The sequence below is a fragment of the Streptomyces sp. NPDC030838 genome (assembly GCF_055572035.1).
Map to the genome: position 1 here is coordinate 114,614 of NZ_JBVIED010000002.1, position 113,412 is coordinate 228,025.

Consider the following 113,412-nt stretch of genomic DNA (forward strand, 5'->3'; position numbering starts at 1 on the left):
CGTCCGCCCGGTCTTCGCCGACGCGCCGGCCGCCCGCGCCGCGCTGCCCGAACTCCTGGGCGAGGAGGGCGAGTCGCTCATCCCGAGCGGCCAGCGGGCCATCCTCGCGCCGCTGCGCGGCCGCCGCCGGGTGATCGGCGCGGCGGTCTTCCTGCGCCGCCCGGAGCGCATCGCCTTCGAGGCCGACGACCTGCTCGTCGCCGCCCAGCTCGCCACCCACAGCGCGCTCGGCATCGACAAGGCGGTGCTGTACGGGCGGGAGGCGTACATCGCCGACGAGTTGCAGCGCACCATGCTGCCGGAAACGCTTCCGCAGCCGACGGGTGTGCGGCTGGCCTCGCGCTACCTCCCCGCCGCCGAGACCGCGCGGGTCGGCGGTGACTGGTACGACGCGATCCCGCTGCCCGGCAGCCGCGTGGCGCTGGTGGTGGGTGACGTCATGGGGCACTCCATGACCTCCGCCGCGATCATGGGCCAGCTGCGGACCACGGCGCAGACCCTCGCCGGACTCGACCTCCCGCCGCAGGAGGTGCTGCACCACCTCGACGAGCAGGCCCAGCGGCTGGGGACCGACCGCATGGCGACCTGCCTGTACGCCGTCTACGACCCGGTCTCGCACCGCATCACCATCGCCAACGCCGGCCACCCGCCGCCCGTCCTGCTGCATCTGGGCGGGCGCGCCGAGGTGCTGCGGGTGCCCGCGGGCGCGCCGATCGGCGTCGGCGGCGTCGACTTCGAGGCCGTGGAGCTGGACGCGCCCGCCGGGGCGACGCTGCTGCTCTACACCGACGGGCTCGTCGAGTCCCGGCTGCGGGACGTGTGGACCGGCATAGAGCAGCTGCGCGAGAAGCTCGCCGCCACCGCGCAGCTCACGGGACCCGATCACCCGCCGCCGCTGGAGGCGCTGTGCGACGAGGTGCTGGACATGCTCGGTCCGGGGGACCGGGACGACGACATCGCGCTGCTCGCGGCCCGGTTCGACGGGATCGCGCCGAGTGATGTCGCGTACTGGTATCTGGACCCGGAGGACGCCGCGCCCGGCCGGGCGCGGCGGCTTGCCCGGCGGGCGCTGGCCCGGTGGGGGCTCGAGGAGCTGACCGACTCGGTGGAGTTGCTGGTCAGTGAGGTCGTCACCAATGCGGTGCGGTATGCCTCGCGGCCGGTTACTCTGCGGCTTTTGCGGACTGATGTGCTGCGGTGTGAGGTCGGCGATGATGTGCCGCAGTTGCCGCGGTTGCGGCAGGCTCGGGCCACTGATGAGGGTGGGCGGGGGCTGTATCTCGTCAATCGGATGGCTCGGCGGTGGGGGGCTACTCGGTTGAGCACCGGGAAAGTTGTCTGGTTTGAGCTGAATCGCACATAGCGCGCACCCGCCGTAGGAGGTTCTCATCCACGGCGGGTGCGGGTTCGTTGTGGTTTCTCGCGCAGTTCCCCGCGCCCCTTCCGGGGCGCTCTACTGATCGCCCTCTTCTGGCTCGAAGGGGTTGTCCGGGACGCCACCGCCGTCCGCCGGTGGAGTCGTCGTGGGTGGTGTCGTCGTCGGAGTCTGCGTCGGGGTCTGCGTGGGCGTCTGGGTCGGGGTCTGCGACGGAGTCCGCGTCGGGCTCGACGACGTGGGCGGGGCCGACGAGGACGGCGCCTCCGTCGTCGGTTCCTGGGTCGGGGTCTGGGTGGCCGTCGGCGTCCAGGTGGGCTGGACCGCGGCGCCCTGGGTGGTGTCCAGGTCGAACTTGGTGACCTCGCCCATCGCGCCGAAGGTGTACTGGGCCCAGATCTGCGCCGGGAAGCCACCGCCGTTGACGCGCGGCTCGCCGCCCGCCTTGTACATCGGGACCTGCCGGTGCGGGGGCTTGTCGTCCTCGCCGAACAGGCCGACCGAGGTGACCAGGTTGGGGGTGTAGCCGGTGAACCAGGCCGACTTGTTGTCGTCGGACGTACCGGTCTTGCCGGCGACCTGCTGGCCGTCGCGCTGCGGGTTCTCGCGGACCGAGCGGCGGGCCGTACCGTCGTCGACCACGCCGGTGAGCACCGAGGTGACGGTGTCGGCGGCCTCGCGGCTGATGACTCGCTCGCCGACCGGGTCGGGCAGCTCGACGGTGGTGGTCCTGTGCTCGGCGGACTTGAGCAGGGTCGGGGTGACCTGCTTGCCGTGGTTGGCGAGGGTGGCGTAGGCGCCGGCCATCTCCAGCGGGCTCGCGCCCATCGAGCCGAGGGTCTGGGCGGGTACGGCCTCCAGGCCCTCGGTGTCCATGCCGAGCTTGCCCGCGACGTCGAGCACCTTCTGCATGCCGACGTCCACGCCCATCTGCGCGAAGACGGAGTTGACGGACTTGTTCATCGCCGTCTGGACGGTGATGTCGTCGTAGTCGACGTCGTCCTCGTTCTCCGGGGCGAAGCCGACCGGGGTGCCGTTGTCCACGACCGGGCGCTTGCTGTCGCCGTTGTAGATGGTGTTGGCGGCGATGGGGGTGCCGTCCTGGGTGGTGGCGCCCTCCTCCAGGGCGGCGGCCAGGATCAGGGGCTTGAAGGTGGAGGCGGGCTGGTAGTCGTCGCGGGTGGCGTTGTTGGTGTAGTGCTCGACGTAGTCCACGCCGCCGTACATCGCGAGGACCTTGCCGGTCTTCGGGTCGACGGAGACGGCGCCGGCCTGGACGTCCGCGTCGACGTCCCGCTCCTTCGGGTCGAGCCTGCTGGTGAGCTGGTCCTTGACGGCCTTCTCCAGCAGCTTCTGCTTCTTGCTGTCGATGTTGACCGTGATGGTCCAGCCGCCGCGCTTGATCTTGGTCAGCGCCTCTTCCATGTCGGGGGCGGCGCCCTGGGCGACCAGCCGGCGGGCGAGCTCGCGGTTGGCCTCCTCGACGATGTACCCGTTCTGGCCTTCCATGCCGGGCGCGGCCTTGGGGTCCTCGGGCACCGGGAACTTCATGCCGGCGCGCTTGCCGGCGTCGAGCCAGCCCTCCTCGACCATGTTGTCCAGGACGTAGTCCCAGCGCTCCCGGACCAGCTTCTTGCCGGTCTCCGAGGCGATCGACCAGTCGTAGGAGTTGGGCGCCTGGAGCAGCGCGGCCAGGTAGGCGCCCTGTGCGAGGTTGAGGTCCTCGGCGTCGACGCGGTAGTAGGACTGGGCCGCGGCCTGGATGCCGTAGGCGTCGCGGCCGTAGAAGCTGGTGTTCATGTAGCCCGCGAGGATCTCGTCCTTCGACATCCGGCGGTCCACCTTCAGGGAGATGACCAGCTCCTGGAGCTTGCGGCTGACCGTCTGTTCCTGGGTGAGGTAGTAGTTCTTGACGTACTGCTGGGTGATCGTCGAGCCGCCCTGCTTGCCCTTGCCGGACAGGGTGTTGACGACACCGCGCGCGGTGCCCTTCAGGTCGACGCCGGAGTCGTTGTAGAAGGACTTGTTCTCGGCGGCGACGAAGGCCTTCTGGACGGGCCTGGGCACCTCGGACAGGTCGACGACCTCACGGTTGAGGCCCTTGCGGGCGAGGATGGCGCCGTCGCTGTACCTGTAGACGTTGCCCTGCTCCTTGGCGAGGGCGTTCCCCTTGGGAATGTCGATCACCAGGTACAGCACGATGAACGCGCCGATACCGAGCAGGCACACCCCGAGGAACGTGCCGAGGATCTTCTTCCAGGTGAACAGCCGGCGTATGCCGCTCTTGCCGGCCCCGCCCGACGAACGGCGGCGCCGGGGCGCCGCGCGGCGGCCACCGCGCTGTCGCGCTCGTCTCTCTTCCGCTCGTCCCATGAGTCCGTCTGCTCCGCTTCGTTCTCGGTTGTCACACAAGTCGCGTGGGTCAGGTCAGCTACGAAAGCTAACACCGCTCTATGTGACCAAGTCGGTTCGATCCGGTCTTTTATGGACGTGACAATCAGCACCCGTCCCAACGGAACCGACGCCTGAGAGGGGGTTGTGGTTGCCGTGGCGGGGTAAAGTGATATCACTTAGCTAGACCGAAGCTATGCCGTACGCAGTCATGCAGTACGCAGCCATGCAGTACGAGAACGGGGGACCACCCATGTCCACACGCGACACCGCAGCGACCGCCGACGTACCCGAGATGCCCGAACCCCGCGTCCGGGAGTTCACCGCGCACAGCATCGGCGGCGGACTCGCCCTGTTCCTGGGCCTGCTCGGGGTGTTGACCGGCATCGGTCTGGTGCTCTCCGCCACGGCCGTCTCGGCGACCGGCGCCAAGGCCGCGCTGGTCATCGGGGGCATCCTGCTCGGCCTCGCCTCCTTCATCGCCATGGCCGGGCTGAACATGGTGGCGCCGGGCGAGGCCCGGGTGGTGCAGCTCTTCGGGCGGTACCGGGGCACGATCCGGCAGGACGGACTGCGCTGGGTGAACCCGCTCACCTCCCGGACGAAGATCTCGACGCGCGTCCGCAACCACGAGACGGCCGTGCTGAAGGTCAACGACGCCTACGGCAACCCGATCGAGCTGGCCGCGGTCGTGGTGTGGAAGGTGGAGGACACCGCGCAGGCCACCTTCGAGGTGGACGACTACCTGGAGTTCGTCGCCACCCAGACCGAGGCGGCGGTCCGGCACATCGCCATCGAGTACCCGTACGACGCCCACGACGAGGACGGTCTCTCGCTGCGCGGCAACGCCGAGGAGATCACCGAGAAGCTGGCCGCCGAGCTGTACGCCCGCGTGGAGGCGGCCGGGGTGAAGATCATCGAGTCCCGCTTCACGCACCTCGCCTACGCCCCCGAGATCGCCTCGGCGATGCTCCAGCGGCAGCAGGCGGGCGCGGTGGTCGCGGCCCGGCGGCAGATCGTGGACGGCGCGGTCGGCATGGTCGAGGCGGCCCTGGCCAAGCTCACCGAGCAGGACATCGTGGAACTGGACTCGGAACGGAAGGCGGCGATGGTGTCCAACCTGATGGTGGTGCTGTGCGGGGACCGCTCCGCGCAGCCGGTCCTCAACGCCGGGACGCTGTACCAGTGACGGACTCTCCGGAGGGGCCCACTCCCCGGCGGCGGCCGCAGCAGCGCAAGCAGGTGCTGCTGCGGCTCGACCCGCTGGTGTACGAGGCACTGGCCCGCTGGGCGGGCGACGAGCTGCGCTCGGCCAACGCGCAGATCGAGTTCCTGCTGCGCCGGGCGCTGGCGGAGGCCGGGCGGCTGCCCGGGGAGACGGGACCGATCCCGCGCCGCGGCCGGCCACCGAAGGCACCCGAGGACGGGTAGGTACCCGAGGCGTCCGAGGCGCCCGAAGACCGGTAGACACCCGGCGTATACACGCGACGTATACATGGTGTGTAGAGTGGCCGCCATGTCCATCGGTCACACCCTTCTCGGCCTCCTGGAGGCCGGCCCCCGCCACGGCTACGACCTCAAGCGGGCCTTCGACGCGAAGTTCGGTCAGGACCGGCCGCTGCACTACGGCCAGGTCTACTCGACGATGTCCCGCCTGCTGAAGAACGGGCTCGTCGAAGTCGAGGGCATCGAGCCCGGCGGCGGACCCGAGCGCAAGCGGTACGCGATCACCGACGCCGGGATCACCGACGTCGAGCAGTGGCTCGCCACCCCCGAGAAGCCCGAGCCGTACCTCCAGTCGACGCTCTACACCAAGGTCGTCCTCGCGCTGCTCACCCACCGCGACGCGGCGCGGATCCTCGACACCCAGCGCTCCGAGCATCTGCGGCTGATGCGGATCCTCACCGACCGCAAGCGCCAGGGCGACCTCGCCGACCAGCTGATCTGCGACCACGCGCTGTTCCACCTGGAGGCCGATCTGCGCTGGCTGGAGCTGACCGCCGCCCGTCTCGACAAGCTGGCCCAGGCGGTGGTGGCCGAATGACCGCCCCCGCCGGTGCCCTGCTCGCGGCCGAGGGGCTGCGCAAGACGTACGGGCCGACGACGGCGCTGGACGGCGCCGAGTTCTCCATCCACCCGGGCGAGGTCGTCGCCGTGATGGGCCCCTCCGGGTCCGGCAAGTCGACGCTGCTGCACTGTCTCGCCGGGATCGTGACGCCCGACGCGGGCTCGATCACCTACGCGGGCCGGGAGATGGTGACGATGAGCGACGCCGAGCGCAGTGCGCTGCGGCGCACCGAGTTCGGGTTCGTGTTCCAGTTCGGGCAGTTGGTGCCGGAGCTGAGCTGCGTGGAGAACGTGGCCCTGCCGCTGCGGCTGAACGGCACGCCCCGCAAGGCCGCCGAACGGACGGCACGGGAGTGGATGGCCCGGCTGGAGGTCGACGACATCTCCGGTAAGCGGCCCGGCGAGGTCTCCGGCGGCCAGGGCCAGCGCGTCGCCGTGGCGCGGGCGCTGGTCACCGGCCCACGGGTGCTGTTCGCCGACGAACCGACCGGAGCGCTCGACTCGCTCAACGGCGAGCGCGTGATGGAACTGCTGACGGACGCGGCCCGGTCGACCAACGCGGCGGTCGTGCTGGTCACCCACGAGGCGCGGGTCGCCGCCTACTCCGACCGCGAGATCGTCGTACGGGACGGGAAGTCGCGGGACATGGAGTGGGTCGTATGAGCGTGCGCCAGTGGTCCAGGGATCTGGGCCTGGGGTTCCGGTTCGCGTTCGCCGGCGGGCGGGAGGGGTGGATCCGCGCCCTGCTGACGGCCGTCGGTGTCGGGCTCGGCGTGGCGCTGCTGCTGCTGACGACGGCGATCCCGAACGCGCTGAAGGTGAGGTCCGAACGCGAACAGGCCCGCACCGACCTGGTGTTCAGCCAGTCCGAGTTGCCGAAGGGCGACGGCACCCTGCTGGTCGCGAACGCCGGTACGACCTTCCGCGACAAGGACGTCCGCGGGCGGGCGCTGGAGCCCGAGGGGCCGCGCGCGCCTCTGCCGCCGGGGGTGGACAGATTTCCCGGCGTGGACGAGATGGTCGTCTCCCCCGCCCTGCGGCGGCTGCTGGAGTCGGACGAAGGGAAGCTGCTGCGGGAACGGCTGCCGCAGCGGATCGTCGGCACCATCGGGGAGAGCGGGCTGGTCGGCTCGGCCGAACTCGCCTTCTACCGGGGTGGCGAGGGGCTCGCGGCGCGGCTGGACTCGGGAGTGTCGCGCATCGACAGGTTCGGTCAGCCGCGCCCGGCCGGCGAGCCGATGGACCCGGTGCTGCTCCTGCTCGTCCTGGTCGTCTTCGTGGTGCTGCTGATGCCGGTCGCCGTCTTCGTCGCCACGGCCGTACGGTTCGGCGGCGAGCGGCGCGACCGGCGGCTGGCCGCCCTGCGGCTGGTGGGCTCCGACAGCCGGATGACCCGGCGGGTGGCCGCGGGCGAGGCGATGGCCGGTGCGCTGCTGGGGCTGGTCTTGGGCACCGGGTTCTTCCTGCTCGGCCGCCAGTGGGCGGGATCGGTGGAGGTGTTCCGGTTCAGCGCGTTCCCGAGCTATCTGAACCCCTCGCCGCTGCTGGCGCTGCTGGTCGCCGTCGCGGTACCGGCCGCGGCCGTGCTGGTCACCCAGTTCGCGCTGCGCGGTGTGGTGATCGAACCCCTCGGTGTGGTGCGCACGGCCCGGCCCGCGCGGCGCCGGCTGTGGTGGCGGCTGCTGCTGCCGCTGGCGGGCCTCGGGATGCTCTACCCGATGGTCGGCAACGGCCGCGATGAGGGCGAGTTCAACCAGTACCTGGTCACCGGCGGTGTGCTGTTCCTGCTGATTGGGGTGACCGCGCTGCTGCCGTGGATCGTCGAGGCGGTCGTCGCCCGGCTCGGCGCGGGGGCGGTGTCCTGGCAGCTCGCCGTGCGCCGGCTCCAGTTGAGCAGCGGCACGGCGGCCCGCATGGTCAACGGCATCGCCGTCGCGGTGGCCGGGGCGATCGCGCTGCAGATGCTGTTCGCGGGCGTCGACGACGACTACACGAAGAGCACCGGCAAGGACGTCAACCGCGTCCAGATGCAGGTGGGCGTGCCGGAGGGGCTCTCGCTCGACGCGGCCCGGGCGCGCTTCGAGGCCACCGAGGGCGTACGGCAGGTGTACGGCTTCTCCGAGGGCGTGCTCGGCGACTCGCCCGACGGGGCCGAGCGGTACGCCCCGGTGACGGTCGGCGACTGCGCCTCCCTGCGCGAGCTGGCGACGCTGCCGTCCTGCCGGGACGGCGACACCTTCGTCGTACGGGGCGGCGAGTACGACACGGACACGCCGGTACTGGTCAAGCAGGGCCGGACGCTGCACTTCGACCCCACGCCCGACGGCGAGCGGGGGGACACGGTCGCCTGGCCGGTGCCGAAGGACATCAAGGAGGCCCGCTCGGTCCCGGACATGAACGGCATCCGGCGCGGTGGCGTCCTGCTGACTTCGGGCGCCCTGACCCGCGAGGCCGCGGCCTCCCTGCATGGCCAGCTGTATCTGCGCCTCGACGAGTCGGTCCCGGACGTGCGCGAGTACGTCCGCAACACCGCGGCGCGCATCGACCCGTTCGTCAAGCCGATGACCTGGGTGTCGAGCGAGCAGAACAACCGCTTCGCCACCATCCGCACCGGACTCTTCGTCGGCGCGACCTGTGTGCTGGCGCTGATCGGGGCGAGCCTGCTCGTCTCCCAGCTGGAGCAGCTGCGGGAACGCCGCAAGCTGCTGTCGTCGCTGGTCGCCTTCGGCACGAGGCGCTCGACGCTGAGTCTGTCGGTGTTGTGGCAGACGGCGATCCCGATCGCGCTCGGCCTCGCACTGGCCTGCGTGGTGGGGCTCACGCTGGGCGCGGTGCTCCTGCGGATGGCGGATACGGCAGTACGTGTGGACTGGGGAAGCGTGCTGGCCATGACCGGGGTCGGTGCCGGGGTGGTCCTTACAGTCACCTTGCTGAGCCTGCCGCCGCTGCTCCGTCTGATGCGGCCGGACGGTCTGCGGACGGAGTAGCTCCGCCGGTCCGTGTGCCCGAGCGCCTAGTGAGGGGGGTGGCTCGGGTCCTGGGCGGCTGCGGGTTGGTTCTTGGCTGGTCGCGCAGTTCCCCGCGCCCCTACGTGGGTGGGGCACCCCGAGTCGCTCAGTCCCCACCCTCCAGCAGCCGCACCGGCAGTGGGCGCAAAGCCTCGCGCAGAGCAGTCGCCAGCTCGCCGTACTCCGCGCCCCGTGCCGCCCCCGTCCGCATCGCCAGGGCGATCCGGCGCGTGGGGGCGGGGTCGGCGAAGTAGCCGGTGAGGAGTTGGTTGCTGCGGCTGGTCTCGACCTTGAGGGCGGTGCGCGGGAGCAGGGTGCAGCCAAGGCCGCCGGCGACCAGCTGGACGAGGGTCGACAGGCCCGCGGCGGTCGTGGTCACCGGGGCGTCCTCGCGGCCCGCCTCCCGGCAGATGTCGAGGGCCTGGTCGCGCAGGCAGTGGCCCTCGTCCAGCAGCAGGAGGTTCAGCTCCTTCAGGGCCTCGCGGGGGATGCCCTCGCGGCCGCCGAGCCAGTGGTCGAGTGGCGTGACCAGGACGAAGTCCTCGTCGAACAACGGCAGTTCCACAACCCCGGGCACACCCAGCGGCACCGCGAGGAGCAGCAGGTCGAGGCGGCCCGTGGTGAGGCCGTCGAGGAGGTTGGCGGTCTGCTCCTCGTGGACCTGGAGGTCGAGGTCGGGGTAGCGCTCGTGGACCAGCCGCAGCACCGTCGGCAGCAGATACGGCGCGACCGTCGGGATCACGCCGAGCCGCAGCGCACCGGTGAACGGCGCCCGTACCGCCTCGGCCTCCTCCATCAGCGCGCCCACCTCCTCCAGTACGGCCTTCGCGCGGACGGCGAGCCGCTCGCCGGCCGGCGAGAGCAGCACCTTGCGGGTCGTACGCTCGAGGAGGGTGACCCCGAGCACTTCCTCCAGCGCGGAGACGGCGCCCGAGAGCGCCGGCTGGCTCATGCCGATCGCCGCGGCGGCGTCCCGGAAGTGCAGATGCTCGGCGACGGCCGCGAAGGCACGGAGCTGGGCGAGGCTGGGCTGGCGGCGCTTACCGGCATGACCCATGGCACCCACATTGCTGACAGTCACTAATAGCTACCTCCGATCAACACGACCGAGTGTAGCTATTTCACTAATCAATGCTCGCTGTGCCACGATCGGTCACGTCCAACCCATGGGAAACACCCGTCAAAAGCGGGTGTTTCTTCGCTGCGCTGCAAGGAGAGCTAGTGCTCACTGTCGGTGACAAGTTCCCCGAGTTCGAACTGACCGCCTGCGTCTCGCTGGAGAAGGGCAAGGAGTTCGAGAAGATCAACCACAAGACCTACGAGGGCAAGTGGAAGGTGATCTTCGCTTGGCCCAAGGACTTCACCTTCGTGTGCCCGACCGAGATCGCGGCCTTCGGCAAGCTGAACGACGAGTTCGCCGACCGTGACGCCCAGGTCCTCGGCTTCTCCGGCGACTCCGAGTTCGTCCACCACGCCTGGCGCAAGGACCACGACGACCTGCGCGACCTGCCGTTCCCGATGATGGCCGACTCCAAGCACGAGCTGATGCGCGACCTCGGCATCGAGGACGAGGACGGCTTCGCCAAGCGCGCCGTCTTCATCGTGGACCAGAACAACGAGATCCAGTTCTCCATGGTGACCGCCGGCTCCGTCGGCCGTAACCCCAAGGAGGTCCTGCGGGTCCTCGACGCCCTGCAGACGGACGAGCTGTGCCCCTGCAACTGGACCAAGGGCGACGAGACCCTGGACCCGGTCAAGCTGCTGGCCGGTGAGTGACGGCCATGTCGCTCGACTCCCTGAAGTCCCGCATACCGGACTACGCCAAGGACCTGAAGCTCAACCTGGGCTCGGTCATCGGCAACTCCGACCTCCCCGCCCAGCAGCTCTGGGGCACCGTGCTGGCGACCGCCATCGCCTCGCGCTCCCCGATCGTGCTGCGTGAGCTGGAGCCGGAGGCGAAGGCGAACCTCACGCCGGAGGCGTACACCGCGGCCAAGTCCGCGGCCGCCATCATGGCGATGAACAACGTCTTCTACCGCACCCGCCACCTGCTGTCCGACCACGAGTACGGCACCCTGCGCGCCGGCCTGCGGATGAACGTCATCGGCAACCCCGGCGTCGACAAGGTCGACTTCGAGCTGTGGTCCTTCGCCGTGTCCGCCATCAACGGCTGCGGCATGTGCCTGGACTCGCACGAGCAGGTGCTGCGCAAGGCGGGCCTCGACCGTGACGTGATCCAGGAGGCGTTCAAGATCGCCTCCGTGATCCAGGCGGTCGGCGTCACCCTCGACGCCGAGGCGGTCCTCTCCGAGTGAGCCGCCCGAAGGCCCCGTTCACCCTGTGGTGGACGGGGCCTTCGTGTTTCTCAGGAGCCGTATCTTCGGGAGCCGTTTCTCAGGAACCGTTTCTCAGGAACCGGGGCCCGGCTCCGGCGGCGGGGTCACGGCCGCGTCCGTCGCCGTGGCACCGTGCGGCGCCGGGGAGTGCCGTAGCGCGGCCTCCTGGGAGTACGCCCGCAGATAGCCGACGACCGTGTTCGTCACGGCCACCAGCGGTACGGCGACCACCGCGCCGCCGATCCCGGCCACCAGTCCGCCCGCCGCGACGGCCAGCACCACGGCCAGCGGATGCACGCGCACGGCCCGGCCCAGGATGAACGGCTGGAGGATGTGGCCCTCGATCTGCTGCACCGCGAGCACCACCAGCAGCGTCATCACCGCGGTGAACACGCCCTGGGTGACGAGCGCGACGACCACGGCCAGCGCCCCGGAGACGACCGCGCCGACCAGCGGGATGAAGGCGAACAGGAAGATGAAGACGGCCAGTGGGACGGCCATGGGCACGTCCAGGAAGTAGATGCCCAGGCCGATGAAGATAGCGTCGATCATGGCCACTATCACCGTGCCGCGCACATACGCGGTCAGGGTGCGCCAGGCCCGCGGCCCCGCGCCCGCGACCCCCGGCCGGGCGGCGGCCGGGACGAGCTTCAGCGTCCAGTCCCAGATGCGCGGACCGTCGTAGAGCAGGAAGAGCGTCGAGAAGACGGCGAGCAGGATCCCGGTCAGGGCCTCGACGACGACCGTCACGCCCTCCAGGCCCGCCGAGGTGATCTGCTCGGTGTTGGCGCCGATCGCCTCGCGCAGGTTCTCGGCGATGTCGTTGATCTGCTTGTCCGTGACGTGGAACGGGCTGTCCAGCAGCCAGCGGCGCAGCTCGTCGATGCCGTCCTGGACCTGGTCGGAGACATTGTCGATGTTCTCCATGACCTGCCAGGTCACGAACCAGCCGACCAGACCCATCACCACGAACCCGAGGAGCGCGGTCAGCGCGGTGGCCAGCCCGCGCGGCACCCCGTACCGCCGCAGCCGCGTCACGGTCGGCTGCAGCAGCGCCGTCATCAGCAGCGCGGCGACGAACGCCAGCACCACCAGCTGTACGGCGCTGATGACCCGCATCAGCACCCATACGGTTCCGGCCAGCACCAGCAGCCGCCAGCCGGCCTCGGCGGCGACGCGAACGCCCCATGGCACGGCCTGCGCCGGGTCGGGGCGGGGCGCGACGGCCGGGGCGTACCCGGGAGGCGGCGGCACCTGCGCGGGCGGCTTGGCCGATTCGTTCTCGGCGGCCGTGTGTTCCCGCTCCGCCTCCGCGCGGCGTTCCTCCCACTGCCTGCCCATGCGGTTCAGGCCGGCACCCAACCGGCCGAGCCACCCTGGCACTCGCGACATCTTCCGTCCCTCTCCCCCGTCGGTCCCCACCACTCCCCCCTGGAGTCGTCCCGTCAGACCGTACATGGCGAAAGCCCCTCACCGTAGGACGGCGAGGGGCTTCGCGAGGTTGAACGGCGGGCGCGGTGGGCGGCCCGTCGGAGGTGCGGCCTAGTACCAGTGGTTGGCCTGCCAGAACGACCAGGCGCCGCAGGGGCTGCCGTAGCGCTCGTTCATGTAGTTCAGGCCCCACTTGATCTGGGTGGCCGGGTTGGTCTGCCAGTCGGCACCGGCGGACGCCATCTTGGACCCGGGCAGCGCCTGGACGAGGCCGTAGGCGCCGGAGGAGGGGTTGGTCGCCCGGTAGTTCCAGCTCGACTCGTGGTCGACGATGTTGCTGAAGCACTGGAACTGGTCGCCCGGGATCATCTGGCGCGCCATCGCCTGGACCTCGGCGACGGAGTACGAGCTCTGGACGGCGAAGTCCGAGGCGTCGGCGCGGGCCGCGCTGCGGCTGGCCGCGAGCTTCTCCGCCTCCTCGCGCTCCTTGGCTTCCTGGGCGGCCTTCTCGGCCTGCTCCTTCTTCGCGATCGCGGTCTCGGCGGCCGCCTTGCGGGCCGCCTCCTCGGCGTCCTTCTTCGCGGTCGCGTCCGCGGCGATGGCCTGAACGTTGGCCTGCTGCGTCAGGGACGCGGTCTGCACCTGGGCCTGCTGGCCCGCGGGTATGTCCGCGAGGAGCGTCAGGTCGGTTGCCGCCGCCTCGGCGTCGTTGTTCTGCGCGGTGCTGCCCGAGGCAACGCCGACGACGCTTCCGACTGCGGTGACCGCGGTGGCCGAGGCCACTGCGAATCCCCGGACCGAAATCCGGCTCACACGGTTTCCTTCCAGCATCGCCCGCTTCGGTGACCCTGGCGGACGCAATCGTGCCCCTGGCACTGGCCTCCCCAACAGCGGGGTCACGGGAGGCGCGGGCCCGGTGGGCAACTCCCTCGCGGGGAGCGCCGCATGGTGCTCGGGCGGCATACGACGGTTGCTATGGAGTTGGCGGTGGTGCTGCGCGTTGTGCCGTACCGCTGGCGGTACAGGTGTGTCGTATGCGGGGCCTGACAGGAGTGAGACTCTGCCGCAAGGCGACGCCGCAAGGCAATTCCGAGTTGCGTGTGAAAGCTCACATCCCGTTTGAGCCTGGGGATTTCATCGTTTCCCCACAAGCGAAGGCGCCGCCCGGCTAGGCTCTCTGCCTTTCCGGACGGCGCCAACTACCGCGTAACGCCTATGAAGTTGTGCAGAGCGGTCAGACCGGCTAGATCTGCCCTTCCTCCAGCATTTCGGTCACAAGTGCCGCGATCTGGGACCTCTCGGACCGGGTCAGGGTGACATGCGCGAACAGCGGATGGCCCTTCAGCTTCTCCACGACGGCGACGACACCGTCGTAGCGCCCGACCCGCAGATTGTCCCGTTGCGCCACGTCATGGGTCAGAACGACCCGTGAATTGGCCCCGATCCGGGACAGAACGGTCAGCAGGACGTTCCGTTCCAGCGACTGCGCCTCGTCCACGATCACGAACGCGTCGTGCAGCGAGCGCCCGCGGATGTGGGTGAGCGGGAGGACCTCCAGCATGCCGCGCGCGGTGACCTCCTCGATGACCTCACGGCTGGTGACCGCCGAGAGGGTGTCGAAGACGGCCTGCGCCCAGGGGCTCATCTTCTCCGCCTCGGTGCCGGGCAGATAGCCGAGCTCCTGCCCGCCCACCGCGTACAGCGGACGGAAGACCATCACCTTCTCGTGCTGACGGCGCTCCAGCACCGCCTCCAGCCCCGCGCACAGCGCCAGCGCCGACTTGCCGGTGCCGGCCCGGCCGCCCATCGACACGATCCCCACGTCCGGGTCGAGCAGCAGGTCGAGCGCGATCCGCTGCTCGGCGCTGCGCCCCTTGATGCCGAACGCCTCCCGGTCGCCGCGCACCAGCCGGACGTTGCCCTCCGGGGTCACCCGGCCGAGTGCACGGCCGCGCTCGGAGTGGATGGTCAGGCCAGTGTGGACGGGCAGCTCCGCCGCCTCCGGGGCGTAGACGTGCCCTTCCTCGAAGAGGATGTCCACCTGTTCGGCGGGCAGAGTCAGTTCGGACATCCCGGTCCAGCCGGAGGAGTCCGTGATGGCGAGCTCCGCGCGGTACTCCTCGGCCAGGAGCCCGACGGAGGAGGCCTTGATCCTCAGCGGCAGGTCCTTCGACACGACGGTGACGTCGAACCCCTCGGCCTGGAGATTCCGGGCGACCGCGAGGATGCGGGAGTCGTTGTCCCCCAGGCGGTAGCCGCTGGGCAGCACGCTGGGGTCCGAGTGGTTGAGCTCGACACGGACGGTCCCGCCGAGGTCCCCGGTGGGAATGGGGGCGTCGAGACGGCCGTACCGCACCCGGAGGTCGTCGAGCAGGCGCAGGGCCTGCCGGGCGAAGTAGCCGAGTTCGGGATGGTGCCGCTTGGCCTCCAGCTCCGTGACCACCACGACCGGGAGCACGACCTCGTGCTCGTCGAAGCGGCTCAAAGCGTTCGGGTCGGCCAGCAGGACGCTGGTGTCGAGAACATAGGTGCGCCGGTCTGGCTTGTGGCGCTGTGCGCTGGTCACCACGGAAGGACGTACCCCCTCGGATGAGGTCGGGGAGCGACGGAGTGGAGGCTGGGCCGGGAGGGGTGGGAAAATCCCGACCGGTCGACGGCCGCCCTGCACGGGCCGAAAACCGGCCCTCCGCCTCTTCGTCCGTGCCGTACGCGCACGATCGGGCTGGTGCAAAGGGCCTCCCGGGCGGACGGCCCCGTGCCGCCCGCTGAGATCCGACACCCGTGGTTCGGGTGTCGACCTGTCTGGCTTATGCCCTCGAACAAGCGCCGCCATGCCACGGCATATGACGGCGCGCCGGTGAACTCCTTGTTACGCCCGCCCTCTTGCCGTCGTTTCACCGACGTCGCAAGGGGTACTCGTACGCTCCCTCGGGGGACGCGTGTGGGTCAGCCGCCGTAACGGCGGTGGCGTGCCGCGTAGTCGCGCAGGGCACGCAGGAAGTCGACCTTGCGGAAGGCCGGCCAGAAGACGTCGCAGAAGTAGTACTCCGAGTGGGCCGTCTGCCACAGCATGAATCCGGACAGCCGCTGCTCGCCGCTGGTGCGGATCACCAGGTCCGGGTCCGGCTGGTCACCCGTGTAGAGGTGCCGCCCGATCATGTCGATGTCGACGGCCTCGGCCAGCTCCTCGACGGAGGTGCCCTTGTCGGCCGCCTCGTGCAGCATCGACCGGACCGCGTCGGCGATCTCCTGCCGGCCGCCGTAGCCGATGGCGACGTTGACCAGTATCCCGTCGATGTGGGCGGTGGCCTCCTCGGCCTCCTTGAGGGTGCTCTGCATGCCGGACGGCAGCAGGTCCATGGTGCCCACGTGGTGCACCCGCCAGCGGCCGTCGGCGGCGAGCGTGCGCACGACGTCCTCGATGATGCCGAGGAGCGGGACCAGCTCCTCCTGCGGCCGGTCGAAGTTGTCCGTCGACAGCAGCCAGAGGGTGACGACCTCGACGTCCGTCTCGGTGCACCAGCCGAGGAACTCCTCGATCTTCTCGGCGCCGGCCCGGTGGCCGTGCACGGTGCTGGAGCCCGCCGCCTTCGCCCAGCGGCGGTTGCCGTCCATGATCACGCCGATGTGCTTGGGCACCTGAGCGTGGTCCAGGTGGCCTTCCACCCGGCGTGCGTAGAGCCTGACCAGCAGGCCGCGCAGCTTGTCGCGCAGGTTCACGTGATTGTCAGCCCCTCCGGTGCGGATCGGACGGGGGACGGGCGCGGCGCGCCTGCGGCGGCTGGGCCGAGGGCGGCTTCGGCTGCGTCCCTGTCCGTATGGCGGTCCCCCGGGGGCGAAGCCTACCCCTGTGGCGGCGAAACCCCGTTTCTGGGGCCGAAGGGCACTGGGGTGGCAAAAGAAACGGGCCGGTCCGTGGGGGGGAGACGGACCGGCCCGAGGGGGGGTTTCCACCATAACCCTTCGTGAGGGATGGCGCGCACATCGGCGCGCCACAACTACTCTCCGAAGTTGCCCGACAACGCGGCGCTGGTCGCGGAAAGTGCGGTTCACAGGCGGTTCATGGCCGGTTCACAGCGCCCGGCGGACCAGTCCCGGCATCCCCCTTGCGGGCGACACCGACACATCGGCGCCCGCTTGACGCGGGCCGGCCGGGAAGAAAGAGGAGGTCAGGTGGGGCGCCGCACAGCCCCCTCCACTGCGCGGTGCCACCCGCGCAGCTTTGCTGGCGCGAATTACCTTGGTCTGAACTTACGTGAGGGGTGGGGGTGAAAGGAGCCGTTTCCGATAACAATGTGAAAACATTGTGCATAAGGCGGTCAGTGAGGCGGAAGTGACTGCCGCCCGCGGCAGGCTCCGGTCCTTGAGCTAGCCGGGCTTCCGGGCATCGAACAGATGCCGGGTGCTGTGGGCGACGAACGGCCCCTCGACCTGGATCCGCTCGTGCAGAGCGCGCAGCTCCGGCTCGTACGCCTCCACGGTGAACCCGGGCACCATCCAGACCACCTTCCGCAGAAAGTGAACGACGGCGGCGATGTCGTGGAACTCCATCCGCAGCCGCTCCGCGCGCAGCTCCACGACCTCCAGCCCCGCCGCCTCGGCACCGGCCCGCTCCCGCTCCGGATCACGCCCCCGGCGGACCTCCTCCGGCTGCGCCCCCAGGAAGTACTCGACGAGCTCGAAGGCACTGCTCGGCCCGACGTGCTGGGCGAAGTACGTACCGCCGGGCCGGAGTACCCGGGCGATCTCGTCCCAGCGCGGCACCACCGGATGCCGGCTGACGACCAGGTCGAAGGCGCCGTCCGCGAAGGGCAGCGGCGCGTCCTCGGGCACGGCCACGACCGGCACCCCGCGCGGCCGGAGCAGGGCGGTGGCCTTGGCGACGTTGGGCGGCCAGCCCTCGGTGGCGACGGCGAGGACGGGGGCGGTCGTGGCCCGCCCCAGCGCGAAGTCCAGCACCTCCCCTCCCCCGGTCTGGATGTCGAGTACGGCACTCGCCGCGTCGAGCCGCCCGGCCAGCGACTCGGCGTACCGCCAGGAGGGCCGCGCCTCGGTGGCCCGGCCCTCGAACCAGGAGAAGTCCCAGCCCTCGGTGGGGACGGAGGCGCCTTCGGCGATCAGTTCCTCGAAGGTGGGAGCGGGGTGAGATTCCATGATCGTCTCGCTTACGTCCATTCAGGGCACCGGTCAGTACGTCTAGTACGTCCGCATTTCAGGTCACGAGCGGCCGCACCCGCTCCGCCGCGAACCGGACGAACCCCTCGGGGTCGGGCTCGTCGGCGGTCGGCTGGAGTACGACCGTGTCGGCACCGGCGTCGACGAGCCGCCGCACGGCCTTGGCGACGTCCGCCGCGTCGCCCGCGACCCCCAGGTCGGCAACGCCGGCGAGGCCCTCGGCGGTCAGCTCGGCACGCAGCCGGGCGGCGGCGTCGGGACCGGTCGCGGTCAGCAGATAGACGACGACGCGATGAGGCTCGTCGAGACGGCCGGCCGCCGCGCGCCCCTCGTCGACGAGCCGCCGGGCCCGGCGTACCCCGTCCGGCGGCGTGGCCGCGGTCAGGATGGTCCCGTCGGCGGCCTCCCCCGACAGCCGCAGCGAGCGCGGCCCGGTGACGCCGGCGAGCACCTCGACCGGGTTCTGCGGCGGCCAGTCGAGAGCGACGTCGTCCAGCTTCACGTACCGCCCCTCGGTGCTGACCCGCTCCCCGCCCAGCAGGGCCCGCAGCGCGAGCAGATACTCCCGCAGCAGGGTCACCGGCGACTCGACCCGCGCCCCGACCTGCCCCATCCAGTCCTGCACCCCGTGCCCCACGCCCACGATCGCGCGGCCGGGGAACATCCGGTGCAGGGATGCCGCCTCCATGGCGGTGATGGCGACGTTCCGCAACGGCACGGGCAGCAGCCCCACCCCCACCTTCAGCCGTTCGGTCCAGGCGAGCGCGGCCGAGGCCGTCGAAATCCCGCCCTCCAGGAAGCAGTCCTCCCACAGCCACAGCTCGTCGAGCCCGGTGTCGTCGGCGAGGCGCGCGAGGGCACGCAGTCGCTCGGGCGGAAGTTGCGGACGGAACACAGCGCCGAGTCCAGTCATGAGGACTTCCTAACCGCGGAGGGGGGCAACGAACAACTCCTTTACCGCGTGGCCCCGTTGACGATCGCGTATCGCATCAGCACCACCCCGTTGCCGAAGGTACGACTCTCCAGAAGCCGTAGCTCGGTCAAGGACGAGTCCTGCGAGCCCCGAGGGAACAGGGGCGTACCGCGCCCGACGAGGACAGGATGAACGTAGAGACGAATCTCGTCGACCAGCCCGTACCGGAGAAACGCCTCGGCGATCCGCGCCCCGCCGAGCACGAGATCGCCACCGGGCTGCTCCTTCAGCGCGCGGACCTCCTCCGGGACGACCTCCCGCACGACGGTGGTGTTCCACCCGACGTCCGCGTCCCGCAGGGTGCGCGAGTACACGATCTTCGGCGTGTCCCGCCAGATCCCGGCGAACTCCACGACCGGCGGACTGGCCTGGGCATCCTGGTCCGCCGTCGGCCAGTACCCGGCCATCAGCTGGTACACGACCCGGCCGGAGAGGAAGCCGCCCATCTCTCGCAGGGTGTCGTTGATGTACTGATGCAGTTCGTCGTCGACGCGGTGCCAGCTGATGTCGTGGCCGGGGCCTTCCATGTATCCGTCGAGGGAGACGGACATGTGGAGCACGATCTTGCGCATGATGACAGTCTGATCCACCGGAGCTTGCCGAACCGGGAGGTGGCCGCGGATGGGGCGGCGGTGGCGTGACGGGCGGGGAACGCTGGTGGTGCACGGGGCCGGGGGCGAGGTGCGTGTACCCCTCGAACTCGCGACGTCCTACCGGGCCCGCACGAGAGGCCTGCTGGGCCGGGACACGGTGGACGGCGCGATGCTCCTGTCCCCCGCCGGAAGCATCCATACCTTCGGCATGCGGATCCCCATCGACGTCGCCTACCTGGACCGCCGACTGAGGGTCATCGCCGTACGCACGATGCGACCGGGGCGGCTGGGACGGCCACGGCTACGGGCTCGGCATGTGGTGGAGGCAGGGGCGGGGGTCATGGCGGGGTGGGGGTTGGGGGTGGGGGTGCGGGTGTCGGTGGAGGGGGATGGAGCCAGCTGACCGGTCTGTCCTCAGTGGGACCCATCACGGTTGTACGGGCCGCCGCCCTGCGCTGTTCCGCTCGGCCCGGACTGGGTGAACTCCCAGCCACCGTAGGGAGTCTGCTGCATGGGCATACCGGGCGGCGGAGGCGGGGTGGCCTGGCGGCGGCGCCTGCGGGTGACTGCGACTGCTGCGGCGACGGCTGCGAGCAGGGCGGCCGCGCCGACGCTCAGCGCGATCCACAGGGTGCTGTTGCCGGAGTCCTCTGCTTCCGAGGCGTTCGACTTCTGGCCGTCGTCCTGCGCCGCCGCGCCCGGCTCCGTCGATGCGGGGGCGCTGGCTGCCGGGGACTTCGAGGAATCCGCTGCCTTCAGATCGGGCAGCGGGTAGACGTCCGCCGGGCCCGGGTTGCCGGGGTTCTGGAGGGCGATGCGGGGGCGGACGATGCCGTAGCCGATGGAGTCGTTGCGCTTGGCGCCGTCTGTGGGGGCGCCGAGGGTGTTCAGCATGACGCGGAGGACCTGGTTGTTGGTCCAGGTGGGGTGCTTGGACCAGATTAGGGCGGCGCTGGCGGAGGCTAGGGCGGTGGCGTCGCTGGTGCCCTTGGTCTTGCACAGGCCTGTCTTGCCTCCGCAGGCGGCAACCATGTCTTCGCCTGGGGCGGCCATGTCAACCTGAGGGCCATACCCCGAGAAGGCACTGCGCCGTAGGTTCTTGCCTACCGAGGCAACGCCTACGACTCCGGGAGTTGCAGCAGGGTAGTAGACCGGGTTGCCATCGTTGGCGTCGTTACCTACACCGGCAAAGACCAACGATCCATGACTCAGTGCGTATTTCACCGCTGCCGCCAAGTCCGCACCGGCGTACTTAGTGCCCATGGAAATGTTGATTACCTTGGCACCGTGATCCACTGCATAGCGGATGCCTTTGATGAAATCACCCTCGCCCAAGAAGGCGGTTGCAGAAGTGTGCTTCGGTACACGGATCGGCAGGATCTTCGCACCTGGCGCGAGGCCGAAGGCTCCATTTCCACCTCCGTAAGCTCCTGTTCCAGCGATGAGCCCAGCCATAGCAGTGCCGTGGCCGTCGTAATCCGTGTGCTCGTCCCCGGGCTGGGTCGACTTCGCCAAGTCAAGGCCGTCGAGCACCTGTCCCTGCAGATCAGGGTTGGTCGGGTCGACTCCCGTATCGACCACCGCCACAGTGACACCTTTGCCGGTACTGACACGCCACATCTCTTCGGCGTGCATGGCGTCCAAGTGCCACTGGAGAGACCGAGTGGAGTCAGCGTGAGCAGGAGCCGCTACACCACCCACCAACAGAAGGCCTGTGACCGCTGAGGCGACCGCCCTGAGCCGGCCGTGCCGTGTCCTGAAGGTGGGCATGTGTATCCCTTCGCGCGCTCTGTGCGTTAGTCGATGGCCGACGGGGTCTGGTTGCGTCGATCCAGGGGCTGCTGCTTCTTGCCCTGCTGTGTGCTGTTGGACTGCCCGGCGACGCGACGCACGCTGCCGTGGTTACTGTCGTCGTTCGAAGTACCGCCAGCGATACCTCCTCGCGTCGGCGCCGACGGCACCGGAGCACCAGGGCGAGTAGAGGCGCGGCCGATCTGTTGCGGCGCACCGCCTACTACGCCACTTTGCGGCGTTGACAGGGGACGCCCGGTGTTCTCGTTTCTACGGCTGGCGGCGGACTCGCCGCCGACGACCGTCCCACCAGGCAGGCGACCCGTGCCCGCAGCAGGCGTCCCAGTCTGGCGTCCCCCGGCGATTCCTTGGCTAATGGGCTGTCCGCTGGTCGTGCCGGGGCTTATCGTCCGTCCGCCCGTGGCACCGGGGCCGGTGAACTGTCCACCCGTCACGCCAGGGCCCGTCGGACGTCCACCCGTGACTCCCGGAGCGCTCGCACGCCCACCCGTCACGCCAGGACCAATAGGACGTCCCCCCGTCACGCCGGGCCCCGTCGGACGCCCACCCGTAACTCCCGCACCCGTCGTGGGGCGACCCGTGAGCCCGCTGGTACTGGGGCGCCCGGCTGTGCCGCTGGCGGAGGGAAGATTGCGCCCCTGGTTCTGGCCGGGAAGTGTCCTCCCCGTCTGCGCCCCAGAGGTTGGCGCATGCGGAAATTGGCCGCTGCCGGCAATGCCACGACCGCGCTGCGTCCCAGGGGTCCCAGGGGTCCCTTGAGAGGGCGCGAACGGCAGGCGTGCCCCTGGACTCTGCCTTCCCCCTCCACCAGACACGGTGGGCATACCTCCACTGCGACCAGACATTGGCGGGATCATTCCGGTTGCAGACGGCGGCAGGCCCGTTTCGGGGTGGTTCGGCAGGGCCGGACCTGTAGACGGCCCCGGTCCCGTGATAGGGCGATGCGTCTCGGGAAGCGTGTTGACCGAGTCAATGGCGACGTGCGTGGGGCGGTCCACGTCCAGCGGCCGGTGTGTCTCAGGCAGCACTCGGCTAACGGATCCCGAGTCGACCGAGTGGCTGGGCGCTGCATCGTGCCCGGCCACCGCGCCTACAGATCGGCCGACTTCAGATGCTGCGCCGCCACTGCGCGCGCCACCAGAACCTTCCACTCCTGGGCGGGCCAGATCCTCAGACGGTTCGACAGTGATCCCGCTAGGCGGCGGCGGGAACTTAGGCCGCTCCAGCTTGTCCATCTGCGTCGACGACAGGTCATACGCCTGCGCCAGCTTCCGCATCTCGGCCGCCGCCTCCTGGCGGACCTTCTCCTTCTGCGCCTTCAGCGCCGCGAGCTCGGCGGCGGACTTGGCGGCGACCGCGCCCGCGTCGGGGTCGTTGTGGTGGGCCTGGGCCGCCGCGAGATTGGCCGAGGCGCCCGCCTCGTCGCGCGGGATGGCCGCCTGGGCGGTGGCGATCGCGCCGGAGGCCTGGGAGAGCCACTTGCCGGATTCGCCACTGAAGTCGGCGAGACGGAGGGCGGAGTTGGCGAGGTCGCCGGCCCAGGTGCGGAAGGCGTCCGCGCCCTCGCCCTTCCACTCCACCCACTGCGGGCGGTACTTCAGCTCTTCCGCGATCTTGCGGATCTCCTCCGCAGCGGTGACCAGCTTCTGGGCGGCGGCCTGGACCGTCCCGCTGTCAGCCTGGTCCAGCCACGCGAGCATCTGCTGGTGGCTCATGCCCTCGAAGGGCGTGCCGCCACCGGATCCCTTGCCTGCCATCAGCCGTCTCCCCGTTCTCGTACCGTGCCCGTCACCGTCTGGCTCAGATCGTGCCGCCGGCGTCGCCGCTGGGCGGCTTCTGGCCGCCGGTTTCGTTGCTGCCGCCCGTGGCGCCGTGGTGCTTCGCGCGCTCCGGGTCGTACGGTCCGCCGTAGTGCTCCGTCGTCTCAGCGGTGATCGCGGCCATGCGGTTACGGACGTCCAGGTCGATGTTCTCGTAGCCCTTGTGGGAGGCCAGGACCGCGATGGACATGGCCTCCATGCAGTCCGAGAGCAGCTTGGAGAAGCTCTCCAGGTCGGTGATGACCTTCTCGTACGACGTGTGCAGGCCCGCCGCCTCGGTCCAGGATCCTTCGCCACCGCCGAACTGCCGGCGTGCGAGCTGCTCCTGACCCACCTTGGTGGGGCCGGCCTGCGACTCCTTCAGGTCGCGGATGAGTTCGTCGACTCGCTGCCGGAACTTCGTGAACGACGACAGCTCGGTGGACAGGTCCTGGATCGCGTCCCTCGCCGTGTCGAACACGCCGGACAGCCAGGACGAACCCGTCGCGCCCGTCGAACCGCCACTGTCGCTCGGCAGCATCTGGTGCCTCCCCGTTCCCCGTTCGGCCTCCGGATCAGACAAGGCCGCACTCACTACTTTAGTGATCGGCTGTGACAGCCGGTTCGGAGAATGCGTCACAGGGTGGGCATTTGGCCACCGCGCTACGGCCCCTCAGACGATCGCGGTCCTGAGGCACCGAACCTGGACCGATTGCCACTGGAGTTGGACCGGCCAGGCGAAAACTCGAATACCGGATCCATCGTGTCCCGGCGCCTCGCGATCGTCGACATGGTCCCACAGACACGTCTTAACCTGACCCCCATGCCCACCGCTGTGCACGCACCGGCCCATTGCCCCTGACCCCGGCCGCCGTGGCAAAGTTCCTGACCCTGCCGCAGCAACCGACGGCTGCCGGCGACTACGGTGCGCTCGACGCTGTTCTGCGTGCCGGGGCTGGAATTGGGAACACGAATGCCTGACGGACTCCTACCGCACGGGCTTCGGGCATCCGTTGTGCACCGAGGGCGACACCCCTTTCGGGGATCCGACAGCGCGACGTTTCCTGGTGTTCGGGGAGCTGTATCCCTTGGACCCGGACGACGAGGACCTCGACAACATGCCCTGGCTGGGCGAACTCGTGGACGACTGGGGCCAGGCCCCTGGCTGGACCGTCCGACGCCCGTCCACGGTGGAGGCGTGCATCGAGGTGCTCGACCGGGCCGCGGACGCCGTCGCTGCCCATCTCGGGGCCGCTCCGGAGCGGACGGTCACCAGCGACGCGGCCGTAGTGACGGGCCCGCCAATGCTTCACCGGATCTGGCGCACGGCCACGCAGGCCGTGATCGTGGGGCCACATGCGGACAACGGCCCGTACGGCTACCTCACCCATCTGCAACTCGCTGCTTCTCCCCTCAGCCTGACCCCCGAGTTGCCGGCCGCAGGCGACACGGCGGGACTGGACCGCTGGATCGAGGCGCACGTCGACTGGTGATACTCCGCCGGCGGTCAAGGCACGAAGTCCGGCCGGGCAGCCCTTCGCCCCGCGCAGGCGGTCTCCGCCGGTCCAACTTCGGTGACACACAGTCCAGGAGCCGGCGGGCTCGGCGGTTCCATGAGATCGTCGAGGAGCGGTATCAGGCCAGTCGCACGGGGCGACAGGACTCGTAGGCTCCTCTTGCGGGCGATGCAGTGGGCCTGAAGCGGACGTGGAGGCGGAGCGATGGGCTCACGAGCCCCGCAACTCACCGCATCAGCGATTCAGGTCCATGACACCGACCCCAAGTCCGCCATAGGCATCCGGAGCGACGGTCGCCACGAGTCCCCCTTCGGGGAGCATCGGGTTCGGCCGGGCCACGTGCACGGCAGCCGCAACGCCGTAGGCGACTCCGGTGCTCTGCAACTCGGCGACGGTCACAGCCATCCCGTAGTCGTCGTCGACGACGTGGAACGCGTCCAGCAGCATGCCCACGTGGGCCACTGTCCCCGTGCGTTCCCGCTCGGCCTCCAGGAGACTGAGGACGGGCACCCACAGACGTACGTCGTGACTGGCCGCGGCGGCGTGGATGAGACCCGACACCTGCTTGTTTCCGCCCATCGCCAGCAGGGTCGGACTGTCGAGAACGTAATGCTCGATGAAGTTCAACGGGATGACTCCGCATCCGCGAGAGCGGCACGATACGCGGCGGTCGCGTCCCTCATCTTGCGCCGCATCTCCGCAGACTCCTCATCCGTGACGTAGTGCCCGAACCTTTCGGAAAGCAGGGCACGAATGCGCTCGGCCCGCTCCTTGATCTGCTCGGGGGTGAGAGTCTGGGCCGCTATCTCCTGCATAAGGGCACGCAGACTGGTCCCGCGCGCCTCCGCGACGGCGGCCAGCTGATCGCGAACTTCGGCAGGCACTCGGATCATGACGTCACCCATGAGACGTAGTATACGTCACGTATACGCCCGACGTGCGAGCGCGGCGGCGCCGCTGTCGTCGTCACCAGCGCCGCAGCGTCGTCGCGGATCTCAAGCTCTGGCCGGAACGGGGCTGCTCGCGCACGAGGGGCCCGTGCGGGGCAGGCCCGTCCCGGCAGCGTCCCCGCTGATCAGCGACCTTGTTCCACATACTCCTTGAAGTGCTCCAGGTCACTGCGGACCAGGCGCTCGATCGCGCTCGCCTGGGCGAAGCCCTTCGGGCCGCCGAAGGCATCCCTGACCGTGGTTGGGTCGTACTCGACGCGGGCCTGGACGCGGGTGTGGTCGCGGTCGATCGGGCTCAGGGAGAAGGATCCGGACAGTTCCGGGGCGCCTGTGGTGTGCCACTGCATGACGCGTTCGTCGCTGCCGTCGATCAGCTCCGCCTCACATTCCCGGACCCGGGCACCGGCCTCCAGGTCCAGGTGGGCTCGGCGCTCCGCCTCCACGCGGGCGCCGCGCACGCCCTCCACGAAGCGGGGATAGCTCTCCACCTGGTGAAGGCTGTCCCAGACCTTGCCGACCGGGACCGATACATCGACGTGTGCCTCCAGGGTGCTCATGGCCCACCTCCGGGTTCGGCTCATGACGCATGACCTTCCGGTTCCAGTGTGCGTCCGAGGCGATGCCGTTCGCATGACTGGCCAGGAGCGGCGAAAGGGGACCACGCACATCCTCAGCCACATAGCCCCCTCCTGAACCAGGCTGGGCGTCATTGCGCCGACGAAGTCGAGCGCGATCGTCGACAGCCGGACCCGGTCCGCCGATGCAGGCGCCGCTCTCCTCGTCGAGCCCCGTGAGGAACTGGGCGAACAGCCGCCCACGCCCTGATGGCCGGGCAGTGCCGCGCAAGGAGCCGCCCCGCCTGTCGGTCGGGAACGGGCAGCATGCGCCTCGGGAGCCGGAGGAGCAGAGACAAGGAGACGGCCTGCCTGTGCGGCATGCCGGCTTCGCAGGGCTGAGTTGTCGTGGAGCACCAGGCTGCCGGGTCCGAGGCCGGCCATGCACTGCCCCTCATCCGACGCGGTGACATCCCGGTCGGCCGGCGCATTCCCTCTCACCATGAACTGGAGCAGGAGACCGGCGGAACGGTCAGCCACCGAACCATCAAGTCCACTATCGAGATGCTGCAGGCCGAGGGCATCGTTCAAGGAGTCCAAGGCAAGGGCGTGCTCGTCATCGCGGCACCTGCCGACGCCGTGGAGAGTGACCAGTCCGGCGACTGAGGGAAACGCCGCCAACGATCCCGAATACACCGCAGCAGGTGCGCCACCACAACCCGCAGGGCCCTGGCTCATCCCGGTTGGCGCAGCCGACCGGGATGAGGCGACGATCGGATCCGGGGAGCTCCCGCCTGCCGGTGCCCGCCCGCCTGCCCGCGGAGCATGGTCGCGCAGGTCGGCGGCCGACTTCGAGATCCCGAACAGCGGGGCCAGCTGCCGCAGCGTCAGGTTCGTCCGCCAGTAAGCGGCGCTTCCTCACGCCGCAGCGCAGTGGCCAGCTTGCCGAACTGCCGCGGCCTTAGCCCGGTGAACGGGGCTATCCGGGACGACTCCAACGCAGTGATCACAGCAGCCATACGGGGAGCATCTCAGTTGCCGCGCCCGCCCCATCTCGTCGATCCTGTGTGCTCAACACGCAGGCGGGGAGGGTGCATGGGGCTGGTTCTTTTCCCGGGCGATGGCGACACGACCAGTCCTGATGTTGCCTGGTCCTGCAGCGGCTTTGCTGCCTTCCGGCGGCGCCTGGCCCAGGCCGAGGGGTTCACTCTCTCCGAGATGTGGGGCTTTGGCGGCGAACGGCTGTGGCGCGAGGTGTCCACCGTGCTGGAGCCACTCCTCAATCATCCGGACGTCGGCGGTGACGACCTCTCGCCCGCCGACTGCGCGGCGGTCCTGCCCCGCCTGGAGACCATCACAGATCAGTGGGCACAGGATGGCGACGACACGCTCCTTCACGAGCACATCGAGGATGGCCGCCAGCTGGCGACCGTCCTGCGTGTCTGCATCGAGAAGTACGTACCGCTGTGCTTCGTCTGATCTCTGAACCTACTTACGGGACAGCTCTTGGCTCGACACCATTCGGCTCGATTCCGCACACGGGCCCGAATTCACGGGCTCCGAGGCTCAGCTGTCCAAGTACCGTACCCACCTTCGCGAAACCTCATCCGCAATGTGGCCCGCAAGCTATAAGGGTGACACCCGTGCCGTGCTGGGAAGACCAGTACTGCGGCGAGGGCAACAACTGTCGCGTCACGAGGCACGCCTTCACTCACCGATCGCCAAGTTATCGGGGATCTCTGGCTGATTGGTGCACCGCAGCTCGTCCCGGACCGTCCGGGCCAGCCTAACCGCCAACTCCTCGTGAAACGCTTCCGAGAACTTCGAGGAACTCACGTCTCCGACCCTGGCCTCCAGCAGGACCTGTGCCTGCTGGCCGTTGGAAGCGCCTTTGATGTCGCAGCGGAAGACAACGGATACCTGGGAGGTGTCGGCTACGTAGACATCCGCGCCCACTCGATGCCAGCGCTCAGGGGAGGACTTCACCGCCTTCAACGAGTCCGCGGCCCATGTCACGGTGGAATGGAACTGGGAGTCGCCCGAGAGCCAACAAACGTCGTATTCCTCGAAACCCTCGGTCTCGTCGTAGGGCTCTTGCGCTTCCTTCGTCAGACCTTCCCTGAGTTCGTCAACGGAGATAGGCCTATTGGTGAATTTGAGGTCGTCTGACCCGAGAGTCTCGCGCAGCGACTCCATGTTCTTAGGACCGAAGAGTGCGTCGCATGTCTTGGACTGGATGGGGTACTTCTCGGCTAGGGCCTGTTCGCCCTCGTTCGAACATCCAGTGGACAAAGCAAGTACGCCAGCCACCGCCCCGCACCAGGCCAGCCGCATCACAGCCTTCATGAGAACGACTCCCAGGCATCCTCGACGGCATCCTTGCCGTCTCTGTACGAGCCCTCGATCTGTCCGTTGAGCGTGTCCTTCGCCTGTACGTCCATACCTACGGCATTCGCGTAATTGGAAACGGGCACCCAGGCACCACGCTCACCGACGGCCTCCAGCCCCTGCACCTCTCTAAGAGCCTTCGCGCCGTTCTTTACCTCGTTGTCCTGGAGGTATTCCATCGTGTGGTTGCCGTAGGCAGTGCTGAGCGCCGAGGCGCCCGAGCCGAGCATGACCGGAACGGCGGTGGCAGCGACAAGACCAGCAGCCGGCCCGAGAACCAGGGCCGTACCGCCGGCGGCGGCTGCCGTGAGGGCACCGGACATCAACGTCTTGCGCCACTCCCCTTGCTTTGCCATCTCCAGATTCTGTGCGGTCGAGTCGTCCTTGAAGTCCTCGCGGATTTGATGGGCGCGGGACTCGTCGAGGATGCCGCTCACCTTAGCCGCGTTATTGGCGAAGGAGATTCCGTCAGCTCGGTTGTCTTCCAGAGCCGCGAGCCCACTCCCCGTGAACACCTGTTGAGCGGTAGACAGCGTTCTGTAGCCGTCCTCGTCCGCGGCGACCAGCATCATGAAGTTCCGTGCCTCTTGCTCACCGAAGGACCGACGTGGCCAACCATCGCTGCTGTTCGCGAAGAGCCGACCGCGGTCCAACTCATCGCCTGAGCCGCCGAAGTCCTTGATGGAGTAGTTGAGGTCGTCGATGTACGCCGCACCCATACGGGCCAAACTGTCCTTCATGACCTCGGGTGGGCCGTCTTCGACGGTGGGGTTGTAGCGGAGGACCACCTTCTCCATGATCTCCCACGCCTGCTCGTCCCGATGCAGTTCCGGCGGATCCGCATCCCACGCCGCCCCTGTCGTCGCAGCCTCCAGCGCGTGTCCGAGCGCGTCCGGACCGCCCTCGCGGACGTGCTTCGCCTCGTCGCTGCCGGGGTGGACAAGGCTGTCGGGGGCCCACTCGAAGTCGCTTTTTGTCAGCTCATCGAAGTAGGAGTCGAAGTCGAGCGTGGCGTTCTTGTCGACCGTGCCGTCCTCCTTGTAGACGGTCGGCGTATCGGAGAAGAACTTCTTCGCGGCCTCGGGACTGTGACCAAGGGCTTCGAGGACGCTGGTGAGCGGGTCGTAGCCGGCCCCGGTCTTTCCCGACGGATTGAAGCCCCAGTCCAGGTCGGATCCGCCGGTCATGGGCTTGTTGTCCATGAACCGGTAGGGGTCCTTCTTGTGCAGCTGCACTACGTGTTCGGCGATGGGGTTGATAAACCGGGCGTCGTAGTTGCCGTATCGCAGAATGCCGCCAAGCAGTTGGTAGCCGTACGGGGACTGGCCCGCTCCGGGGTAGAGCTCGACCGGCTGCGTACCCAGCTTGCGGAACTCCGACGCCCAGCTCGCCGGCAGGTGGGACTTGTTGTCGGGGTCCGTGGCAGAAGCCAGGGCCATGCCCAGGTTCCGCTGAAGCTGTCGGGCGAGAGCGAGCCTCTCCTTGTTGTCACCCATCGTGCCATCCAGGGACATACGGCCGTAGAACTCCAGAGCCTCCTTGGGGCCGCCGAGCGACTTGTAGAAGTCGGTGGAGAAGTCCGCGTCCCTGGCGTTGAATCTCAGGATGGAGTTGAGCTCCATGTACTGCTTGTCGCTCATCTCCGGGCCGAGCTTGGCCAGCTCGGCGGCGCGCTCGGCCTGGGCGTCGTCCAGGGACTCGTACGACTTGTGACCAGCGTTGTGCTTGTCGCCACCGTGGCTCTTGGCCAGTGCGCGGGCCAGGGACGCATCGATCTCAGAGGCGTGCGCGACGAGCCGGTTGATACGGTCCTCCAGCTCCTGCTTGGCGTCGAGCTGCTCCTGCGTGCGATCGTCGCTGTCGCCCCTAATATGCGGGAAGAAGCAGCGGACCCTGCCCTCACCGATGTCCTCTACCCGGACCCCGAGGTTCGTGGCGTCCTGCTCGACTGCGGTCCTGATCTTCTTCTGGAGCGAGACGAGTTCCGTGTGGCCGTCGACGAGCACCTTGTGGATGCTCTCGGCTTCAGTGTGCAGGTCCGAGATCTCCTTCGCCGTCTTGGTGACGAAGCCTCGCGTCACCGTGGCGTTCACTCCGGCCCATCGGGCCTTGTCCGACTTGGCCTGCATGCCGGTGCGTGCGTTCTCAGCCGCGGTCTTGAGCGCGTCCACGCCCTTGCCCCAGTCGGAGACCGCGGCGCCGAGCTTGCCAAGGTCGACCTCTACGAGGTCCATGTACCTGAGGGCCACCTGACTGCTCCTACTGGAAGTACTTGCTCAGCTGGGACACGGACAGGGCGGAGCCGTCGCTGCCGAGGAGTACCGCACCGATCTTGGCGTCGTCCGCAGCATGCCGCTTCTTGCTGTAGTCGAGGTGGTTGGAGATGTGGGCGCAGGCCTGGAGTACCGTCTTGAGCTGCGACGTCCAGACGTCAACCGTCCTCTCCAGCGCGGCACCGGTCGCGAAGCCGTGCGACTTCAGGGCGGCGGCAGCCTGGCTCGAGGACCCCACGCCGTCCTTGTTCGTCCCGGCGCCGGCGATGTCCGCACCGGCCTGCAGATCGTCGTACAGGAGGTGTGCGTCGTGACCGACGGCACCGAGGTCGTCCTGATTGACCACCAGGTCACCTCCAGCACCGCCTGCGCCTCTGTCGGCGGGAAGCTGGTTCAGCCGCATCTGAGTGGACCCGCGCTCGACCGCGTCAGCCTTCAGTTGCTCCCACTCGTCCCACGCCACGCCGGTGCCCCTCCCGCCGTACAGCACTGATCGCGCACCTCGCCGAGACTCTAACCTGCTGACGCAGTCCGAAGGCTGGCCCTCAGCGCCAACCGTCCCTTTGACTACGGCAATTGGCGAGATTTGGTCCCGGAGGGCCATCGGCGAAGCCGACGCGGAACGCAGCGGAGTGGAGCGGAGCGCCCTTTACTCGGATCGCGGAAGCACCACGCTGGCAAAGAAGCGGGCGGCCCACGACCACGTCCGAAGCCGGCGGTGCCCTCAGCCCTCCCCTCGCGGGAACGACACCTCCACCCGTCGGTTCTTCTTGCGGCCCTCCTCCGAGGCGTTCGAGGCGATCGGGTAGTCCTCGCCGTAGCCGCGGACCTCGAAGGTGACGCCCGGGTCGTTCAGTTCGGCGTCCAGGATCTCGTGGACGGCGTTCGCCCGCTGCTTGGACAGGACGTCGCCGTGGGCGGAGGAGCCGAGGTTGTCCGTGAAGCCGAAGACTCGGATGCGGGTCGCGTTCTGGGCTTTGATCTCCTGGGCGATCGCCTGGATACGTGCCTTCGACTGTGCGCTGAGCTTCGCGCTGTCCTTGGGGAACAGCACCTCCGCCTGGAGGGCGAACTTCACGTCCGCGTTGGTGTCCTCCCGGCGTTCCTCACCGCTCTCGTCCTCCACGACCTGCTTGATGTCGAGCACTTTCGGCTCGGCCAGGGTGGCGCCCTCCGGAAGCTTGAGGTCCGGGTCGTTGGCGTCCAGTTCCACCGGGGCGGAGGCGGTGGCCTCGGTGCCGGGCGGGACGCTGGGGTTGTCGTCGGCGTGGGCGGTTGTGGCGGTGTAGAGGGTGGTGGTGAGGAGGAGTGTGGTGGTGGCGAGGGCCAGGGGGAGGCGTTGCGTTGGGATCATCGGTGGCCTCACCCGGAGATGGAGATGGGGGCGCTGGCGAATGTGGGGAGTTGGAAGGTGACTTCGGTGGTGCTTGTCGGCGGGGACGGGAACTGCATGAAGACGGCGACGCTCTCGCCGGACCTGATGGTCGACAAGCCGGTGGTCGTCAGGGGGCGGCCGTCCGTGTCGCGCAGTACGTAGTAGCGCTTCTTGCCCTGGGAGTCCACGAGGGTCGCGCCGCCGAGCGACCTGCCGTTTCTGATGATCTCCGTCTCGTTGCCGCTCAATGAGGCGGGGATGGCGATGCTCTTCGCGCCGTCGTTCTTCAGGTTCCCGTTCACGGTGACGAAGCCGCCGGAATCGCGCACGGCAGAGGTGATCTGGAGGAGCAGACCGTTCGAGCCCTTCAGCTCGGCCAGCGGCGTTTCCGCCTGGCCTTCCTGAGCGCTCGGCTGGGATCCACCCTCCTTGGAGGCCGACGCCGAACTGTCCGGCTTCTTGTCCTCGCCGTCTCCGCCGCCGCATCCGGCCACGCCGAGGGCCAGACCGGCCACCACGGACAACGCGGCCATCCCCCTGCGGGCCTTCGCTGTGAACCGAATGCTCATGCCTCTGCTTCCTTCGCCATTCGTCGTTCGCGTGTCAGTCGGCCAGGTGGACCTCGAAGAGGTCCTCCGGGTCCGGTAGATCGGCCGGTTCGTCGTCCGGAGACAGCTCCCAGTCCCTGTCCTCGCAGCTGAGCGTGGGCAACTCGTCGTCGCCCGCCTCCTCGGCCGGCAGCTCGAAGGTGCAACGGGGCTCGATGACAGCCCTCGCCGATGCCTTGGCGTACGTGCCTTCCGTGCCCGGGACGATGGAGTCCCCCACCGGCTCGTCAGTCTCGACGTCGACCTTGTAGCCGAGCAGCCCGTCCGGCCCGCAGCCCTGCACGTGGGCGTCGTTCTGTGCGGCAAGCTGGTGGGCTCGCCAGCACGGGTCGGCCACCTGCACGTCGCCGTCGAAGATGCCCTGCCATGCGGCCGGGTCCGTTACGTTGTCCAGCCACTCCCCCGCCAGCTGGTCCCGGGTCTCCAGCGCCGCCGCCAGTGCCGCCGCGTCAGCCGCCGTCTGAGCTTCGTTCCTGGTCGCCCCGGCCTGCCCGACCGCGAGGTACGCGAACGCGAGAAAGAGCAGGCCCGCCACCACCGTGATGTAGATGGGGAAGGCCTGCCCTGAGTCTCCGCCGTACCTCCGAGGCCGCATCAGCCGCCGGTGACTTCGGCGATCTTGGTCGTGATCGCATCGAAGATCGTCTGCCCGATATCCGTCCCCGTAATAGCCAGCACAATCGCCACCACCACCGCGATGATCCCCAGGTACTCCACCGCGGTCTGACCCTTGTCGTCGTTCCACTTGCGCATGGTGTTCCCCTCCGGATGTCGCGCTGTCGGTGGCGGAAGGGTAGGGCGGGACGCGGCTGCCCTCCGAGGGTCCGTGGGCCCAAATGCGGGCCCAATTCGAGGGCTTCCGGGTCGGCGGGGTCATCGTCGGCCCCCGGGGGAGTCGGGGGCCGTGCCCAGCCACTTGGCGGTGGCTTCGGCGCGGCTGGTGCTGTGGAGTTTGGCGAAGATGCGGTTGATGTGGTTCTTGACCGTCTTCTCGCTGATGAAGCAGGTGGCGGCGATCTGCTGGTTGTTCATGCCGGACGCGATGAGGTCCATGATCTCCGCCTCCCTCGTGCTGAGTTGGTATCGCGACTGTGCCACAGATGGTTGCGTTCGCGAAAGTGATTGCGGGGAACTCGGCTTTGGTGCGCTCACTTCCGGCCCAGTAGACAGGACCGGAGTGTTTGCATCCGCATCCACACCCGCCGCCCTGCCACTCTCCCGCAGCTGCGTCAGCAACGCCCCCGCCGCCGTCGCCGTGAAGTGCGCCCTGCCCTCCTTGATGTCCCGTACGGCCGTCACCAGCTGGTCGGGCGTGAACTCGCCGTGGACCAGGTAGCCGCCCGCCCCGCGCCGCAGGGCCTCCTCGACGATCTCCGACTCGCGGCTGTAGGTGAGCATCAGGACCGGGGCCAGCGGGACGAGGTGCGGCAGTGCCGACAGGCCGTCCACGCCGGGCATGCGGACGTCGAGGAGGATCACGTCGGGGCGGTGGGTCCGGGCCGCCTCGTACGCCTCGCGGCCGTCCGCCGCCGCTGCCACGACCGTGATGTCGGGGCGGCCGGTCAGGAGGGCGGTCAGGCCCGCGCGGACGACCGGGTTGTCGTCGGCCACCACCACACGGAGGGGTGCCGGGGGCGGGGGGACGCGGAAGGGGGACGGCATCTCGGGGCTCCTCATGCTGCGTCGAATGCTGCCTCGGCTGTCCCCGACAGCGCCTCGGCTGTCGTGGACAGCGCCGCGCCTGTCGGAGGCAGCGCCTCGCCTGTCGTGGGCAGCGCCGCCAGGGGCAGGTCCAACCGGACCTCCGTGCCCCGGGGGTGCGCGCCGCGGCCGATGCGGATGCGGGCGCCGACGGACGCGGCGCGCTCGACCATCCCGACGAGGCCGAAGTGACCCGCGGCGCGGAGGTGTTCGAGGGTCGTGCCCGGAGGCAGGCCATCGCCGTCGTCGTACACGGAGATGCTGAGCTGGTCGCCCTCCACGCCCGCTCTCACCTGGACGGAAGCGGGGGACGCGTGGCGGTGGGCGTTCTCCAGGGCCTCCGTGGTGATGGTGAGGAGCTGGCGGGCCACCGGGGGTGGGACGGGGGGAACAGGGTCGGTACCTGTCCGCTGGTACGTCGCATCGATCGTCGTACGAGCCGTGAAGTCGTGGGTGCGCGCCGCCAGTTCCGCCTCCAGGTCCAGCAGACCCGCCGGAGCCGACTCGCGGCGCAGGTCCGTCAGGAGTTCGCGGGATTCCGCCGCCGCTCTGCGGGCCGAGCGGGCCACCAGTTCCGCCTGTCGGCGCAGGACCGCCGCATCCGGGGCCGGTGCGTTCGCCGAGGCGGCCAGGCCCTCCGCGGCCAGTGCCACGCCGTGCAGGGTCTTGGCCACCGAGTCGTGCAGTTCGCGGGCGAGGCGGGCGCGTTCCTCCGCCACCGCCTCCGCGGCCGCCAGCCGGGCCTGGACCGTCGTCAGTGCCTGCGTCGCCTCGCCGAAGCGCAGCATGAGCCCCCGCAGGGCCGAGCCGGCCGCCCCCGAGATGACACACAGGCCGGGCAGGAGCAGCGCGTCCGCGGGGGTTCGGTGCTCCCCCCGGGCCAGGGTCGCCTCGACCAGGAGCAGGATCAGCGACTGGAGGGAGGCGAAGCAGGCGGCGCCGCGCCAGCTGTAGGCGAGGCCGGCGAGGAGGGGGGTGCAGACGCTGACGTAGGCGAGGGTCGTGTCGGGGCCCGCCGAGACCAGGAGGAGCGAGCCGAAGAGGGTGTCCGCGGCCAGGAGGGCCGGGTGGCGCAGGAGGAGGGGGCCGAAGCGTTCCCAGTCCCGGAAGAGGGCGTACGACGCCATGAAGGTGACCACTACCGCCGCGCCCACCAGATACGCCCCCAGGCCGGGGGCGGCGTTCAGGAGCGCTGCGGGGGCCGCCAGCGCGATCATCGCCAGGCGGAAGCCGAAGACCTGCCGGCACAACGCCTGGAGGGCGTTGATCTGGAGGGAGAGGGCGGGTGCGGACGGTGCCTGGGCGGAGGCGGCCGGTCCGGTCTTCCTCCGCTTCCGCAGCCGCGACAGCAGGCCCGCGACCTCCCGCCCCCTGGAACCCGCGGAAGCCATCGTCGCCATCGCTCACTCACCCGTGAGGGAGCCGAAGTCCGTCCCGGAGCCCAGCAGCAGGCCGGCGCCGAGCAGCAGCATCGTCGCCGGGACCATGAAGGTGGTGATCATCATGGTGGCCTTGGGCACGGCCCGGGCCGCCTTGCGGCGGGCGTTCTGCGCGTCCGTGCGCCGCATGTCCTTGGCGAGGGCGACGAGGGTGTCGACGATCGGGGCGCCGAGTTCCTCGCCCTGCTGCAACGCCGTCACGAACATCGCGACCTGCTCGGAGTCGTTCCTGCGGCGCAGCTCCGCGAAGGCCTGGCGGCGGCTCATGCCGAGGTCCATCTGGCGCAGGGTGATGCGGATCTCGTCCGCCCAGGGGCCCTCGTATCGCGAGGCCACGCGGTCGAGGGCCTGGCGGAAGCCCAGGCCCGCGCTCACCACCACCGCCAGCACGTCCAGGAAGTCCGGCAGGGTGCGTTCGATGACGTCCTTGCGGACCCGGATCGCCGACCAGATGCCGACCTCCGTCCAGAACGCCCCGAAGGCGAACAGCAGCAGGGTCATCAGTACGTTGCCCTGGAACAGGAAGATCAGGCCGCCTACGGCGCCCAGCGCGCCGTACACCGCCCGCCTCGCCGCGTAGCGGTCGATGGTCAGGCCGCCGGGGTTGCCCGCCAGGTCGATCTTGCGGCGGTACCTGGCGACCTGCTTGGGGCCCATGAGGCGCAGTACGGCGGGGGCGTACCGCATGCCGAGGCGGTCGACCAGCGAGTCGACCGCGCCGGTGCGGGTGGCGCCGACCTCCAGGGCGAGCGCCAGGTCGGTGGGCAGTTTGGCGTCCGCGCGGTACATGCGGACCCCGGCGAAGATCCCCCATACGCCGATGCCCATCAGTAAGGCCAGCAGCAGTGCCATGTCCGGGTCCCCCCCTTTCCTCAGGCTTCCTCAGACTTCCTCAGACGTCGATCCGGGACATCCGGCGGATCAGGATGAATCCGACCGCGTACAGCGCGAACGCGACGATCACGGCGACCTGGCCGAAGGGCGAGCCGGTCATGCGGTCCAGGGCGCCGTCCTTCACGCCGTTCATCAGGAAGAGGGAGCCGATGCCCATGACCGGGACGGCGTACGAGGTCATGTTCACCTGGGAGAGCTGGGTGCGGATCTCCCGCCGGGTCTCCTTGCGCTCCTCCAGCGTCTCGGTCAGATTGCGCAGGGCTCCCACCAGTTGGCCGCCCGCGCGGTTGGCCAGCACCAGTGTGGTGACCAGTACGACCAGCTCGCGCGACGGGAGGCGTTCCGCCAGCTCGCCGAGCGCGTCGTCCATGGACGCGCCGACCGCCAGCTGGTTCGCCACCTTCGCCAGCTCCTCGCCCGCGGGGGCCTCCAGTTCCTCCGCCGCCATACCGATGGCCGTGCGCAGGGCGAGCCCGGCATGGGTCGCGTTGGCGAGTATGCGGGCCAGTTCGGGGAGCTGGTTGATGAACCTCTCGATGCGCTTCTGGCGCTGCCAGTTGAGGAACTGCGTCGCCGCCCATACGCCGAGCAGGCCCGCGATCGGGCCGAAGAACGGCGCGAGGGTCGCCTGGCCGATCAGCCACAGGCCCGCGACCGTGGCGAGCATCGCGGCGAAGAACTCGCCGGGGGTGACGTCCAGGCCGGTCGCCGCCAGCCGCAGCTCCAAGCGCCGGCCGAGTTTCGTACGGCGCAGCCGGCGGTCGAGCTTGCGGAAGCGGCGCCGGCGGCCGGTGAGCGGGACCTGGCCGGTGGCCGTGAGGCGGTCGACCAGGGCCTGGCGCTGGGCCCTGCCCATGGCGTACGCGTGCACCCCGACGATGGCGAGGACGCAGGTCAGCAGGGTGATGCCGGTCGTCAGGGAGACGAGGGTGTTCAGTTCCATGGCCTCAGTTCACGTCCTCGGTTCCACGTCCTCGGTCCCACATCCGCGGTCCCACGTCCTCGTTCCACATCCTCATGTCCCTGTCCTCAGTTCCATGTCCTGGTGGCGAGCTGGTCCACGGTGTGGGCCACGCCGAAGGCCTGGGGGACGGGCTGGCCGGCCAGGTACAGGCGGTCGGCGGTGCGGCGCGGCAGCGGGAAGTACCGGAAGGCGCCGTGGACCCGGCCGTCGGGCGTCATCGGCCGGGCGTCGAACCGGGCCACGGTGGCCAGGCGGTACGGCTCTCCGCCGTGGCTGTCGAGGACGGCGATCTCGGTGACGCGGCGGGCGCCGTCGGCGAACCGGGTGAGCTGGACGATGACGTCGACGGCGCTGTTGATCTGGTCGTGCAGCGCCACGAAGGGCACTTCCACGTCGGACATGGAGGCCAGCGTCTGGAGCCGCATCAGGGCGTCCTCGGCGCTGTTGGCGTGGACGGTCGCCAACGAACCGTCGTGGCCCGTCGACATCGCCTGGAGCATGTCCAGGGACTCGCCGCCGCGGACCTCGCCGACCACGATCCGGTCGGGGCGCATCCGCAGCGAGTTGCGGACCAGGTCGCGGATGGTGACCTGCCCCTTGCCCTCGACGTTCGGCGGGCGGGACTCCAGGCGGATGACGTGCTGCTGCTGGAGCTGGAGTTCGGCGGAGTCCTCGATGGTGATGATCCGCTCCGTCTCCGGGATGAGGCCGGAGAGGGCGTTGAGCAGGGTCGTCTTCCCGGTGCCGGTGGCGCCGGAGACGATGATGTTGAACCGTGCCTGCACGAGCCCCCCGAGCAGGTACAGCATGGGCTCGTCGAGGGAGCCGAAGCCGATCAGCTCGTGCAGGGTGAAGGAGCGCGGGAAGCGGCGGATGGTGAGGGTCGGCCCGGTGAGGGAGAGCGGCGGGATGATGACGTTCACCCGCTCGCCGGAGGGCAGGCGGGCGTCGACCATGGGATTGGACTCGTCGACCCGTCGGTTGACCGTCGACACGATTCGTTCGATGGTCTGCATCAGCTGGTCGTTCGACGCGAACCGCAGCGGCAGTTGCTCCACCCGGCCGCCGCGCTCGACGAAGATCGCGTCGGGGCCGTTCACCATGATCTCGGTGATGGAGGCGTCTTCGAGGAGCGGTTCGAGGATGCCGAGGCCCAGCGCCTCGTCGACGACCCTCCTGATCAGCTGCGAGCGCTCCACCGTGGACAGCACGGGGCCCTCGCGGCTGATGATGTGCCCGAGCACCCGCTCCAGGCGCGCCCGGCGCTCGGCGGCGGCCAGCGCGCTCATCTCCGCGAGGTCGATCTCCTCCAGCAGCTTGGCCCGGTAGGAGGCGACCAGGTGGCCGTCCTCGCCCCGGCTGCCGTGCTCCTCCGGGGAGTTGATGCGTGCCCGCAGGCTCATGGCTCCGTGCTCCTCGGTCCGGCGTCGCGCGGCATGGTGGCGGACTTGTGGGCGTCGCCGAAGTCCCAGCCGGGGACGACGGACGGAATGTCGACGGTCGCGGTGACCTCCACCTCGTCGCCGCCTCCGGCGCTGGTGCAGGACGTCCCGTCGGCGAGCCAGCCGCTCACGGCCGCCTGGCAGTCCGCCGCGTACGGCCCGTCCAGCGAGGCGCTGCGGGCTCCGGCGCGCGCGGCGGTGCCGGCCTGCTGGGCGGCGTACGCGATCAGCCCGATCTGTACGGCGGCGAGCGCGACGATGATCAGGACGGGGATGAACCCGAGGTATTCCAGCGCGACCTGACCGCGGTCGCGGCGGGTCCTACGGCGGTCAGAGGGCGCGTACGACCGCTCAGTCGACCTCTCGGTCGACCTCTCGGTCCGTTCCGTCGACATCTCAGTCCGTCTCCTCCTCGACCGCCCCCGCGTGGCCCTCCACCTCGAAGGGGAAGTCGACCGCGCCGGGGAAGAGGACCGGCACCTTGAGGGTCACGTCGGCCGTGACATAGCCCGCGCCCCCGCAGCTCACGCTCGCGCCCCCCTCCCAGGCCCCCGGCAGCTTGTCCCGACCGGCCGCCTCGCAGGCGCCCTGGCGCTCGCCCGGCGCCGCCGCCGTGGCCGCGCGTACCGCCTCGTCGGCAGCGTTACCCGCGAGCACGAAGGTGTATCCCACGAGCACGAACTGCCACAGCAGCACCAGCGTGACGAGGATCAGCGGGGTCATGCCGAGGAACTCGACGGTGACCTGGCCGCCGTCCCGGTCGCGTATCGGCGTACGCCGCATGGTCATCCCCCTGTCTCCCGCCGCCTGCGGAAGCTCACGGACCCCCGGTCGCCCCGCACCCGGCCGCCGCCCGACCGGCGGTCCGCCGCCGCCTTGACCAGGCCGAGTTCGCCCGCGAGGGCCCACAGGGCCTGCTTCACGGTGCTGCGGTTGTCCAGCAGGTGCAGGCGGCCCGCGTCCACCGCGGCCTGGAGTTCCTTGAAGTGGGCGGGGATCGTGGTGGCCGCCACCGCCGTACCGGTGATCTTGCGGACGAGGGCCGGCTGGATCTCCGTACCGCGCGTGTGCCGGTTGACGACGACCGTGGTCTCCTCGGCCTTGCGGATCTGGAGCCGGTCCCACATGCGCACCACGCGTTTGGCGCCGCGTACGGCGACCACGTCCGGGGTGGTGACCAGCAGGGCGGTGTCGGCCATCTCGACGGCGGCCGCGCCGGCGCCGGTCAGCTGGGCGCCGCAGTCGATGACGACCGTCTCGTAGCGGGAGCGCAGGGCGCTGACGATCTGGCGGGCGGCGCGGTCGGTGACCTCCTCGCCGCGTTCGCCCTCGGCCGGGGCGAGCAGCAGGGCGAGGCCGGTGTCGTGGCGGAAGACGGCGTCGGCGAGGACGCGCGGCGAGATGTCGGTGATGGCGGCGAGGTCGACGACCGAGCGGCGGAACTGGACGTCGAGGTAGGAGGCGAGGTCCCCGGCCTGGAGGTCCATGTCGACGAGAGCGGTGTTGCGGCCGGAGGCCTGCGAGGCGAGTGCCAGCTGAATCGCGGTGACCGTGGATCCGACTCCGCCCTTGGCCCCGCTGACGGTGACGACGGTGCCGCCGACGCCGGTGAACACGTCGCCGCCGTGGCCGAGGTGGCGGCGTACGCCGATCGACCACTGGGAGACGGCCTGGACGCGGCTGGCGAGTTCCTCGTAGCCGAGCGGCAGGGTGACCAGGCCCCGGGCGCCGGAGTCCATGGCGGCCTGGAAGAGTCCCGGGCTCGCGTCGGAGGTGACGAGGATGACGCCGACCGCCGGGAAGCGGAGGGCGACCTCGCGGATCAGTTCGAGGGCGGGGACGGGGCCGATCCGCTCGTGGACGACCACGACCTCGGGGAGTTCGTCGACGGACTCGGCGGCGAGCCGGGCGAGGGTGTCGACGAGCTGGGTGGAGTCCACCACCGGGGCCACCGGCTCGGCGTCCGGGAGCTGGCTGAGCAGGGTGGTGACGGAGCGCGCCGCGTCCGCGTCGCCGACCGCCGGCAGGATCCTCGTGGGCATGCGGGCCTCTCACTTGTCCTTCGCGAGTTCGTACGTCCGGTCCTTTTCGGGGACCGCGGAGTCGGCGCCGGGCGCGACCAGAGCGAGCCGGACCCGCTGGGCGAAGGACTCGGCGTAGGTGATGCGCTGGGCGTCCAGGGCGGAGAGGGCGAAGGTGATCGGCACGGCGTCGACGGGCTGCCGGCCGCGGTCGTTGTCGTCGGGTTCGAGGGCGGTCAGCTCGCCGACGTCGAGGACCCTGGCGTTGATGACGATGATCTTGGACTGGTCCGGGTCGCCGTCCCGCTCGCCCTCGAAGGTGGCGTACACATTGACCCGGGCACCCGGGGTGATCTTTCCGGCGACACCGGTCGCCGCGTCGATCATGATGGCGACCTCCTGCTCGCCCGGCTGGAGGGCGGGCCGCTCCACGATCATGTCGGTCTGCAGCAGGGAGCCCGCCCGGAGGGTGGTGACGGCGATCTTGCCGCGGATCTCCGCCAGGTCGCGGACGGCGTTGGGCGACAGCCAGCGCTCGGGCATCGAGATCTTCTCGAACTGACCTGCGGAGAGCGGGGTGTAGGGCTCGACCTTCTGCCTCAGCCGGTATGCCGTGACCTCGGGACCGACCTTGGACTTCACGTCGTTGACGACGGACAGGACGCCCGCGAACGCGCCGAGGGCGCACAGGACGGACAGGAGGAGCAGTATCACGCCGCGGCGCTGACGGGAGTTCATGAAGCGGGCAACCTCATCGGGGGGTGGCGGTCGGGGCTTCTCGGGTGCTCGGGTGCTCGGGTGCTCTATCCGGCGGTGAGCTGGCGGTGCTGGTGCTGGGCGGGAGGGGGCGGCGCGGTGGCGGAGCAGAACACGCAGCGGTCGCCGATGACGTCGATGCCGCACCAGTGACAGGTGCCCTGACGGACGGAGCCGACCAGCTGGTAGAGGACGGAGAGATCGGGCAGGTAGGAGCAGAACTCGATCAGCTTGCCGGTCCCCCACCAGGCGGCGGACTCGGCGGGCAGCGCCGTCTCGCGCAGGCCCTGGACCTTCCAGGACGGTCCGAGGGTGCCGGTGACCCAGTCGGACTGGAGCTGACCCTTGGCGGTGACCATCCAGGTGGCGAACTCCGGGCCGGTGAGCGCGGCCCCGGGCCCTCCGAGCCGGACGAGTTGGGGCTGCGGATGGGCGACGACGGCGAACTGGCTGCCGGGCAGCCACGACTTGGCGTGCGCCTTGAGATCGACGGGTACCCGGTCGAGCCGGGCGACCGAGCCGAGCACGGCACCGGCATGGATGTAGTGGGTGAGCAGCCGGCCGGCGGAGGCGAGCACGCCGGGGCTGAGGTCGCAGGAGGCGAGCTGGCGCAGCTGCCGGGCGAGGACGGCGACGCCGAGCGGCGGCAGATCGGGCTTGAACAGGGCGATCCGGTCGGTCTCCAGCAGCGAGCGCACGGTGTGCAGCCGGCGCTCGACGGCGGCGGGAACGGCCGCGGAGTGGACGACGACGAGATGGCCGTGGGCGTCCAGGACGGAGAGCACCTCGCCGAGGACCTGCTCCAGCGGACGCCGGTCGAGGTCCTTCAGGACGACGGCGGGCAGGGTCCGCTCGTCCTGCGGCGGCAGCGCCAGGTCGGCGCTGGTCACGGCAATGGCAGTTGGCACGCGCAGCTCCCCGTCTCACGCCGGTCGGCCCGCCGGCGTTACTCCGGCGCACCGAGGTGACTTCATTGCGTGACTACCTCAGCACTGTATCCACGGCTCTGTGACCGGAGAACAGCGTTTGTGTAGCTCGGGAGCAACTGTCTTCGCACAAGTCGCGGCAAAACGGGGCAGGTTGTGCACGCCGATGCGGACCCCTTGACAACTCAATTGGTCTGGACCAACTTTGAGGCCAGCGGTGGCCACCGTCGTCCCGAACGACCCCCACTCCCCACCGGAGGCCCCAGTGGACCTCAACCTCGTACGCAGACACAGACGCAGCAGGCGCATACGCCTCTGGGCCGGCGCTGCCACCGCCGCCCTCGCCCTCTCCCTCACCACCGCCACACAGGCGTCCGCCGCGGACGTCAACAACGCGAAGAACGCCGGCTTCGAGGCGGGCCTGACCAACTGGACATGCTCGGCCGGCAGCGGTACGGCCGTCTCCTCCCCCGTGCACGGCGGCTCGGCGGCCCTGAAGGCCACACCCGCCGGCCAGGACAACGCCCGCTGCACCCAGACGGTCGCCGTCAGGCCCAACTCGACGTACACGCTGAGCGCGTGGGTGCAGGGCGGGTACGCGTACCTGGGGGCGACGGGGACGGGCACGACGGACGTCTCGACGTGGACGCCCGACTCCACGGCATGGAAGGAACTGAAGACGACGTTCACCACGGGCTCCTCGACCACGTCGGTGACGGTGTACACCCACGGCTGGTACGGCCAGGCGGCGTACCACGTCGACGACGTGTCGGTCTTCGGCCCGGACGGGGGCGGAGGCGGCGACCCGGCTCCGACGATCCCGGGCGCTCCGAGCGGCCTGAGGGTCTCCGGCACGACGTCCTCCTCGGTGTCCCTGGCGTGGAACACGGTGTCGGGCGCGACCGGCTACAACGTCTACCGCAACGATACGAAGGTGACGGCGGTGACCGGCACCTCGGCGACGGTGACGGGCCTGGCGGCTTCGACGTCGTACTCGTTCCAGGTCACGGCGACGAACGCGGCGGGTGAGTCGCCGAAGTCGGCGACGGTGACGGCGACGACGGCGCCCTCGGGCGGCGGAAACGGTCCCTCGCTTCCCAAGCACGCGGTGACGGGCTACTGGCAGAACTTCAACAACGGCGCGACCGTGCAGCGCCTCTCGGACATCCAGTCCCAGTACGACATCATCGCGGTGGCCTTCGCTGACGCGACCGGGACACCGGGAGCGGTGACGTTCAACCTGGACTCGGCGGGGCTGGGCGGCTACACGGTGGACCAGTTCAAGGCGGACATCAAGGCGAAGCAGGCGGCCGGGAAGAAGGTCATCATCTCGGTGGGCGGCGAGCGCGGAACGGTCACGGTCAACGACTCGGCGTCGGCGACGAACTTCGCGAACTCGGTGTACGCGCTGATGCAGACGTACGGCTTCGACGGCGTGGACATCGACCTCGAGAACGGTCTGAATGCGACGTACATGACGCAGGCGCTGCGGGCGCTGTCGGCGAAGGCGGGCCCGTCGATGATCCTGACCATGGCCCCGCAGACCATCGACATGCAGTCGACGTCGAACGCGTACTTCCAGACGGCCCTGAACGTGAAGGACATCCTCACGATCGTCAACATGCAGTACTACAACAGCGGTTCGATGCTGGGCTGTGACGGCAAGGTCTACAGCCAGGGCTCGGTGGACTTCCTGACGGCGCTGGCCTGCATCCAGCTGGAAGGCGGCCTCGCCCCGTCCCAGGTGGGCCTGGGACTGCCGGCGTCGACGCGGGCGGCGGGCAGCGGCTACGTCTCGCCGTCGGTGGTGAACAGCGCCCTGGACTGCCTGACCAAGGGCACGGGATGCGGGACGTTCAAGCCGTCGCGGACGTATCCGGACCTGCGGGGCGCGATGACGTGGTCCACGAACTGGGACGCCGCGGCGGGCAATGCGTGGTCCAACGCGGTGGGGGCGCATGTGCACGCGCTGCCGTAGTCCGAAAACGCGTGGGCTGCTTTGCTCTCCGTAACCGCCTCGTGTGATCTTTGGGAACATGAGTACGGGGGAGGAAGGCGGCGGTCTGGTTGACGTCGTGCGGCGGGCGCGGGAGGGACAGGCCCCGCCGCAGGACGTCTTCGACGCGTTCGTACGGGCACGGGTGTACTGCGAACGGCCGGAGGAGCCGGGGTTCCTGACCGTGCCCGCACCGGCTGCCAGGGCGGACGACGGGGGCGAGGGCCCGCGTTCCAGGCTGCTGGACTTCATGGACGCCGGTGACGGGGACCAGCCGGGGACGGCTGACCGCCTGGTCCCGGTCTTCTCCTCGCTGGAGCAGTTCGCCCTGTTCGCCGGCGAGGGTCCCTGGTTCTCGACGACCGGCGCCGACGTACTCGATCTCCTGCCGCCCGGACTGGACGTATGGCTGGACCCGGCCGCGGACCACGCGGTGCGGTTGGCGTCGGCGGCCGTCGGCACCGAGCCGGTGCTGCACATCTCGTACCGGAACCGGGGGGAGTGACGACGTGGGCGGCGAGGCCTGGCTGATACCCAAGGGCGCCGACGGGGGCGACTTCAAGTACGAGGTCCAGTTCCTCCAGTCGATCGCCCGTCCGCTGGAGGAGTCGACGGCGGCGGCACGCAAGCTCGCCGGCGAAAGCGCGGAGCAGCGCATGGAGTTCATGGCGCTGAACACGCTGGACAAGACCGGCGCGGACGACGTGACGGACGCCGTCAACACGTTCCTCGACAAGTGGTGCCACGGCCTCGGCTGCATCGCCGACGACGCCGACGTGATCGTCGCCGCGCTCAGCTCGGCGATCAACACGTTCCTGGTCACGGACACAAAGGTGGGGTACGAGGCGCGGCAGGTCCGGCTGCAGGAGCAGTACAAGGACGACCACCCGGTGACGACGTGGCTGGAGGGCTACGGCATCACGGGCAAGGAGCAGCACTTCAGAGGCCGCGTGGACCGCCCCGAAGCGGGCGACGGCGAGGAGTAGGCACCCCTGCGATGACCGAGAAGCATTTCTACCGTCGGATCTGGATCACCGCAGAGGACACCGTCCAGGACTGGGTGCCGGGCAAGCCGTCCGAACTGGACGCGCTGATCAAGAAGCTGGCCGGCGCGGCGGCAAACTTCGGGGAGGGCGCGGAGCAGCTGCGCAAGCTGAACACGGACCCTTGGCAGGGCGAGGCGGCAGAGGTCTTCCGCGACACCGTGAAACGGCTCCCCAAGGACCTGGACAAGGCACTGGACGCGTTCGTCGCGGCGAGTCTGGCGGTGCTGGCGTATCGGAACACCCTCGACGCCGCGCAGCGCCTCACAGCGCAGATCATCGACAACGAGGCGCCGGTCGCACGCGAGTTGTCGCGTACGTACGAGAAGTCGGTGAACGACTACAACACGGCGGTGAAGGCGGGCGACACTGCCGGCGCCACCAAGCCGCCGGAGGCCGACCCGGGCAAGACCCTGATGACCGAACTGGTCGGCATGATCCAGAAGGCACAGGGAGATGTCGAGGAGGCGGCCGCCACCGCCAAGCGCGAGTTGCGTTCGGCCGCCGAGAAGGCACCGAACCGCCCAAACGCCTGGGAGCGTTTCAAGGGCGGCGCGAAGGAGGCCGCGGGCGATTTCGCCGACCTGGCGCTGGCGGTCAACCCGGGCCGCCTCCTGACGGAGCCCGGCGCGTACCTTCACGACGGTGCGATGCTGCTGGACGGCGGCATCGCGGCGGTCCGCGACCCCGTCGCCTTCTCGAAGGACTTCTACCAGGGCGCGTCGAACACGTGGGAGGCGTTCGAGAAGGACCCGGTGCGGATGCTGGGGTATCTCGCGCCGAGCCTGGGCGGCGGGGCTGTGGTGGGCGGCTCGGCGGGCCTGGTCCGCCGACTGGACGGGACCAATGGATCTGGGCAGGCGACCGGCCTGGGGACGGCTTCCAGCCACCTGAACGGGTCCGACCCGGGCGCCCACAGCGAGCCAGGTCAGCGTGTGAACCTCAACCCTACGGACCCCGTCGACCTCGCCACGGGCAAGATGTACCTGCCGCAGACGGACGTCACGCTGCCCGGCACACTCCCCCTTGTCTTCAAACGCCGCGCGGAGTCCGGCTACCGCGCCGGACGCTGGTTCGGCCCGTCCTGGTCGAACACGGTCGACCAGCGCCTGGAAATGGACGACGAGCGGATCGTCTTCGTCCACGAGGACGGCCTGCTCCTGGCCTACCCGCACCCCGGCCCCGGCGACGAGCCGACCCTCCCGACCGAGGGGCCACGTTGGCCCCTGCACCGGGACGCGGACGGCTACAGGATCACCGATCCGTCAACGGGCCGCGTATGGCACTTCACGCCGCAGACGGACGCCCACGCCGTGCTGGAACAGATCGACGACCGCAACGGCAACTGGATCACCTTCGAGTACGCCCCGGACGGCACCCCGCTCGCCCTGACGCACAGCGGCGGCTACCGCATCCGCATCACGACCGAGGACCACCGGATCATGGCGCTGAACCTGGCAGGCGCCGCCTCGGACGGCACCGACCAGGAGCTGATCCGCTACGGCTACTCGGAGGCAGGCGACCTCACGGAGGTCGTGAACTCCTCGGGCGTACCTCTCCGCTTCACATACGACGATGCGGGCCGGATCACCTCTTGGACCGACACCAACGACCGCAGCTACACGTACGAGTACGACGACAGGGACCGCTGCATCGCGGAAGGCGGCGCCGAGGGCCACATGAGCCTGCGCCTGGAGTACGGCGAGCGCGACCCGCACACGGGGCTGCGGACGACGACGGCGACGACAGGTTCTGGTCACGTCTACCGCTACCTGGTCAACGAGCTGTGCCAGGTGGTGGCCGAGATCGACCCGGTGGGTGCGATCACGCGCTACGAACGGGACCGCTACCACCGGGTGCTGTCGCGCACGGATCCCTTGGGCCACGTCACGTCGTTCCGCTACGACGAGACGGGCAACATGACCTCAGTCGTCCGCCCCGACGGACGGCAAGCGACGGCCGAATACAACGAACTCGGACGGCCGGTCCGGGTGGTGAACACAGACGGCACGGTCGTACATCAGACGTACGACGAGCGGGGCAACAGGATCGGGTTGACCACCCCGTCGGGCCAGACGACCCGATTCACCTACAACGAAGCGGGCCACCTCACCACCGTGACCGATCCGCTCGGCCACACGACGACGGTCCGTTGCGATGCGGCTGGACTGCCCGTCGAAATCACGGACCCTCTCGGTGCGGTCACCCGGTACGAACGCGACGCCTTCGGCCGCCCCGTCACGATCACGGACCCGACGGGCGCGGTGACCCGCCTGGAGTGGACGGTGGAGGGCCTCCTGTCCCGCCGTACGGCCGCCGACGGCACGACGGAGTCGTGGACGTACGACGGCGAGGGCAACTGCACGAGCCACACCGACCCGCTGGGCGGCATCTCGCACTTCGAGTACACACACTTCGACCTGCTGACGGCGCGCACGGGTCCGGACGGCGTTCGCTACGACTTCGACCACGACAAGCAACTGCGGCTGACGAAGGTCACCAACCCGCAGGGCCTGGCGTGGACGTACGAGTACGACCCGGCCGGCCGCCTGATCACGGAGACGGACTTCGACGACCGCCGCCTGACGTACGAGTACGACGCGGCAGGCCGCCTGACCTCCCGCGCGAACGCGCTGGGCGAGACGGTGTCCTTCGAGCGCAACGCGCTGGGCCAGGTGATCCGCAAGAACGTGGCGGGCCAGGTCACGACGTTCGCCTACGACGCGACGGACCAGCTCGCCCAGGCGACCGGCCCGGACGGCACGACTCTGACGCTGTCCCGCGACGAGTACGGCCGCCTGCTCTCGGAAACGGTCGACGGCCGGACACTGACCTACACGTACGACAGCCTGGGCCGCCGAACGGGCCGCACAACCCCGACCGGCGCGACGACGACCTGGTCCTACGACGCGGCAGGCCGCCGCGTGGGGATGGTGGCCTCGGGCCGCGCGATCGACTTCGCGTACGACGCGGCGGGCCGCGAACTGACCCGCCAGGTCGGCGAGACGGTCACCCTGGAACACGTCTTCGACGAGCTGGGCCGCCTCACCACGCAGTCGGTGACGGGCGGAGGCGGGACACGGATCCAGCACCGCTCGTACACGTACCGGGCCGACGGCAACCTGATCGGCATCGACGACCAGCTCTCCGGCTCCCGCCGCTTCGACCTGGACGCGGTGGGCCGGGTAACGGCGGTGCACGCGGCGAACTGGACGGAAACGTACGCATACGACGCCGCAGGCAACCAGACATCGGCATCCTGGCCGGAGTCCCACCCAGGCGCGGAGGCAGTGGGCGACCGCGAGTACACAGGCACCCGCATCACCCGAGCCGGCCGCGTCCGCTACGAACACGACGAACTCGGCCGCACAGTCCTACGCCAGAAAACTCGCCTGTCCCGCAAACCGGATACCTGGCGCTACGAATGGGACACCGAGGACCGCCTGACGGCGGTGACCACCCCGGACGGCACCCGCTGGCACTACACATACGACCCTCTGGGCCGCCGCACGGCAAAGCTGCGCTTGGCTGAGGACGGCGAAACGGTGGTCGAGCAAGTGCTGTTCACCTGGGACGGCACGACCCTGTGCGAACAGACGACAACGTCCCCGGCTCTCCCGAACCCGGTCACCCTCACCTGGGACCACCAGGCTCTGCGCCCGCTTGCCCAGACGGAACGCATCCTCGCCACGGCCGACACCCCGCAGGAGGAGATCGACTCCCGCTTTTTCGCCATCGTCACCGACCTGGTCGGCACCCCAAGGGAACTCATCGACGAGCGGGGCGAGGTCGCGTGGCGCACGCGGAGCACACTGTGGGGCACGACGGCCTGGTCGACGGACAGCACGACTTACACACCGCTCCGCTTTCCGGGGCAGTACTACGACCCTGAGACAGGGCTCCACTACAACTACTTCAGACATTACGACCCCGAAAGTGCCCGCTACCTCACTCCAGACCCCCTCGGGCTAGCGCCTGCCCCCAACCCGGTTACTTATGTCAACAACCCTCACGTATGGTCGGACGCGCTTGGCCTCGCCCCACTGAACTGCCCCGAGTTGGGCCTTTCCTCGACCGCACAGGCAGCCATCGAGAGGTTCGAGAACATCATGCAGGACCCATTGGGTGATGTTAACTCGCAACCGAGACACAATCACTATGATGCGGCCAGAAGGGAGGCAAACGGAGAGGTGGTAGCTCGAAGAAGCGACGGAACACCTTTTGACCACATCACTGAACTGAAGCAAGCCAGAGACGGGTTGGACAAGATTCGAAGGATTCTCGAGCGCGAGATGCAGAGCCTACCCGACTCGTTGACCGATCGAGGATTGGAGGTTCTCGTTTCGAAGCACAAAAGGGTGACAAGCGAGTTGGATCGACTCAATGGCTTCCTGCACTCGATCGGACATCGCAAGTAGAGAACTGAAAGGCAAATGGCTGTGCTCTCGGATTCCATTGACAAAGAAAGCTCGATTGAAGAATTGGAGGGGGAGCGCTGGCCGGATCCGCCGGCAGAAAGCACACTCCTGGTGCAGAGCGTTCACGAACTGAGGCGTCGACCCATCAAGGACCTATCGGCACCGAATCTGGCCCGGCTGATCGGCCAAGATGTGGGACTTCGCTGGCTCCTTCCCGTGGCACTGGATCACCTGCGCGACACGGCTCCGGAAGGAGCCACAGGAGGTTGGTACGACGACGACCTGCTGTCAGCAGTGCTGAACAGGAAAGAGGCCGTATGGAGATCTACCCCGGATCTCGCACGACACCTTGATGAGACCGTGCGCATGCTTACCGATTTGTCGGAATATATTCAAAGCTACGTGGACGACTTTCGCGCATCTCTGTCTGATTTGCTGTGAAAGGCCAATCTGGAGACCGTCCGTCAGGGAGCAGGCGGTTGAACCATCCTTTCGGGCGGTAGTGCCCGAGCATGGCCGTCGCGACAACAACCTGGTCGAACGACTCGGCCGTGCGTCGCCTCACGGGGGTGATGACCTCGGGTACCGGACGGCGTAAGCAGGGACGGACACCATCCCGGACGGCGCGACTGAGGCAGACGCTACCGGGGGCTCGCCGGCCGCCGGGCTGCTGGACATCGCAGAGCTCGAGGCGACACGGGTGCGGGCCGCTCATGCCGTGTACGTCCCTGGGCTGTTGTAGACCAGCGACCACACGCTCGAACTCTTCCGTGGCGCTCCGGCTGGCGTTCCGTGCCGGGTCAGCAAGTGCTGGATGGTGACAACCCGACCGAGTACGTCGCCGTCGTACACGAGGCGGCGCTGCATCTCGGGACTTCGTCCGGGCCATCGCCGACAGCCTGTGAGGAGACGGCGCACAGTGGATGACATCACCTGGGCAGAGCCCTTCTGCGGTGAGGGAACCAGTTGTTTCCGTCTCGGCACCGACCCCGACGGCAACGCCTACATCGCCATAGCCGGCCAAGAGGACCACTACCTCACCGACTCCCGCGAAGCCCTCCGACCCATGATCCTCGACATCAAGGAAGGCAAGGCCGACCATCTCCTGCCGTGGTGACTGGACTGCTGCCGGCCCGGCCACGAGCCTTTGTCATCTACCGGCTGACGTCGACGACGCCGGGCGCTGACGGAGGGGGTGCCTCCTGGGGAACCAGGAGGCCTGCGTCACCGGTGGGTGCGGCTTTCGGTTCGCGCAGGGCGGTGGTCCGTGCGTAGCCGTAGATCACTGAGGCCATGGCCAGCAGGAGGAGTGGTCCGGACAGCCACGGATGCCGGGCCATCTCCATCGGCAGATAGCGATACGACGCCAGGAGCGCGACGAAGACCGTTGCGCCGTAGGCGACCAGCTGAAGCCCTGATCGGTCCCAACCGCGGTCGAGTGAGCGTAGGCCTGCCTCGATCGTGAGCACGAAGACCACGCCGGCGACGAGATCCACGCCGTAGTGGTAGCCGAATCCGAGTGTTGCGCAGAGCGTGGCTATCAGCCAGAACGTGCCCGCGTGGCGCAGGATGCGTGGGCCCTTGCGGGTGTGGATGAAGATCGCGGTGGCCCACGCCGTGTGCAGGCTGGGCATGCAGTTGCGTGGGGTGACCTCGTCGAACGGAAAGGGGTGCGGGGTACTGATCGGCAGCGGTGTTGTCGGCCAGAGGTTGGCCACCGCCCACTGCTGGGTGGGCCACGTGTCCGCCCACAGGCTGACCGCCGCCCAGTGCTCGGTGCCGGTGCCGAAGGCGAAGATCGGTCCGACCACCGGGTAGATCATGTAGACGGCCGGCCCGAGGAGGCCGATCGTCAGGAAGCTGCGCACCAGGTGATGGCGGGGAAAGCGGCGCTCGACCGCCACATTGCGCAGTTGGTACAGGGCGACGACGACCGCGGCCACCGGAAGCTGGCCGTAGACGAAGTCGAGGACATTGAAGCCGATCGGGCCGGTGGCCGTGACGATCCGGCCCACCAGCCACGAAGGGCTGCCCAGCGCGTGATCGGCCGTTGCCACGTACTGGTCGAGCACATCCGGGCGGGTTTTCGAGGTGATGAGCAGCCAGGTGTCGCCGGTCTTACGGCCGGTGATCAGCAGCAGGCCCAGCCCGACGCCCTTCAGCAGCAGGGCGCGCTCCCTGCCGGTGCGGCGCGTGACGGCGATGACCGCACAGCCCAGCATCACCCACAAAGCGCCGTTGCCGAAGGGGTGGCCTTCGCTGATCTCGGCGTCGGCCGCCCAGCGGACCAGCAAGAAGATGACGTCGATGCCCACTGCGGCAGCAACTGCGATGAACCGTTGCCGCCAGGTGAGCACCACCATCATCAACGCCATACTGGCGTACAGCAGACCACCCGATTTGGGCGGGAATATCACCTCTCGCGCCTGGTTGGTGATCGGCCCCGGCACGCCGTAGCGACGCGCGGCCATCTCCAGCGCGATGAGGAAAGCGACGGTCACCGCACCGGCGGCGGCCCACAGCAGCGCCCGGGGTTGGCGCCATGCGGAGGAGTCGCTTCTGCCTCTTACTCTTCTTCGCGAGAACACCCGCGACGCTCTAGGTATCACTCGTTGGAGACGGTGACCCGTCCGTCGGGGTTCATCAGCTCATCCATCGTTATCTGATCATTACCGGGCTCTGCGGCCGGCCCGGCGGTGGCGAGGGGGAATCCTGGTCTCATGGCTACCAGCCCATAGGGCGGTAGTAGCCGATCACCGCCGGTAGCTGGGCGAACCACTCCTGGATCTTCGTCCGGGGCTTCGCCTCGACCACGCACTCGTAGACCTGGCCGTCGAGGTGGACTACGGCCATCATGAGGTGCTTGCCCGAGGGGCTTGCCTTGTAGTGGACGCTGCGGATTTCCGGCCAGGGGAATTCAGCGGTCACGTCGTTGATCTCGAAGGTCACGCCCTCGGCGTCGACGACGATCGAGCTGTGGCGGTCCACTGCCATGAACTCCGGTCCTGACGCCACCACTGGTTGGGGCGGAGGCGCCGGAGCGTAGTGGGGCGGGGGTGGGCCGAATCCGGCCGGAGGAGTCGTCGGCGGGGGCGGTGACGGCTGGCCGTATGCGGGCTGAGGGCCGTAGGGCGGCGGCTGCATGGTCATCGTCGGTGTCCCCCGGAAGGTGGTGTGCTCCCAGAGGATAACCGCCTGCCGCACCTGGGCGAATGGCTCACCCAGGTGCAGCGGTGGACCGGTGGCCGGACCCTCAGCCCAGCTTGAGCCACTTCGGGCTGAGGGCGATCTCCCGCAGCTGCTCGATTGTCAGGGCAGGCTCGGTGCGGGTCGGAGCGTCGTTCTGAGTCCCGGAGTTGAAGGCACTGATGACGACGCGGAAGCCGTCGGGCCGCATGGTGTCGACGGTCCACATCACGCCACCCGCGACACCCTTGTCGCCCGGTTCCTGCCGTACGGCGACCTTGGTGCCGTCCGCCAGGGTCTCGGCGTCGGCGTACAGCTGGTCGGCGACGTCGCGCATGTCGGGCTGCACATTGAGCTGGACCAGGCTCCGGCCCTGGCCGTCGTCGACGACGACGTACGCGAACTCGGTCTCCTGACCGCCCTCGGAGACGACCTTGTCCTCCTTCGGCAGCAGCTGGGTGAGGGTCTTGCGGATGGTCGTGCCGTCGACGGCGGGGGGCGGGCCGGCCTCCGAGGAAGGCTTGACCTCGCCCCCGGGGTCCTTGGGGTGCTTGGGGTTCTCGGGAATGGCGTCCACGACCACACGCCACACCGGCGCCGTGGCGACCTTCTCCAACTGCTCCGTCGACAGGGGCGGCTCCGGCCGGCTGATGGGCGCGTCCTTCTCCGCCGCCGCGTTCCACTCGTTGACGCTGATGTGCTGCCCCTTGGGCGTGACCAGCTCCGCCTGCCAGCGCTTGGTGTCCACGCGCCGGTCCGGATACTCGTACCCCTGGAAGATCATGAGCAGCGAGCCGTCCGCCAGTCGGCTGGTGCGGCACGCGTCGTGCGGGATCATGGCCTTGTCCGGGCACGTGGTCCACTGGCGGGCCGACTCGCTGCCCGGCTCGACCCGGTCCACGCTGACGGTGACGGCCCCCTGGCCCTGCCCGTCGTCGAACACGACCCGCGCGTACGGCGGCGGCCCGGCGTCGCGCGTGCCCTGCCCGGCCGTCTCGCTGACCTTCCCCTCGGGGAGCAGCGAGATCAGCGTGGAGATCATCTCCTGCTCGGTCACGGGGTCAGGCGCGGCCGCGTTGGCGGACGCCGCGCCCATCCGCCCGACGGACTGCGATCCGCCGGTTGCGGGTGCCCCGTTTCCGTCCCCGGGGAGGACCAGCGTGGCGCCGACACCCACCAGCGCGAGGCTCGCCGCGCCGCCGAACACCGCGGCCCGGCGGCGCAGCCGCATCCGGCGCCCACGCGCCTGACCGGCGGCGACCAGGGCGGGGCGGTCGGCGTCGAAGGTGTCACCGGTCTGGCGCAGGGCGGCGCCGAGACGGACCTCGAAGGGGTCGTGCGGGTCGTGCGTGGGGTCCTGCGAGGGTTCCACGGGCATGGCGAACCACCGTTTCTGTCATTCGTGGGGTGAGAAGAGGACGGAGGGGGCTCAGGCCGCGGCGTACTCGGCCATGTCCTCGCCGAGCAGCTCCCGCAGCCGCGCGAGAGCACGCACGCACCGGGTGCGTACGGCGGCGGAGCTGACGTGCAGGACGTCGGCGGTCTCCTGGATGCTGCGGTCCTCCCAGTACCGCAGCACCACCACCGCCCGGTCCTTGACGGGCAGCCGGGCCAGCGCCTCCAGCAAGGTCAGCCGCAGGGACGCGTCACCACGTGCCGGGTCGGCCCGCTCGGGCAGCACGTCGGTCGTCCGCTCGGTGCTGCTGCGGCGCCGCTTCTGGGCGAGGAAGGTCCGCGTGAGCACGGTCTGGGCGTACGCGGCGGGGTTGCCGGCCCGGCTGACCCGGTGCCAGCTGACGTACAGCCGGCCCAGGGTCTCCTGGACCAGGTCCTCGGCGAGGTGGGTGTCTCCGGCGGTGAGCAGACACGCGGACCGGTACAGGTGACCGGTGCGCGCTGCCGCGAACTCGGCGTACTCGTCCGCCCGGCCCTGTCTCATCTACGCTCCCCGCCCCTGCCGATGACTCGTCTCACCGGCGCCTCGTCGTGGCTGTCACCTCATTGATGCGGTGGGGGTCGGGAAATGTTTCAGGTCGCTCCTGCACGCGTGCCTCGCGGCGAGGCTGGACACGTGCAGGCTCCTGTGCGTAAGTCCGAGGGGGTCGGTGGTGAGGTAGCGGGCAGTTTCGGGGTCTGCGACGAGGGCGTCGCGGGTGGCGTGATGTGGACCGTCGACACCATGCGGTTCGACGGCTTCCGCGTCGTATCAGCGCCTTCAACTCCGGGACCCAGAACGACGCCCCGACCCGCACCGAGCCGGCCCTGACGATCGAGCAGCTGCGGGAGATCGCCTCAGTACCGTTTCTACGAGTGCGTAGCCGAGGCGAAGCCCCGGACGAAGATCCAGGAGTGGTTCGCCCAGCTGCCGGCGGTGCTCGGGTACTACCGCGCCATGGGCTGATGGCCCAGCCGCCGGCTCACGTTCCGAACTCGGCGTCCAGGCGTTCGGCCCAGTCTCCGTGCTCCAGCCCGGAACCCATCAGAATGTCCCGCCAATCCTCACGGGCATCCTGAACCGAGAGCAGAAGTCTGTCCACTTGTCCCTGACTGTGAATGAGCGTGGCGGCCAGGATCCGTTCTCTTCCGCCCCCTTCTCCCAGGTCATCCAGGAGCTCCAGGAGAATTTCCTCGACAGCTTGCCGATCTTCCGGCCGGTACTCCTCGGAGATTCGCCGCCTGATGCGCGGTGTCAGTCCCATCGATGCCCCCGAAACCCGTTCCTTAGAAGAACTCCGACCACGGCTGATCCCAGACCTGCTTCACGCACAGCACCAGGAACAACAACCCCGCCAGCGCCAGCATCCCATTGCTGAGCCAGCCGTTGCGCCACTCCCGCGGCGTCCGCGGGGAGTTGAGGAGCCAGAGGAGGGTGCCGGCGAGGAAGGGGAGGAAGGCTGCGCCGAGGACGCCGTAGATGATGATCAGGCGGAAGGGCTGGCCCTGGAACAACAAGATGATCGGGGGGAAGGTCAGCCAGAGGAGGTACGCGCGGAAGGGCCAGGAGCGTTCGCGGGTACCCGCCGCGATCTCGTCGGCCTTCGCCTCGTCGGACCGCCGGTACCGCGCCACGAAGTCGGCGAACATCAGGCTCACGCCGTGCCAGACGCCGATCAGGGAGGTGAAGGACGTGGCGAAGAAGCCGATCAGGAAGAACTTCGCCGTCGCCGTGCCGTACTCCGCCTCCAGGATGTCGGTCAGCTGGATGAGGCCCTTGTCGCCGCTGGCGATCGCCACGTTCGCGGAATGGAGCAACTCCGCGCCCACGAACAGCATCGCCACCACGAACACGCCCGTCGTCACGTACGCGACCCGGTTGTCCAGGCGCATCACCTTCATCCAGCCCGTGTCCGTCCAGCCCTTGGCGTTGACCCAGTAGCCGTAGGCCGCCAGCGTGATCGTGCCGCCCACGCCGCCGATCAGGCCCAGGGTGTTGAGGATCGAGTCCTTTTCGTCCGGCAGGACCGGGAGCAGACCGGCGACCGCGTCGCCCAGGTTCGGGGTGACCCTGATCGCCAGGTAGACCGTGACCACGAACATGACGCCCACCAGGACCGTCATGACCTTCTCGAACACCGCGTACTTGTTGAACCAGACGAAGACCAGGCCGACCAGGCCGCAGGCCACCGCCCACCACTTCAGGTCCATGACGTCCGGGAACAGGGCTTGCAGCGGCAGTGCGCTTGATGACATCGCCGCCGCGCCGTAGACGAAACCCCAGATCACCAGGTAGATGGCGAAGAAGTACGTCGTCCAGCGGCCCAGGCTCGCCCAGCCGTCGAACAGGGTGCGGCCGGTCGACAGGTGCCAGCGGCCCGCTGCCTCCGCCAACGAGATCTTCACCAGGCAGCCGACGATCGCCGCCCAGAGGAGCGTGTAGCCGAAGCTGCTGCCCGCGATCAGGGTGGCCACCAGGTCGCCTGCGCCCACGCCCGTCGCGGCGACGACGATTCCGGGGCCGATGTACTTCCAACTCGACTTGCGCGGTGTGGAGTCCGGGCCGCCGACCTGTGATGCCGTTGTGTTTCCCGTGGTGTCCGCCATGCTGGTCAAGAAAGCCGATCACCGGCCTCGCGGCAAGAGGGCGTGCGGGATCTTCACACCTCGCGCGGGCGTACGGGCCCCGGCGGCTGGGCGCGCCGCCGGGGCCCGGGCCGCTGCCGTGCTACGGCTGTCGCCGACCGCAGCCGTCGCACGCGCACGTGCCGAGCTCGAACCACACGGTCTTGCCCGGCCCGTCCTGGTGGCAGCCCCAGCGCCGGGCGAGCGCGTCCACCAGGTACATTCCCCGGCCGCTCTCCGAGGTGCCCGCCTGGAGCACCTGCGGGACCCGGCGGCCGGCGTCCGCGACCTCGCAGCGCAGCACGCCGTGGGCGGCGGACAGGGTCAGCCGGAAGCGGCTCGCGGAGTGCAGCAGGGCGTTGGTGGCCAGTTCGCTGACCAGGAGTTCGGCGGTGTCCACCAGGTCCTCCAGGTCGTCGCGCTCCGCCAGCCCCCATCCCTCCAGCTGCCTGCGGACCTCCGCGCGGGCCTCGCCGACCGCGGAGGGACGGGGGTCGTACTCGGTGCTCGCGTGTCCCGCGCCCATCGGGGGCTGTGGATACGCGCCGTACTGGGGGTGGGGGTCCGGGAGGAGGCCCCCGGAGAGTCGCAACATGGGTTCAGAGTGTCCCGGGGGCCAACCCGGCACACGGGGAGGACTACCCGTTTCCATACCTGCGTGGCGGCACGTCACCGGTGTGGGCTACGCGTACTGGAGGCGGACGGAGGCCCCGTCCGCGTCGTCGCGGACGTCGACGTACGCGCACACCTGGCGGGCGAACCACAGGCCCTGTCCGGGCTGCAACTCCGCGGCGGGCGGGGGGACGAAGCCCGCCAGCGGGTCGTCCAGGCGGCGTTCGGTGCGTAGTTCGCAGACGCAGGACGGTGCCTCGCCCCACAGCAGTACGCCGGTGACCGGGTCCACGGCGGCCTCCGCCACCGCCGTGGCGAACAGGTCCGCCTCCGCGGCGGGCAGTCCCCGGGTGAGCGCCCAGGTGCGGACCGCCTCGGGCTCCGGCGCGGGCAGGCGGTGTGCGTCGCGCGGGGGCGGGGGCAGTGGTACGGCGTCCAGTTCGGCGGCGACCAGCAGCGGGTCGGCGTACACCTCGGTGTCGGGGTGGGCGCGGCGGGCGGCGGCGATGACGGCGGGGCCCGCGGTGCGGGTGTCGTAGACGCACAGGGCAGTGGTGGCGTACGGCGCGAAGAGGACGTTGGCGAGGGCCTCGTAGCGGATCCATTCGGCGGACTCGCGGGCGGAGCGGCCGGCGCGGCCGGACCAGTCGGGTTCCATGAGGAGGTGGATACGGCCGCCCGGGCCCGCGTGCGCGGCCAGGTAGCCGGCGGCCTGGGCGATGGCGTTGGCGGCGGAGCCGGTGTACCAGTCGGTGTGCGGGACGGTGATGACGCGCTTGGCGTCCTCGTCGGTGAGGGCGTCGCGCAGCAGGTCGAGCTTGGCGGGGGCGGCGATGGCGACCGGCGGGGGCTCGTCGGGGGCGGTGAGGCCTTCGGCGAGGAAGGGCAGGGCGGTGGCCAGGAACTCCTCGTCGGAGCCGTGGACGGCCATGCGGTGGTCGAAGGGGCCGGGCCGGGTCGGCGGGGTGGGCGGGGTGGCTGGTCGGGTGGTGGTCATGGCTCTCCTGGTAGGTGGTGGGTTCGGACACAGCTGCTCCTTCGGACACGGCTCCTCCGACGAGGCAGCTGTGCCGACAGGGCGACTGCCGGAAGCGTTCAGCGCTGGGCCGTCACCCAGGCGGCGATCTGGCTGCGGTTGCTGAAGCCGAGCTTGCTGAGGATGCGTTCGACATGGCCTTCGGCGGTGCGGCGGGCGATCACCAGGCGGTCGGCGATCTGCTGGTTGGCGAGTCCTTCGGCGACGAGTTCGGCGACCTCGGTCTCGCGCCGGGTGAGGCGGACGCCCTGCGGGGGGCGTTCCGGCTCGGGCGGTTCGGGGGGCCGGTGTTCCTCCAGGGCGTAGCCGACCAGCTCGGTGAGGCCGAAGGCGGCGCCCTGGGCGTAGGCGCGCTCGTACTCCTGGGCGCCGACGGCCTCGCGGGCCCGGGTCTCGGTGCCGCGGCGGGCGGCGTCGAGGGCGGCGGAGCCCCAGCGGTCGCGGTCGACGTCGGCCCACACCCGGTCGGCGCCGCCGAGCAGGACGGCCGCGCGTTCGGGGGCGCCGCCGTGGCCGGCGATCTGGGCGAGGAGGTCGAGGGTGAGGCCTATGCCGAGAATGTCGTGGACGGCGAGTTTGCGGCGCAGCGCCTCGCGGGCGTGGCGTTCGGCGCGCGGCCAGTCCCGCTTCACGGTGTGGGCGAGGGCCAGCATGCGCAGCACGTACGACAGCACCCATTCCTCGCCGTGCGCCTCGCACAGCCGCCGGGTCTCCTCGCAGACCGCGATGGCCTGGTCGGCCTCGCCGAGGAAGCCGAGGGCGCAGGCGAGTTCGACCCGGTCGAGGCCGAACATGCTGAGGTGCTGGCCGGGGACGGGACCGCGGGCGACGCTGGCCCGGAAGTGGTCGAGGGCGGCGCGCAGGTCGTCGCTGAACAGGCGGATGACGCCGATGACGTATTCGGCGTGCGCGGCCTCCGCCTCGTCGCCGAGCCGCCGGGCGAGGGCGGCGGCCTCCTCGGCGCGTCGGCGGCCCCGGGTGAGGTCTTCGGGGCAGCCGGCGAGGAGGCCGGAGATCCACAGGGCGCGGGCGCGTTCGCGGGTGGGTTCGGGGTGGGCGTCGAGGGCGCGGTCGAGCCAGTAGCGGCCTTCGCGGGGGGCGCCGCAGGCGTGCCAGTAGAACCAGAGGGTGCCGGCCAGGCGGAGACCGGCCAGGGCTTCGCCGGGTGCGGTGAGGCTGTAGTCGAGGGCGGCGCGCAGGTTGTCCTGGTCGGCGCGGAGCCGGGCGACGGTCTCCCGCTGGCCGGGCCCGAACCAGGCGCGTTCGCAGGCGGCGGCCCGCTCCTGCATCCAGTCGCGCTGGCGGCGCCGGGCGGCGCTCTCCTCGCCGGGAAGTTCGCGGAGTTTCTCCAGGCCGTAGTGGCGCAGGGTGTCGAGCAGGCGGTAGCGGACGCCGTCGGGGCCGGGTTCACGGCAGAGCACGCTCTTGTCGACGAGTCCGGCGACGGCTTCGAGGACGTCGTACGTCCGCACCCGCTCGCCGTCGGCGCACACCGCCTCCGCGGTCTCCAGGTCGAAGCTCCCGGCCAGCACGGAGGCGCGGGCCCACACCAACTGCTCGGCCTCGGTGCAGAGTTCGTGGCTCCAGTCGACCGCGGCGCGCAGGGTCTGGTGCCGGGGCAGGACGGCGGGGCTGCCGGCGCAGAGCAGGCGGTAGCGGTCGTCGAGGCGGGCCAGGAGCTGTTCGACGCTGAGGACGCGCATCCGGACGGCGGCGAGTTCGATGGCCAGCGGCAGTCCGTCGAGGCGGTGGCACAGGCGGGCGACGGCGGCCCGGTTGGCGGAGGTGAGGCGGAAGCCGGGGACGACGGCGGCGGCGCGGTCGGCGAAGAGGGCGAGGGCGGGGCTCGCGTCGGCGGCGGAGAGGTCGCCGTCGGGGTCGGGGACGGGCAGCGGCCGTACGTCCATGAGGTGTTCCTCGGTGAGGCCGAGGCGGTGCCGGCTGGTGGCGAGGACGCGGACGCCGGTGGTGCCGCGCAGCAGGGCCGCGGCCAGCTCGGCGCAGGCGGGGAGCAGGTGTTCGCAGTTGTCGACGACGAGCAGCAGCCGCCGGTCGCGTACCTGTTCGACCAGGGCGTCGAGCGGGGGCTGGGCTGAGTGGTCGTGCAGGCCGAGCGCGTCCGCGGCGGCGACCGGGACGAGGGCCGGGTCGTGCAGCCCGGAGAGGTGGACGAAGCGCACGCCGTCGGGGAAGGCGCGGGCGACGCGGGCCGCGATCCGTGCGGCCAGGCGCGTCTTGCCGACGCCGCCCGGTCCGGTCAGGGTGACCAGCCGGGCGCGGGCCAGCAGTTCGCGGCCCTCGGCCTGTTCGTCCCGCCGGTCGACGAAGCTGGTCGTCTCGACCGGCAGGTGACAGTCCCGTCGTGGCGCTGATCCGCCCATGATCAGCCAGTCCTCTGGGGTGTTGAGCGGGGAGTCGGCGGTCCCGTGGCTCCCGGTGCGCGGACCCTCACTCTTCCCCGGATTCCACATATATGCACGCATCGCTCACACCCGCGGGTGCACTTTGCCGGGGCGGCCGTCGGAGATGGCCGCCGCGCGTACACTGCGCGGCCGTTTCACGCTGCACCGCGGCCGTTTAACGGTGCACCGCGCGGCCGTTTTCCGCCTGGTTCAGGCCATCCACCCTTGGCGCGCTATTGACCTGCTCATGCCATTGCCTCAACCATGAGCGCCACACCCGCACCAGAACGTCGTACGTCGCACGGAAGAACCACCCCCACAGCTCCACTCCCCACGTCCGGAGACCCCGGAATCCCTGGAGAACCAAGGAGACTTCATGCGACTTCGCATACGCGGCCACGGCGCCCGCAGCGGCAGACGCACCGCCGCGCTCGCCTGCCTGCTCACCCTCGCCCTCGCGGCACCCCTCTCGGCGACGGCCACCGACGCCACCGCCGACAGCGCCGCGAAACCGGCCGCCTCGGCGGACGACATCCGCCAGTACGAGGTCCATATGCACTCGACGGCGAAGGACCGCACCGCACTCCAGCGGGCCGGCGTCTCCGTGGACGAGGTCCACGGGCACGGCGTGGTCGTCTCCGGCCGCGCGGACCAGGTGAAGAAGCTGCGCCAACTCGGCTACGACGTCACCGCGCTGAACGCGGTGCCGGACCGGTCGGCGGAGTCGGACGAGATCCGGCTCTACGACTTCCCGTCGGCCGACTCGCGCTACCACAACTACGCGGAGATGACGAGTCAGATCAACTCGATCGTCGCGGCCAACCCGTCCATCGCCAGTCAGCGCACCATCGGCACCTCGTACCAGGGCCGGAACATCGTCGCCATCAAGATCAGCGACAACGTGGCCACCGACGAGTCCGAGCCGGAGGTGCTGTTCACCCACCACCAGCACGCCCGCGAGCACCTGACCGTCGAGATGGCGCTCTACCTGCTGCGCGAGCTGACCTCCGACTACGGCACCGACTCCCGGGTCACCAACATGGTGAACAACCGCGAGATATGGATCATCCCGGACCTCAACCCGGACGGCGGCGAGTACGACATCGCGAGCGGCTCCTACCGCTCCTGGCGCAAGAACCGGCAGCCCAACTCCGGCTCGTCGTACGTCGGCACGGACCTCAACCGCAACTGGAACTACCGCTGGGGCTGCTGCGGCGGCTCCTCCGGGTCGCCGTCCTCCGAGACCTACCGGGGTACGGCGCCGGAGTCGGCGAAGGAGGTCAAGGTCGTCTCCGACTTCGTGCGCAGCCGGGTCGTCGGCGGGACGCAGCAGATCAAGGCGGGCATCGACTTCCACACGTACAGCGAGCTGGTGCTCTGGCCGTTCGGCTACACGTACTCCGACACGACCACGGGCATGACCGCCGACGACCGCAACGCGTTCGCCACGGTCGGGCAGAAGATGGCCGCCAGCAACGGGTACACCCCGGAGCAGTCCAGCGACCTGTACATCACCGACGGGTCGATCGACGACTACCTCTGGGGAGTGCACAAGATCTTCGGGTACACCTTCGAGATGTACCCGTCGTCCAGCGCGGGAGGCGGGTTCTACCCGCCCGACGAGGTGATCGAGCGGGAGACCTCACGGAACCGGGACGCGGTCCTGCAGCTGCTGGAGAACGCGGACTGCATGTACCGGTCGATCGGGAAGGAAGCCCAGTACTGCTAGGCGTCCGCGCCGACCTTGTCCTTGTCGTCGTCGTTCTCGTCCTGGTCATCGTCGAAGTAGGCGTCCAGCACCGCGTCCAGCTGTGACTCCCACTCCGCGAAGCGCGCCCTGGCCGGCGCCTCGATCTCGATCGGGTACCAGCGCCGGTCAGGGGTGTGCACCGTGACGGTGAACCGCTTGCCGAAGCGGGCCGTCTCGGTCTCCACCGCGCCGATCTCGTCCCAGCGGAACTCGCAGCTCTCCTCGTCGAGGGACAGGCGAACCCCCTTGGCGTCGGCGATGATCCGGGCGCGCCGGTCGGCGGCCTCGAAGACGGGGCCGTCGGCGGGGGAATCCTCCTCGGGGGCCGACTCCTCCGTCTCTTCCTCGGCTACGGCCGTCTCCTCGGCCCGCTCTTCGGCTACGGCCGTCTCCTCCGGCTCCGGTGTCGTCTCCTCCGGGTCGTCGGGGCGCGGGCCCGTGATGCCGGGGACGAACGCCGGATCGGCCGCGGCGCCTTGCAGGGGCTGAATGCTGGGTCCTATGCGCTGCTCCACGGCGGAAGTATGGACGACGTTCCTGTGTCGGGAACAGCCAGCCCTCGCCTCGCGCGCGGCGTGGCGAGGACCGCTGCTCCCCCGTGGGGCTCCCCTACTCCACTGCACACGGCCCGCCGGTCGCGGAAAGGTCGGTCTCGGGGCGATTCCCGTCCCCGGTCAGGGCCCTATACGAAGACGCTGAGCACCGCCGCCACCGCGAACCCGGCCAGCGACAGCACCGACTCCAGCACCGTCCACGTCTTCAGGGTCTCCCGCTCGCTGATCCCGAAGTACTTGGCGACGATCCAGAAGCCACCGTCGTTGACGTGCGAGGCGAAGATGGAGCCCGCGGAGATCGCCATGATGACCAGGGCGACGAAGGCCTGGGAGTGGTCGCCCTCGGCGAGCAGCGGGGCGACGATGCCGGCCGTGGTGACGATGGCGACGGTGGCCGAGCCCTGGGCGACCCTGAGGACCAGGGAGATCAGGTACGAGAGGACGATCACCGGCAGGCCGACGCCGTTGAAGGTGTCCGACAGGGCCTGGGCGACGCCGCTCGCCTTGAGGACGGCGCCGAAGACCCCGCCCGCGCCCACGACGAGCAGGATGTTGCCGACCGGCTTCAGGGACGAGGTGGAGACGGTTTCCAGTGACTTGCGGGACCAGCCGCGGCGGATGCCGAGGACGTAGTAGGCGAGCAGCAGGGCGAGGGTGAGGGCCACGAAGGGGTGGCCGAAGAACTCGATGACCGAGCGGAGGGATGGGGGTACCCCCTGCTCGGAGCTTGTCGGAGAGCTTGGGGGAGGGTCCAGGGCGATCGAGGAGAAGGTGGCCGCGAGGATCAGGATCAGCGGCGTACCGATGATGGCGAGGACCGTGCCGAGGGCGACCGGCTGTTCGCGCGGCGCGCGCTGCTCGTCCAGCACCGCGCGCTTGGCCTCCTCCGCCGCCTCGACCATGTCCTGCGGGACGGGCACGAAGATGCGGCGGCCGATCCACGCGGAGAACGCCCAGGCGGCCAGCACGGCCGGGATACCGCAGACGACGCCCATGAGGATGACCCAGCCGAGGTCCACGTGGAGCAGTCCGGCGGCGGCCACCGGGCCGGGGTGCGGGGGCAGGAAGGCGTGGGTCATCGACAGACCGGCGAGCAGCGGCAGGCAGTAGAGCAGGATCGACTTGCCACTGCGCTTGGCGGCGGCGTACACGATCGGCGCGAGCACGAAGATGCCGACGTCGAAGAAGACCGGGATGCCGAAGATCAGGCCGGTCAGGCCCATGGCGAGCGGGGCGCGCTTCTCGCCGAAGAGGCCGAGCAGCCGGGAGGCCAGCACCTCCGCGCCGCCGCTGACCTCGAGGATCGCGCCGAGCATGGTGCCCAGGCCGATGATGATCGCGACATGGCCGAGGATGCCGCCCATGCCGGACTCGATGGTGGAGACGGCGTCCGAGCGCTGGACGGTGCCGAAAAGTTCGGTGACGGAGAGGCCGGCCATCAGGCCGACGGCTATGGAGACGGCGAGCAGCGCGACGAACGGCTGGAGCCGCGTCTTGATGATGAGGAAGAGCAGCAGCGCGATGCCGAGGGCGGCGACGGTGAGCAGTCCGGCGGTGCCGTCGATCAGCAGCAGGAGGCCGCCGGTGTGGGGTGGGGACGAAGGGGACATCAGGGGGTCCTCTGGATAAGTACATACTGCTTTCGGGCAGGGGGGATCGCGGCATGGCGTCCGGGAGTGCGCGGACACCATGCCGGTCACGGCGTGCGGGAGGTGTGGAGAGGTCAGCCGAGGACGGCGAGGGCGTCGATCTCGATGAGGAGGCCGGCGGGCAGGCCGACGTAGACCGTCGTACGGGCGGCCGGGGGCTGGGTGAGGCCCTGCTCCTCGAAGTAGGAGTTGTAAATCTCGTTCATCTCGGCGAAGTGGTCGACGTCCGTCAGGTAGACGCGGATCATCATCACGTCGTCCCAGCTCGCGCCGCCCTCCTCCAGGACCGACTTGACGTTGGCGAGGGTCTGGAGGGTCTGCTCGCGCAGGGTGGGGCCGGCGGGCGTCGGGGGCTTGCCCTCCTCGGCCGGGAGGAAGCCGACCTGGCCGGCGACCTGGAGGATGTTGCCCTTCTTCACGCCGTGCGAGAACTTCGCGGGCGGGGTGGTGTGGGTCTTGGGGGTGAGTGCGATCTTGTCCGTCATGCGGGGTCCCTTACTGGCGTTCTTCCGGAGTACTCGCCGCTGATGTCCTCCGCCGTACGGCGCACCAGCGGGAGCAGGGTGAGGAGTTCGTCGGCGGTGACGACGACGTTGGGCGCGGAGACCGACATCGCGGCGACGACCCGGCCGTCGGCGCCGCGGATGGGTGCAGCGACGCAGTTGATGGACTCCTCGTGGCCGCCGAGGTCGGTGGCCCAGCCCTGTTCGCGCACCTTGGCGAGTTCCTTGAGGAAGGCCTCGGCGTTCGGTGTCGAACGGGCCGTGTACAGCGGGTAGTCGAGCTTGTCCGCCACGGCCCGGCGCTCATGTTCGGCTAGGTCGGCGAGGAGCAGCTTGGCGACGGCGGCGACGGTGATGGCGACCGGCTTGCCGATCCGCGAGTACATGCGGACCGGGTAGCGGCTCTCCACCTTGTCGATGTAGAGGACCTCGTTCTCCTCGTACACCGCGAGGTGGACGGTGTGCCCGCACTGTTCGTTGAGGCGGACGAGGTGGGGGTGGGCGATCTCCCGGATGTCCAGGTTCTCCATGGCCTCCTGGGCGAGGGCGAAGAGCCGGGCGCCGAGGCGGTAACGCTGGTCGGACTGGCGGTAGACGAAGCCGTGTTCGTGGAGGGTGCGCAGCAGCCGCAGGGCGGTGGACTTGTGCACGCCGAGGCGGTCGGCGACCTGCCCGAGGTCGGCGGGGCCCTCGGCGAGCAGCGGCAGGATGCTCAGCGCGCGGTCGACGGTCTGGCTCATGGCGTACGTACCTCCTCCTCGGCCCCTTCCGTGGCGGCTGTCCAGCCGGGACCCAGTCGAAGTCTCCCCCACGCGGCGTCGTCGAGGGCGGCCAGCCGGTCGGCGTGGCCGCGGGCGGGGGGTGCGGCGAGGTCGCCGGGGGCGGTGAGGGCGGCGGCGGCCCAGAGGTGGCCGTGGCGGAGGCGGTCCCGCATGGGCAGCTCGCGGAGGGTCGCGGAGAGGAACCCGGCGGCGAAGGCGTCTCCGGCGCCGGTGCTTGCCATGGCGTCGACGGTCAGGGCCTGGACGAAGGTGCTCGGCGCGGGGGCCGGCCGGGGGTGGGTGTCGCTCGCCGGCGCTGGCGGGATGCCGCTGCGCCCACCCGTGCCGCCCCAAGCGGCACGACTGCCCGCAGCTACGCGGGTTTGGAACAGCGTCGCCCCCCGCGCGCTCTCCTTCACCACCAGCACGTCGGGCTCCGGCAGGAGCGCCCGTACGGCCTCCGGCCCGGCCGTCATCCCCCAGGCTTCCTCAGCCTCGTCGGCGCCGACGAACACGATGTCGGCGGCGCGGGCCAGCTCCAGCAGCACCCCGGCGCCCTCGCCGTCCCGCCACAACCCCGGCCGGTAGTTGACGTCGAAGGACACCAGCGGCCGCTCCTCCCCCGGCTCGGTCAGTTCGCGCATCAGGTCCAGACAGTCCCCCGACAGCGCCGCCGTGATGCCCGACAGGTGCAGGATCCCGCCCGCGCGGGCCGCCGCCAGGTCGACATTGGTCACGGACATCGCGGACGCCGCCGATCCGGCCCGGTAATACGCCACCTCGTGATCGTCCGTCGCCCGGTCGCCGGCGGTACGGAAGTACACGCCGGTCGGGCGCGCGGGATCACGCCGTACGGACGCCACATCGACGCCGTACCCCCCGATCGCCTCTACCAGGTGATCGCCGAACCCGTCCGTACCGACCCGGCTCACCCACCGCACGGAGTGCCCCGCGGCGGCCAGCATGCAGGCCACGTTGGACTCCGCGCCGCCGATCGCCCGCTCGAAGGAGGGGACGTCGGCGAGGCGGCCGGGGCGGGTGGGCAGGAAGGTGACCATGGACTCGCCGAGCGCGACGACGTCCACGACGCCGGGGGCGTTGCACAGTCCGGTGGCGGTCACGATCGTCGTAGCTCCTCGGCGTCGTCCAGGGTGTCGGCGGCTCCGTTGACCCCGCGTTGGCCGAGATGTTAGACAGCGGTAAGCGATATACGCAATGGACGTTGCATAGACCGCAACGCGCCTGATCAGGGAGGCTCCCATGAGCAGCGAAGCCCTTGCCCGCCTCGCCGAGGAACGTGTCGACCACCGCTTCCGGGGCCTCCCGCCGGACGCCGACGGGCTCACCGTCGGCGAGCTGGCGGCCCAGCGCCGCAACCTCTTCACCGGCGGCTTCACCACCCCGGTCCTCGCCCTGTCCGCCGAGCACCTGGAGCACAACCTCCGGCTCATGGCGACGTACACCACCCGCCACGGCCTGGCCTTCGCCCCGCACGGCAAGACCTCCATGGCCCCGCAGCTGTTCGCCCGCCAGATCGAGCACGGCGCCTGGGGCATCACGCTGGCGGTGCCGCACCAGGTGCGGGTGGCGCGGGCGTTCGGCATCCAGCGGATCTTCCTCGCGAACGAGCTGGTGGACCCGGCGGCCCTGGGCTGGATCGCCGCCGAGCTCGAAGACCCCGCGTTCCGCTTCGTCTGCTACGTCGACTCCGTACGCGGCGTCGAGCTGATGGACGCGGCCCTCGCCGACGCCCCGCGTCCGCTCGACGTGGTCGTCGAACTCGCCGCCGGCGAGGGCGCCCGGACCGGCGTGCGCACGGAGGCGGAGGGTGCCCGGGTCGCGGACGCCGTGGCCGCCGCCCGGTCGCTGCGGCTGGTCGGGGTCGCGGGGTACGAGGGCGAGGTGCCGCAGGCGACCCCGGAGCGGGTGCGGGCCTGGCTGGGCAGGCTGGTCTCGCTCGCCGCCGAGTTCGACAAGGCGGGCCGGTTCGCGGGGCTGGACGAGATCGTGGTCAGCGCGGGCGGCAGCGCCTGGTTCGACGCGGTGGCGGACGTGTTCGCCGACATCCCCGAACTGTCCGCGCCGGTCCTGAAGTTGCTGCGCTCGGGCGCGTACGTCTCGCACGACGACGGCCACTACCGCAAGCTGACCCCCTTCACCCGGGTCCCGGAGGAGGGCGCGCTGGAGCCCGCGCTCCGGCTGTGGTCGCAGGTGGTGTCCCGGCCGACGGCCGAGCAGGCCTTCGTCAACGCGGGCAAGCGGGACGCGGCCTACGACCTGGACCTGCCGTCCGCCCAGGTGGTCCGCCGGGACGGCGTCGAACGCCCGGCCACGGGGATCGAGGTGACCGGCCTGTCCGACCAGCACGCCTGGCTGCGCACCTCCCCGGAGGCGGATCTGGAGGTCGGCGACTGGCTGGGCCTCGGGCTGTCCCACCCGTGCACGTCGTTCGACAAGTGGCAGCTGATCCCGGTGGCGGAGGCGGACGGCACGGTCGTCGACTACGTCCGCACGTTCTTCTAGAGGAGGCCGCTGTGGAAGATCTCGTCATCCGGGACGCGGACGTCGTCGACGGCACCGGCGCGCCCTCCTACCGTGCCGACGTGGTCGTGGACGGCGGCCGGATCGTCTCGATCGTCAAGGAGGCCGCCGCGGCGGGCTGCCAGCGCCCGTCGGCCGGGCGCGAGCTGGACGCCGAGGGCCTGGTCCTCTCCCCCGGCTTCATCGACATGCACGCCCACAGCGACCTCGCCCTGCTGCGCGACCCCGACCACAGCGCCAAGGCCGCGCAGGGCGTGACCCTGGAGGTGATCGGCCAGGACGGGCTGTCGTACGCGCCGGTCGACGACCGCACGCTCGCCGAGGTGCGCCGGGCGATCACCGGCTGGAACGGCTCCGGCGACGACATCGACTTCGACTGGCGGTCGGTCGGCGAGTACCTGGACCGGCTGGACCGCGGCATCGCCGTGAACGCCGCCTATCTCGTCCCCCAGGGCACGGTCCGCGCGCTCGCCGTCGGCTGGGAGGACCGGGCGGCCACCCCGCGCGAGCTGGACCGGATGCGGCAGCTGGTCGCCGAAGGGCTGGAGCAGGGCGCGGTCGGCATGTCGTCGGGGCTGACCTACACGCCCGGCATGTACGCCGAGGACGCCGAACTGACCGAGCTGTGCCGGGTGGTGGCGTCGTACGGCGGCTACTACTGCCCGCACCACCGCTCGTACGGGGCGGGCGCCCTCCAGGCCTACGAGGAGATGGTGGCCCTCACCCGGGAGGCGGGCTGCGCGCTGCACCTGGCACACGCCACCATGAACTTCGGCGTGAACCAGGGCCGCGCGCCCGAGCTGCTGGCCCTGCTGGACGACGCGCTGGCCGCCGGCGCCGACATCAGCCTCGACACCTACCCGTACACCCCCGGCTGCACCACGCTCGCCGCGCTGCTGCCGAGCTGGGCGAGCGAGGGCGGGCCGGAGGCGATCCTGAAGCGGCTGGCCGATCCGGAGACCGCCGCTCGCATCCGGCACCACATGGAGGTGATCGGCGCGGACGGGTGCCACGGGGTGCCCGTGGAGTGGGAGACGATCGAGATCTCGGGGGTGACCGACCCGGCGTTCGGCGACTACGTGGGCCGTACGGTCCAGGAGTCGGCGGACGCGCGCGGCGAGGCGCCCTGGACGGTCGCGCACCGGCTGCTGGTCGAGGACCGGCTCGGGCCGACGATCCTCCAGCACGTCGGCCACGAGGAGAACGTCCGGGCGATCATGCGGCACCGCGTCCACACCGGCGGCTCGGACGGCATCCTCCAGGGCGCCAAGCCGCACCCGCGCGCCTACGGCACCTTCCCGCACTACCTCGGCCGGTACGTCCGCGAGCTGGGCGTGCTGTCGCTGGAGGAGTGCGTCGCGCACCTCACCTCCCGCCCGGCGGCCCGGCTGCGGCTGCCGGACCGGGGCGTGGTGCGCGAGGGGTACCGCGCCGACCTGGTGCTGTTCGACCCGGCCACGGTCGCGGCCGGATCGACGTACGACCGTCCGCGCACGCTCCCGACCGGCATCCCGTACGTCCTCGTCGACGGCCGTTTCGTGATCGACGACGGGCGGCGCACGGACGTCCTGGCGGGCCGCTCGGTGCGCAGGACGCCCGTGTGACCGTACGGCCGTGACCGGTTACGGCTTGGGCAGGGTGCAGCCGCTCGCGTACAGGTCCAGCTTGTTGTCGAGGCCGAAGCAGGCGGCGAGCTGGTAGGTCTGCTGGGCGTAGTTGATGCCCTGCCGGACGGTGACGTTGCCGTTCGCGTCGACCTCGCACGGGTTGTTCACCGTGCAGCGCTCGCCGTCCTCGTTTCCGGTGTTGTTGACGGCGACCACCCGGCCGGTGGCCTGGTCGACGACCGGGGAGCCGGAGGTGCCGCCGATGGTGTCGCAGGCGGAGGTGTAGCGGACGGAGTCCTTCCAGGTCCAGTCGCCCTCGCGCATCCGGTACACGAAGCCGTCTATGGAGCAGTTGTAGATCCGCTTCCAGTAGCCGGAGACGACGCTGATGGCGGTTCCGGCGACCGGGTGGGTGTCGTTCAGGGTGAGCGCGTTGATGCCGTAGGAGCTTCTGATCTGCGCGTAGGTGCGGGTGAGCTGGTAGACGGCGGCGTCGGTGTCGGTCATGGTCGCGTAGGCGATCTTGTTCGCGCGCAGGGTCGCCACCCGGGTGCCGGCGGAGTTCAGCAGGCCGAAGGAGCGGGTGGAGGCCCGGTCGACGATGACCTCGCCGGGGGCCGGGAAGCCGGACTCCAGACAGTGGCCGTTGGTGAGGACGAGCGCCGGGTCGTCGTCGGCGGAGTCCGGCATGCGGATGACGGACCCGGAGCAGTTGCTGAGCGCGACGGTCCCGGCGAAGTTCACCGCCTGGATCGCGGGCGCCGCCTCGGTGTCCGGTGTGGCCGCGACGGCGGGTGCCGCGCCCGCCCCGGTGATCACCAGGGCCGCGAGCGTGGCGAGGAGAGGCTTCTTCATGTGTGGGGGTCCCCTCTGGACGACGTACGACTGGACGACGTACGACGTGAGCGACCGGAGGTCGTCCGGCCGCCCGCTGTCTTGTCATGCGCATTGTTGGTGCGGGGACACGAGGGGACAAGGAGGCGTTTCAGGCCCGGGGGTGGCGGGTTTTCGCGGGTGCCGCGGGGCTACTTGGGCCGCTTGGTGCCGCCCTGGCCGTGCCCCGGGTTGCCGTTGGCGTTCCCCGGGCCGTCGTCCGGGAGGGTCGCGGAGGCGGTCGCGGAGGCGGTCGGGGTGGTGGAGGGGGACGCGCTCGAAGGCTCCTCGGTGGCCGGGGCCTTCGAGCTGCCGCCCTCGCTCTCCGAAGGACTCGGGGCCGAGGCACTGGGGGTGGCGGTGGCGGTGCCGGTGCCGCCCGCGGCGGGCACGGAGGCCGTGCCCTCGCCCCCGCCTCCCGTGTCATCCGTGCGCGACGGCGCGACCGTGTCCGGGTCGCCGGCCGTCGGACTCGTCCGCGCCTTCTCGCCCTGCGCGCCGCCTTCGGCGGAGGACCCCGAGAACGAGAACCCTGCGATCAGCGCGACCGCACCCACCGCGCCCACCGCACCGGCGGCCACCGCCACCCGCCGCTGCCGCCACGGGCTGGGCTTGCGCCGGGAACGCCGGGGTCCGGGTGCCGCGGGTCCGGGGGCCGGCACCGACGGCAGCTCGCGGGTCTCGTCGTAGGTGTTCTCCCAGCCGTGCGCGGTCGCCGGATCGGCGTACTCCTCGTAGGCCGGAATCTGGTCCGGCCGCGGCTGGGGCTGGTACACCATCGGCGGACCCTGGGGGTCACCCGTTCTGGGGGGCTCGGACATGGCCGCGCATTCTAGAGACTGGAGTGACTCCAGGGACAGCGGCGGCCCATACCCGTCCAAACCGCGCGTCTCACGTGGCGGAAAACACGACCCGCGGAGCGATACCCGGCCGTAAGCTCCCAGGCATGCAGGTGATCCAGTCGACCAAGCTCGCCAACGTCTGTTACGAGATCCGGGGCCCGGTGCTCGAGGAGGCGATGCGGCTGGAAGCTGCCGGTCACCGCATCCTCAAGCTGAACACCGGAAACCCGGCCGCCTTCGGCTTCGAGTGCCCGCCGGAGATCCTGGAGGACATCCTCCGCAACGTCTCCACGGCGCACGGCTACGGCGACGCGAAGGGCCTGCTGGCCGCACGCCGGGCGGTCGTCATGCACAACCAGACCATCGGCATCGAGACCGACGTCGAGCACGTCTTCATCGGCAACGGCGTCTCCGAGCTGATCGTGATGGCGATGCAGGGCCTGCTGGACGACGGCGACGAGGTCCTCGTACCGGCCCCGGACTACCCGCTGTGGACGGCGGCGGTGTCACTGTCCGGCGGTACGGCGGTGCACTACCGCTGCGACGAGCAGTCCGACTGGATGCCGGACCTCGCCGACATCGAGCGCAAGGTGACCGACCGCACCAAGGCGATCGTGATCATCAATCCGAACAACCCGACCGGCGCGGTCTACGACGAGACGGTGCTGCGCGGTCTGACGGACATCGCCCGCCGCCACAATCTGCTCGTCTGCTCCGACGAGATCTACGACAAGATCCTCTACGACGGCGCCACGCACACCCCGACCGCCTCGATCGCCCCCGACCTGCTGACCCTCACCTTCAACGGCATGTCGAAGGCCTACCGGGTGGCCGGCTACCGGGTCGGCTGGATGTCGATCTCCGGCCCGCGCGCCCACGCCGACTCCTACATCGAGGGTCTGACGATCCTGGCGAACATGCGGCTGTGCGCGAACATGCCGGGCCAGCACGGGGTCGTCGCCGCGCTGAGCGGGCGGCAGTCGATCAACGACCTGGTGCTGCCGGGCGGGCGGCTGAAGGAGCAGATGGACGTCGCGTACGAGATGCTGACGCAGATCCCCGGCGTGACCTGTGTCCGCCCGAAGGGCGCGCTGTATCTCTTCCCGCGGCTCGACCCCAAGGTGTTCAAGATCAGGGACGACCGGCGGATGGTCCTGGACCTGCTCCGGCAGGAGAAGATCATGGTCGTCCAGGGCACCGGCTTCAACTGGCCGGAACCGGACCACTTCCGGGTCGTGACGCTTCCGACGGCGGGCGATCTGCGCGACGCGGTGGGGCGGATCGGGAACTTCCTGGACGGCTACAGCCAGATCTAGCAGCCTCCAAACCGCGGTCAACTTTAGAACGGATCTAATGTAGGATGGCTTCTGTCAGAGCACAGGAGGCCATCCCATGTACGAACCGATCCGCACCAAGTCGGTCCACAGCACGATGGCCGGCACCTCGGACTTCCCCCACCGGTCGCGTGAGGAGGAGCTGGACATCCAGCTCGCGGGCCATCTCGCGGCGCTGCTCGCCGTCACCGACGAGTTGCGGGCGCTGGCACCGTCCGGTGACCTGGACGCCGCCGCCGGGCGGCTGGCGGAGCAGGTGAGCCGGCTGCGGGGTGGGCAGGCGCCGGTTCGCTCCTCGGTGAGCGCGGTATCCGAGCCGCATCTCGCCGCGCTGCATCAGCGGGCGCATGCCCTTGCCGGGCGGGCGCTGGTGGTTGCCGCGTCCCGGGCGGACACGGCTGCCGCGATTCTTGCCGCCGAGCGTATGGATGCGCACGCGGAAGCGCTGGGTCCGAGGGAGCTCGCCTCCCACTGAGCCCGCGGGCTCCCCTTTTCGGCCCCGGTCCGCGTGCACCCGCAGCGACGCGCGGACCGGGTTGCCACAACATCACTGCGTTGGCTTGACCGGTTGTTCGCCGTAGGGCGCCTTGCCGTCTGCGGCTGCGGGTTGTCTGTGGTTGATCGCGCAGTTCCCCGCGCCCCTTTGGGGCGCGTTGCACTTCCGGGGCCGGTATGACACCCCCCGTTCATCCCCCGCCGCGAGGAACGTTGGATTCCGCGCGCACTCTCCCCTTGTGAGACGAATCGCAGGCATTGTCCTCGCGGTCCTGCTCGTCGGTGGCGTGGTCGCCGCCGTCATTGCGGGGCGACAGGGAGAGGACCAGGGCACGGCAACGAAGACCGTGCGGGGAGTGATCGGGTCGGAGAAGGCGGAGTTCTTCGCCGACCCCGAGGTGGTGAAGGCCCTGGCCGCCGAGGGCTACACCGTGAAGGCCGAGACCTCCGGGTCGTGGGCCATGGAGGGGCTGGACCTCAAGGGGTACGACTTCGCCTTTCCGTCCAGTCAGGCGCCGGCCGCCGAACTCGCCGAGAAGCACGGCGCACGGCAGCCCCTGCCGCGCCCCTTCTACTCGCCGCTCGTCGTGGTCGCCCACCGGAATGCCGCCGAGGTCCTGGCCGGGAACGGGCTCGCCGAGCTGGGCAAGGGGAACACCGGGACGTTGCGGATGCAGCCCTTCCTCGGTGCGGCCCGTGACGACCGGACCTGGCAGCAGCTGAAGGGAGCCGGGAAGTACGGTGAGTTGAGCGGGACGCTGTACATCGCGACCACCGACCCGGCGACCTCCAACTCCGGTGCCCTGTACCTCGCCGCCGCCTCCTACGTCGACAACGGCGGCCGGGTGGTGGCGAGCGACGCCGACGTCGAGCGGACCGCGCCCCTGCTGCGCAAGCTGGTCAGTGTGCAGGGCGCCCAGCAGTCCAGCACGGACGCCGCGTTCCGGGACTTCGTCAGCGGCGCCGGGAATCCGCTGGTGCTGGTGTACGAGTCGCAGGTGGCCGCCCTGCTGGCGGACGGTCAGGACGTCGGCGACCTCACCGTGCTCTATCCGGACACCACCGCGACCAGCGACCACACCGTCGTTCCGCTGAGCGAGGACGGCCGCGCGCTCGGTGAACTCCTCGCCAGGGACCCCGAGTTGCGAAAGCTGGCCGTACGCCATGGCTTCCGCCCGCAGGGCGCGAGCGCCGAGTTCACCGCGGCCACCGCGGACCTCACCGCCTATCTCAACCAGAAGCTGACCGGTGTCCGGCAGGCGCCCGTGCCCACCTCCGCGGTGCTGCACGAGATGGCGCGCCGGGCGCGCGGATGATCGGGGGGACACCGCTCATGAACGGCACCGACGACTTCACCCTCACCCCGCCCGAACCCGTCGCGGCGATACCCCGCGAGAAGGCCGGCGGACTCGTCCCCGTCGACGACACCGCCCGCGCCGACATCGCCCGCAAGGCCGCCGACCACGTGGCCTCGCTCGCCGCGCTCGACGCCCGCTCCCCCGAGTTCGCGGGGAAGGTCGGCGAGATCACCGCTCTCGGCTCCGGGGAGATGCGGGCCGCCGCCTCGCAGTCCAACCGGATGCTGGATCGGACCGTGCGCAGCCTGCCGGGCAAGGGCGAGGACGCCTCCGCGCGGGTCGCGGCCTCGCTGGTGGAGCTGCGGCGGGTGGTGGAGGACCTGGATCCGCGGGACCTGCCCGCCGCCAAGAGGCGCACGTTCCTCTCCCGGCTGCCGGGCGGCAACAAGCTGCGCGACCACCTCGCCAAGTACGCCTCCGCCCAGGGCACCCTCAACCGGATCGTCGGCTCGCTGCGCGGCGGGCAGGACGAGCTGCGCCGCGACAACGCCGCGCTCCAGACGGAACGCGTCCGCCTGTGGGAGACCATGGGCAAGCTCCAGGAGTACGTCGTCCTCACCGAGGCCCTCGACTCCGCCGTCGAGGAGCACATCGCCGGCGTCGAGCCGACCGATCCCGCCCAGGCCGACAGTCTGCGGGCCGACGTGCTCTTCCCGGTCCGGCAGAAGCACCAGGACCTGCTCACCCAGCTCGCGGTGTGCGCCCAGGGCTACCTCGCCATGGACGTCGTACGCCGCAACAACGACGAGCTGATCAAGGGCGTCGACCGGGCGGCCACCACCACCGTCTCGGCGCTGCGCATCTCGGTGATGCTGGCCTCCGCGCTCGACCACCAGAGGAAGGTGATCGAGCAGGTCGACGCGTTGCGCGGAACCACCGAGGAGCTGATCCGGGGCAACGCGGAGATGCTGGCCACGCAGAGCGGCGAGATCCAGCGGATCGCCGCCGACCCGGCGGTCGGCGCGGAGACGCTGCGCGCCGCGTTCCAGCAGATCTACCGCACGCTCGACGCCATCGACACCTACAAGGTGCAGGCGACGGAGGCGATGGCCACCACGGTGGAGGCGCTGACCGCCGAACTTCACCAGGCGAGCGGTCACTTGGAGCGCAGCCGGGCGCAGGGTGCGCTGGAGGGCGGGCGCTCATGAGACGACGTGTCCTCGCCGCCGCGGTCCTCGCCCTGCTCACCGCCTGTACGACGGCGGAGCAGCCGGAGGAGACCTCCTCCACCTACGAGCCCGGCACCCTTCGCGTCCTCGCCTCCAGCGAGCTGGCCGATATGGCCCCTGTCCTCGACCGGGTCCGTGAGGACACCGGGATCACCGTGAAGCCCACCTACATGGGCACCCTCGACGCGGTGGACCTGCTCGCGCAGGGCAGGGCGGACCAGGCGTACGACGCGGTGTGGCTGTCCTCCAACGACTATCTGCGGCTGCGTCCGGAGGCGGCGCGGAAGGTGGTCTCCGAGACGCCGGTCATGTCCAGCCCGGTCGCCGTCGGGGTGAAGCCCGAGACCGTGCGCGCCCTGAAGTGGCGGCCGGACGACGTCACCTGGGCGCAGGTGGAGCAGGCCGTCCGCGCCGGGAAGCTGACGTACGGAATGACCGATCCCGCCCGCTCGAACTCCGGTTTCGCCACGCTCGTCTCCGTCGCCTCCGCCCTGTCCGGCGCCCAGTCGGCGCTCACCGACGCGGACGTGCGGGAGGCCTCGCCCCGGCTGAAGGAGTTCTTCCGGGGGCAGAAGCTGACCTCCGGGTCCTCGGGCTGGCTGGCCGCCGCCTACGAGCGGCGCGGCACCGTGGACGCGCTGCTGAACTACGAGTCGGTGCTGACCGGCATCCCCGGCCTCACGGTGATCCGGCCGAAGGACGGCGTGGTCACCGCCGACTACCCGCTGTCCTCGCTGGCCGCCGCCGAGCCCGCGGCCCGCGAGGACGTGCGCCGGCTGACCGAGGCGCTGCGCTCCCCGGAGATCCAGCGGGAGATCACCGAGCGCACCCACCGCCGCCCGGTCGTCACCTCCGTTCCGCCCGCCCCCGGGCTCGGCACCGACCGGCGGCGCGAACTGCCCTTCCCGGGCAGCCGTTCGGTCGCCGACGGGCTGCTGGAGTCGTACGAGAACGAGCTGCGGCGCCCCTCGCGGACGGTGTACGTACTCGACACCTCCGGCTCGATGGAGGGCGACCGGCTGGCCGGGCTGAAGAGCGCCCTGACCGGACTGACCGGGGACTTCCGGGAGCGGGAGGAGGTCACGCTGATGCCGTTCGGGTCGGAGGTGAAGAGCGTGCGCACCCATGTGGTCGACCCCGCCGATCCCCGGCGCGGGCTGGACGCCATCCGGAAGGACACCGCGGCGCTCGACGCCGACGGCGACACCGCGATCTACACCTCGCTGGAGAAGGCCTACGAGCATCTGGGCGCCGACCGGGACACGTTCACCTCGATCGTGCTGATGACGGACGGCGAGAACACCACCGGCGCGTCGGCCGCGGACTTCGAGGCCTTCCACGCCGGGCTCACCGGCCACCGGCGGGACATCCCCGTCTTCCCGGTCCTCTTCGGCGACTCCGACCGCGCCGAACTGGAGCACATCGCCGAACTGACCGGCGGCCGTCTCTTCGACGCCCAGGAGGGCTCGCTGGACGGCGCCTTCGAGGAGATCCGTGGCTACCAGTAAGGCACTGGGATATCTCGAGTCCCGCAAGAACCTGACCGGATGCGCCTGCGGGCTGCTGGGACTGGTGCTGACCTTCACCGGACTGGCGGGCGCCTACTGGCCGGTCGTGGTCGCCGGGCTGTACGGCGCGGGCGCTCTGATCGCCCCGCCCGAGCGGCCCGCGCTGCCCCGCTTCCCGTCGCCGTCCGAACAGCTCGACGAGGTGCGCGGGGACCTGGAGAAGCTGCGCGGCTATCTGCGGGAGGTCGAGCTGCCGGACTCCGCCGACGCGTCGCTGGGCCGCGTGGTCGAGCTGCTGTCGGCGCTGCTCGACCCGGAGCGGGGCGCCCCGCTGCTCGCGCAGGACCCCGAGGGGGTGCATGTGCTGTCCCGGGCGGTGCGGCAGGACGTGCCGGAGGCCGTGGACACCTTCGTGCGCACCCGCTGGTGGACCCGGCTGGCGCCCGGGCAGGAGTCGCCGGAGATCCACCTGGAGCGGCAGCTGTCCCTGCTCCACAAGGAGCTGACGCGGGTGGCGGCGGGCCTCAGGGAGATCGAGGCCCGCCGCCAGGAGTCCCACACCCGGTACCTGGAGGACCGGGGCGGAACGTTTTAGCCCTCGCTCACCGGCGTACGAACACCGTCGCCGACGCCGTCGACCCGGTGTGCAGGTCGTCGCCCGGCCAGGTGACCGTGTAGGTCACCTCGCGGCGGGTGCGCGGGATGTCGTTGAGGGTGAAGGTGCCGTCGGCGGCGACCGTGACCGGGGTGAGGGTGCCGCTGCCCAGCCGGTCGGTGCGCTCCACGGTGAGCACGGCACGCTCCGGCAGCGCCTTGCCCTGCGCGGCGAACATGCCGGTGATCTGGATGCCGCCATCCAGCGTGGCCTCCGCCGGGGCGGTGAGCGCGATGGAGCTGGCCGCCTTGCCGACGGACACGGTGTGGGTGACGTCCGTGGCGGGGCGGTGGGTCAGGTCGCCGAGGAAGGAGACCGTGTAGGTGGCGTCGCCGACGAGGGCGGGCTCGTCGAGGACGGTGAAGGTCCCGTCCTCGCGGACGGTGAAGGTGCCCAGCTCGTGGGTGCCGTTCGCGTCGGTCCGGGTGGCCGTCACCTTCAGCGGCTGGGCGGGCGCCGGGCCGTCGTACTCCAGCCGGCCGCGCACCGCCAGCGGCTCGCCCGCCACCGCCTGGGCGGGGCTGTGGGCGAGGTCTCCGGTGAAGCGGACGTCGTACTGCACGGCCGGGGGCTGGATGACGTGAAGCCAGTACTGGCTGCCGGACGCGTTGGTGGTCACCGTGAACAGCCGGGAGCCGTCCGCCGACCACTCCATCCCGCGCGGCACCACCCGGTCGCCGTCGAGGCTGCCCTCGAAGGCGAACTCCAGCGGGGTGGTGGCGTCGGTCGGGTCGGCGGGCTGGACCAGCAGATCGGGGGTCGCGCCGGAGGCGGCGGCGCCGCGTGCGATGTACTTGCCGTCCCCGCTGAAGGCGACCGCGCTGGCGGTGGCTCCGGCGGGCAGGGCCTGGTAGCCGCTCGCCGCGTCCGTCAGGTCGCTGGTGTTCAGCAGCCGGGTGCCGTAGGCCGCGTCGGCGAGCGCGACCTGGCTGCCGTCGGCGGAGAACGCCATGTCCTTCAGGTTCAGGGCGCCCTTGCCGTCGCTGTCGGCGAAGCGGCGCGCGGCGTTGCGGACCAGGGTGCCGTTGCCGGTGTCGAAGACGGTGACGAAGGGGTTGGTCGCGTTGCTGTTGAGCGGCTGGCCCATGAGCATCCGGTCGCCCGGGCCGGACTCCAGCTGGAGCTTGCCGTGGTCCTGCCAGTTGGTGCGCCCCGTCGTGCCGTCCAGGTAGGTGAGCGTCGAGTCGCACTGGCTGGTGTAGTAGGAGTACGGCGTGGTGAAGTACAGCTGGCCGCCGGAGAAGGCCAGGCTGCGGCCGCAGGTGTCCGTGGATCCGTAACTGGAGCCGGACAGTTGGTGGGTGGTGGTGTCGTACCGGTAGATCCACTCCCGCCCGCCGGCGTACAGCGTGGCGCCGTCAGCGCTGAGCGCGAGGCCGGAGACGTGCTGCTGGGTGCTGATCGTGGTGGCCCGCTCGCCCTCGAAGGTGTACACGGCGATCGTGCCGCTGTTGTAGTAGCTGTCGGTGCGGGAATCGGCGACGTACACACGCTGGTGCACATTGTCGACGGCCAGCGCCGAGAACGAGGAGATCGGCAGCTTGGCCACGACGTCGGACGCGGCGGCGTGGGCCGCGGGTGCGACGGCGACGGTCAGTCCGGTCCCGGCGAGTGCGACCGCCAGAGCGGTGGCCGCGAGACGTCCGGGACGGTGTGCTGTATTCAACTGTGCCCCCCACAGGCTGAATCGAGCGCCTCACGGCGTGGCCGTGAGACGCCTGTGAAGAGCATGAAACAGGTGTGAAGATCGGCCACGCAAGGGGGAAACACCGAAGCCCCGCACTCCCTTGTGCGGGGCTTCGATGCGCTGTGGTGCTGTCACCGCGGCCGGCCGTGACGATGTAGCTGGTCAGGGCACAGTCGGTTCCAACCGGCCGCGGAGTCTTCGGTGTTCGGGCTCAGCCGGAGGCTCAGCCCAGGCGCTCCACCAGCGCGCGGTACTCGTCCCACAGCTCCTTGGGCGTGTGGTCGCCGAAGGTGTTGAGGTGCTCGGGGACCAGGGCGGCCTCCTCGCGCCACACCTCCTTGTCGACCGTCAGCAGGAACTCCAGGTCGGACTCGGACAGGTCGAGGCCGTTCGTGTCCAGGGCGTCCTTGGTCGGCAGGATGCCGATCGGGGTCTCGACACCCTCGGCCTTGCCCTCCAGGCGCTCCACGATCCACTTCAGGACGCGGGAGTTCTCGCCGAAGCCCGGCCAGACGAACTTGCCCTCGTCGTTCTTGCGGAACCAGTTGACGTAGTAGATCTTCGGCAGCTTCGCCACGTCAGCGGACTTGCCGACCTTGATCCAGTGGGCCATGTAGTCGCCCATGTTGTAACCGCAGAACGGCAGCATCGCGAACGGGTCGCGGCGCAGCTCGCCGACCTTGCCCTCGGCCGCGGCGGTCTTCTCGGAGGCCACGTTGGCGCCGAGGAAGACGCCGTGGTTCCAGTCGAAGGACTCCGTCACCAGCGGTACGGCGGTGGCCCGGCGGCCGCCGAAGAGGATCGCGGAGATCGGCACGCCCTTGGGGTCCTCCCACTCGGGCGCGATGATCGGGCACTGCGAGGCGGGCACGGTGAAGCGGGCGTTGGGGTGGGCCGCCGGGGTCTCGGACTCCGGCGTCCAGTCGTTGCCCTTCCAGTCGGTGAGGTGGGCGGGCGCCTCCTCGGTCATGCCCTCCCACCACACGTCGTTGTCGTCGGTGAGGGCGACGTTGGTGAAGACCGCGTTGCCCCACAGGGTCTTCATCGCGTTGGCGTTGGTGTGCTCGCCGGTGCCCGGCGCGACACCGAAGAAACCGGCCTCGGGGTTGATCGCGTACAGGCGGCCGTCCTCGCCGAAGCGCATCCAGGCGATGTCGTCACCGATGGTCTCGACCGTCCAGCCGGAGATCGTGGGCTCCAGCATGGCGAGGTTGGTCTTGCCGCAGGCGGACGGGAAGGCGGCGGCGACGTACTTGGACTCGCCCTGCGGCGGGGTGAGCTTGAGGATCAGCATGTGCTCGGCGAGCCAGCCCTCGTCGCGCGCCATGACGGAGGCGATGCGCAGGGCGTAGCACTTCTTGCCGAGCAGGGCGTTGCCGCCGTAGCCGGAGCCGTAGGACCAGATCTCGCGGGTCTCCGGGAAGTGCGAGATGTACTTGGTCTGGTTGCAGGGCCAGGGGACGTCCTCCTGGCCCGGCTCCAGGGGGGCGCCGAGGGAGTGGACGGCCTTGACGAAGAAGCCGTTGTCGCCCAGCTCGTCGAGGACGGCCTGGCCCATGCGGGTCATGGTGCGCATGGCGACGGCCACGTACGCGGAGTCGGTGATCTCGACGCCGATCGCGGACAGCGGCGAGCCGAGCGGGCCCATGCAGAAGGGCACGACGTACATGGTGCGGCCACGCATCGAGCCGCGGAACAGGCCGCCTTCGCCACCGGAGCCCTGGAAGATGTCCCGCATCTCGGCGGGGGCCTTCCAGTGGTTGGTGGGGCCGGCGTCCTCCTCCTTCTCGGAGCAGATGAAGGTCCGGTCCTCGACGCGGGCGACGTCGGTGGGGTCGGAGGCGGCGTAGTAGGAGTTCGGGCGCTTGATGGGGTCGAGTTTCCGGAAGGTGCCCTTCTGGACGAGCTCCTCGCACAGTCGCTCGTACTCGGCCTCGGATCCGTCGCACCAGACCACGTTGTCCGGCTGGGTCAGTTCCGCGATCTCGTTGACCCACGAGATCAGTTCCTGATGGTTGGTCGGGCTGACGGTGGGAGCCGCGTTGTCGCGCGCCACGATTGCTCCTAAAAGAGGGTTTTTTGTCCTTGTCTGCCCCGTGGGGGCCGCGACCCGGATGCTTCGTAGCCGCTCATCCGGTGCCGACCGCACTCATTTGATCATCCGAGGTGAGTGCGCATTTGTCCAGAGGGCCGCACACCTGAGCGCCGTGAGGAACGCCACGTCCTGCGGCTTTCGCCGTGATTCTTTGCGTACATCTTGGGTTCGGCTGACCTTCTCTTGGCGATCCGAGCGGGTGGTCGCGCCCCGTTGTCGCGAGACTCTGATCCGTCACTTACGACTCCGTAGGTACGATGCCCCGCATGACTGCGTCCGCCTCCGACGCGCCCACGGACACGCCGGTCGCCGACCGAGGTTCCGTCGCGCTGCATGTGCCGCATCCGTCCCTGCCGGAGACCATCAAGCCGAAGCTGCGCGGCTGGCTGCACCTCGGCATGTTCCCGGCGGTGCTGATCGCGGGCCTGGTGCTCACCGCCCTCGCGAACTCGACCCGCGGCCGGATAGCGTGCGGCATCTACGTCCTGACGGCTTGCCTGCTGTTCGGCGTGAGCGCGCTCTACCACCGGGGCAACTGGAGCCCCCGGATGGACGGCGTGCTGCGCCGCCTGGACCACGCCAACATCTTCCTGATCATCGCGGGCACCTACACCCCGCTGACCCTGCTGCTCCTGCCCGGCGCGAAGGGGCAGTGGCTGCTGTGGGGGATCTGGGCGGCGGCCCTGGCCGGCATCGTCTTCCGGGTCTTCTGGGTCGGCGCCCCGCGCTGGCTCTACACCCCCTGCTATCTGGCGATGGGCTGGGCGGCCGTCTTCTTCCTGCCGGACTTCCTGCGCACCGGCGGCATCGCCGTCCTGACCCTGGTGATCGTCGGCGGGGTGCTCTACAGCCTGGGCGGGGTGGTCTACGGCATCAAGCGCCCGAACCCGTCACCACGCTGGTTCGGCTTCCACGAGGTGTTCCACTCCTTCACGCTGGCGGCGTTCGTCGTCCACTACGTGGGGATCTCGCTGGTGGCATACCAGCACGCGTGACACCCAGCCCCCTTCCTCAGGGCCACGGCTTGCGCGCCGTGGCCCTTTTTCATGCCCTGACACCGCCTCGATATTGACAGTCTCCAGATTTTGAGATTTACCCTCATTTCAGGGCCGCCCTGGTGGCGAGCATGCTGACCCTCGGCTTCGACCCGGACAGCTCGGCGCGAGCACCGGCGAGCAGCTGGGGGTGGCCCCAGGCGCTTAGCACTGGGGGAGGATGGCCGACGCGTACGTCGTCGTCTTCGCCGCGCTGATGCTCCCCGCCGGACTCCTCGGCGACCGGTTCGGGCGCCGCCGGATGCTGGTCGCCGGGCTCGCCGTCTTCCTCGCCGGATCGGTGGCCGGCGCGCTCGCCGACGACGTGCCCGCGGTGATCGCCGCGCGGGCGGTGATGGGCGTCGGCGGAGCGCTGGTCACCCCGCTCTCGCTGTCCGTGCTGCCCTCGCTGTTCGGACCCGGGGAGCGGACCAAGGCGGTCGGCATCATCTCCGCGGCCTCCGCACTCGGCATGCCGCTCGGCCCGATCATCGGCGGCTGGCTGCTCGACCACTTCTGGTGGGGCTCGGTCTTCCTGGTCAACGTGCCGATGGCGGCGATCGGCATCGCGGCCTGCGTGTTCCTCCTCCCCGAGAACTTGCGACCCCGCCTCCCCCCAGGTCGACCCCGTCTCCACCGCGCTGACCGCGGCCGGACTCGGCATCCTCATCTACGCGATCATCGAGGCGCCCGGGCACGGCTGGGCCGACCCTCTGACCCTCGGCATGCTGGGCGGGGCCTTCCTGCTGATCGCCCTGCTGGTGCCGCGTGAGCGGCGGGCGGCGCGGCCCATGCTGGACATGGTGCTGCCGGCCCGGCGCGGGTTCCTCGTCAACACCCTCGCGGCGACCCTGGTGATGTTCGTGCTGTCCGGGCTGCTGCTCGTGCTGCCGCCCTACCTCCAGGCGGTCCTCGGGCACGACGCCCTCGGCACGGGGGTCCGGCTGCTGCCGCTGATAGGCGGGCTGCTCGTCGCGGCGCGCGCCGCCCAGCCCGTCGTCGCCCGGTTCGGGGCCCGGGCCGTGGTGAGCGCCGGCCTCACGGTGCTGGCGTTCGCCGCGCTGCTGGGCGCCCGTACGACGGTGGAGTCCGGCTACGGCTTCACCGCGCTGTGGCTGTCCGTCGCCGGAGTCGGCTTCGGCTTCGCGGTCGTGCCCGCGATGGACGGCGCCCTCGGCACCCTGCCCGCCGACCGCGCGGGCTGGGGGTCCCCCCACGCCTTTAAGGCAGTGGGGGAGGGTCCGGGTTGCTGATGACGCTGCGCCAGGTCGGCGGCGCGCTCGGCATCGCCCTGCTCGGCTCGCTGCTCAGCGGCGCCTTCCGCGACCGGCTCGACGTCTCCGGGCTGCCGCAGGGTGCCGCGGACGCGGCCGGGGAGTCGGTGGTCGCCGCGCATCTGGTCGCCGAACGGGCGGGCGCGGCCGACCTGGTGGCCTCCGCGCACAGCGCCTATGTGCACGGCATGGGCCTGGCCCTGCTGGTGTGCGGCCTCGCCTCGCTGGTGTCCGCGCTGCTCGCCGCGGCCTTCCTGCCCGGCGCCCGGACCACCCCCGGCCCCGTCCCGGACATGGCCACGCCCACGGCCGATGTCCGACAATGAGCTGCATGACGGCCGTACGCACCCCCACCCCCGCCGACCGCCCCCAGCTCGGACTCCGGGAACGAAAGAAGATCAAGACCCGCGAGGCGATCCGCGAGGCCACCTACGCGCTGATCGAGGAGCACGGGTACGAGGCCGCCACGATCGAGCAGATCGCCGACCGCGCCGAGGTGTCGCCGTCGACCGTCTTCCGCTACTTCCCGACCAAGGAGGACATCGTCCTCACGGACGAGTACGACCCGCTGCTGCTGCAGGAACTGCGGGAGCGGCCCGCGGACGAGCCCTGGCTGGAGTCCCTGCGGTACGTGCTGCGGAAGGCCGTCGGTCTCGGCGAGCACGAGGATCCCCGGGTGACCAGGCTGCGGACGACGCTGATGACCGAGGTACCGGCGGTGCGCTCACGGATGATGGAGAGCATGTCGGCCACCGGCGACCTGCTCGCCACGGCCATCGCCGAGCGCACCGGCCGGGACCCGGAGAGCCTTGAGGTCCGGGTGTTCGCGATGTCCCTGATCGGCGGTCTGATGGAGGTCACCCGGCACTGGGTGAGGGGCGGCTTCAGCGAGGACTTCGGGGAGCTGGTGGACCGCGCCGTCACCGTGTTCGAACACGGCCTGACATCCTGATCCCGTGAAAGCACCCGAGATCCACGTCGAAGTCGCCCCGGAACTGCACCTGTTCGTCCCGCAGCACCGCCGCCGCGGTGCCACCCCGCTCGCCACCGACGGCGTCTCGACGCTCGGGCACGTCATCGAATCCCTCGGGGTGCCGCTCACCGAGGTCGGCGAGCTCGTCGTCGACGGGCGGGCCGTGCCCACCGGGCACATCCCGAAGGACGGCGAGCGGGTCAGCGTGCGGGCCGTGCCGCGTCCGCAGCGGGTGCCCGGCGCGCCGCTGCGCTTCCTGCTCGACGTGCACCTCGGCACCCTCGCCCGCCGGCTGCGGCTGCTCGGTGTGGACACCGCCTACGAGTCGACGGACATCGGCGACGCGGCGCTCGCCACCCGCTCGGCCACCGAGAAGCGGGTCATGCTCAGCCGCGACCGGGGCCTGCTGCGCCGCCGGGAACTGTGGGCCGGCGCCTTCGTCTACAGCACCCGGCCCGAGGACCAACTCCGCGACGTCCTGGACCGGTTCCGCCCCGAACTGCGCCCCTGGTCCCGCTGCACCGCCTGCAACGGCCTGCTGACGGAGGCCACCAAGGAGCAGGTGGCGGACCGACTGGAGGCCGGCACCCAGCGGACGTACGACGTGTTCGCGCAGTGCCGGGAGTGCGGCCGCGCCTACTGGAAGGGCGCGCACCACGAACAGCTGGAGGCGATCGTGAAGTGGGCGCTGAGCATGCGTACACAGGCGGGTTGAGTAGCTGAGCCGATCACGCGGCGGCGGGCCGGGCGGTGGGATGGGGGCATGGACAACAGCTCCGACCGCCCCACCCCTGCCGTCCCCGACCGCGACCGCGACCGCGCCCTCACCCGGCTCACCGTCGCCGGACTCCTCCTCCTGCCGCCGATCGCCGTCGGCGCGTGGATCCTCGTGCTCGCCAGTGAGCGCGGCTCCCGCTGCCTGATGTACGGCGAGGACTGCTCCGGCATCCCGGGCGGCGTGCTGTGGGGCTTCTTCTGGGGCGCGTTCGGGCTCGGCATGCTGGCACTGCTGTGGCCCCGGTCCAGGTTCACATGGGGCCGGGCCGGGGCCGTACTGGCGCAGTGGGGCGCTCAGCTCACGCTGGGCCTGCTGATCCTCAGCGGCGCCTGACGTCCCCCTTTCCGCAGGCCACGCCGTCCTTGTTGCGGTCGAGGCGGAGCGGGTCGTCCTTGCCGTTGACCTTCAGGCGGCCGTAGTCGTTCTGCTTCAGCCAGGTGCAGCGGGCGGCCGTCGTCTGCTTCACCTGGGGCGGGAAGGCGGTCGGCACGCAGACGTTGGCGGAGCCGTAGTGCCGGTCGCAGCCGGAGACGGTGGGGCTCACCGGCTGGGAGGCGCGCTTCTTGCCGGGACCCTTGACCTCGCCTTCCAGGGAGTCCGCGAAGGAGTGGATGTGCGGGGAGGCGTCCGTGGCCTTGAGCGCGGACGGTCCCTGGAGGTGCACCCACTTGGCCACCGAGGGCACCCCGTTGGCGTCCACCGCGAAGAGCATGTACCAGCCGGGCGGGGCCAGGTTGGGGTTGCTCGTCACGTTCAGGTCGACGTTGTTCCCGTCGACGGAGAGGGGCAGGTCCACGAACCGCTGGTTCGGGTCGGAGGAGTGGGTGACGGCGGCCGGACGGATCAGCTCCGCCTTGGCGATGGGCCGGTCGACGGTGATCCGCTGGGTGTCGCCGTAGGTCCACTCGGTGTCGATCACCGAGGTGATCGTCGGGCGGGGGCCCTTGAACAGGTACGGCGGCGTGTAGACCGACACGTTGTGGTTCCAGCTGCCGTTGCCCGGGTTGTCGCCGGTGGTCATCACCCGGCCGTCGGGGAGCAGGAACGCCGAGGAGTGGTAGCCGCGGGCCTCGGGGTCCGCGGTCACCGGGTCGAAGGTGTTCGTCTGCGGGTCGTAGAGGGACGTCTCGAAGACCGGGTCGGCGCGGTTGTGCAGGGCGCCGCCCGTCTCCAGCACCTTGCCGTCGGGCAGCAGCACCGCGGAGGCGTACATCTTGCCCTGGTCACCGGTCTGCGCGACCTTGCCGTTGCCGAGGTCGACGGTGCCCTGCGGGAGGGGCGGTCCGGCGACGTACGCCGGGTTGGGCTGCTTCAGGTCGATGACGTCGGTGAGCCGGTTGGCGTCCGGGTTGGAGTCGATGTTGCCGCCGCCGATGGTCAGCACCTTCTGGTCCTGCGCCGGGGGCAGCAGCACGCTCGCCGACTGGTCGCGCTCGTCCTTCTTCCGCAGGCCGGGCACCTGGGTGATCGTGTTGGCGCCGTAGTCGTAGATCGCGGCGCCGGTGCCCGGGATGTTGTTGCCGAAGACATGGCTGCCGGAGTAGAAGAGCCGGCCGTCCTGCATCAGGATCATCGACGGGTACAGACCCCAGTACGACCAGGTCTGGTTGACCTGCCAGGTCGGCAGCCAGCGCTGCTCGGCCTGCGACCACAGGTCGGCGGTGACCGAGCCGGTGGAGTCCTCCTTCAGCCCGCCGAAGGAGATGACGTCACCGTTGCCGAGGATGGTCGCCGACGGGTACCAGTGGCCGTCGTTCATGTCGTTCGTCTTGGTGTACGTCTCGGTCTCCGGGTCGAAGACGTACGAGTCCTTGTACCCCTGGTAGCCGATCGTGCCGTCCGCCGACGGATAGCCCTTGTTGCCGCTCATCACCAGCACCCGCCCGTCCTGGAGCTGGACGTGCCCGGCGCAGAACATGTCCTTCGGGGTGGGGATGACCTTGTAGGTGCCGTTCGCCGGGTCGTAGACGGCCGAGGTGAAGGTGCCCGCCGCGAACTTCTCCGGGTCGTTGCCGGAGCCCGCGATCAGCAGGACCTTGCCGTTGTGCAGGACGACCGAGTGCATGGACCGCACCGGGTTCTTCGCGGGCAGCACCTCCCACGAGCCGTTGGCGCACTCGTCGGCGGTGCCGGTGCACTGCGGCGGCGGGACCGGGTCGGCGACCTGCTCCATCGTGTAGTCGTCGGTGGTGGCCGAGCCGGTGCCGTAGACGGAGACGCCCCAGCTGATGCGGTCAGTGCCGGGCGGCACCTCGGGGGTGCGGACGGATGCCTGGGTCCAGTCCGCCGCCATCTCCAGCGTCTTCAGGTCCGTCCAGTACTGCCAGCCCGTGGTGGTGTCGTGCCGGAAGAGGGTGACGTTGGCGTCGGGCGTGGTCGTCTTGTACCAGAGGGACAGGTCGTACTGCTTCCCGACGGTCACCACCGGCGCGCAGTCCGCGGACTCGGTGATCAGCGCCTTGCGGTCACCGTCGACCCGGCGGGTCAGCGTGACCTTCATCGCCTTGCCGCCGGAGTGGGCGTCGGCGACGGTCTCGAAGGTGAAGTCGTTGTCGCCCCAGCCGGACTTCTGCCAGCAGTACGGCATGTCACCGGTGCCGGCCGTCTCGAACCCGGGGTTTTTGATGAGGTTGGCGGCGGAGGCGGACTGGGGGGTGGTGAACAGCAGACCTCCGGTGAGGCCCATGACGGCCAAGAGGGCCGCTCTCCGTCTGGATCTCATGCAGTACTCCTCGCTGTGCGGCTCCTGCGCGGCAGATAGACCAGCGCCTCGGTACCGACGAAGCGCAGGACGAAGGTGATGACCAGGGCGAGCGCCGTGGCGGGCAGCACCGCCAGCCCGAACTGCGCGACCAGCAGGGCGATCAGCGGAATGCGCAGCACCAGGTCGGCGTTGGCGAGCAGCGCGAACCGTATGGTGCGGTCGGCCCAGTGCCGGTGCCGCCGCCGGTCACGGAACAGCAGCTTCTCGATCAGCAGGAAGTTCCAGGCCACGCCGAACTGGTTGGCGATGATCTCGGCGGGCAGATAGTGCAGCCCCGCCTCGGTCATCGCCCACAGCGCGGCCAGGTTCGGCACGAAGCCGGTCAGCCCGATCAGCCCGAACACCACCATGCGGGCCAGCGGGTCGGCCGTCCGCAGTCCGGCGAGGTGGCGCAGGAAGCGCAGCCCCTCCTGTGCCGTGGACTTGGACTCGCCCGCGAACCGCTCCTGGAAGACGAACGGCACCTCGGTGACCGCGCGGGGGCGGCTGCGCACGGCGAGTTCGAGGAGGATCTTGTAGCCGAGCGGCTTGAGCCCCTCCGCGGCGACATCGCTGCGGCGGATGGCGAAGAAGCCGCTCATCGGGTCGCTGATGCCGCGCAGCCGGCGTGGGAAGAGGGCCTTGGTCAGCCAGGTCGCGCCGCGGGAGACGGCGATCCGGTAGCTGCCGGCCAGCCCGGCGCGGCTGCCGCCCTTGAGGTAGCGGGAGGCGACGACGAGCCCGGCGCCCGCGCGTTCGCCGGTGGCGACCAGTTCGGGGACGAGGGACGGCGGGTGCTGGCAGTCGCCGTCCATGACGACGATCCAGTCCGACCCGGCCGCCTTCATGCCCTCGACGACCGCGCCGCCGAGCCCGCCGGCGGGCTCCTCGCGGTGCAGCACGGTCACCGGGAACGGGCAGTCCTGCGCGGCCTCGCGGATCACCTCCGGGGTGTCGTCGGTGGAGTCGTCGACGAAGACGACCTCGCAGGGCAGCCGGGCCGGCACCGACTCGGTGATCTGGTGCAGCAGCCGCCGGATGTTCGCGGACTCGTTGAAGGTCGGCACGACGAGGGTGACGGCGCCCGGCTCGGGGACCTCCGTCGCCGCCACGGCCTCCTCGGGGACGGTGAATTCCTGGCTCATCGCTCGCCTCCCGGGGCGCCCGCGTGCTGGATACGGCGGATCTCGATCCGGTCCGCGCCGGTGCCGAAGACGGCGACCGGCGTCGAGTGCTCGATGGCGGCCCTGACGTTGGGCAGGTCGACCGCGTCGCGCCGGACGGTCGGCGAGGCGACCACGTAGTCGAGGTCCCGCCAGCCGCGCGGCATGGTCCTGGTGACGGCGGGGTCGAGGTCGGCCTTGTAGAACCAGATGGCGCCGAGCCCGGGCCGGTAGCCCTGGTGGACCAGGTCCAGCCAGAGCGCGTCGTCGACGAGGACGCGCGTGTCCTCGGGGTGCGCCACCTCGGTGGCCAGCCATGTCGAGGCCGCCCGGTAGGGGGCGTTGGCGTCGGTGGTCACGGCGGTGCGGGCGCCGTCGTACCAGCGGGGCAGGACGTACACGCTCGCGGCGAGCGCGAGGACGGCGGCGAGCGCGTACCGCGCGTGCGGCCGGCCGCCCTCGCGGCGCCGCTTGTGCAGCACGGCGTGCGCGACGCTGGCGGTGCCGCCGGCCAGGACGAGGGCGAGGAACGGCAGCGCCTGGATGATGTACATCGCGGGCAGGTAGCCGTTCGGGCGCAGGGCGACCAGGGCGAGGATCGCCACGGTCAGCGCGGGCCCGGCGAGCGCGCGGGCGGTGACCGACCAGCGCCAGGTCAGCAGGAGCAGCAGGGCGCCGGCGAGACCGCCGAGGGGCAGGACGCGGTCGTAGTAGAGCCAGGACCGCAGGACGCCGTGGGAGCCGGAGCCCGGGTCGAGGATGAAGCCGGAGCCGGGGCGGCTCATCTGGTAGACGATGCCGTCCCACAGCGACACATGGCCGTCGCCCGGCAGCAACTCGCCCTTGAGCAGGGCGAACAGCGGATACGACAGACCGATCAGGGCGCAGGCGGTGATCGCGCCGGTGACCGCGAACTTGCGGGTGTCGCGGTGGCTGTGCCGCCACATGGTGAGCAGCAGGGCGGGCAGGACGACGAGCATCGTCTCCTTGGTGAGCACGGCCGTCGCGGCGGCGATGCCCGCGCCGAAGTGGTGCCAGAGGTGGCGGCTCGGGGAGGCGGCGAGGGTGAACGCGAGCAGCGTCCACATCACGGCGAGGTTGTCGAGGAAGATCTCGCGCTGGAGGACGACCGACAGCGGCGAGAGCCCGAACAGCGCCATGCCGAGTGCGGCGGCCCAGCGGGGCAGGGCGAGGCGGCGGCCGAGGACGTAGACGAGGACCGCGCTGACGGTGGAGATCAGCAGCATCGCGGCGCGCATGGTGCCGACGGTCATCGACTCGGGGCTGATCAGGGCGGGGATCCAGGTGAGCAGGGCCAGCTGGATCCAGCCGAGCGGCGGGTGGTCGTACCAGTAGGTGTAGTGGGCGAGGCCGCGGCCCTCCTGGACGGCCCAGGCCTGGGCGAGATAGGTGCCCTCGTCGTCGCTGAGGGTGGGGTAGTCGGCGATGTTCCAGCCCTGGACGACGAGGATCGCCACGAGGAGGAGGCCGCACAGGAGCAGGTCGGGGCGGGAGGACCGCAGTCGCTGCGGAGGCTGCGTTCGACCGGTCGAACGGGTCGTGGGCGCAGCTGTCCGCTGCGCGGGGACCTTGACTCCGGTCGCCGCGGGAAGGGTGGAGGTCACGCAGGAACGTCCTCTCGGTTCACGTGCGCGAGATGAGCGCCGACATGGCTGGTCAGCTCCCAGTCGTTGCGGCCGCGCTGTTCACGCCAGACGGCACGGACGGCGGCACCGGCGAGGAGCACCTGGTAGAAGGGGCCGCCCACGATGAGCTTCACGTAGTGGACGAACCGGACGCGCAGCCCGTACTGCTTGCCGAAGTCATGCAGTCCGACCAGCTCGAAGACGAAGGTCACCAGGGCGGTGACGGCCGGCAGGAAGGTGATGAAGGCGATGCCGACCGGCACGTCGAGGAAGAGCGCGATGGCCACGTTGAGCGGGATGACCACCCCGGAGACCGCCTGGAGATACGGCGTCATGAGGGTGTAGCGGGCGAGCAGCCGCTGCCCGAAGCCGGGCAGCTGCTTCCAGTCCCGCTTCCGGTAGACCTGGAGGAAGCCCTGGTTCCAGCGGGTGCGCTGCTTGAGCAGCGACATCAGCGAACCGGGGGTCTCCTCGCGGGTGACCATCTCGGAGTCGTAGGCGACGACGACCTTCTTGCCGACGCTGGACAGCCGGACGCCCAGATCGCAGTCCTCGGCGAGGCAGTTGGGGTCCCAGCCGTTCGCCTCGCGCAGCACGTCGGTGCGGACGAAGACGGTGTTGCCGCCGAGCGGGATGAACCCCTTCTGGGCGTGCAGGTGCAGGCGTGAGCGGAACCAGAAGAAGTACTCCAGGCAGTTGCGCAGGCTGTACCAGCTGGAGTGGAAGTTGATGAGCTGGACGCCGCCCTGGACCACATCCGCCTGTGTCGTCCGGAAGGCGTGGTCCACGTGGGCGAGCAGCTCCGGGTGGACCTGGTCCTCGGCGTCGAAGACCCCGACGACATCGCCGCGGCAGTGCGGCAGCGCTGTGTTCATGGCCTTCGGTTTGTTCTTCTTCTCGTGGGTGTCGACCACGACCCGGACCCGCGGATCACGCGCGGCGGCCCGCTCGGCGACCTCGGTGGTCTCCGGGTCGTCGTGTCCGACGATCACGATGATCTCGAAGTCGGTGTGGGTGGACTCCAGCAGCCGCTGGATGGTGTGGTCGAGCACCGCCTGCTCGTGCCGTGCCGGGAGCAGCAGCGAGAAGGACAGCTGCTCGGCCCCGTCCGGGCGGCTGAACCGGGTGGAGGCCAGCACCTCGGGCGTACGCCACGCGTGCATCTGCCACCACAGGGTGAACGCCGCCATCCAGAACAGGGCCAGCGAGACGGCAGCGATGAAGACAGACGTCAGCAAACAGATCCCCCCAGATCCCCAAATCCCCCTGCCGTGACGGCGGGCCACAGCGGGCCGCGTCACGGCATGTGGAGAGACTAGGGGGGAACTGTGAAGCGTGGGAGCTGTTCCGATAAAAAGCGTGTTTCCGAACGGTGAGGTGTCTAGCGGGATCTAACCGAACACCTGCTCACTTCCCGTCCAATTCAGACAGCGCTTACCGCCCCGAGAGCGCCGCCCGCAGCCGCTCGGGGTCGGTCGTCGGGGCGTCACAGGTGAAGTGACGGCAGACGTACGCGGCCGGCCCGCCGTCGACCAGCGGCCGGTCCGCGAGCAGCGGGAACTCCTCGCCGCCCGCCGGGCCGTACGCGACGACGGCACCCGGCGCGGTCCCGAGCAGCGCCGTACGGTGCAGCTCCCTCGCCCCGGCGTCGTCGAACGCGGGGCCGACGACCGCCACCTCGCGCGGCCCGTCGAGCAGCGCCTCGGCGACCGCGAGGCCCCAGCCGATGAACCGCGGCACCCGCGGTCCGAGCACCCGCACCACGCCCAACGCCCGCTCGGCGGCGGTCCGGTGCGGCTCCGAACCGGTCTGTGCGGCATAGCTCAGCAGGGCACCCGCGGCGGCGGTCCAGCCGGACGGGGCGGCGTTGTCGGTCGGGTCCTGCGGCCGGCGGATCAACTGCTCGGCGTCGGCGGCGGTGTCGTAGAGCGCACCCGACTTCTCGTCGACGAACCGCACGAGCACGTGGTCGAGAAGCAGCCCGGCGAAGTCCAGCCAGACGCCCTCCCCGGTGACGGACGCGAGCGCGAGGAACCCCTCGGCCACGTCCGCGTAGTCCTCCAGGACGCCCGCGTTGGCACCGGCCCGGCCGTCCTTGCTGGTACGGGAGAGCTGGCCGCGGTCGTCGAGATGCACCCGGACCAGCAGATCGGCGGCGGCGAGGGCGGCGTCGACCAGGTCGGGGCGGTCGAAGTAGGCGCCGGTCTCGGCGAGCGCGGCGATCGCCAGGCCGTTCCAGGCGGCGACGACCTTGTCGTCCCGGCCGGGGGCCGGCCGCTCGGCCCGGGCGGCGAACAGCCGCCGCCGTACGGACTCGACCTTCCCGGCATCGAAGACGCCCTCGTGCTGCGGGAGTTGCAGCACCGACGCCCCGTGCTCGAAGGTCCCCTCCTCCGTCACCCCGAAGTACTGCGCGGCGAGATCGGCGTCCTCGCCGAGGACCTCATGAAGCTGCTGCGGCGTCCAGACGTAGAACGCCCCCTCGACGTGCCGCCCGGTCCCGTCGTCGCTGTCGGCGTCGAGCGCGGAGGCGAACCCGCCTTCGGGGGTGCGCAGTTCGCGCACCATGAAGTCGGCGGTCTCCAGGGCGACACGGCGGGCGAGCTCGGATCCGGTGGCCCGCCAGAGATGCGAGTAAACCCGGCAAAGCAGCGCATTGTCGTACAGCATCTTCTCAAAGTGCGGCACGACCCAGTCCCGATCGACGGAGTACCGCGCGAACCCGCCACCGAGCTGGTCGTAGATCCCGCCCCGGGCCATCCGCTCACACGTGTCCTGCGCCATCTGCAGGGCACCCTCGGACCCGGTCCGCGCGTGATGCCGCAGCAGGAACTCGATCACCATGGACGGCGGGAACTTCGGTGCCCCGCCGAACCCGCCGCGCTGCGGGTCGTACTCCCGCGTCAGTCCCAGCAGCGCCTGTGCCGGCTCCTGCTCGCCCGGCACCTGCTTCCCGGCGCCGTAGTCGATCTCCCGCCCGGAGAGATCCCGGACGATCTTCCCCGCGACGTCGGCGACCTCCTCCCGCCGCTCCGTCCACGCCTGCCGCACCCCTTCCAGCACCTGCTGGAACGACGGCATCCCGTGCCGGGGCGCCGGCGGGAAGTACGTCCCGAAGTAGAACGGCTCGGCCTCCGGCGTCAGGAACACGGTCATCGGCCACCCGCCGTGCCCGGTGGCGGCCTGCACGGCCTCCATGTAGACGGCGTCCACGTCGGGGCGTTCCTCGCGGTCGACCTTGACGCTGACGAAGTGCTCGTTGAGATAGGCGGCCGTGGCCTCGTCCTCGAAGGACTCGTGGGCCATGACGTGGCACCAGTGGCAGCTCGAGTAGCCGACGCTCAGCAGCACGGGCACGTCCCGCCGCCGCGCCTCCGCGAACGCCTCCTCCGACCAGGGCCACCAGTCGACGGGGTTGTCCGCGTGCTGGAGCAGGTAGGGAGACGTCTCGTGGGCGAGTCGGTTCGGCATGGAGTCCATCCTGCCCCAGTACCCGGGAAACAGCTCACAGCACCGGATGTGGTGTCACGGGTTCCGGCGATCCCCGCCCTCTCCCCTCGACTCGTCATGCGCAGCACACTTGACCGGGAACGCCGTTGCCGCCGGAGGGGGACGTGCCATGCGCGACAGTCATCGGGCCGAGGCCGAGCGGCTGCTGGTCCGGGCCGTGGAGGAGGAGGTGCGGCGGTCCGGGGGCCGTACCGACGGGAAGGTGCTGCTGGCTCGGGCGCGCGGCGCGCTGGACGTGATGGCGCGGGCGGCGCGGGAGGAGTACGACGCGTACACGCGGGCGCTGGACGAGGCGGAGGCCGGGCGGCTGACGTTCGGGCAGCGGTATGCGCGGGAGGGGGCCGGGACGCCGCTGATGGTGGCGGTGGTCGCCGCCGTCGCGGCGGCCGTCGCCGACCTCGCGCTCGGCACCGGCACCGGGACCGCGCTCGGCGCCGGGGTGACCGTGGGGTTCGCGGGCGCGGCGGCGACCGTCGTGAAGGTGGCCGGGGTGCATCTGCCCGCCGCCCACCACCGCGCCGGGGCGGTCGGGCAGCCCGGCGGGCCCGAGCAGCTGCGGCTGCAGTGGCTGACGGCGCTGGAGGTGCGGGGGATCCGGCCGTTCCTCGATCAGCAGCGGGTGCTCGCCGCGTCGACGGGGCCGAAGAAGACCGGGCCGCAGCTGCTCGGCGCCGACAAGAGCGCGGCGGCGCGCGGACGGGCGGCGCTGGAGCAGTCGTTCGGTCACCTGCCGCAGCCGGTGGGCGCGTTCGCGGGGCGGCGGCAGGAGCTGGCCGGATCCGGCAGTGGGTGCAGGCGGCGCGGGCGAGTACGCAGACCCGGCCGACGGTGGTCGTGCTGCACGGGGCGCCCGGCAGCGGTCGTACGGCGCTGGCGGTGCGGGCCGCGCACGATCTGCGGGACCAGTTCCGCGGGGCGTGTGTGGTGGATCTGCGCGGGGGCAGTCCGGAGGAGCCGCCCCTGTCGACGCGGGAGGCGCTGCTGCATCTGCTGAACCGGCTGGGCGCGCCCCGCGAGCAGTTGCTGTTCCGGGAGCGGTCGTCGGCGGATCAGCAGGTCAAGCGGTTGAGCGAGCTGTATCACCAGCATCTGACGGGGGTGCCGGTCACGGTCGTCCTCGACGACGCCTCCGATCCGGAGCAGGTGCGCACGCTGGTCCCGGAGCGCTCCGACAGCCTGGTGCTGGTCACCGCGCGGGAGCCGCTGCGGCTGCCGGAGGACTTCCCGGCCTGGGTGCACCATCTGGAGGTGCCGGCGCTGGAGGCGGCCGGTGCCGAAGAGCTGCTGCGCGAGACGGCGCAGGGGGACACGGGGCCGTACGACGCGGAGTCGGCGGACCGGATCCGGGACCTGTGCGGCGGGCTGCCGCTGGCGCTGCGGATCGCCGGGTCGTCGCTGGGCGCGCGCTCGCCCCGGCAGCTGGCCGCCGACCTCGGGGCGTACGGCCCGGTGGAGCCGGTGGAGCGGGCGCTGTGGCTGCGCTACACCGACCAGCCGGATCCGGCGCGCAGACTGCTGCGCCGGCTGGCGCTGGCCGGGCGGGCCTCGCTGGGTGCCGCGGCGGCGGCCTCGCTGCTGGCGACGGACGAGACGGAGGCGGCCCGGCTGCTGGTGGCGCTGTCCCGCGCGGGCCTGATCGACCATGTCCGCGGCAGCCGCTACCGCCTGCACGACCTGGTCCGCGCCTTCGCGCACGCCCGCCTGCTCGACGAGGAGGACCCGGCGGAGCGTACGGCGGCGCAGGAGCGGCTGATCGTGAACTACGCGGATCTCGCCGACTCGGTGCTGCGCCTGGTGGACGGCAACATGTCGACCCGCTCGGACCGCTTCGGCCCGCACGGCTTCACCTCCCTCGATGAGGCGCTGCGCTGGCTGGACGACGAGTCCAGCTTCATCACGGCGGCGCTGCGGCACACCGAGGGCGTGGATCAGGGGGCGGTGCTGAATCTGCTGGGCGCGCTGTGCGACTACTGCCTGCTGCGCGGGGATCTCTACCGCCTGGGTGAGATCAGCGAGCTGGCGCAGGCCGTGGACCAGGGGCTGCTGATCCGCTCGGTGCAGTGGCGCACGGGCATCGCGGCCCGGCAGCTGGGCGAGCTGGACCGGGCGCGGGCGACGCTGACGTCGGTGGTCGACCTCTACCGGGAGGCCCACCATGACGCGGGGGCGGCGCGGGCTCTGTGCTCGCTCGGCATCACCCTGCACCACCAGGGCAATCTCACCGAGGCGGCGGCGAAGCTGCGGGAGGCGCTGGATCTGCAGGCGGCGCCGGCGCTGGCCACGGACCGGGCGTGGACGATGCACGCGCTGGCGGCGGTGGAGCGGGACCGGGCGCGGCTCGCTGAGGCCCTGGAGCTGCTGACGCGTTCGCTGGAGCTGCACCGCGCGGGCGGGTCGGTGCACGGCGAGGCGTGGGCGCACTTCCAGCTCGGCCAGCTGTACATCCGCCTCGGCGACGCGCCGCGCGCCCAGGCGGAGCTGCGGCAGGCCCTGGAGCGCTACGGCCGCACCCGGGACGCGCGCGGCGAGGCCTGGGCGCTGACCCAGTTGGCGCGGACGCTGCTGGTGGCCGGGGACGCCGGTCCGGCGGCGGAGGAGCTGCGGCAGGCGGCGGCCCGGCACCGGGAGAACGAGGACGCGCGCGGCGAGGCGTGGACGCTGTACTACCTGGGGCAGGCCCTGGAGGAGACCGGCGACCTGGACCGGGCGGTGCGCGAGCTGGAGCGGTCCCGCACGATGTTCTCCCGGATGCGGGACGTGTACGGCCTGGCCTGCGCCCGGCATCACTCGGCGCGGGCCACCCGCGACCAGCGGGCGGCCCAGACCGGCTCGCTGCGCAACTCCGGCTTCGCCCGCCAGCTGCTGGTCGACGCCCGCGCCGACTTCCAGCGCATCGGCGTCGCCCACGGCGAGGCGTGGACGTGCCTGGAGCTGGCCGTGGTGGACGCGGGCAACGCGCGGACGGCCCAGGCGCTCGCCCTGTGCGACGAGGCGGTGGGCCTCTTCGCCTCGTACGGCGACCGGCGGGGCGAGGACTGGGCCCGCTTCCTGCGCTGCACCCTGCTGCCGTACGCCGCCCCGGGCGGGGTGGAGGTCGGTACGGCGGTGGCGCAGGAGGAGCTGGCCCAGCTGGCCCGCGCGGACCATCCGGCCCGCGACGAGAAGCTGGACGGCTACATCGGGGCGTACCGGCTGCTGCTGGAGCGCGGCGTCAGCCTGGAGGCGGGCTGGCAGGCCTGGCGCCTCGGCATGGTGCCGAGCCGCCACGCCCGAGAGGTGATGGGCGTGGCGGTGCCGGCGGCGCGGTGACCGCGGTCGGCTCTTCTCGACGCGCGGGTCGGTCTTCTCGGCGCGCGGGTCAGCTCTTCTTCGGCTTGGCGCCGGAGGCGGCGGTCTCCGCGCCGTCGCTCGCCGGGGCCTCCTCGAAGTCGACCTTGCCCATGTGGCGGTTCATCGACTTCATCAGGGCCCAGACGGCCAGGCCCATCACCGCGAAGACGATGAAGCCCAGGACACCGGGGGTGACCTTGTCCTTGTCGAGCTCCTTGGCGATGGTCACGAAGTGCGTCATGGCCAGGCTTGTGCTTGGGGTCATGTCAGGCATTGTCCCGGATGCCCGCGAAGAGGTCGTCCTCGGGGAGGGAGGTATCGACGAGGGACTTCGCCAGCTCGTACTCCTCGGTGGGCCAGACCTCCCGCTGGAGCTCCAGCGGCACCCGGAACCAGCCGCCGTCGGGGTCGATCTGCGTGCGGTGGGCGATCAGCGCCTTGTCGCGGATCTCGAAGAAGTCGGCGCAGGGCACGTGGGTGGTGAGGGTGCGGTCCCCGAAGCCGGACTCGTCCCAGCGCTTGAGCCAGTCGGCGTAGGGGGACTCCAGGCCGCGGTCGAGCATGGCCTTGTGCAGGGCCTCGGTGCGCGGGCGGTTGAAGTTCTGGTTGTAGTAGACCTTCAGCGGCTGGTACGCCGGGCCGTACTCGGCCTCCGGGTACTTCTCGGTGTCGGACGCGCCCTCGAAGGCCACCATCGTGATCTTGTGGGTCATGATGTGGTCGGGGTGCGGGTAGCCGCCGTTCTCGTCGTAGGTGGTGATCACCTGCGGGCGGAAGGAACGGATCTTCCGCACCAGCTCGCCGGCCGCGTGGTCGACGTCCTCCAGGGCGAAGCAGCCCTCGGGCAGCGGGGGCAGCGGGTCGCCCTCGGGCAGGCCGGAGTCGACGAATCCGAGCCACTCCTGCTTGACGCCGAGGATCTCCCGGGCCTCGTCCATCTCCTTCTTGCGCACCTCGTGGATGTGCTCCTCGATGTACGCGTCGCCCTGGAGCTTCGGGTTGAGGATGGAGCCGCGTTCCCCGCCCGTGCAGGTCACCACCAGCACGTCCACCCCCTCGGACACGTACTTCGCCATGGTGGCCGCGCCCTTGCTCGACTCGTCGTCGGGGTGGGCATGCACGGCCATCAGTCGCAGCTGGTCAGTCAAGGCTCAATCCTCGGTCGTCGTGTCAGGCGCCGCCCGGAGTGACCGGGTGCGAACGGCGGCTTCTATAGTGACCGAATCGGAGGGCGAATAATTCCGGGATACGGCCCGGGAGGCCCGTTTCGGGACAGGTGTCCCGCCCGGCCGAGAGGACGATCATGAGTACGGTGCGTACGCGACTGCCCGAGGGCCGTTACGGCCGTAGCTCGGACGAGCGCACGGACCGCACACTCAAGGTGGTCGGCGGCGTGCTCGGAGTGGTGGCGCTCGGCCTGCTCGCGTACTTCGGGTACCACTACGTCGGCCAGAACAAGATCAGTGCCGAGGTGATCAGTTTCGATCTCCGGGACGACGCGGTGAAGGTGGAGCTGCGGGTCGAGAAGGACGCCGGCGCCTCCGGCTACTGCACGGTGCGCTCCCAGGCGGAGAACGGCGCCGAGGTGGGCCGGGCCGACTTCCGCTTCGACGGGGACGCCACCCGACTCACCGAGGTCGTCACGCTCCGCACCACCGCGCCCGGTACCACGGCCGAGCTGGTGGGCTGCCACGCCGACTGACGCGTCACCCCGAGCGGACCGACGCACCACCCGGAATATCGACGGGCTGACCTGCGTTGACGTGGTTTTAGTGACTTATGTCCTCCCCGTTCCGTCCTTGAATTGTTAGGCTCGTGGTTTCGCCCACTCCTGAAGGAACATTCTTCTGGGTAGGGCGATGCTTTGTATTCCCAGTACCGACGAGGAGCACCTGTGACCCAGACCAGCGAGAACGTCACCTGGCTGACCCAGGAGGCGTACGACAAGCTCAAGGAAGAGCTTGAGTACCTGTCTGGTCCCGCGCGCACCGAGATCGCGGCCAAGATCGCCGCGGCGCGTGAGGAGGGCGACCTGCGGGAGAACGGCGGGTACCACGCGGCCAAGGAGGAGCAGGGCAAGCAGGAGCTCCGTGTGCGCCAGCTGACCCAGCTCCTGGAGAACGCCAAGGTGGGTGAGGCTCCTGCGGCCGAGGGTGTCGTCGCGCCCGGCATGGTCGTGACCATCGCCTTCGACGGCGACGAGGACGACACGCTGACCTTCCTGCTCGCCTCCCGGGAGTACGCCAGCGACGAGATCGAGACCTACTCCCCGCAGTCCCCGCTGGGAACCGGCGTCAACGGCAAGAAGGTCGGCGAGGACGCGGAGTACGAGCTCCCGAACGGCAAGAAGGCCTCGGTGAAGATCCTGAAGGCCGAGCCGTACACCGCCGGCTGATCCCGGCCGCCGCACACTCTGCCGCGCCCCCGGTGTCCTCGTGACGCCGGGGGCGTCGCCGTGCCGCCGCGGACCGACCGGTCAGTCCATGACCGTGTAGCCCGCCGTGCGCAGCGCCTCCCCCACCTCGGTGCAGTGGGCCGGGCCCTTCGTCTCCAGGTGCAGTTCGACCTCGGCCTCGGTGAGGCCGAGCCGCGGGTCGGTGCGTACGTGGCTGACGTCGAGGACGTTGGCGTCGACCGCCGACAGCACCCCGAGCAGCGTCGCGAGAGCGCCCGGCCGGTCGGTCAGGCGCAGGCGTACGGCCAGGTAGCGGCCCTGCGCGGCCATGCCGTGCCGCAGGACGCGCTGCATCAGGACCGGGTCGACGTTGCCGCCCGACAGCACCGCCACCACCGGGCCCTCGAAGGCGCCGGGGTCGCTCAGCAGCGCCGCGACCGGGCTCGCCCCGGCCGGCTCCACGACCAGCTTGGCCCGCTCCAGGCAGAGCAGCAGCGCGGTGGACAGCTCGTCCTCGGTGACCGTGCGGACCTCGTCGACCAGCGCGCCGACGATCCCGAACGGCACATCGCCGGGCCGGCCGACCTTGATGCCGTCGGCCATCGTCGCCGGGTTCTCGATCGCGATCGGGCGCCCGGCCGCCAGCGAGGGCGGGTAGGCCGCCGCGCCCGCCGCCTGCACTCCGACGATCCGCACGTCCGGCCGCAGCGCCTTCACCGCGACCGCGATACCCGCCGCGAGCCCGCCGCCGCCCATCCCGACGACGATCGTGCGCACCTCCGGGCACTGCTCCAGGATCTCCAGGCCGACCGTGCCCTGGCCCGCGATGACGTCCGGGTGGTCGAAGGGGTGGATGAAGACCGCGCCGGTCTCGGCGGCGTACTCCTGCGCGGCGGCCAGCGTCTCGTCGACCACCTGGCCGTGCAGGCGCACTTCGGCGCCGTAGTCCCGCGTCGCGCTGATCTTCGGCAGCGGGGCGCCCCTCGGCATGAACACCGTCGACCGCACGCCGAGCAGGGACGACGCCAGCGCCACGCCCTGCGCGTGGTTGCCCGCGCTCGCGGCGACCACCCCGGCGGCCCGCTCCTCGGGCAGCAGCCCGGCGATCCGGACGTAGGCGCCGCGCAGCTTGAAGGAACCGGTCCGCTGGAGGTTCTCGCACTTGAGGTGCACCGGCGCGCCGACCAGCTGGGTCAGGTGCCGGCTGCCCTCCATGGCCGTCACCCGCGCGACCCCCGTGAGCATCTTCTGGGCTCCGCGCACATCGTCGAGGGTGACGGTGCGAAAGGAGTCAGCGGTGCGGTAGCTCATGACTCCAGCATCGCAGTTCACGGGCGGGAAGCGCGGTTGTGACCAAGCTCCGAGACTGGTTTGCGCAGCGCCGGTACGGCCCGCCTCCGGGCCGCGTACCCTGTCCCCCAACCCAGCACCCATTCATGAAGTGAGCCCCCGGCCATGCCCACAACACCTGAAATGTCGATGGACATGACGACCGTCGGTGACACCGGTCTCCTCGACACCCTCCAGCACGAGGTGGCGGTGTTCGCCCGCCGTGCCGAACAGACCCGGCTCGGCGGCGTCGGGCAGGTGCGCAACTCCATGGACCGCGCCGCGTACCTGCTGCTCAACCGGCTCGACAAGGAGGGTCCGATGGGCGTCAAGGCACTCGCCTCCAGCATGGGCATCGACTCCTCGACGGTCACCCGGCAGGTCGCCCCGCTCGTCGACTCCGGCCTCGTCAAGCGCACGTCGCACCCGGAGGACGGGCGGGCCGTGGTGCTCCAGCTGTCCCCGCGCGGGCTGTCGCGCCTGGAGGAAGTGCGCTCGTCGCGGCGTCAGTTGATGGCCGAGCTGACCCACGACTGGGCGCCGGAGGAGCGCGAAGCGTTCTGCACGCTCCTCACCCGCTTCAATGTGGCGCTGTCCACGCGCATGGCGGCGGCGGGGGCGCCGGTGGCGGAGCCGACGCCGCCTTCCTGATCCCGGCCCGGGCCTCCCCGGCGTAACAGCTCCGCCCCGGCCTCCCCGGCGTAACAGCTCCGCCCCGGCCTCCCCGCGCCCTGTCCGCCCGGCCCCGGCCGTGCAGGGCTCTTGACCGAAACACCACCCCTGGCCTCATATGAGACCGGGTCCCCGACGCAGCCGGGCTCGTACGCGGGTTCGCGCCCCGTGCGCGGGATCCGCATCCTCAGGTCGCCCTCAGGGGGGAGGCGCGGTGCGACGACGGCAAGCGTCCCAAGGCGACCGCCGGGACCGGGAGTTCGAGGCGTTCGTCGCGGGCGCGGCGGGACGGCTGCTGCACACCGCCACGCTGCTCACGGCGGAGACGCCGGACGCCAACCCGCGCGCGCGGCGCCTGCTCACCCTGGCCCTCGCGCACACGTACGCGTGCTGGGACCGGCTGCGCGGCGAGGACCCGTACGACCGGGCCCGCCAGTATCTGGCCACCCGCTTCGCGCGCGGCGCCTGGCACCACCACGGCGGCGCCCTCGCCCGGTTCCGTCCGGGCCCCGGCACCGCGCTCGCCCGGCTCACTCCGCAGGAGCGCCTGATCGTGGTCCTGCGGCTCTACGAAGGGGTCGCCGAGGAGCAGACCGCCGCACTGCTCGGCCTGCCCGCGGAACGGGTCCGCACTGTCTGCGACCGCGCCACGGCGACCCTGCTGCACCCGCCCCGCACCCCGGCGCACACGGTGGCGGGGGCGAAAGCAGTGCCGTCATGAGGCGCGGGAGGTCCCGGTGAACCGGGTCGAACGGGAGGCCGCCGTACGGCGGATCATGGAGCAGGCGACGCCGACGGTGCCGCCGGACCTGTACGCGGAGGCGCTGCGCCGGGGCGCCCGCATGCTGCGCCGCAGGGTGCTCGCCCGCCGTCTGGGCTGGCTGCTGCTGCTCGCGGCGACCGTGGCGTTCACGGTCTGGGCGCTGACGGCCCGCCCGTGGGTGGAGCCGCCGTCCGAGACGACTCCACCCCTCACGGGCTGGTGACCGGCAGGGCTCAGCCGCCGAGCGCCTGCTGAAGGTCCTCGAGCAGGTCGTCGACGTTCTCGATGCCCACGGAGAGCCGCACCAGATCGGCCGGCACCTCCAGCGCGGAGCCGGCCGCGGAGGCGTGCGTCATCCGCCCGGGGTGCTCGATCAGCGACTCGACGCCGCCCAGGGACTCGCCGAGGGTGAACACCTGGGCGCGGTTGCAGACCTCGACGGCCGCCTCCTCGCCGCCGTCGACCTGGAAGGAGACCATGCCGCCGAACGCCCGCATCTGCTTGGCGGCGACCTCGTGACCGGGGTGCTCCGGCAGGCCCGGGTACAGCACGCGGGTCACGCGCGGGTGCCGGGTCAGCATGTCGGCGATCTTCGTGGCGTTCTCGCTGTGCCGGTCCATGCGCACCGACAGCGTCTTGGTGCCGCGCAGCACCAGCCAGGAGTCGAAGGGCCCGGCGACCGCGCCCATGGCGTTCTGGTGGAAGGCCAGCTCCTCGCCCAGCTCCTGGTCGCCGACGATCAGCGCGCCGCCGACGACGTCCGAGTGGCCGCCCATGTACTTGGTCAGCGAATGCACGACGACGTCCGCGCCGAGCGCCAGCGGCTGCTGGAGGTAGGGCGTGGCGAAGGTGTTGTCGACGACGAGCTTCGCGCCCGCGTCCCGGGCGACCTGGGCGACGGCGGCGATGTCGGTGATGCCGAGCAGCGGGTTGGAGGGCGTCTCGACCCACACGACCTTGGTCTTGGGGGTGATGGCGGCCCGTACGGCGGACGGGTCGGAGGTGTCGGCGACCGACCACTCCACGCCCCACCGGGCGACGACCTTCGCGAACAGCCGGAAGGTGCCGCCGTACGCGTCGTTCGGGATGACCACGTGGTCGCCGGGGCTGAGCAGCGTACGCAACAGGCAGTCCTCGGCCGCCAGTCCGGACGCGAACGCGAGGCCGCGGCGGCCGCCCTCCAGGGCGGCGAGGTTCTCCTCCAGGGCGGTCCTGGTGGGGTTGGCGCTGCGGCTGTACTCGTAGCCGCCGCGCAGGCCGCCGACGCCGTCCTGCTTGTAGGTCGACACCTGGTAGATGGGCGGGACGACCGCGCCGGTCAGGGGGTCGGCGGTGTTGCCCGCGTGGATCGCGAGCGTCTCGAAGTGCTGACTGATGTGCCTGTCGCTCATGTGCACCGAGCGTAGTGCGCGAACGGGGAAACCGAGGGACGGCGGAGTTTCCGGCGGGCGGCGCCGGGCCGCGGGCCTCTGCCGCGGAGGCCCGCCGCGGAGGCCCGCGGAGTTTTCCACAGGCCGTTCTCCACAGGTCGCCGACCGGGTTGGCCAATTGTCACAGGCGTCTGGAACGCTGGAGGCATGGAGATTCTCTGGGTCCTGATGGCACTGCTCATGCTGAGCTTCGTGCTGCTCCCCTACTTCAGGCGCCGTCGCGGCATGATCGAGCAGGTCCCGCCCGGCCACCCGGACGCCGCGGACCCGGCGAACTACGGCTTCGCGCGCCAGGAGGAGCTGGACGTCCGGATGCCCGGGCCCGACCAGGACCTGCTGGACGTCCTGGACCTGGTGCAGCGCACCCAGGACTACCGCGCGGCGGCCCAGCTGCTGGCCGGCACCGAGAGGGAAGGCGAGCTGCGCTGGCAGCGCGTGCAGGCCTTCGCGGGCGCCGCGTCCCTGGAGCTCCAGCAGCGGCCCGGCAACGTCGGCGAGACGCCCGGCGGGCAGTGGCTGCGGGTGTGGCGGGCCGAGCAGCCCAAGGACGCGGGCGGCGCGGCGGTGCACGCCGAGTTCCTGGTGCAGCAGGCGTGGCGGACGGCGACGCCGGGCTCGGACGAGTTCCGGATCATCATGGAGGAGGCGAAGTCGGCGTGCGGCGAGGCGGCGCTGCTCGCACCCGGTGACCCGATCCCGTACATCGTCGAGCTGTCGGTGGCCCGCGGCCTCGGCTATCCGCGCGAGGAGTTCGAGCAGCTGTGGCTGAAGATCCTCGACCGGGCGCCGAACCACATGGGCGCGCACCTGGCCGCCCTGCACTACTGGTGCGAGAAGTGGCACGGCTCGCGTGAGCTGGCGACCTCGTTCGCGGAGGCCGCGGCGGCCCGCGCGCCGCAGGGCTCGCTGCTGGCCGCCATGCCGCTCTTCTCGGTGTTCGAGCACCTGCCCGAGGTGAACCTGGTCAGCGGTTTCTACCAGAGCGAGGTCGTCACCAAGGCGATCCACGGCGCGCTGCACGCGGTCCACTCGGCCCGCCCCGACGACCCGATGCTGGCGCACGTCCGCCATCTGCTGGTCTTCTTCCTGGTGCGCGGCGAGCGCTGGGCGGAGGCCATGAACCAGCTGGTGCACGTCGACGGCCATGTCGGCGCCCTGCCGTGGACGCTCTCGCCGGACCCGGCGGCGGAGTTCGCGGTCTACCGCGCGCTGGCGGTCGCGGGCTACGAGGCGAACGGCGGCAGCCCGGCGACCCTGCCGCACTGAACGATCAAATCTCGTTGCCGGGCTGAGCTGCGGTAAGGCATACTCCGCATCCCCCCACATCGTTTTGCCATGTCCATTTCCGGGACGTACTGTCCAGGACTTCAGGATCTTTGTGGGGGGTCCAGCCCATCATGGGCGCAACTCTGCGCGCGCTGCGCGCCCTCGTCCTGCTCGCCGGCTTCTATCTGCTCGGCTTCGTCATGCTCGGCGCCCTGGTCGCCGTCGACTGGGCCTTCGCCGAGGCCGGGGTCGGCAGCCTCACCGCCAAGATCTGGTTCCTCAGCGCGCTGATCGCGATCCCCATCGTGCAGGGCATGTTCGCGCTCCGCGCCCCCAAGGACGAGCCGGTGCCCGGCCTGACGGTCACCGCCGGGCAGGAACCCGCGCTGTGGGCGGCCGTACGCGAGCTGGCCGAGCAGACCGGCACCCGGGCGCCCGACGAGATCGTGCTCACCGGCGAGGTCAACGCGGCCGTCTCCGAGGACACGCGGCTCCTCGGTCTGCTGCCCGGCCGCCGCCGGATGTACATCGGCCTGCCGCTGATGGCGGGACTGAGCGAACCTCAGCTGCGCTCCGTCCTCGCCCACGAGTTCGGGCACTACACCCACCACGACACCCGCCTCGCCGCGATCACCGTGCGCGGCCGCCGTCAGGTCATGCGCACCGTCGCGAACCTGCATGAACGGTCCCAGGCGAAGGCCGCCAAGGAGCAGGCGCGGCAGGAGAAGAAGAACGCCAGACGAGTCGCCAGGGGCAAGAAGGCCGGCGAGATCGACACCCGCTCGGCCGGCCTGAGCTACCGCCTCGCCGCCAAGCCCTTCCTCTGGTACGGCACCTTCTACCTGCGTGCCTCCCAGGGCGTGGGCCGGCAGCAGGAACTCGCCGCCGACCTGGCCGCCGCCCGCATCGCGGGCCGCGACGCCACCGCCTCCGCGCTGCGCGAGATCCCCGTCCTGGACTCCGCCCACGACTTCTACATGCAGTCGTACGCCACCCTCGGCGCCGACGCCGGACTGCTGCCGCCGCCCGGCGAGGTCTTCGGCGGCCTGCGCCACCTGCTCGCCGCCCGCGCCGAGGAGCTGGCGGAGATGCGCCGCTCCCTTCCTTTGCAGGAGCAGTCGCCGTACGACTCCCACCCGCCGATCGCCGAACGCGTGGCCCGGATCGAGCAACTCCCCGACGACGGCCGCGCCCTGACCGGCGCCCGCCCCGCGCTCGCCCTGCTCACCGACCCCGACCGCGCCTTCGCCGAGCTGGAGACGGTCGCCCTCACCCCCGAGGCACAGCGGCTGGGCCGGGCCGCGGACTGGCCGAGCCTGGTCCACGAGTCGATGCTCCGCTACGCCGAGCAGGACGCCGAACCGCTGCGCCGGGCGGTCCGCGAGGTGCACGGCGGTGACGGCTCGCCGTCCGCGTTCCTCGACGCCGCCGACGCGGGGCGCCTCTGGCAGCTGGCCGACCTGCTCCCCAAGTCCCCCGAGGCGGAGGCCGCCACGGGCCGCGCCGCCCGCGAGTTCGCCCGGCCGCAACTGCGCGCCCGGCTCGCCCGCCTGGTCGCGGCGGAACTGGCCCGCCGGGGCGAGGCCCGCTGGGAGCTGTCCTGGACCGACACGGCGCGGCTGCGGCTGCCGGACGGCCACGAGGAGTGGCTGAAGCAGGCGCTGGAGGCGGCGGTTGAGGACGTACCGGACACCAGGGAGCTGCGCAGGCTCCTGACGCCAAGCCACTGACGGACCACTGCGGAACCACCGACGGACCACTGCCGAACCACTGACCCAAGGACGCACGCGACCCCCATGACCACACTCCTCCCCCTCCTCGCCACCCTGGGCATCCTGATCGCTGTCGTCCTCTGGTTCCGCAAACACACCAAGGGACAGGGCGGCGTACGCACCGCGGACCTGCCGAAGGCCGCCGCCAAGCTGGGCTTCCTGCCCGGCGACCGGCTCGACACGGACCACGACCGCGCCCCCGACCCCCGGGTCACCGCCGTCCGGGAGGCGGTCCGGGCCGGCACCTGGCAGACGGGCGCCGAGTGGCTGGCCGAGGCGGGCCGGGACTGGCAGGAACGGGACCGCCGCTCCAGCGTGCTGGCGCGGGAGGCGGTGAAGGACGACGCCTGGCTGCTGGCCTGGCGCACCGCGCGCCCGGAGGACCCCGACGCGGCCCTGGTACACGCCGAGTCCCTGATCCACCTGGCCTGGGAGATCCGCGGCGGGGCGCAGGCGAAGTACACGACCGAGGAGCAGTTCGCGGGCTTCCACCGGGTGCTGAAGCAGGCGCAGGAGGCGTGCGCACACGCCCAGTCGCTGGCAGGTGACGACCCGTGCCCGTTCATCGTGGAACTGCCTCTGTCGATGGGCCTGGGCTACTCCCACGACCGCTTCCAGAAGATCTGGACGGAGATCACCGACCGGGACCCCCACCACCTGGCCGCGCACTCCGCAGCCCTCCAGTACTGGTGCGCGAAGTGGCGGGGCTCGCATGAGCTGGCGGAGTCCTTCGCGCGGGACGCGGCGGAGAAGGGGAAGCCGGGCCAGCTGCTGACCGTGCTGCCCCTGAGGGCCTACTTCGAATACGAGATCGCGCACGACGACCTGAACCGGGACGAGTACTACAAGCGCCCGGAGGTGGTCGAGGCGGTCGACGCCGCACTCGCGGACGTGGCCGCCGCGGCGGCCGCGAACCCCGACGACTGGCGCATCCCGCAGGTCCGCCACCTCCTCGCCAGCCTCCTCTTCTGGCAGGACCGCCACGAGGCGGCGGTGGAGCAGTTCCGCCTGGTCGACGGCTGGATCGACGCGGTGCCGTGGTCGTACCGGGGCAGCCGCGAGGCGATGATCAAGGCGTACACGGGGGAACGCGACTACAGCGCGGCGCAGGTACTGAAGGCGGGCGGCGGAATCTGAGGACACGGCCGTGCGTTGACTCAGTCACCGCCCGGCACAAGGAGGAACCCATGCTCTTCGGACGTACGCCCGTCCTGCCCACCCCCGAGCAGGCGCTGAAGGGCCGCCCGGAGCCGATCTTCGCCGTCCCCGAGCGCCACACGGTCCTCGGCACCCCGCTCCTCGGCCCCTACCCCGAGGGCCTGGAGATCGCCGACTTCGGCCTGGGCTGCTTCTGGGGCGCCGAGCGCAAGTTCTGGCAGCTCCCGGCGGGCGTGTACACGACGCTGGTCGGCTACCAGGGCGGCTACACCGAGCACCCCACCTACGAGGAGGTCTGCTCGGGCCTGACGGGCCACACGGAGGTCGTCCGCGTCGTCTACGACCCGTCGGTGATCTCCTACGACCGCCTCCTGAAGACCTTCTGGGAGTCCCACGACCCCACCCAGGGCTTCCGCCAGGGCAATGACGTCGGCACCCAGTACCGCTCGGCGATCTACCCCCACACCCCCGAGCAGACAGCCACGGCAGAGTCCTCCCGCGAGGCCTACCAGAAGGTCCTGACGGCCTCCGGCTACGGCAAGATCACCACAGAAATCCTCCCGGCGGAGGACCGCCCCTTCTACCCGGCCGAGGACTACCACCAGCAGTACCTGGACAAGAACCCGGCGGGCTACTGCGGGATCGGCGGCACGGGCGTCTCCTGCCCGATCGGCGTCGCCAAGGCGGATGGCTGAGCCGGAGCCCCTCTCTCCCGAGGCCACGACCACACTGCGGGCCCTGCTGACCGGTTCCGATCCGGTGAGCAGGGCGCTGCGCGCTCAGATCCCGTACGCGCGGGTGGCTGGCAAGTGGGGGCGGTAGGTAGCCGTATCGCTTCTCCATCACTCGTTCGAGCGGTGAGAAAGCGATCTCGCCCGATACGCTGACGCACGGGATCAGAATCGCGCCCATGGGAGCAGCCATGACCACCTCCGCCGCTGGGCAACCGCTCATCCCCCAGCCCCCTGCCACGGTTGCCGCGCTGCGGCAGGCCGTCAGGCAGATCGCGCCGGCCGCACTGCCGGCCTTCACCCGGGAGCTGGACCAGGCGGCCGACCAGTCGCGGCAGGGCTCCGATCTGGCGCCGCTGCAGCGGTTCGTCGCCCAGTGGGCCGTTTACGTTCACATCCAACGCCACCCCGACAAGGCAGCAGATCTGCGCCGCTGGGAAAGCGCTGCCGAGTCGGGCGACGCCGCCCAGGCACGGGAAGCCGCCTCTGCGATCGGGCGGATCCTGGACGAAGCCCACGCAGCCATCGGTCTCCCGTCCCGGTGAGCCCGGACTGGCGCTGGGAGTACGACCCTGACACGACCACGTGGCGGGCGGCATACCCGTTCACGTGGTGGCGGAGGTGGAACGTCTGACCGACCAGCTCGTCGAGCTTGCCAGTACGGGCGTCGACGTCAGCGACCTCGGCAACGGTCCCAGACCGGGCGGCCTGCGCCGGCATTCGACGCCCTGTAGCCATGGTGTGTCGCGGAGCCCGGTGGCTCAGGGAAGCCGCCGGCCCATCTTCGCCGACCGCCGGTTGGAGCCCTTGGTGTCCCACCACTCCTCCAGCAGGGCGTGAACGAGGTGCACGAGCCCGTCGAGCCGGTCCGGGTCGGGGGCGGGCGAGGTGAGGACGTCGGTGAAGGAGCTGTCGTCGCAGGGGAGAGTCACCGACCAGCGCTCGTCCTGTCGGTCCGGTCGCTGCGCCGTGAGCCGGTACGTCAGCACCGCGCCGCCGTTCGGGCGGTGGGTCACCGACAAATCGGTGATGGCGAATCTGACGCTGCCGTCGCCGGTCGTGTACGAGCGAGCCAGGGCCTGCTCGGCCGGCGTGCGGGTTGTCATGTGTGCCCTTTCCTCCGTGGGACACAAGCATCGCTGAGGAGGGTCAGCCGCCGCTGCCGTACGGGCGGGTGAGGATTTCCAGGCGGTGGCCGTTGGGGTCGTCGAAGTAGGTGCCTCGGCCGCCGTCGTTGTGGTTGATCTCGCCGGGGCGGGAGTGGAACGGGTCGGCCCAGTAGGGCAGGCCGGCCTGCTGGATGCGGGTGAAGATCGTGTCGAACTCTGCCTCCGAGACCAGGAAGGCGTAGTGCTGGGGGGTGATCGCGCCGGCGGTGTCCATGTAGTCCAGGGTCACGCCGTTCGGGATCTCGACCGGTATGAAGGGGCCGTACTGCGGGCCCACGTCCAGGCCCAGGATGTCCGCGAGGAAGCGGGCCGAGGCGTGTTTGTCGTGGGCGGCGACGATGGTGTGGTTCAGCTGGATCGTCATGCCTTGCCCTCTACCCCCTCCCGTCCGGACCATCCGAGAGGCGGCTCAGGCCGCCGTGCCGACGGTGATCACCATCGGCACGGCGGCCTGAGCTCCGGGACGGACATCGGAGGACGTCAGATCGTCGCCGTGTCGATCACGAAGCGGTACCGGACGTCACTCGCCAGCACCCGCTCGTACGCCTCGTTGATCTGCTCCGCGCGGATCAGTTCGATCTCCGCGCCGATGCCGTGCTCCGCGCAGAAGTCCAGCATCTCCTGGGTCTCGGCGATGCCGCCGATCATGGAGCCGGCGAGGGACTTGCCGCCGCCGATCACCGAGAAGAGGTTGAGGGAGATCGGCTCCTCGGGGGCGCCGACGTTGGCCAGCGTGCCCTGGGGCTTCAGCAGGGACAGGTACGCGCCGAAGTCCAGCGGGGCCGAGACCGTCGAGACGATCAGGTCGAAGGTGCCGCCCAGCTCCTCGAAGGTCTTCGGGTCGCTGGTGGCGTAGTAGTGGTCGGCGCCCAGCTTCAGGCCGTCCTCCTGCTTGCGCAGGGACTGCGACAGCACCGTCACCTCCGCGCCGAGCGCGTGGGCGATCTTCACGCCCATGTGGCCGAGGCCGCCGAGGCCGACGATCGCGACCTTCTTGCCGGGGCCGGCGCCGAAGCGCTTGAGCGGGGAGTAGAGGGTGATGCCGGCGCACAGCAGCGGGGCGGCCACGTCCAGCGAGAGACCGTCGGGGATGCGGACGACGTAGTTCTCGTCGACGACGATCTTCTCGGAGTAGCCGCCGTGGGTGGGCTTGCCGTCCTTGCCGATGGCGTTGTACGTGCCGATCATCCCGCCGCCGGTGCAGTACTGCTCCAGGCCGTCCTTGCAGTTCTCGCACTCGCGGCAGGAGTCGACCATGCAGCCGACGCCCACGCGGTCGCCCACGGCGAACTTGGTGACGGCGGAGCCGACCGCGGTGACGACACCGGCGATCTCGTGGCCCGGGACCATCGGGAAGATGGCCTCGCCCCAGCCC

At 70.5% G+C, this 113,412-nt stretch carries 102 protein-coding genes and 3 pseudogenes (2 of these 105 only partly in view); 43 read left to right on the forward strand and 62 right to left on the reverse strand.

Annotation, left to right across the window (positions count from 1 at the left end; translation table 11 throughout):
* Positions 1–1,363, forward strand: partial view of a SpoIIE family protein phosphatase gene (locus tag ACZ42A_RS07585; protein ID WP_468526252.1) — the 3' portion only. The gene continues 713 nt to the left of window position 1, outside the view; the window shows 1,363 of its 2,076 coding nt (coding positions 714–2,076); its start codon lies beyond the left edge, outside the window; its stop codon occupies positions 1,361–1,363.
* Positions 1,364–1,453: 90 nt separating this feature from the next.
* On the opposite strand, the gene ACZ42A_RS07590 is transcribed toward ACZ42A_RS07585, so the two are convergent.
* A complete protein-coding gene (locus ACZ42A_RS07590; RefSeq protein ID WP_468526253.1) occupies positions 1,454–3,748 on the reverse strand; it encodes a transglycosylase domain-containing protein in 2,295 nt (764 codons plus the stop codon).
* Between the two features lie 271 nt (positions 3,749–4,019).
* On the opposite strand from ACZ42A_RS07590, the gene ACZ42A_RS07595 reads away from it, so the two are divergent.
* The 5 genes from ACZ42A_RS07595 (at position 4,020) to ACZ42A_RS07615 (ending at position 8,820) form a co-directional block, all read left to right on the forward strand.
* A complete protein-coding gene (locus tag ACZ42A_RS07595; protein WP_468526254.1) occupies positions 4,020–4,955 on the forward strand; it encodes an SPFH domain-containing protein in 936 nt (311 codons plus the stop codon).
* Positions 4,952–5,197: a type II toxin-antitoxin system antitoxin gene (locus ACZ42A_RS07600; RefSeq protein ID WP_468526255.1), complete on the forward strand. Its 246-nt coding sequence runs from the start codon at positions 4,952–4,954 to the stop codon at positions 5,195–5,197. Before ACZ42A_RS07595 ends, ACZ42A_RS07600 begins: the two co-directional genes overlap by 4 nt.
* 85 nt (positions 5,198–5,282) lie before the next feature.
* Entirely contained in the window at positions 5,283–5,810 is a 528-nt protein-coding gene (locus ACZ42A_RS07605; protein WP_468526256.1) for a PadR family transcriptional regulator, read from the forward strand.
* Complete coding sequence (locus ACZ42A_RS07610; RefSeq protein ID WP_468526257.1) at positions 5,807–6,496, forward strand: ABC transporter ATP-binding protein; 690 nt, start codon at positions 5,807–5,809, stop codon at positions 6,494–6,496. Before ACZ42A_RS07605 ends, ACZ42A_RS07610 begins: the two co-directional genes overlap by 4 nt.
* Positions 6,493–8,820, forward strand: a complete 2,328-nt coding sequence (locus ACZ42A_RS07615) for an ABC transporter permease (RefSeq protein ID WP_468526258.1) — start codon at positions 6,493–6,495, stop codon at positions 8,818–8,820. The genes ACZ42A_RS07610 and ACZ42A_RS07615 overlap by 4 nt, the downstream gene beginning before the upstream one ends.
* A gap of 127 nt (positions 8,821–8,947) precedes the next feature.
* Here the strand turns inward: ACZ42A_RS07615 and ACZ42A_RS07620 are convergent, their stop codons facing one another.
* A complete protein-coding gene (locus ACZ42A_RS07620) occupies positions 8,948–9,898 on the reverse strand; it encodes a LysR substrate-binding domain-containing protein (RefSeq protein WP_468526259.1) in 951 nt (316 codons plus the stop codon).
* Positions 9,899–10,062: 164 nt separating this feature from the next.
* Between ACZ42A_RS07620 and ACZ42A_RS07625 the strand changes: the two genes are divergently transcribed.
* Complete coding sequence (locus ACZ42A_RS07625) at positions 10,063–10,617, forward strand: peroxiredoxin (RefSeq protein WP_468526260.1); 555 nt, start codon at positions 10,063–10,065, stop codon at positions 10,615–10,617.
* Between the two features lie 5 nt (positions 10,618–10,622).
* Positions 10,623–11,156, forward strand: coding sequence for an alkyl hydroperoxide reductase (locus ACZ42A_RS07630; RefSeq protein ID WP_468526261.1), 534 nt, complete (start codon positions 10,623–10,625; stop codon positions 11,154–11,156).
* A gap of 93 nt (positions 11,157–11,249) precedes the next feature.
* Here ACZ42A_RS07630 and ACZ42A_RS07635 read toward each other — a convergent pair whose 3' ends face one another.
* The 7 genes from ACZ42A_RS07635 to ACZ42A_RS07665 all read right to left on the reverse strand — a co-directional run bounded on the left by ACZ42A_RS07635 (position 11,250) and on the right by ACZ42A_RS07665 (position 19,328).
* A complete protein-coding gene (locus tag ACZ42A_RS07635; RefSeq protein ID WP_468526262.1) occupies positions 11,250–12,569 on the reverse strand; it encodes an AI-2E family transporter in 1,320 nt (439 codons plus the stop codon).
* Positions 12,570–12,719: 150 nt separating this feature from the next.
* Complete coding sequence (locus ACZ42A_RS07640; RefSeq protein WP_468526263.1) at positions 12,720–13,421, reverse strand: aggregation-promoting factor C-terminal-like domain-containing protein; 702 nt, start codon at positions 13,419–13,421, stop codon at positions 12,720–12,722.
* Positions 13,422–13,851: 430 nt separating this feature from the next.
* Complete coding sequence (locus ACZ42A_RS07645) at positions 13,852–15,177, reverse strand: PhoH family protein (protein ID WP_468526264.1); 1,326 nt, start codon at positions 15,175–15,177, stop codon at positions 13,852–13,854.
* Positions 15,178–15,554: 377 nt separating this feature from the next.
* Positions 15,555–16,328 (reverse strand): isoprenyl transferase, encoded by a 774-nt coding sequence (locus tag ACZ42A_RS07650; RefSeq protein WP_468526265.1) that lies wholly within the window; start codon positions 16,326–16,328, stop codon positions 15,555–15,557.
* A gap of 648 nt (positions 16,329–16,976) precedes the next feature.
* Positions 16,977–17,762 (reverse strand): class I SAM-dependent methyltransferase, encoded by a 786-nt coding sequence (locus ACZ42A_RS07655; protein ID WP_468526266.1) that lies wholly within the window; start codon positions 17,760–17,762, stop codon positions 16,977–16,979.
* A gap of 58 nt (positions 17,763–17,820) precedes the next feature.
* Entirely contained in the window at positions 17,821–18,696 is an 876-nt protein-coding gene (locus ACZ42A_RS07660; protein ID WP_468526267.1) for an LLM class flavin-dependent oxidoreductase, read from the reverse strand.
* A gap of 41 nt (positions 18,697–18,737) precedes the next feature.
* Positions 18,738–19,328, reverse strand: a complete 591-nt coding sequence (locus ACZ42A_RS07665) for a dihydrofolate reductase family protein (protein ID WP_468526268.1) — start codon at positions 19,326–19,328, stop codon at positions 18,738–18,740.
* A 49-nt stretch (positions 19,329–19,377) separates the two neighbouring features.
* Between ACZ42A_RS07665 and ACZ42A_RS07670 the strand changes: the two genes are divergently transcribed.
* A complete protein-coding gene (locus ACZ42A_RS07670; RefSeq protein ID WP_468526269.1) occupies positions 19,378–19,752 on the forward strand; it encodes a DUF192 domain-containing protein in 375 nt (124 codons plus the stop codon).
* Between the two features lie 11 nt (positions 19,753–19,763).
* On the opposite strand, the gene mycP is transcribed toward ACZ42A_RS07670, so the two are convergent.
* Entirely contained in the window at positions 19,764–20,984 is a 1,221-nt protein-coding gene (mycP, locus tag ACZ42A_RS07675) for a type VII secretion-associated serine protease mycosin (RefSeq protein WP_468526756.1), read from the reverse strand.
* 1,977 nt (positions 20,985–22,961) lie between these two features.
* Entirely contained in the window at positions 22,962–23,501 is a 540-nt protein-coding gene (locus ACZ42A_RS07680; RefSeq protein WP_468526270.1) for a hypothetical protein, read from the reverse strand.
* A 547-nt stretch (positions 23,502–24,048) separates the two neighbouring features.
* On the opposite strand from ACZ42A_RS07680, the gene ACZ42A_RS07685 reads away from it, so the two are divergent.
* Entirely contained in the window at positions 24,049–24,453 is a 405-nt protein-coding gene (locus tag ACZ42A_RS07685; RefSeq protein WP_468526271.1) for a hypothetical protein, read from the forward strand.
* A gap of 258 nt (positions 24,454–24,711) precedes the next feature.
* Here the strand turns inward: ACZ42A_RS07685 and ACZ42A_RS07690 are convergent, their stop codons facing one another.
* The 3 genes from ACZ42A_RS07690 to ACZ42A_RS07700 all read right to left on the reverse strand — a co-directional run bounded on the left by ACZ42A_RS07690 (position 24,712) and on the right by ACZ42A_RS07700 (position 25,984).
* Positions 24,712–25,104, reverse strand: a complete 393-nt coding sequence (locus ACZ42A_RS07690) for a PIN domain-containing protein (RefSeq protein WP_468526272.1) — start codon at positions 25,102–25,104, stop codon at positions 24,712–24,714.
* Positions 25,101–25,382 carry an Arc family DNA-binding protein gene (locus ACZ42A_RS07695; protein WP_468526273.1) on the reverse strand — a complete coding sequence of 94 codons (282 nt, stop codon included), beginning with the start codon at positions 25,380–25,382 and terminating at the stop codon, positions 25,101–25,103. The genes ACZ42A_RS07690 and ACZ42A_RS07695 overlap by 4 nt, the downstream gene beginning before the upstream one ends.
* A 170-nt stretch (positions 25,383–25,552) precedes the next feature.
* Positions 25,553–25,984, reverse strand: coding sequence for an SRPBCC family protein (locus tag ACZ42A_RS07700; RefSeq protein WP_468526757.1), 432 nt, complete (start codon positions 25,982–25,984; stop codon positions 25,553–25,555).
* Between the two features lie 405 nt (positions 25,985–26,389).
* Here ACZ42A_RS07700 and ACZ42A_RS07705 point away from each other — a divergent pair, with 405 nt between their 5' ends.
* Entirely contained in the window at positions 26,390–26,647 is a 258-nt protein-coding gene (locus tag ACZ42A_RS07705; RefSeq protein ID WP_468526758.1) for a GntR family transcriptional regulator, read from the forward strand.
* 174 nt (positions 26,648–26,821) lie between these two features.
* Here ACZ42A_RS07705 and ACZ42A_RS07710 read toward each other — a convergent pair.
* A pseudogene (locus ACZ42A_RS07710) lies at positions 26,822–27,000 on the reverse strand (transposase family protein); the annotation flags it as partial.
* 76 nt (positions 27,001–27,076) lie between these two features.
* Here ACZ42A_RS07710 and ACZ42A_RS07715 point away from each other — a divergent pair.
* Positions 27,077–27,460 carry a hypothetical protein gene (locus ACZ42A_RS07715; RefSeq protein WP_468526274.1) on the forward strand — a complete coding sequence of 128 codons (384 nt, stop codon included), beginning with the start codon at positions 27,077–27,079 and terminating at the stop codon, positions 27,458–27,460.
* A 228-nt stretch (positions 27,461–27,688) separates the two neighbouring features.
* On the opposite strand, the gene ACZ42A_RS07720 is transcribed toward ACZ42A_RS07715, so the two are convergent.
* The 17 genes from ACZ42A_RS07720 to ACZ42A_RS07800 form a co-directional block, all read right to left on the reverse strand.
* A complete protein-coding gene (locus tag ACZ42A_RS07720; RefSeq protein WP_468526275.1) occupies positions 27,689–28,327 on the reverse strand; it encodes a hypothetical protein in 639 nt (212 codons plus the stop codon).
* On the reverse strand, positions 28,324–30,618 hold the full coding sequence (locus ACZ42A_RS07725) for a hypothetical protein (protein ID WP_468526276.1): 2,295 nt from the start codon (positions 30,616–30,618) through the stop codon (positions 28,324–28,326). The genes ACZ42A_RS07720 and ACZ42A_RS07725 overlap by 4 nt, the downstream gene beginning before the upstream one ends.
* Before the next feature lie 10 nt (positions 30,619–30,628).
* Positions 30,629–30,988, reverse strand: a complete 360-nt coding sequence (locus ACZ42A_RS07730; RefSeq protein ID WP_468526277.1) for a hypothetical protein — start codon at positions 30,986–30,988, stop codon at positions 30,629–30,631.
* 378 nt (positions 30,989–31,366) lie between these two features.
* Positions 31,367–31,996, reverse strand: a complete 630-nt coding sequence (locus tag ACZ42A_RS07735; protein ID WP_468526278.1) for an OmpA family protein — start codon at positions 31,994–31,996, stop codon at positions 31,367–31,369.
* 8 nt (positions 31,997–32,004) lie between these two features.
* Positions 32,005–32,586 carry a hypothetical protein gene (locus ACZ42A_RS07740; protein WP_468526279.1) on the reverse strand — a complete coding sequence of 194 codons (582 nt, stop codon included), beginning with the start codon at positions 32,584–32,586 and terminating at the stop codon, positions 32,005–32,007.
* Positions 32,587–32,620: 34 nt separating this feature from the next.
* The gene (locus tag ACZ42A_RS07745) at positions 32,621–33,220 is read right to left on the reverse strand and encodes a pilus assembly protein TadG-related protein (protein ID WP_468526280.1); all 600 of its coding nucleotides are present in this window, start codon (positions 33,218–33,220) and stop codon (positions 32,621–32,623) included.
* A complete protein-coding gene (locus tag ACZ42A_RS07750; RefSeq protein WP_468526281.1) occupies positions 33,220–33,378 on the reverse strand; it encodes a Flp family type IVb pilin in 159 nt (52 codons plus the stop codon). The genes ACZ42A_RS07745 and ACZ42A_RS07750 overlap by 1 nt, the downstream gene beginning before the upstream one ends.
* Before the next feature lie 120 nt (positions 33,379–33,498).
* On the reverse strand, positions 33,499–34,287 hold the full coding sequence (locus tag ACZ42A_RS07755; RefSeq protein WP_468526282.1) for a response regulator: 789 nt from the start codon (positions 34,285–34,287) through the stop codon (positions 33,499–33,501).
* 11 nt (positions 34,288–34,298) lie between these two features.
* Complete coding sequence (locus ACZ42A_RS07760) at positions 34,299–35,726, reverse strand: sensor histidine kinase (protein ID WP_468526283.1); 1,428 nt, start codon at positions 35,724–35,726, stop codon at positions 34,299–34,301.
* Positions 35,727–35,729: 3 nt separating this feature from the next.
* Positions 35,730–36,617, reverse strand: coding sequence for a DUF5936 domain-containing protein (locus tag ACZ42A_RS07765; RefSeq protein ID WP_468526284.1), 888 nt, complete (start codon positions 36,615–36,617; stop codon positions 35,730–35,732).
* A 40-nt stretch (positions 36,618–36,657) separates the two neighbouring features.
* Positions 36,658–37,602, reverse strand: coding sequence for a type II secretion system F family protein (locus ACZ42A_RS07770; protein ID WP_468526285.1), 945 nt, complete (start codon positions 37,600–37,602; stop codon positions 36,658–36,660).
* A gap of 86 nt (positions 37,603–37,688) precedes the next feature.
* A complete protein-coding gene (locus ACZ42A_RS07775; protein WP_468526286.1) occupies positions 37,689–39,026 on the reverse strand; it encodes a CpaF family protein in 1,338 nt (445 codons plus the stop codon).
* A complete protein-coding gene (locus ACZ42A_RS07780) occupies positions 39,023–39,460 on the reverse strand; it encodes a TadE/TadG family type IV pilus assembly protein (protein ID WP_468526287.1) in 438 nt (145 codons plus the stop codon). The genes ACZ42A_RS07775 and ACZ42A_RS07780 overlap by 4 nt, the downstream gene beginning before the upstream one ends.
* Before the next feature lies 1 nt (position 39,461).
* The gene (locus ACZ42A_RS07785) at positions 39,462–39,854 is read right to left on the reverse strand and encodes a TadE/TadG family type IV pilus assembly protein (RefSeq protein WP_468526288.1); all 393 of its coding nucleotides are present in this window, start codon (positions 39,852–39,854) and stop codon (positions 39,462–39,464) included.
* Complete coding sequence (locus tag ACZ42A_RS07790) at positions 39,851–41,107, reverse strand: AAA family ATPase (protein ID WP_468526289.1); 1,257 nt, start codon at positions 41,105–41,107, stop codon at positions 39,851–39,853. The genes ACZ42A_RS07785 and ACZ42A_RS07790 overlap by 4 nt, the downstream gene beginning before the upstream one ends.
* A gap of 9 nt (positions 41,108–41,116) precedes the next feature.
* Positions 41,117–41,824, reverse strand: a complete 708-nt coding sequence (gene cpaB, locus ACZ42A_RS07795; RefSeq protein ID WP_468526290.1) for a Flp pilus assembly protein CpaB — start codon at positions 41,822–41,824, stop codon at positions 41,117–41,119.
* A 65-nt stretch (positions 41,825–41,889) separates the two neighbouring features.
* Positions 41,890–42,750 (reverse strand): hypothetical protein, encoded by an 861-nt coding sequence (locus ACZ42A_RS07800; RefSeq protein ID WP_468526291.1) that lies wholly within the window; start codon positions 42,748–42,750, stop codon positions 41,890–41,892.
* A 283-nt stretch (positions 42,751–43,033) separates the two neighbouring features.
* On the opposite strand from ACZ42A_RS07800, the gene ACZ42A_RS07805 reads away from it, so the two are divergent.
* From ACZ42A_RS07805 to ACZ42A_RS07830, 6 genes are all read left to right on the forward strand, one after another.
* On the forward strand, positions 43,034–44,746 hold the full coding sequence (locus ACZ42A_RS07805; protein ID WP_468526292.1) for a chitinase: 1,713 nt from the start codon (positions 43,034–43,036) through the stop codon (positions 44,744–44,746).
* 58 nt (positions 44,747–44,804) lie between these two features.
* Complete coding sequence (locus tag ACZ42A_RS07810; protein ID WP_468526293.1) at positions 44,805–45,269, forward strand: SseB family protein; 465 nt, start codon at positions 44,805–44,807, stop codon at positions 45,267–45,269.
* Between the two features lie 4 nt (positions 45,270–45,273).
* Positions 45,274–45,750: a hypothetical protein gene (locus tag ACZ42A_RS07815; RefSeq protein ID WP_468526294.1), complete on the forward strand. Its 477-nt coding sequence runs from the start codon at positions 45,274–45,276 to the stop codon at positions 45,748–45,750.
* Between the two features lie 11 nt (positions 45,751–45,761).
* Positions 45,762–50,225, forward strand: coding sequence for a polymorphic toxin type 28 domain-containing protein (locus ACZ42A_RS07820; protein WP_468526295.1), 4,464 nt, complete (start codon positions 45,762–45,764; stop codon positions 50,223–50,225).
* A gap of 15 nt (positions 50,226–50,240) precedes the next feature.
* Positions 50,241–50,666 carry a contact-dependent growth inhibition system immunity protein gene (locus ACZ42A_RS07825; RefSeq protein WP_468526296.1) on the forward strand — a complete coding sequence of 142 codons (426 nt, stop codon included), beginning with the start codon at positions 50,241–50,243 and terminating at the stop codon, positions 50,664–50,666.
* Positions 50,667–51,144: 478 nt separating this feature from the next.
* Positions 51,145–51,342, forward strand: coding sequence for a hypothetical protein (locus ACZ42A_RS07830; RefSeq protein ID WP_468526297.1), 198 nt, complete (start codon positions 51,145–51,147; stop codon positions 51,340–51,342).
* Positions 51,343–51,379: 37 nt separating this feature from the next.
* On the opposite strand, the gene ACZ42A_RS07835 is transcribed toward ACZ42A_RS07830, so the two are convergent.
* From ACZ42A_RS07835 to ACZ42A_RS07875, 9 genes are all read right to left on the reverse strand, one after another.
* Positions 51,380–52,696 (reverse strand): phosphatase PAP2 family protein, encoded by a 1,317-nt coding sequence (locus tag ACZ42A_RS07835; protein WP_468526759.1) that lies wholly within the window; start codon positions 52,694–52,696, stop codon positions 51,380–51,382.
* 253 nt (positions 52,697–52,949) lie between these two features.
* Positions 52,950–53,219, reverse strand: coding sequence for a hypothetical protein (locus ACZ42A_RS07840; RefSeq protein ID WP_468526298.1), 270 nt, complete (start codon positions 53,217–53,219; stop codon positions 52,950–52,952).
* A gap of 259 nt (positions 53,220–53,478) precedes the next feature.
* Complete coding sequence (locus ACZ42A_RS07845; RefSeq protein WP_468526299.1) at positions 53,479–54,789, reverse strand: hypothetical protein; 1,311 nt, start codon at positions 54,787–54,789, stop codon at positions 53,479–53,481.
* A gap of 51 nt (positions 54,790–54,840) precedes the next feature.
* Entirely contained in the window at positions 54,841–55,350 is a 510-nt protein-coding gene (locus ACZ42A_RS07850) for a SigE family RNA polymerase sigma factor (protein WP_468526300.1), read from the reverse strand.
* 478 nt (positions 55,351–55,828) lie between these two features.
* Complete coding sequence (locus ACZ42A_RS07855; protein ID WP_468526301.1) at positions 55,829–56,110, reverse strand: hypothetical protein; 282 nt, start codon at positions 56,108–56,110, stop codon at positions 55,829–55,831.
* A 22-nt stretch (positions 56,111–56,132) separates the two neighbouring features.
* Positions 56,133–57,452, reverse strand: a complete 1,320-nt coding sequence (locus ACZ42A_RS07860) for an Nramp family divalent metal transporter (protein WP_468526302.1) — start codon at positions 57,450–57,452, stop codon at positions 56,133–56,135.
* A 121-nt stretch (positions 57,453–57,573) separates the two neighbouring features.
* Entirely contained in the window at positions 57,574–58,065 is a 492-nt protein-coding gene (locus ACZ42A_RS07865) for an ATP-binding protein (protein ID WP_468526303.1), read from the reverse strand.
* 87 nt (positions 58,066–58,152) lie between these two features.
* Positions 58,153–59,079: an anti-sigma factor RsbA family regulatory protein gene (locus tag ACZ42A_RS07870; RefSeq protein WP_468526304.1), complete on the reverse strand. Its 927-nt coding sequence runs from the start codon at positions 59,077–59,079 to the stop codon at positions 58,153–58,155.
* Between the two features lie 98 nt (positions 59,080–59,177).
* On the reverse strand, positions 59,178–61,499 hold the full coding sequence (locus ACZ42A_RS07875; RefSeq protein WP_468526305.1) for an ATP-binding protein: 2,322 nt from the start codon (positions 61,497–61,499) through the stop codon (positions 59,178–59,180).
* 397 nt (positions 61,500–61,896) lie between these two features.
* Here ACZ42A_RS07875 and ACZ42A_RS07880 point away from each other — a divergent pair, with 397 nt between their 5' ends.
* Positions 61,897–63,249 carry a M14 family metallopeptidase gene (locus ACZ42A_RS07880; RefSeq protein ID WP_468526306.1) on the forward strand — a complete coding sequence of 451 codons (1,353 nt, stop codon included), beginning with the start codon at positions 61,897–61,899 and terminating at the stop codon, positions 63,247–63,249.
* On the opposite strand, the gene ACZ42A_RS07885 is transcribed toward ACZ42A_RS07880, so the two are convergent.
* From ACZ42A_RS07885 to ACZ42A_RS07905, 5 genes are all read right to left on the reverse strand, one after another.
* Positions 63,246–63,785, reverse strand: coding sequence for a hypothetical protein (locus tag ACZ42A_RS07885; protein ID WP_468526307.1), 540 nt, complete (start codon positions 63,783–63,785; stop codon positions 63,246–63,248). The genes ACZ42A_RS07880 and ACZ42A_RS07885 overlap by 4 nt on opposite strands.
* A 167-nt stretch (positions 63,786–63,952) precedes the next feature.
* The gene (locus ACZ42A_RS07890) at positions 63,953–65,434 is read right to left on the reverse strand and encodes a GntP family permease (RefSeq protein WP_468526308.1); all 1,482 of its coding nucleotides are present in this window, start codon (positions 65,432–65,434) and stop codon (positions 63,953–63,955) included.
* A gap of 113 nt (positions 65,435–65,547) precedes the next feature.
* A complete protein-coding gene (locus ACZ42A_RS07895; protein ID WP_468526309.1) occupies positions 65,548–65,958 on the reverse strand; it encodes a RidA family protein in 411 nt (136 codons plus the stop codon).
* Positions 65,955–66,716 carry an IclR family transcriptional regulator gene (locus ACZ42A_RS07900; RefSeq protein WP_468526310.1) on the reverse strand — a complete coding sequence of 254 codons (762 nt, stop codon included), beginning with the start codon at positions 66,714–66,716 and terminating at the stop codon, positions 65,955–65,957. Before ACZ42A_RS07900 ends, ACZ42A_RS07895 begins: the two co-directional genes overlap by 4 nt.
* Positions 66,713–67,858 (reverse strand): sugar kinase, encoded by a 1,146-nt coding sequence (locus ACZ42A_RS07905; protein WP_468526311.1) that lies wholly within the window; start codon positions 67,856–67,858, stop codon positions 66,713–66,715. The genes ACZ42A_RS07900 and ACZ42A_RS07905 overlap by 4 nt, the downstream gene beginning before the upstream one ends.
* A 139-nt stretch (positions 67,859–67,997) precedes the next feature.
* Between ACZ42A_RS07905 and ACZ42A_RS07910 the strand changes: the two genes are divergently transcribed.
* Positions 67,998–69,260, forward strand: coding sequence for an amino acid deaminase (locus ACZ42A_RS07910; RefSeq protein ID WP_468526312.1), 1,263 nt, complete (start codon positions 67,998–68,000; stop codon positions 69,258–69,260).
* Positions 69,261–69,271: 11 nt separating this feature from the next.
* Positions 69,272–70,882 (forward strand): N-acyl-D-amino-acid deacylase family protein, encoded by a 1,611-nt coding sequence (locus ACZ42A_RS07915; RefSeq protein ID WP_468526313.1) that lies wholly within the window; start codon positions 69,272–69,274, stop codon positions 70,880–70,882.
* Between the two features lie 18 nt (positions 70,883–70,900).
* Here ACZ42A_RS07915 and ACZ42A_RS07920 read toward each other — a convergent pair whose 3' ends face one another.
* The gene (locus tag ACZ42A_RS07920; RefSeq protein ID WP_468526314.1) at positions 70,901–71,740 is read right to left on the reverse strand and encodes a S1 family peptidase; all 840 of its coding nucleotides are present in this window, start codon (positions 71,738–71,740) and stop codon (positions 70,901–70,903) included.
* 170 nt (positions 71,741–71,910) lie between these two features.
* Complete coding sequence (locus ACZ42A_RS07925; protein ID WP_468526315.1) at positions 71,911–72,579, reverse strand: hypothetical protein; 669 nt, start codon at positions 72,577–72,579, stop codon at positions 71,911–71,913.
* A 125-nt stretch (positions 72,580–72,704) separates the two neighbouring features.
* Between ACZ42A_RS07925 and ACZ42A_RS07930 the strand changes: the two genes are divergently transcribed.
* The 6 genes from ACZ42A_RS07930 (at position 72,705) to ACZ42A_RS07955 (ending at position 79,059) form a co-directional block, all read left to right on the forward strand.
* Positions 72,705–73,916, forward strand: a complete 1,212-nt coding sequence (locus ACZ42A_RS07930; protein WP_468526316.1) for a pyridoxal phosphate-dependent aminotransferase — start codon at positions 72,705–72,707, stop codon at positions 73,914–73,916.
* 76 nt (positions 73,917–73,992) lie between these two features.
* Positions 73,993–74,409: an SCO4983 family protein gene (locus tag ACZ42A_RS07935; RefSeq protein WP_468526317.1), complete on the forward strand. Its 417-nt coding sequence runs from the start codon at positions 73,993–73,995 to the stop codon at positions 74,407–74,409.
* A 259-nt stretch (positions 74,410–74,668) separates the two neighbouring features.
* Positions 74,669–75,745, forward strand: coding sequence for a substrate-binding domain-containing protein (locus ACZ42A_RS07940; protein WP_468526318.1), 1,077 nt, complete (start codon positions 74,669–74,671; stop codon positions 75,743–75,745).
* Between the two features lie 17 nt (positions 75,746–75,762).
* Positions 75,763–76,935: a toxic anion resistance protein gene (locus ACZ42A_RS07945; protein ID WP_468526319.1), complete on the forward strand. Its 1,173-nt coding sequence runs from the start codon at positions 75,763–75,765 to the stop codon at positions 76,933–76,935.
* Positions 76,932–78,464: a substrate-binding and vWA domain-containing protein gene (locus ACZ42A_RS07950; RefSeq protein ID WP_468526320.1), complete on the forward strand. Its 1,533-nt coding sequence runs from the start codon at positions 76,932–76,934 to the stop codon at positions 78,462–78,464. The genes ACZ42A_RS07945 and ACZ42A_RS07950 overlap by 4 nt, the downstream gene beginning before the upstream one ends.
* Positions 78,451–79,059 carry a hypothetical protein gene (locus ACZ42A_RS07955; protein ID WP_468526321.1) on the forward strand — a complete coding sequence of 203 codons (609 nt, stop codon included), beginning with the start codon at positions 78,451–78,453 and terminating at the stop codon, positions 79,057–79,059. Before ACZ42A_RS07950 ends, ACZ42A_RS07955 begins: the two co-directional genes overlap by 14 nt.
* Before the next feature lie 7 nt (positions 79,060–79,066).
* On the opposite strand, the gene ACZ42A_RS07960 is transcribed toward ACZ42A_RS07955, so the two are convergent.
* Positions 79,067–80,785: a WD40 repeat domain-containing protein gene (locus ACZ42A_RS07960; RefSeq protein ID WP_468526322.1), complete on the reverse strand. Its 1,719-nt coding sequence runs from the start codon at positions 80,783–80,785 to the stop codon at positions 79,067–79,069.
* Between the two features lie 244 nt (positions 80,786–81,029).
* Entirely contained in the window at positions 81,030–82,862 is a 1,833-nt protein-coding gene (locus tag ACZ42A_RS07965; protein WP_468526323.1) for a phosphoenolpyruvate carboxykinase (GTP), read from the reverse strand.
* A 305-nt stretch (positions 82,863–83,167) separates the two neighbouring features.
* Between ACZ42A_RS07965 and trhA the strand changes: the two genes are divergently transcribed.
* From trhA to ACZ42A_RS07990, 5 genes and pseudogenes are all read left to right on the forward strand, one after another.
* A complete protein-coding gene (gene trhA / locus ACZ42A_RS07970; RefSeq protein ID WP_468526324.1) occupies positions 83,168–83,896 on the forward strand; it encodes a PAQR family membrane homeostasis protein TrhA in 729 nt (242 codons plus the stop codon).
* A gap of 131 nt (positions 83,897–84,027) precedes the next feature.
* Positions 84,028–85,535, forward strand: a pseudogene (locus tag ACZ42A_RS07975) (MFS transporter).
* A 5-nt stretch (positions 85,536–85,540) separates the two neighbouring features.
* The gene (locus ACZ42A_RS07980; protein WP_468526325.1) at positions 85,541–86,161 is read left to right on the forward strand and encodes a TetR/AcrR family transcriptional regulator; all 621 of its coding nucleotides are present in this window, start codon (positions 85,541–85,543) and stop codon (positions 86,159–86,161) included.
* Positions 86,162–86,165: 4 nt separating this feature from the next.
* Positions 86,166–86,897: a Mut7-C RNAse domain-containing protein gene (locus tag ACZ42A_RS07985; protein WP_468526326.1), complete on the forward strand. Its 732-nt coding sequence runs from the start codon at positions 86,166–86,168 to the stop codon at positions 86,895–86,897.
* Positions 86,898–86,945: 48 nt separating this feature from the next.
* Positions 86,946–87,293, forward strand: coding sequence for a hypothetical protein (locus ACZ42A_RS07990; RefSeq protein ID WP_468526327.1), 348 nt, complete (start codon positions 86,946–86,948; stop codon positions 87,291–87,293).
* On the opposite strand, the gene ACZ42A_RS07995 is transcribed toward ACZ42A_RS07990, so the two are convergent.
* From ACZ42A_RS07995 to ACZ42A_RS08015, 5 genes are all read right to left on the reverse strand, one after another.
* Positions 87,280–89,682: a galactose oxidase-like domain-containing protein gene (locus tag ACZ42A_RS07995; RefSeq protein WP_468526328.1), complete on the reverse strand. Its 2,403-nt coding sequence runs from the start codon at positions 89,680–89,682 to the stop codon at positions 87,280–87,282. The genes ACZ42A_RS07990 and ACZ42A_RS07995 overlap by 14 nt on opposite strands.
* Positions 89,679–90,848 carry a glycosyltransferase gene (locus tag ACZ42A_RS08000; RefSeq protein WP_468526329.1) on the reverse strand — a complete coding sequence of 390 codons (1,170 nt, stop codon included), beginning with the start codon at positions 90,846–90,848 and terminating at the stop codon, positions 89,679–89,681. Before ACZ42A_RS08000 ends, ACZ42A_RS07995 begins: the two co-directional genes overlap by 4 nt.
* The gene (locus tag ACZ42A_RS08005; protein ID WP_468526330.1) at positions 90,845–92,491 is read right to left on the reverse strand and encodes a phospholipid carrier-dependent glycosyltransferase; all 1,647 of its coding nucleotides are present in this window, start codon (positions 92,489–92,491) and stop codon (positions 90,845–90,847) included. Before ACZ42A_RS08005 ends, ACZ42A_RS08000 begins: the two co-directional genes overlap by 4 nt.
* Positions 92,488–93,750 (reverse strand): glycosyltransferase, encoded by a 1,263-nt coding sequence (locus ACZ42A_RS08010; protein ID WP_468526331.1) that lies wholly within the window; start codon positions 93,748–93,750, stop codon positions 92,488–92,490. The genes ACZ42A_RS08005 and ACZ42A_RS08010 overlap by 4 nt, the downstream gene beginning before the upstream one ends.
* Before the next feature lie 196 nt (positions 93,751–93,946).
* Entirely contained in the window at positions 93,947–95,983 is a 2,037-nt protein-coding gene (locus ACZ42A_RS08015) for a thioredoxin domain-containing protein (RefSeq protein WP_468526332.1), read from the reverse strand.
* Positions 95,984–96,131: 148 nt separating this feature from the next.
* Here ACZ42A_RS08015 and ACZ42A_RS08020 point away from each other — a divergent pair.
* Positions 96,132–99,331 (forward strand): annotated as a pseudogene (locus ACZ42A_RS08020) (tetratricopeptide repeat protein).
* Between the two features lie 49 nt (positions 99,332–99,380).
* On the opposite strand, the gene ACZ42A_RS08025 reads toward ACZ42A_RS08020, so the two are convergent.
* Both ACZ42A_RS08025 and mca read right to left on the reverse strand, forming a co-directional pair.
* The gene (locus ACZ42A_RS08025) at positions 99,381–99,626 is read right to left on the reverse strand and encodes a hypothetical protein (protein WP_468526333.1); all 246 of its coding nucleotides are present in this window, start codon (positions 99,624–99,626) and stop codon (positions 99,381–99,383) included.
* Positions 99,619–100,479 (reverse strand): mycothiol conjugate amidase Mca, encoded by an 861-nt coding sequence (mca, locus tag ACZ42A_RS08030; protein WP_468526760.1) that lies wholly within the window; start codon positions 100,477–100,479, stop codon positions 99,619–99,621. Before mca ends, ACZ42A_RS08025 begins: the two co-directional genes overlap by 8 nt.
* Positions 100,480–100,655: 176 nt before the next feature.
* On the opposite strand from mca, the gene ACZ42A_RS08035 reads away from it, so the two are divergent.
* Both ACZ42A_RS08035 and greA read left to right on the forward strand, forming a co-directional pair.
* Complete coding sequence (locus tag ACZ42A_RS08035) at positions 100,656–101,054, forward strand: DUF4307 domain-containing protein (protein ID WP_468526334.1); 399 nt, start codon at positions 100,656–100,658, stop codon at positions 101,052–101,054.
* A gap of 192 nt (positions 101,055–101,246) precedes the next feature.
* Entirely contained in the window at positions 101,247–101,747 is a 501-nt protein-coding gene (gene greA, locus ACZ42A_RS08040; RefSeq protein ID WP_468526335.1) for a transcription elongation factor GreA, read from the forward strand.
* 81 nt (positions 101,748–101,828) lie between these two features.
* On the opposite strand, the gene ilvA is transcribed toward greA, so the two are convergent.
* Positions 101,829–103,058 carry a threonine ammonia-lyase gene (gene ilvA, locus ACZ42A_RS08045; protein ID WP_468526336.1) on the reverse strand — a complete coding sequence of 410 codons (1,230 nt, stop codon included), beginning with the start codon at positions 103,056–103,058 and terminating at the stop codon, positions 101,829–101,831.
* A gap of 162 nt (positions 103,059–103,220) precedes the next feature.
* On the opposite strand from ilvA, the gene ACZ42A_RS08050 reads away from it, so the two are divergent.
* From ACZ42A_RS08050 to ACZ42A_RS08060, 3 genes are all read left to right on the forward strand, one after another.
* Positions 103,221–103,727 carry a MarR family winged helix-turn-helix transcriptional regulator gene (locus ACZ42A_RS08050; RefSeq protein WP_468526761.1) on the forward strand — a complete coding sequence of 169 codons (507 nt, stop codon included), beginning with the start codon at positions 103,221–103,223 and terminating at the stop codon, positions 103,725–103,727.
* Positions 103,728–103,962: 235 nt separating this feature from the next.
* Positions 103,963–104,469, forward strand: a complete 507-nt coding sequence (locus ACZ42A_RS08055) for a sigma factor-like helix-turn-helix DNA-binding protein (protein ID WP_468526337.1) — start codon at positions 103,963–103,965, stop codon at positions 104,467–104,469.
* 16 nt (positions 104,470–104,485) lie between these two features.
* The gene (locus ACZ42A_RS08060) at positions 104,486–104,734 is read left to right on the forward strand and encodes a hypothetical protein (RefSeq protein ID WP_468526338.1); all 249 of its coding nucleotides are present in this window, start codon (positions 104,486–104,488) and stop codon (positions 104,732–104,734) included.
* Positions 104,735–104,744: 10 nt separating this feature from the next.
* Here ACZ42A_RS08060 and ACZ42A_RS08065 read toward each other — a convergent pair whose 3' ends face one another.
* On the reverse strand, positions 104,745–105,902 hold the full coding sequence (locus ACZ42A_RS08065; protein WP_468526339.1) for a cystathionine gamma-synthase: 1,158 nt from the start codon (positions 105,900–105,902) through the stop codon (positions 104,745–104,747).
* Positions 105,903–106,088: 186 nt separating this feature from the next.
* Between ACZ42A_RS08065 and ACZ42A_RS08070 the strand changes: the two genes are divergently transcribed.
* The 5 genes from ACZ42A_RS08070 to ACZ42A_RS08090 all read left to right on the forward strand — a co-directional run bounded on the left by ACZ42A_RS08070 (position 106,089) and on the right by ACZ42A_RS08090 (position 111,413).
* Positions 106,089–107,207, forward strand: a complete 1,119-nt coding sequence (locus ACZ42A_RS08070) for a hypothetical protein (protein ID WP_468526340.1) — start codon at positions 106,089–106,091, stop codon at positions 107,205–107,207.
* A gap of 131 nt (positions 107,208–107,338) precedes the next feature.
* Entirely contained in the window at positions 107,339–108,937 is a 1,599-nt protein-coding gene (locus tag ACZ42A_RS08075) for a M48 family metalloprotease (protein WP_468526341.1), read from the forward strand.
* A gap of 66 nt (positions 108,938–109,003) precedes the next feature.
* Positions 109,004–110,116, forward strand: a complete 1,113-nt coding sequence (locus ACZ42A_RS08080; RefSeq protein ID WP_468526342.1) for a hypothetical protein — start codon at positions 109,004–109,006, stop codon at positions 110,114–110,116.
* 50 nt (positions 110,117–110,166) lie between these two features.
* On the forward strand, positions 110,167–110,832 hold the full coding sequence (msrA, locus tag ACZ42A_RS08085; protein ID WP_468526343.1) for a peptide-methionine (S)-S-oxide reductase MsrA: 666 nt from the start codon (positions 110,167–110,169) through the stop codon (positions 110,830–110,832).
* Positions 110,833–111,059: 227 nt separating this feature from the next.
* Positions 111,060–111,413, forward strand: coding sequence for a DUF6247 family protein (locus ACZ42A_RS08090; RefSeq protein WP_468526344.1), 354 nt, complete (start codon positions 111,060–111,062; stop codon positions 111,411–111,413).
* Between the two features lie 216 nt (positions 111,414–111,629).
* Here the strand turns inward: ACZ42A_RS08090 and ACZ42A_RS08095 are convergent, their stop codons facing one another.
* The 3 genes from ACZ42A_RS08095 to ACZ42A_RS08105 all read right to left on the reverse strand — a co-directional run.
* Entirely contained in the window at positions 111,630–111,974 is a 345-nt protein-coding gene (locus ACZ42A_RS08095; protein WP_468526345.1) for a hypothetical protein, read from the reverse strand.
* Between the two features lie 43 nt (positions 111,975–112,017).
* Entirely contained in the window at positions 112,018–112,401 is a 384-nt protein-coding gene (locus tag ACZ42A_RS08100) for a VOC family protein (RefSeq protein WP_468526346.1), read from the reverse strand.
* A gap of 116 nt (positions 112,402–112,517) precedes the next feature.
* A protein-coding gene (locus ACZ42A_RS08105; protein ID WP_468526347.1) for an NAD(P)-dependent alcohol dehydrogenase crosses the window boundary here: on the reverse strand, positions 112,518–113,412 show its 3' portion. The gene runs 149 nt beyond the window's last position; only the last 895 of its 1,044 coding nucleotides appear in the window; its start codon lies beyond the right edge, outside the window — the gene reads right to left on this strand; the stop codon is at positions 112,518–112,520.

Excerpts from the sequence above, each read along its gene's own strand:
- ACZ42A_RS07590 (WP_468526253.1), bottom strand. The coding sequence starts at position 3,748 with ATGGGACGAGCGGAAGAGAGACGAGCGCGACAGCGCGGTGGCCGCCGC.
- ACZ42A_RS07595 (WP_468526254.1), top strand. The coding sequence starts at position 4,020 with ATGTCCACACGCGACACCGCAGCGACCGCCGACGTACCCGAGATGCCC.
- ACZ42A_RS07605 (WP_468526256.1), top strand. The coding sequence starts at position 5,283 with ATGTCCATCGGTCACACCCTTCTCGGCCTCCTGGAGGCCGGCCCCCGC.
- ACZ42A_RS07610 (WP_468526257.1), top strand. The coding sequence starts at position 5,807 with ATGACCGCCCCCGCCGGTGCCCTGCTCGCGGCCGAGGGGCTGCGCAAG.
- ACZ42A_RS07615 (WP_468526258.1), top strand. The coding sequence starts at position 6,493 with ATGAGCGTGCGCCAGTGGTCCAGGGATCTGGGCCTGGGGTTCCGGTTC.
- ACZ42A_RS07620 (WP_468526259.1), bottom strand. The coding sequence starts at position 9,898 with ATGGGTCATGCCGGTAAGCGCCGCCAGCCCAGCCTCGCCCAGCTCCGT.
- ACZ42A_RS07630 (WP_468526261.1), top strand. The coding sequence starts at position 10,623 with ATGTCGCTCGACTCCCTGAAGTCCCGCATACCGGACTACGCCAAGGAC.
- ACZ42A_RS07635 (WP_468526262.1), bottom strand. The coding sequence starts at position 12,569 with ATGTCGCGAGTGCCAGGGTGGCTCGGCCGGTTGGGTGCCGGCCTGAAC.
- ACZ42A_RS07655 (WP_468526266.1), bottom strand. The coding sequence starts at position 17,762 with ATGGAATCTCACCCCGCTCCCACCTTCGAGGAACTGATCGCCGAAGGC.
- ACZ42A_RS07660 (WP_468526267.1), bottom strand. The coding sequence starts at position 18,696 with ATGACTGGACTCGGCGCTGTGTTCCGTCCGCAACTTCCGCCCGAGCGA.
- ACZ42A_RS07665 (WP_468526268.1), bottom strand. The coding sequence starts at position 19,328 with ATGCGCAAGATCGTGCTCCACATGTCCGTCTCCCTCGACGGATACATG.
- ACZ42A_RS07670 (WP_468526269.1), top strand. The coding sequence starts at position 19,378 with ATGGGGCGGCGGTGGCGTGACGGGCGGGGAACGCTGGTGGTGCACGGG.
- mycP (WP_468526756.1), bottom strand. The coding sequence starts at position 20,984 with ATGCACGCCGAAGAGATGTGGCGTGTCAGTACCGGCAAAGGTGTCACT.
- ACZ42A_RS07680 (WP_468526270.1), bottom strand. The coding sequence starts at position 23,501 with ATGCTGCCGAGCGACAGTGGCGGTTCGACGGGCGCGACGGGTTCGTCC.
- ACZ42A_RS07695 (WP_468526273.1), bottom strand. The coding sequence starts at position 25,382 with ATGGGTGACGTCATGATCCGAGTGCCTGCCGAAGTTCGCGATCAGCTG.
- ACZ42A_RS07700 (WP_468526757.1), bottom strand. The coding sequence starts at position 25,984 with ATGAGCACCCTGGAGGCACACGTCGATGTATCGGTCCCGGTCGGCAAG.
- ACZ42A_RS07715 (WP_468526274.1), top strand. The coding sequence starts at position 27,077 with ATGGGGCTGGTTCTTTTCCCGGGCGATGGCGACACGACCAGTCCTGAT.
- ACZ42A_RS07720 (WP_468526275.1), bottom strand. The coding sequence starts at position 28,327 with ATGAAGGCTGTGATGCGGCTGGCCTGGTGCGGGGCGGTGGCTGGCGTA.
- ACZ42A_RS07735 (WP_468526278.1), bottom strand. The coding sequence starts at position 31,996 with ATGATCCCAACGCAACGCCTCCCCCTGGCCCTCGCCACCACCACACTC.
- ACZ42A_RS07740 (WP_468526279.1), bottom strand. The coding sequence starts at position 32,586 with ATGAGCATTCGGTTCACAGCGAAGGCCCGCAGGGGGATGGCCGCGTTG.
- ACZ42A_RS07745 (WP_468526280.1), bottom strand. The coding sequence starts at position 33,220 with ATGCGGCCTCGGAGGTACGGCGGAGACTCAGGGCAGGCCTTCCCCATC.
- ACZ42A_RS07750 (WP_468526281.1), bottom strand. The coding sequence starts at position 33,378 with ATGCGCAAGTGGAACGACGACAAGGGTCAGACCGCGGTGGAGTACCTG.
- ACZ42A_RS07755 (WP_468526282.1), bottom strand. The coding sequence starts at position 34,287 with ATGCCGTCCCCCTTCCGCGTCCCCCCGCCCCCGGCACCCCTCCGTGTG.
- ACZ42A_RS07760 (WP_468526283.1), bottom strand. The coding sequence starts at position 35,726 with ATGGCGACGATGGCTTCCGCGGGTTCCAGGGGGCGGGAGGTCGCGGGC.
- ACZ42A_RS07765 (WP_468526284.1), bottom strand. The coding sequence starts at position 36,617 with ATGGCACTGCTGCTGGCCTTACTGATGGGCATCGGCGTATGGGGGATC.
- ACZ42A_RS07770 (WP_468526285.1), bottom strand. The coding sequence starts at position 37,602 with ATGGAACTGAACACCCTCGTCTCCCTGACGACCGGCATCACCCTGCTG.
- ACZ42A_RS07775 (WP_468526286.1), bottom strand. The coding sequence starts at position 39,026 with ATGAGCCTGCGGGCACGCATCAACTCCCCGGAGGAGCACGGCAGCCGG.
- ACZ42A_RS07780 (WP_468526287.1), bottom strand. The coding sequence starts at position 39,460 with ATGTCGACGGAACGGACCGAGAGGTCGACCGAGAGGTCGACTGAGCGG.
- ACZ42A_RS07785 (WP_468526288.1), bottom strand. The coding sequence starts at position 39,854 with ATGACCATGCGGCGTACGCCGATACGCGACCGGGACGGCGGCCAGGTC.
- ACZ42A_RS07790 (WP_468526289.1), bottom strand. The coding sequence starts at position 41,107 with ATGCCCACGAGGATCCTGCCGGCGGTCGGCGACGCGGACGCGGCGCGC.
- cpaB (WP_468526290.1), bottom strand. The coding sequence starts at position 41,824 with ATGAACTCCCGTCAGCGCCGCGGCGTGATACTGCTCCTCCTGTCCGTC.
- ACZ42A_RS07810 (WP_468526293.1), top strand. The coding sequence starts at position 44,805 with ATGAGTACGGGGGAGGAAGGCGGCGGTCTGGTTGACGTCGTGCGGCGG.
- ACZ42A_RS07820 (WP_468526295.1), top strand. The coding sequence starts at position 45,762 with ATGACCGAGAAGCATTTCTACCGTCGGATCTGGATCACCGCAGAGGAC.
- ACZ42A_RS07825 (WP_468526296.1), top strand. The coding sequence starts at position 50,241 with ATGGCTGTGCTCTCGGATTCCATTGACAAAGAAAGCTCGATTGAAGAA.
- ACZ42A_RS07835 (WP_468526759.1), bottom strand. The coding sequence starts at position 52,696 with ATGGCCGCGCGTCGCTACGGCGTGCCGGGGCCGATCACCAACCAGGCG.
- ACZ42A_RS07840 (WP_468526298.1), bottom strand. The coding sequence starts at position 53,219 with ATGGCAGTGGACCGCCACAGCTCGATCGTCGTCGACGCCGAGGGCGTG.
- ACZ42A_RS07845 (WP_468526299.1), bottom strand. The coding sequence starts at position 54,789 with ATGCCCGTGGAACCCTCGCAGGACCCCACGCACGACCCGCACGACCCC.
- ACZ42A_RS07850 (WP_468526300.1), bottom strand. The coding sequence starts at position 55,350 with ATGAGACAGGGCCGGGCGGACGAGTACGCCGAGTTCGCGGCAGCGCGC.
- ACZ42A_RS07855 (WP_468526301.1), bottom strand. The coding sequence starts at position 56,110 with ATGGGACTGACACCGCGCATCAGGCGGCGAATCTCCGAGGAGTACCGG.
- ACZ42A_RS07860 (WP_468526302.1), bottom strand. The coding sequence starts at position 57,452 with ATGGCGGACACCACGGGAAACACAACGGCATCACAGGTCGGCGGCCCG.
- ACZ42A_RS07865 (WP_468526303.1), bottom strand. The coding sequence starts at position 58,065 with ATGTTGCGACTCTCCGGGGGCCTCCTCCCGGACCCCCACCCCCAGTAC.
- ACZ42A_RS07870 (WP_468526304.1), bottom strand. The coding sequence starts at position 59,079 with ATGACCACCACCCGACCAGCCACCCCGCCCACCCCGCCGACCCGGCCC.
- ACZ42A_RS07875 (WP_468526305.1), bottom strand. The coding sequence starts at position 61,499 with ATGGGCGGATCAGCGCCACGACGGGACTGTCACCTGCCGGTCGAGACG.
- ACZ42A_RS07880 (WP_468526306.1), top strand. The coding sequence starts at position 61,897 with ATGCGACTTCGCATACGCGGCCACGGCGCCCGCAGCGGCAGACGCACC.
- ACZ42A_RS07890 (WP_468526308.1), bottom strand. The coding sequence starts at position 65,434 with ATGTCCCCTTCGTCCCCACCCCACACCGGCGGCCTCCTGCTGCTGATC.
- ACZ42A_RS07895 (WP_468526309.1), bottom strand. The coding sequence starts at position 65,958 with ATGACGGACAAGATCGCACTCACCCCCAAGACCCACACCACCCCGCCC.
- ACZ42A_RS07900 (WP_468526310.1), bottom strand. The coding sequence starts at position 66,716 with ATGAGCCAGACCGTCGACCGCGCGCTGAGCATCCTGCCGCTGCTCGCC.
- ACZ42A_RS07910 (WP_468526312.1), top strand. The coding sequence starts at position 67,998 with ATGAGCAGCGAAGCCCTTGCCCGCCTCGCCGAGGAACGTGTCGACCAC.
- ACZ42A_RS07920 (WP_468526314.1), bottom strand. The coding sequence starts at position 71,740 with ATGAAGAAGCCTCTCCTCGCCACGCTCGCGGCCCTGGTGATCACCGGG.
- ACZ42A_RS07925 (WP_468526315.1), bottom strand. The coding sequence starts at position 72,579 with ATGTCCGAGCCCCCCAGAACGGGTGACCCCCAGGGTCCGCCGATGGTG.
- ACZ42A_RS07930 (WP_468526316.1), top strand. The coding sequence starts at position 72,705 with ATGCAGGTGATCCAGTCGACCAAGCTCGCCAACGTCTGTTACGAGATC.
- ACZ42A_RS07935 (WP_468526317.1), top strand. The coding sequence starts at position 73,993 with ATGTACGAACCGATCCGCACCAAGTCGGTCCACAGCACGATGGCCGGC.
- ACZ42A_RS07945 (WP_468526319.1), top strand. The coding sequence starts at position 75,763 with ATGAACGGCACCGACGACTTCACCCTCACCCCGCCCGAACCCGTCGCG.
- ACZ42A_RS07950 (WP_468526320.1), top strand. The coding sequence starts at position 76,932 with ATGAGACGACGTGTCCTCGCCGCCGCGGTCCTCGCCCTGCTCACCGCC.
- trhA (WP_468526324.1), top strand. The coding sequence starts at position 83,168 with ATGACTGCGTCCGCCTCCGACGCGCCCACGGACACGCCGGTCGCCGAC.
- ACZ42A_RS07980 (WP_468526325.1), top strand. The coding sequence starts at position 85,541 with ATGACGGCCGTACGCACCCCCACCCCCGCCGACCGCCCCCAGCTCGGA.
- ACZ42A_RS07990 (WP_468526327.1), top strand. The coding sequence starts at position 86,946 with ATGGACAACAGCTCCGACCGCCCCACCCCTGCCGTCCCCGACCGCGAC.
- ACZ42A_RS07995 (WP_468526328.1), bottom strand. The coding sequence starts at position 89,682 with ATGAGATCCAGACGGAGAGCGGCCCTCTTGGCCGTCATGGGCCTCACC.
- ACZ42A_RS08000 (WP_468526329.1), bottom strand. The coding sequence starts at position 90,848 with ATGAGCCAGGAATTCACCGTCCCCGAGGAGGCCGTGGCGGCGACGGAG.
- ACZ42A_RS08015 (WP_468526332.1), bottom strand. The coding sequence starts at position 95,983 with ATGCCGAACCGACTCGCCCACGAGACGTCTCCCTACCTGCTCCAGCAC.
- ACZ42A_RS08025 (WP_468526333.1), bottom strand. The coding sequence starts at position 99,626 with ATGCCTGACATGACCCCAAGCACAAGCCTGGCCATGACGCACTTCGTG.
- mca (WP_468526760.1), bottom strand. The coding sequence starts at position 100,479 with ATGGCCGTGCATGCCCACCCCGACGACGAGTCGAGCAAGGGCGCGGCC.
- ACZ42A_RS08035 (WP_468526334.1), top strand. The coding sequence starts at position 100,656 with ATGAGTACGGTGCGTACGCGACTGCCCGAGGGCCGTTACGGCCGTAGC.
- ilvA (WP_468526336.1), bottom strand. The coding sequence starts at position 103,058 with ATGAGCTACCGCACCGCTGACTCCTTTCGCACCGTCACCCTCGACGAT.
- ACZ42A_RS08050 (WP_468526761.1), top strand. The coding sequence starts at position 103,221 with ATGTCGATGGACATGACGACCGTCGGTGACACCGGTCTCCTCGACACC.
- ACZ42A_RS08065 (WP_468526339.1), bottom strand. The coding sequence starts at position 105,902 with ATGAGCGACAGGCACATCAGTCAGCACTTCGAGACGCTCGCGATCCAC.
- ACZ42A_RS08070 (WP_468526340.1), top strand. The coding sequence starts at position 106,089 with ATGGAGATTCTCTGGGTCCTGATGGCACTGCTCATGCTGAGCTTCGTG.
- ACZ42A_RS08075 (WP_468526341.1), top strand. The coding sequence starts at position 107,339 with ATGGGCGCAACTCTGCGCGCGCTGCGCGCCCTCGTCCTGCTCGCCGGC.
- ACZ42A_RS08080 (WP_468526342.1), top strand. The coding sequence starts at position 109,004 with ATGACCACACTCCTCCCCCTCCTCGCCACCCTGGGCATCCTGATCGCT.
- msrA (WP_468526343.1), top strand. The coding sequence starts at position 110,167 with ATGCTCTTCGGACGTACGCCCGTCCTGCCCACCCCCGAGCAGGCGCTG.
- ACZ42A_RS08090 (WP_468526344.1), top strand. The coding sequence starts at position 111,060 with ATGACCACCTCCGCCGCTGGGCAACCGCTCATCCCCCAGCCCCCTGCC.
- ACZ42A_RS08095 (WP_468526345.1), bottom strand. The coding sequence starts at position 111,974 with ATGACAACCCGCACGCCGGCCGAGCAGGCCCTGGCTCGCTCGTACACG.
- ACZ42A_RS08100 (WP_468526346.1), bottom strand. The coding sequence starts at position 112,401 with ATGACGATCCAGCTGAACCACACCATCGTCGCCGCCCACGACAAACAC.